We start from the raw sequence: 112,879 nt of genomic DNA on the forward strand, positions 1-112,879 counted from the left end.
CTGCTGGGCTGCCATTCGCACAGTGCCCGCGGTCCGCGCGCGTTGCTGCGCCGCGCCACGGGCGAGACGCGCGACCTGGTCGACAGCCTGATCGAGCGCGTGGGCCTGAGCCACGACCGCGACACCGTGGCGCGCGAACTCGACTTCGGCCACCAGAAACTGCTGGAGCTGGCCCGGGCGCTGGCGCTCAAGCCGCGCCTGCTGCTGCTGGACGAGCCGGCCGCAGGCCTGCGCAACCGCGACATCGAGAGCCTGGACCACCTGCTGTCCGACCTGGCGCGCCGTGACGGAATCACGGTGCTGCTGGTGGAGCATGTGATGCAGCTGGTGATGTCGATCTCCGACCGCATCACCGTCATGTCCTTCGGCGAGAAGATCGCCGAAGGCACGCCGGCCGAGATCGGCCGCAACGAGCGCGTGATCGAGGCCTACCTCGGCAAGGGAGCGGCGAATGAGTGAATGGATGCTCGAACTCAAGAGCGTCAGCGCCTCCTATGGCGCCATCCAGGCCTTGCAGGGCGTGTCGCTGCGCGTGCGGCAGGGCGCCATCGTGGCGCTGCTGGGCAGCAACGGCGCCGGCAAGAGCACCACGCTCAACGCCATCTCGCACCTCATCGAGCCGTCTGCGGGCGAGATCCTCTTCGACGGCGAGCCCATCCGACGGCTGCGTTCGGACGAAATCGTGCGCCGCGGCCTGGTGCAGGTGCCCGAGGGCCGCGAGGTGTTCAAGGACATGAGCGTGCGCGAGAACCTGGAGCTGGGTGCCTACCTGCGCCGGGCGCGCACCGAGATCGCGCAGGACCTCGACCGCGTGTTCCAGACCTTTCCGCGGCTCAAGGAGCGCAGCGAGCAGAAGGCCTCGACGCTGTCTGGCGGCGAGCAGCAGATGCTGGCCATCGGCCGGGCCCTCATGGCGCGGCCACGCATGATCCTGCTGGACGAGCCGTCGATGGGCCTGTCGCCCCTGCTGGTGGAGCAGATCTTCGAGACCATCCGGCGGCTCAACCGCGAGCAGGGCCTGACCATCCTGCTGGTCGAGCAGGACGTGCGACTGGCGCTGCGGGTGGCCAGCCACGCCTACATCCTGGAGAACGGCGAGCTGAGCCTGGAAGGTCCCTCGGATCGCCTGCTGACCGACCCGGCCGTGCGCCGTGCCTACCTGGGCGTCTGAGGGCCCGGGCGTCTCTTCATCCAACAACGACAACGACATGGACCTTCTCGACGACAAGCTCGCCCTCATCACGGGCGGCGGGGGCGGCCTGGGCCGCGCCATGGCCCTGGGCTTTGCGCGCCACGGTGCCCGCGTGGTGGTGGCCGATCTCGACCTGCCGCGCGCCGAAGCCGTGGCGGCGGAGATCCGCGCGGCCGGCGGCACCGCCTGGGCCGAGGCCCTCGACGTGACCGACCGGGCCGCGACGGCCGCGCTGGCGCAGGCGCTGGAGGCCCGCGTCGGCCCCATCGACGTGCTGGTCAACAACGCCGGCATCTCCGGCCGCGCGCGCATCGACGACCCGCAGGCCGCCGATGTGTGGGACCGGCTCATCGACGTCAACCTGCAGGGCCTGTTCAACGTCACGCATGCCTTCGTGCCGGCGCTCAAGAAGACGCGAGGCTGCATCGTCAACCTGTCGTCCATCGTCGCCTTCGTCAGTGGCATCTCCTCCGCGGGCTACATCGCCTCCAAGGGCGCGGTGCGCTCCTTCACCCAGGCGCTGGCGCGCGACCTGGCGCCGCACGGCGTGCGCGCCAATGCCGTGGCGCCCGGCCTGATGCTGACCGAGATGGTGCGGCCCCAGCTGGAGGTGCCGGGCGGCACCGACTGGTACATGGACCGCGTGCCCATGAAGCGCGGCGGCGAGCCGGAGGAGATCGTGGGCCCGGTGGTCTTCCTGGCCTCCTCCATGGCCAGCTATGTCAATGGTGCCGTACTGCCGGTGGACGGCGGCTTTCTTTCGGCATGAGCAGGAGTGCATCGATGAGCGACGACCGACTTCCCCTGGCCCTGGTCACCGGCGGTGCCAGCGGAATGGGCCTGGCCACCGTGGAGCGGCTGGCCCGTGACGGATTCCGGGTGGTGATGGTGGACCGCGCGGCCGAGCTGGTGGCGCAGGAGGCGGGCCGTCTGGCCGCCGAGGGACTGGCCGTGGAGGGCCGGGTGCTGGACCTGACCGACGAGCCGGCCGTGCGTGCGCTGGTGCAGTCGCTGGGACCGATCACGGCGCTGGTCAACAACGCGGGCGTGTTCGACGAGCGCAAGTTCGCCGAGGTGAGCAGTGACGACTTCCGCCGTGCTTACGAAGTGAACCTGATTGCGGCCGCCACGCTCACGCAGGAGGTGGCACGCACCATGCCGGAGGGCGGCCGCATCGTGAACATCGCCTCGCGCGCCTACCTGGGCGCGCGCAACCATCCGCACTACGTGGCCTCCAAGGCCGCCATCGTGGGCTACACCCGGGCCAGCGCCATGGAGCTGGCGCCGCGCGGCATCCTGGTCAATGCCATCGCACCGGGGCTGATCGACACGCCCATCCTGCGGGCACTCACGCCCGAGCGGCTGGCCGCGCAGCTGGCGCTGCAGCCCACCGGCAAGGCCGGCCGGCCCGAGGACATCGCCCAGGCCGTGTCCTTCCTCGTCTCGCCGCAGACCGGCTTCATCACCGGCCAGGTGCTGTTCGTCGACGGCGGCAAGTCGCTCGGAGGGTCCGGCGCATGAGCGGCGTCACTGCACCCGCGTGGGACGAAGAGGTCGATGTGCTCGTCATCGGCAGCGGCGCCGCGGGCATGAGTGCGGCGCTGGGCGCCAGCGTGGGCGGCTGCCGCGTGCTGCTGGTCGAGAAGACCGACCGCATTGGTGGCTCCACCGCGGTGTCGGGCGGGGCCGTGTGGGCGCCGCTCAACAGCCAGAGCGCGGGTGCGGGCCATCCGGACGACTTCGACAAGGTGTGGACGTACATGCGCCACACGGTGGGCGACGCCGCGCCGGAAGAGATGCAGCAGGCCTTCCTGCGCGCGGCCGGCCCGGTGATGGACGCGCTGGCGCAGCACACGCAGGTGCGGCTGGTGGCGCGCACCCATTCGCCCGACTACTACCCCGACCGGCCTGGCGCGGCGATGGGCGGACGCTCGCTCGACCCGCTGATGTTCGACGGCCGCACCCTCGGCGCCCACTTCAAGGAGCTGCGCGATCCGCTGCCCGAGTTCATGGTGCTGGGCGGCATGATGGTGACGATGACCGACGTGAAGTACCTGCTGGCCGTCACCCGCTCGTTCGCGGCCTGGAAGGAGGGCGTCAAGCTCGTCCTGCGCTACGTCGGTGACCGGCTTCGTGGCTACCACCGCGGCACGCGCTTGGTGCTGGGCAATGCACTGGCCGGGCGCCTCTTCCGCTCGGTGCTGGACCGCGGCATTCCCTACTGGCTGCGTGCGCCGCTGGTCTCGCTGCAGGTGGAGGACGGCCGCGTGACGGGCGCCTGCATCGAGCGCGACGGACGGCCCACCTGGGTGCGGGCGTGCCGGGGTGTGGTGGTGGCGACCGGCGGCTTCCCCTGGAACGCGGCGCTGCGCGAGCGGCTGTATCCCTCGCCCACCGGGCCCTGGTCCATGGCACCGGCGGGCAATGCCGGGGATGGCATCACGCTGGCCCAGGCGGCCGGCGCCGCCATGGGGACGGGGCATTTCAGCCCGGCCTTCTGGGCGCCGGTGTCGATCCTCAACCGGTCGGATGGCACGCAGGTGCGCTATCCCCACCTGGTGTGGGACCGCGCCAAGCCGGGGCTCATGGCGGTGAACAGTGCAGGTCGGCGCTTCGTCAACGAATCGACCTCGTACCACGAGTTCGTGCTGGCCATGTACCGCTCGCATGCCGAGGTGCCGAGCCTGCCGGCCTACCTGGTCTGCGACAGCGACTTCATGGAGCGCTGGGGCCTGGGCCTGGCGCTGCCGGGCGGGCGACCGCGTGACCACCTCGTGCGCGCGGGCTACCTGGCCAAGGCAGACACGCTGGAGGCACTGGCCGTGCAGATCAAGGTCGACCCCGCCGCGTTGCGCGCCTCGGCCGAGGCCTTCGACCAGGCCGGTGTGAATGGGGTGGATCCGGGATTCGGCAAGGGCAGCACCGCCTACAACCGCTACCTGGGTGACGCGGAGCACCAGCCCAACCCGTGTCTGGGCCGGTTGCGCCAGGCACCGTTCTACGCCGTGGCCGTGGTGGCCGGCGACATCGGCACAGCCTGCGGCATCCGCTGCGACGCCAACGCACAGGCCCTGTCGGCCGATGGCACGCCAGTGTCCGGCCTGCACGTGGTCGGCAACGACATGCACTCGGTGATGGGCGGGCAGTATCCTGCGCCCGGCATCACGCTCGGCCCGGCGCTGACCTTCGGCTGGCTGGCCGGCCAGCACCTGGCCCACACCCCAAGCGCGGAGTCCCATCCATGAAGATCCTGTTCTCGCCCTTCTCCCCCTATGTGCGCAAATGCCTGGTCACCGCGCACGAACTCGGCCTGGATGGGAAGATCCAGCTGCTGCCCTCCAATGCGCATCCCGTCCAGCGCGACCAGGCCATCATCGGCCACAACCCGCTCGGCAAGGTGCCGACCTTCTTCACCGACGACGGTCAGGTGCTCTACGACAGCCGCGTGATCTGCGAGTACCTGGATGTGCAGGCAGGCGGTCGCCTGATCCCTGCCTCGGGCGCTTCACGCTGGACCACGCTGACCTTGCAGTCGTTGGGTGACGGCATGCTGGACGCGGCACTGCTCGCGCGCTATGAAGACGTGGCGCGGCCCGAACCGATCCGCTGGCCGGAATGGCGAGCCGCACAGCTCGACAAGATCGAAACCTCACTGGCCCACCTCGATGCCCATCCGGACCTGCTCGCCGGCCGCGTGGACCTGGGTGCGCTGACCATCGGCTGTGCGCTGTGGTACCTCGATTTGCGCTTTCCGGATCTCGGCTGGCGCGAGCGCCATGCGCCAACGGCCAGCTGGTACGAAGGCTTCCGCCAGCGTCCCAGCATGGCAGCGAGCTGGTCGTTGTGACGCAGGAGGCGGGCGGCATCGCTCCGCAGGCGGGCACTCAGTGCCGCATGGGATCGTGTCCCCAGTTCATCAACGACTGGCGCCACGGCGTGTCGCGCACCGACCCGTCGGGGCGCTGCGCCAGGTGCCGCTTCACATAGCCCACCACCTTGCGCATGTGCGCCAGGTCGCCCGCGGTCAGGTCGTCCGTCTTCTTTTGCAGTAGTCGCACGATGCGGCGACCGGAGCGGTGGCCCACGGATTCGCCCCCTGCGGCTCCCTTGAATCCGACGGTCTTCGACGCTTCCGTCTCCAGCCACTTCTCCAGCTGGGCCGGCGCCATGTTCACGGCATGCTTGAACGCACGCACGATTCCCGACACGTCATCGCTCTTCGGCTGCGACATCGGATCAGGCCTTCTTCAGCGCATCGGCATGGTGGATCGCCTTCTTGCCGGTCTTGCTGCTCTTGACCTCGTACTGAGGGTGGGCCGGCGAGGCCTTGGCTTCGTGCCCGGCCACATGGGCGGTGTGCGTGACCTTGCGCACCACCTTGCCGGTGGTCTGCCCCTGGGAGGTGTCCCACTTCACCTTGTCGCCCGTCTTGAGGCTGGATGTCATCGTGCCGCTCCTGAAGTGCTGATTGGCGCTCAAGCTATCAGCGACGCTGCACCCTGGTGTAGGCCGGCGCGCCGAGCGCGCGGCGGGTCAGATGGGCGGCAGGCCGCGGCCGCTAAAGTGGCCGCATGCGACGGCACTTTCGACATGTCAATGGCACGCAGCGTCTGACTTACGGCGCCCTGGCCGGCGTCGCCGTCGCGGGCCTGTGCACCGCGGGCGGCATGGCCGCGCGGCCGGCCGGTCTGCTGGGCTGGTGCGCCGCGGTCGCCGCCTACCTGGGCTGGGCCGTCTGGCAGGCGCGCATCTTCGACGCGGCGCAGGTCAAGGCCCGGTCCCGATCGCTCGATCCACCGGGGCCGATCATCCTGGCCATCGTCTCGGCCGCCATCGTCAGCAGCGTGATCGCCATCGGCCTGCTGCTGCAGCAGGTCAAGCAACTCGGTGGCGTGGAGCGGGGCGCGCACATCGTGCTGGGCATGGTGGCGCTGGCCGGTTCGTGGCTGATGATCCACACCGTCTACGCCTTCCACTACGCGCACCGCTACTACCGCGACGACGGCACGCCCGACGAGGGCGGGCTGGACTTTCCGGGGAAGGCCGAGCCCGACTACGGCGACTTCATGTACTACGCCTTCGTGGTCGGCATGACCTCGCAGGTGTCCGACGTGCAGGTCACCACGCGCGAGATGCGGCGGCTGACGCTGCTGCACAGCGTGCTCTCCTTCGGCTTCAACATGGTGGTGCTGGCGCTGTCGATCAATGTGGCGGCGGGGGTGATCCAGTAGGGCCTGCGCCTGGACAATGGCAACTTCGAGAGGGCAAGCATGAAGTTGTTGTTGGCAGAGGACGAGACGGCGCTGGCCGACTGGATGGTGCGCGCGCTCACGCAGAGCGGCAGTGCGGTGGACTGGGTGGCCGACGGGCGGCTGGTCTCACGCGCGCTGCGCGCCGAGCGCTATGACGCGCTGATCCTCGACCTGGGCCTGCCCGGGCTGGACGGCGAGGATGTGCTGGCCAATCTGCGCGAGGACGACGAGGCACTGCCGGTGCTGGTGCTCACGGCGCGGGACACGCTGGCCCAGCGGGTCTCCACGCTGCGCGGTGGCGCCGACGACTTCATGGCCAAGCCCTTCGAGATCGAGGAGCTGGAAGCGCGCCTGCTGGCGCTGGTGCGCCGGGCGCGCAGCCGCGAGCCGGCGCGGCCGAGCTGCGGCTCGCTCAGCTTCGACCCGGCCGCCAAACGCTTTCAGCTGGGTGCGGAGTCCCTGACCCTGACACCGCGCGAACACGCACTGCTGAGCGTGCTGATCCGTGCGCCGGGTCAGCCGGTGGGCAAGGCCGAGCTGATGCAGCAGGTGTTCCCTGGCGACGCCGAGGTCAATCCGGAAGCCGTGGAGGTGGCCATCCACCGGCTGCGCAAGCGCCTGCTCGGCAGCGATGTGCAGGTGACGACGATGCGCGGACTGGGCTACGTGCTGGAGGCAGTCGGCCATGCGCCTTGATGGGCTGCACCGCACCAGCCTGCGCCGCACGCTGACCGTGGTGCTGCTGGCGGGCGTGCTGGCCGGCAGCGTGCTGCAGGTGCTGGCCACCTGGCGCACGGCCGATGCGGCGGTGAATGCGGCCTTCGACCGCTCGCTGTACGGCGCCATCCGCGCCATCGACGCAAGCATCTCCACCGAGAGCGGCGGCATTGGCGTCGAGCTGCCCTACGTGCTGCTGGAGTTCTTCGAACTGACGGCCAGCGGCCCGGTGCACTACCGGGTGGCCACCGAGGACGGGCTGGTGGAGATCGGCAGCCCCGACATTCCCATGCCGGACGAGCCTACGGCGCTGCGCATGCCGCATTTCCAGACGGTGGACTACGTGGATGGTCCCGCGCGCGTGGGTACCTACGTGCGGCCGCTCGGCGAGCCGGCCAGCGGCAACATCGTCATCCAGGTGGCAGAGTCGCTGGACTCGCGCATCGAGTTCAGCCGGCAGTTCATCCTGCAGGCCGTGGTGCGGGATGCGCTGCTCGCGGTGCTGGCCGCCGCCATGGTGGCCATGGCCGTGAGCTGGTCGCTGCGGCCGCTCAAGCAGCTGCGCGAAGGCGTGCAGGCCCGTCAGGCCGACGACCTTTCGCCCATCGACACCGCCCGGGTGCCGGTGGATGTGCTCCCCCTGGTGCAGGCGACCAACGACCACCTGGGCCGCTACCGCACGCTGCTTGCCACGCAGCGGCGCTTTCTGGACGATGCCTCGCACCAGCTGCGCACGCCATTGACCACCCTGCTGACCCAGGCCGGTTATGCGCTACGGGAGCCGGACGACCGGCGCGTGCGCGAAACCATGGAGGCCATGCGCGCCCAGCTGCGGGCCATGATCCGGCGCGTCAACCAGCTGCTGGTGCTGGCACGCGCAGACACCTCGCCGCTGCAGTCCGAGCGGATCGACCTGGCGTCAGTGGCAGGCGAGGTGGTGCGCCGGCTGTGGCCTGTCGCACGCCGCAAGCCGGTGGACTTGGGGCTGGAGCACGACGGTGCGCCGGTGACGGCGCAGGCGCATGCGGGCCTGGTGCAGGAAGCGCTGTCGAACCTGGTGGACAACGCCCTGCGCCACACGCCGGCTGGCGGCAGCGTCACAGTGGGCGTGCGCGCCGAGGCGGGCGAGTGTTGCATCGACGTGACCGACGACGGCCCCGGCATCCCCGAAGACGAACTGCCACTGGTGACCCAGCGCTTCTTCCGCGCGAGCAATGCACAGGGTGTGGGCACCGGCCTGGGCCTGGCCATCGTGCAGTCCATCGCGACGCGGCTGCACGGTCGCCTGGTACTGGCCCGCGCACCGGGGGGCGGGCTGCGGGCCAGCCTGTGGCTTCCGGCCGCGCAGCCGCGCGTCGATCAGGCAGCGGGTACCTGACCGACCGCGGCGGCACGTCGCCGCGCGCGCTGCTGGCGCAGGCGCAGTAGCGGCGGCACGACCAGCATCAACACGGCGCAGATCCAGAGGCCGAGCGAGATGGGGCTTTCGACCAGGATGGCCGTGTCGCCCTGCGTGATCGACAGCGCGCGGCGCAGGTTCTGCTCCATCAGCGGCCCGAGCACGAAGCCCAGGATCAGCGGTGCCATGGGCACGCCCTGCTTGCGCAGCAGGTACCCGGCCACGCCGAGCACCGCCATCAGCACCAGGTCGAAGGTGGTGGCATGCACCGCGTAGACGCCCACGGTGCTCACCGTCAGGATGGCCGGCACCAGCAGCCAGTTGGGCACCGATAGCAGCTTGGTGAACAGCCCCACCATCGGGATGTTGATGACCAGCAGGATGATGTTGGCCAGGAACAGCGAGGCGATGAAGCCCCACACCAGGTCCGGTTGCATGCTGAACAGGGCCGGGCCCGGTGTGATGTTGTAGAGCGCCAGCGCGCCCATCATCACGGCGGTGGTGCCCGACCCGGGCACGCCCAACGTCAGCATGGGCACGAAGGAGCCGGTGGCCGCCGAGTTGTTGGCTGCTTCAGGTGCTGCCACGCCGCGGATGTCGCCGTGGCCGAAGGTGCCTTCCTTGTCGAGCAGGCGCTTTTCCATGCTGTAGGTCATGGCGCTTGCCACCGTGGCGCCGGCGCCGGGCAGGATGCCCACCACGAAGCCCACCACGCTCGAGCGCAGCGTGCTCACCCAGGTGTACTTGACCTCGAACCAGTTGAAGAGCTTGCGGCCCGTCTCGCGAACGATGCCGCCGGTGCTGTGGTGTGCCTCCAGCATGAGCAGGATCTCGCTGATCGAGAACACGCCGATCACCACCACCACGAACTGCACGCCGTCCGACAGGTGCACGTCGCCGCCGGTGAAGCGGTAGATGCCCGAGTTGGAATCCAGCCCCACGCAGGACAGCGCCAGCCCCAGGATGGCGGCGATCCCGGCCTTGACCGGCGCATCGCCGAGCAGGCCGGTGATGCAGGCGAAAGCGAAGCACATCAGCGCGAAGTACTCTGCCGGGCCGAAGGAGATCGCCCATTGCGCCAGCAGCGGTGCCAGCATCACGATGCCGGCGGTGGCGATCAGCGAGCCCACGAAGGAGCTCCAGGCCGAGATCGACAGCGCCACGCCTCCCAGGCCCTTGCGGGCCATCGGGTAGCCGTCGAGCGCCGTCATGATCGCGCCCGCATCGCCGGGGATGTTCAGCAGGATCGACGAGATGCGCCCGCCGTACTCGCAACCGATGTACACGGCCGCCAGCAGGATCAGCGAGGTCTCCGGCGGCAGCTTCATCGCGAAGGCCAACGGCATCAGGATGGCGACGCCGTTGATCGGCCCCAGCCCGGGCAGCAGCCCCACCACCGTGCCGATGAAGGCCCCCAGGGCCGCCGTGATCAGGTTGACCGGCGTGAAGGCCACGCCGAAGCCACTGAGCAGGAAGTTCAGCGTCTCCATCAGAGGGCTCCCAGCACCGGCGCGAGCCAGCCCATCGGCAGCACCACATCGAGCAGCCGGTCGAACATGTAGAAGGCGCCCACGCCCAGCACTGCGCCCGCGGCCAGGCACTTGAGCGGCTTGCCGCCGAAGGCCATGCCCACGGGCACTGCCACCAGCGTGGTCGCCAGCGCAAAGCCCATCACCTCGAAGCACAGGGCATAGGCAAAGACAGCGCCCAGGACCACCGCCACCTGCTTCAGCGGCAGGCCGCGATAGTCGGTCGCGTCGGCCGAGGGCTTGATGGCCAGCCACAGGCCTGCCACGGCGAGCAGCCCGGCCAGCAGCATCGGAAAGGCCCGCGGGCCCACGGGTTCATAGGAGATGTCGGCCACGTAGTGGCGTGCCGCGAGGGCCATGACGGCCGCCAGCAGCACGCACGCCACGCCAAGGATTCGGTCGGTCATGCGTCGGTTGCTCTTGCGCTGTGCGCGGTGCTCAATTGGCGACCTTCAGGCCGAACTCCTCGACCAGCTTGCGGTACTGCGCGACCTGCTGCTTGACGTAGCCGTCGAGCTCGCTGCCCACGATGGCCAGCGGGAACAGGCCGCGCTCGTCGCGCAGCTTCTCGTAGGCGGGCGTGGCCATCATCTTCGAGAAGGTCTGCGACCAGGTGTCGTAGTCGGCCTGGCTCACCTTCGGGCCCAGGTAGAAGCCACGCACGATGGGCCACTGGATGTCGGCGCCGGCTTCCTTGGCCGTGGGGACCTTGGCGAACTCCCCGGGGAGGCGCTTGTCGGACATGACCGCCAGCACGCGCACCTTGGTGCCGGCCTTGGCCTGCTGCAGTGTCTCGGCCGCATCGCCGGTGAATACATGGATGTGGCCGCCCTGCAGCGCGGTCATGGCCTCGCCGCCGCCTTCGAAGGCCACGAAGCGCATCTGCCGCGGGTTGACGCCCGCGGCGCGTGCCAGCAGCGCGGCCTTCATCCAGTCCTGGCTGCCGATGGTGCCGCCGGCACCGAGCACGACCTTCGCCGGGTCGGCCTTCATCGCGGCCATCACATCCTGCAGGGTCTTGTAGGGCGAGTTCTCGGCCACCACCACGGCGCCGTAGTCGGTGCCGATGGCCGCGAGCCACTTCACGTCGTTCTCGGAATAGCGGCCGAACTTGCCCTGCGCGAGGTTGAGCAGCGAGCCGCCCGAGAAGGCCACGATGGTGTTGGCCGCATCGGGGCGCTGCGCAATGATGGTGTTGTAGGCCACCGCACCGATGCCGCCGGGCATGTAGGTCACGCGCATCGGGTCGGCGATGTACTTGCCCTCGAGCAGGCCGCTCTGGACCAGCTTGCAGGTCAGGTCGAAGCCGCCGCCGGGCTTGGCCGGTGCGATGCACTCGGTCTTGTCGAGCGGGCCGGCCAGGGCCGCGGTGGCTGCGGCCATCAGGACAAAGGACAGGGAAAGAGGACGAAAAGCCATGTGAGGTCTCCAGTGGGATCTAGCGTCCCCTGACCTTATCGGCGCACGCCTTTCGTCCGGCTTTCAGCGGGATGCCGTAGAAACCCTGGTCCGCAGCTGAGCGGGAAAGCGACCCACGGCAACGGCGCCCTGGGCGAAGGTCACGCGCACCACCACATCGTCGGACGGCTGCAGGCGCACGCCGGCGAAGAAGAGCGCGTTGTCACCCTGCGGCTTGCCCGCATGGCTTTTCTCCGCGCCGTTGCGGCGAACGATCAGCGTCGGCGTGCTGCCTGCGGTGCGCACGAGCTCGCCGTGATCCTCGACGTAGAAGTGCAGGCCATCGCGGCGCTGCACCAGCTCGAAGGACGTCTCGCCGTCGTTCATCACGCCGCCGTGCTTGGGCGGCCAGTCGCCATGGGCGAAGGCCGCCCATGGCGATGCGGCCACCAGCAGTGCGCAGGCACACTGCACGAGCGCACGGCGCGACCTCAGTCGTACTTGCATTCCAGCGAGCCCGCGCGCGGGTTGGGGAACTGCTGGCCCGGCCCCGGGCCTGTGGCTGGCAGGCCGTAAGCCGCCTTCATCTTGTCGTTGGCCACCACCTTCACGCCGTCGCGGCCATAGGTCCATGCGTCGAAATAGTTCGTCGGATAGATCTGCGGCACTTCCACCGTCTTCAGGAATTCCTTCAGCTTGGGTTGATCGTCCTCGTTGTAGGCATAGTGCATGCCGTAGGTCAGGCTGAAGGCCTGGCCCCCCGCCGCACGGGAGTTGAGGTGATGCGGCATGAAGGTCTTCACCTCGAACTCCGGAATCACCGTGCGGGCCTGGTAGACCATGCGCGACTCGGGCCCGCCCTGCCACACATCGAAGCTCTTGAGACCTGCGGACTTGAGGGCGTCCTTGAGGTTCTGTAGCGGCGAGCCGTAGGTGGTGGTGACGTTCTGGCCGTTCTCCACCGTGGTGACCACGCGCGGGGCCGTGAGGTCGGGGCCGCCCGCGCCGCTGTCGGAAACGAACCAGCTCAGCGTCTCGCCGGTCTTGATCTTGGTGGTGAAGAGGAAGCCGAAGGTCTCGGGGCCGCCGGTGCCGTTGCTGAACTCGTCGCAATCGACGCTGTGCACCCAGCGGACGGCGCGGATCTGGGTGAAGGCATCGAGGTCGATCACCTCGCCGCCCTTGAGCCCCACGCATTGGTCGGCTGGGATGCCATTGCTGCCCACCAGCGTGGCGCAGGCGGCCGGCGGTGCGTACACGCGCTTGCCCGTCTGCTTGGCCCACTCGGGCAGTTGTACGGAGTGATCGGGGTGCACGTGGCCGAGCAGCACGACGTCGACGGAGTTGCCGGCCACGCCGTCGGTCAACGCGGTGAGAGCCTTGGTGACGGCGGCGGCATTGGCCGTGCGCCCGGAGTTGACCACTTCGCCGTCGAGCATCACACCCTTGCCGCCGATCTGGTAGTGCCAGTTGGTGATGCCGAACCAGGTCATCCGAACGTCGGCGGGCGCGTTGGCCAGCGGGTCGGCAGCCGGCGGCGGGGGCGGCGGCGTGCTGGGCTGTTGGGACGAGGGAGGTGGGGGCGCCACGAGGCCCACGCTGGTCTGCTTGCTTCCGCCGCCGCATGCGGCCAGCAGCACCACGGCTGCGCAAACGCCCGTCAGGGCGAAGGTTCTGTTCATGCATGTCTCCATAGGTGCGGGCGCCATGGTGGCCCGCGCGCAGCGACCATAGAAGGCCGCGCCTTTCAATTGGCTTTCAATTCGGCCTGGGACCTGTACCGATGGGAAAGCGGCTGAACAGTGGGGACAATCACGTTCTGCGCGGGCGCCCCTGCGCTTGTCGAATTCGAATCCATGACCTTCATCCGCGCCGTTGGCCCGCCGTTTGTACGCCTCTCGCGTCGCGTGCGGATCGCCGGTGCGATGCTCCTTGTGGCCGGCGCACAGGCCGCCTGGTCCGATGACGCACCCTCCGTGCAGCTGGGCGGCACGGTGATGCATGCCGATGCGACACGCAGCCTTGCGCTCATGGCCGTGGGTCCGGCAGGTTGGCAGTTATACCGAGCCGGGGGTGCGCTCACGACCGAGTGGAAGATCGACGCCGTCCATGTCGACGAAGTCGTGCTGCGTGCGGCCGATGGCCGGCTGGCCGTCGTGGCCATGAGCGCGGCCCACGAGCCGACCGCTTCGCCGGGTATTCCGGCGTCCGTGCCCGCTACCACGCCGCGCCTTCCGGCAGCAGCCGTTGCCCCCGTCCTGCATGCGCCCGGCCCGCCACGAGCCGCTGCCAAACCCCTGCCCATGTCGCCAGAACGGGCTGCCGCCCTGCGGTCGCGGCCTTCTGCCGCATCGATCCAGGCGGCGCAGCAGGAATTCGAGCTGCCAGCGAACGACTGAGCGGGCTTCGCCATCCAGCCTGAACGTCGGCCACGGCGCGGCAGCCCCTCAGTTGCCCGTGCGGCTCCAGCGGCGCAGGCCCAGTTCCGTGGCCAGCTTCTGGTATTTGCTCAGCTCCGCTTCCACGAAGCGCTCCAGGGCTGGACCGGTGAGCGTGAAGGGATAGAGCGCGTGGCGGGCCAGCAGCTGCGCATAGCCCGGCGCCTTCATCGCTTCCTCGAAGGCGGCGGTCCACGCGCGCAGCGCGGGCTCGGGCACATCGGCGCTGAGGTACACGCCGCGCACGGTGGGCCAGACGATGTCGATGCCCTGCTCGCGCGCCGTGGGCACGCCCTGCAGCGCGCCGCCCAGCCGCCCGGCCGAAAAGACGGCCAGGAAGCGCAGGGCGGCGCCGGCGTCCACGGCCTGGGCGGCCTCGGCCGCGTCGCCGCAGAACACGTCCACATGCCGCCCCTGCAGCGCATTGAGCGCATCCCCGCCGCCTTCGAAGGCCACGAAGCGCATGGTCTTGTGGTCGCCGCCGCTGGCCCGCACCAGCAGGGCGGCCTTCACCCAGTCCTGGCTGCCGACGGTGCCTCCGGCGCCGAAGGCGATGCGGCCGGGCTTGGCGCGCAGCACCTCCACCAGGTCCTGAAGCCGGCGGTAGGGAGAGTCGCGGTGCACGGCGATCACGCCATAGTCGGCGCCGAGCAACGCCAGCCAGCGCACCGCCGAGACCGGATGCGGACCGAAGCGGCCCTGCGCGATGTTCAGCAGCGAGCCACCGGAAAAGGCCACCAGCGTGCCGGGGCCACCGATGCGCCCGGTGGCGATCTGGTCGAAGGCGAGGGCGCCGATGCCGCCGGGCAGGAAGCGCTGCGTCAGTGCAGGCCGCTGGGGCCGCACCGCCTGCAGGGCGTCGCGCGCCAGTGCGCAGGTGAGCGCGAAACCACCGCCGGCCTTCGCCGGGATGACGCATTCGGCGGGCTGGACGCTCGGGTCCGGGGTGGCGGCCGAGGGGGCGGCGGCAGCAGCGGCGAGCGCCGCGCCTGGCGCGCCCGCAGGGAGCACCAGGGCTGCGACGGCCCGAAGCAGCAGCTGGCGGCGATCAGGTGGGCGTGCCGGGGCGCGATGCCTCATGGGTGTCTCCTGTCGTTCTTGCAGTGTCGGCGCGGCGGTCGCGGGGCCACCAGATCTCGGCATGCAGGCCGGACGATGGCGCACGGTCCCGCAGCCGCAGTTCGCCGCCGTGGCGCTGGGCGATGGATCGCGCGATGGCCAGCCCCAGGCCGAAGCCGCCCGGCCGCGCGCCGCTGCCGCGCTGGAAGCGCTGGCCGAGGCGCGCACGGTCCTCGGCATCCAGGCCGGGGCCGTTGTCCTCGACGGCCAGCCACCAGCCCTGCGCATCGCTGCCGGACAGCAGCGTCACCGTGCCGCCGTCGGGTGTGTAGGCCACGGCATTGGCCACCAGGTTGGCGAAGGCCTCGCGCAGCAGATGGCGGTCGCCGACGGCGACGGGGGCGCCCTCTTCGGGCTGGATGCCCAGGTCGATGCGCTTGCGGCGGGCGGTCGGCAGCCATTGCAGTGCGACCTCGCGCAGCAGTTCGCCGCTGTCGAAGAAGGCCGCCTCCACCGGCACCGTGTCGCTGCGGCCGAGGGCCAGCAACTGCTGTGCGCTGCGCGTGGCGCTGGCGATTTCGGCTTCGAGGGCAGCGAGTGCGTCCTGCACCAGGCCCGCGTCCTGCTCGCGCCGCGCATAGTCCACCTGCATCTGCAGCGTGGTGAGATGGGTGCGCAGCTGGTGCGACGCGTCGTCCAGGAACTGGCGCTGCAGCGACACCAGTTCCTGCGTGCGCGCCATCTGTCGGTTGACGGCCTCCACCAGGGGACGGATCTCGGCGGGCAGGTTCTCCTGCGAGATGCGGTTCAGGTCGTCGGGCGCGCGCTCCTCGACCTCCTGCGCCAGCCGCGAGAGCGGCCGCAGCGCTGCCAGCAGTGCGGCCGTGGTGCCGCCCAGCATCAGGAGCAGCACCAGCAGGTCGCGCAAGGCGGCACTGCGCACGAAACGGGCGCTGAAGACCTCGCGCGACTGGGTGCTTTCGCCCACCTGGATCATCACGCGGCGCGCCGTGCTGCCGGCGGGCGTGCGCTCCAACTCGCGCTCGTAGGCGGCCAGTCGCACCGGCTCGCCGAAGTAGACCGCGTCGTAGAACACCGGCACGCCCAGGGGCGGCGGGGTGGTCGGTTGGGGGAAGTCGGCACTGCCCAGTTCGACCAGCCCGTCCGAGGTGGCGACGCGAAAGAACACCTGGCCGCTCGCCGTGAGCTCGAAGAACTCGAACATGGTGTAAGGCATCTCCAGCGAGAGGCCGCCCGAGGCGGTGGAGATGTTGGCGTCGATGGACTTGAGGGCGCCCAGCAGCGAGCGGTCGTAGGCCGAGTTGGCGGATTCGAGCGCATCGTGCCGGGTCATCCACAGCTCCAGCGCCGTCGCCGCGGCAAGCCCCGGCAGAAGCAGCAGTGCCAGCCGCTGCCAGAGACTGCTTCGCTGAAGCCAGCGGGCGACGCGCGGGCGCAGCCCCAGGCCCGCGGCGGCCGGCGGCTCAGTCCGGCTCGAGCACATAGCCCAGCCCGCGCAGGGTGACGATGCGCGCGCCACTGCCGTCCAACCGCCTGCGCAGCCGGTAGACCAGCACTTCGACGGCCTCGGGGTGCACATCGTCCTGGTCCGAGAAAACGCGGTCGACGATCTGCTGCTTGGACAGCGGCTCACCCGTGCGCTGCGCCAGCGCCCGCAGCACGGCGGACTCGCGCGGCGACAGCGCCAGCACCTCGCCATGCAGCGTGAACTGCCGCCGTGTGCCGTCGTACACCAGTGGGCCGCAGGCGAAGCGCGGATGCTCCACGCCGCGGGCGCGGCGCACCAGCGCATGCAGCCGCGCCTCCAGCTCGGCAAGGGCGAAGGGCTTGGCCAGGAAGTCGTCGGCGCCCGCATTCAGCGCTGCCACCTTCTCGTCCACCGAATCGCGCGCGGTGAGGATGAGCGCCGGGATGCGCTGGTCGCGCTCGCGCAGGCGCTGCAGCACGCGGTGGCCGTCCAGTCCCGGCAGGCCCAGGTCGAGCACCAGGGCGTCGTGGTCGCGCTGCTGCAGGGCGCGGTCGGCGAGGCGGCCGTCGTCCACCCACTCGACCTGGATGCCCGAATGCTCCAGCGCCCGGCACAGCCAGGTGCCGAGGGTGTGTTCGTCTTCCGCCAGGAGGATGCGCATGGGGGCCGATGCTAGCTGCGGCCCATGGCCGCGTCGGCAGCCGGCGGCGCCGGTCAGTCGGGCTTGATGTTGGCCCGCGCGATGACCTTCTGCCAGCGGGCCTGCTCGGCCGCGATGAACTGCGCGAACTGCTCCGGCGTGCCACCGACCACCTCGGCCGCATCGGCGCTCATGCGCTCCAGCGCGGGCGGCGACTTGGCCGCCTTCATGGTCTCGGCGGAGAGTTTGGCCAGGTGGGCCGGTGTCATCGAGGCCGGGGCCATCATGCCGTACCACTGCGTCATCTCGAAGCCCGGGAAGCCCTGCTCGGCCACGGTGGGCACATCGGGCAACTGCGGCAGCCGGCGGGTGGAGCCGGTGCCGATGCAACGCAGCTTGCCCGACTTGATGAAGGGAATCACGGCCGCCGCGCCGATGGCCGAGGCCTCCAGCCGGCCGGCCATCAGGTCGGTGAGCATGGGGCCGGTGCCCTTGTAGGGCACGTGCAGCATGAAGATGTCGGCGCTCATCTTCAGGTATTCCATGGCCAGGTGACCGGCACTGCCGTTGCCGGCCGAGCCGTAGCTCAGGCGGCCCGGGCGGCTCTTGGCATAGGCGACGAACTCCTTGAGGTTCTTGGCCGGCACGTCCGGATGGATCACGTACAGGCTGGGCACCTTGGCCAGCAGGCTGACGGGCTTGAAGTCCTTGTTGGGGTCGTAGGGCAGCTTGGCGAAGATGTACGGATTGACCGCCAGCGTGCCGATGTGGCCCAGGATGAGGGTGTGCTGGTCGTCGGCACGGGCCACGTCCTGCATGGCGATGTTGCCCGCGGCACCGGGCTTGTTGTCGACGTAGACGCTCTGGCCCAGGGTCTTGCCCAGTTCGGCCGCGGTGGAGCGCGCCACGATCTCGGACGAGCCGCCCGGTGCGAAGGGCACCACAAAGCGCACCTGGCGCGAGGGCCAGTTGTCCTGGGCGAAGGCCAGGTGGGGCAGGGCGCCGGCGGCGACGGAGGCGGCGGCGCCCTGCAGCAGGCGGCGGCGGGTGGGCAGGGCGGGGTGGGCGAGCGGATCGTGGGTCATGGCGTGTGTCTCCGATGGGGGAAGGCGGGCTCGGCGCCCTGGGCCCACCGACGGGCGCAGCGACGGGGGCCTTGGGCAGTGTGAACGCCTGGGGCGCGATGGTGCGCAAGACAAGCTGTCAAAAGGCTTTCAGTCGGGTGCGGGCGCTGCTTCCTGGATGTCGACAGCCGGGGGACCGGCGGCCGCCTCCCGGGTCGACGATGATCGATGCCGTTGCCGGCGTGTCGTCGCCGGCCGCCGCACGCATTTCTGTGTTTCGAAGGAGTCCTGCATGTCCCTCATCGACCCGGCCATCGTGGCCGCCTTCGCGCCGCGCGGCGTCCTGCGCGCTTCCATCAACCTGGGCAACCCCATCCTCACCAACCGCCACCCGGACACGGGCGAAGTGGGCGGCGTGTCGGTGGACCTGGCGCGGGCCTTCGCGCAGAAGCTGGGCGTGGGCATCGAGCTGGTGGTGTTCGACGCCGCCGGCAAGTCGGTGGCCGCCGTCAAGGCCGAGGAGGCCGACATCGGCTTCTTCGCCATCGACCCGCTGCGCGGCGAGGGCATCCGTTTCACCGCGCCCTATGTGCTGATCGAGGGCGCGTACCTGGTGCGCGATGCCTCGCCCCTGCAGTCCAACGACGAGGTGGACCGCGCCGGCACCCGCGTGATGGTGGGCAAGGGCAGCGCCTACGACCTGTACCTGACGCGCGAACTCAAGGCCGCCACCATCGAACGCGCGCCCACCTCGCCGGCGGTGGTCGACAGCTTCATCGCCGAAGGCGCCGACGTCGCGGCCGGCGTCAAGCAGCAGCTGCAGGCCGATGCCGCGCGCATCGGCGGCCTGCGGCTGCTGCCGGGACGCTTCATGGTGATCCAGCAGGCCATGGGCACGCCCGCCAGCCGGGGCGAGGCCGCGGCCGCCGCGCTGGCCGCCTTCGTGGAAGAGGCCAAGGCCAGCGGCTTCGTGGCCGAGGCGCTGGCGCGGCACGGCATCGAGGGGGCCTCGGTCGCGCCCGCGGCCTGACGGCCTTCGCCTGGGGCCGAGGGCATGGCCCAGGTGGCGGCAGACGCCTACTGCGCCTGCAGCATGCCCGACAGCACGCGGTGCTTGGACTGCTCGATGTGGGCCATCATCCGTGCCAGTGCGCCGGCGCGGTCACTCGCTGCCAGCGCATGCAGGAAGTCCAGGTGCTCGCGCATGGCGGGCACCACCTGCATGGGCCGCAGCGAGTCGGCGTCGTAGCGGATCAGCCGCACGTGCAGGCTGTTGACGCGGTAGATCTCCGACAGGATCTCGTTGCCGATGGCGTCGACCATCGTGTCGTGCAGGCCCCAGTCGACGGCCTGCGCGTCCTTCTCCAGCGTGGCATCGGGCTCGGGCTGCAGGGCCCGTTGCAGGATCGCCTCGTGCTGCTCGATCAACCGTGTCACCGTGGCCGCGCTGGCCGTGGCCGCAAAGTGCTGCACCGCCTCGCGCTCGACCATGGCACGCACCTGCCAGGCGTTGCGGATGAGCTTGAGGTCCACCGGCGCGATCTGCAGTCCGCGCTTGGGCACCGTCTTGATGAGCCCGGCCGCCTCCAGCCGCGGCACCAGTTCCCGCACGGCAGCCAGCGGCATCTTCAGCAACTCCATCAGCTCGCGCTGCGAGACGAACTGCCCCGGCCGGATCCGCGCATCGATGATCTGCTGACGGAAGCCGTGGTAGGCCAGGGTGCGCTGTGCCACCGGCTCTCCGGCCGGTGAAGAGGGCGGGGGCGTGGCCGCGGAGCGGACGGGGCGGGAAGAGGTACGGGCCGGAGCGGTGCTGCGCATGGGGGCATGGTACGTGGACTGGCACGGTCTGCGCCTGGGTGATCGCAGTTCGGGTTATCACTGAAGTTCAGCTAACATGTCAGTGCGCTTATAGTTGCATCACAGTGCGGCAGACAGGCGGCGCAGCGCGGCCGGCCCATCGCCGGCCTCGACCTCGAACCTCTTTCCCTTTCACGGAACCACCATGGCTCTCCAGCTCCAGGGCGTCATCCCGCCCCTCGTCACCCCCTTCACCGCCGACGGCGACATCGACGAGGCCGCCTACCGGCAGGTCATCCGCTTCAACCTGTCCAAGGGCGTGCACGGCGTCTGCCCGGGCGGGAGCAGCGGAGAAGGCCACACGCTCACCGCCGAGGAGTTCCAGCGCCTGCTGGAGATCACGGTGGAAGAGGTGAACGGCGCCGTGCCCATCGTGGCCGGCATCATTGCCAACAGCACCCGAGAGGCGATCCGCCGCGCCAAGTCCATTGCCCACCTGCCCATCGCTGCGCTGCAGGTCACGCCGGTGCACTATCTCTTCAAGCCCGACGAAGAAGCCACCTTCCGCCACTTCAAGGCGCTGACCGAGGCCGTCGACATCCCGGTCATCATCTACAACGTCGTGCCGTGGAACTACCTGAACCCGGCGCAGATGATCCGCCTGATGAAGGAGCTGCCGGGCGTGCAGGGCATCAAGCAGAGCCAGGGCGACCTCAAGCTCATGGCCGACCTCGTGCTGGGCGTGCCCGAAGGCTGCAAGGTCTTCTCGGCCGTCGACGCGCTGCTGTACTCGTCCTTCGCGCTGGGTGCGCACGGCACCATCGCCGCCACGCCGGCCGCGCTGCCGGGCGTGTGCGTGAACCTCTGGAACACCGTGCAGGCCGGCGACCACGTCAAGGCGCTGGACATGCACCGGTCCATGCTCGCCTTCTGGAATGCGGTGGTGGCCGACAACCTGCCGGCCAACCTCAAGACCGCCATCGCGCTGCAGGGCTGCCCGACCGGCCTGCCGCGTGCGCCCATGCCGCCCACCACGCCGGAACAGGAGGCCCGCATCCGCAAGGCCCTGGACGACGTGCTGCGCTTCGACGCCTGAGACGCGGCCATCCTTCCTCGAACAATGGAGACAACGCGCATGAAGATCCAACGCCGTGGCCTGCTCAAGGCCGGAACCCTCGCCGCCCTGGGCGGCCCGCTTATCGCGCCGGCCTGGGCGCAGGGTGGCGCCTTTCCCAACAAGCCGGTGACCATCGTCGTGCCCTTTCCGGCCGGCGGCAACACGGACATCGTGGCCCGCACGGTGGCCGTCGCCCTTGGCAAGGTGCTGGGCCAGTCGGTGGTGGTCGACAACCGCGGCGGCGGGGGCGGCTCCATCGGGGCCAACGTGGTGGCCCGCGCACAGCCGGACGGCTACACGCTGCTGCTGTGCGGTGCCGGCGTGGTCGTGACCGTGCCCGAGATGGTCAAGACGGCCTACAGCCGCAAGGACTTCGCGCCCATCGGGCTGGTCAACAAGAGCTCGATGGTGCTGCTGGCGCGCAAGAACGATCCGCGCTTCAAGACCTTCCAGGAATTCGTCGCCTATGCCCGTTCGGGAGAGGGCAAGGTCAATGCCGCGCATTCCGGCCCGGGCACGCCCAACCACCTGGCCCAGCTGCAGCTGGAGGCACTGCTGAAGGCCAAGTTCACGCCGGTGAGCTACAAGGGCTCCGGCCCTGCGCTGGTCGACCTGATCGGCGGCCAGGTGGATGTGCACTTCGACCAGGTCACCAGTTCGCTGCAGCACATCCGCGCCGGCACGCTCGAGCCGCTGGCCGTGCTCGGCCCCACGGAAGACCCGGCACTGCCCGGCGTCAAGACCGTGGCCGAGCTGGGCTTCGGCCAGATCGACGGCACCACCTATGTCGGCGTGCTGGGCCCGAGCGGCATGCCGCCAGCCTTGCAGGAACAGCTCGCGAAGGCACTCGCGCAGGCCGTGCAGGATCCGCAAACCGTGCGCAGCGCGCGGGAGCTGGGCAGCGTGGCCATCTCCAGCACGCCGCAGGAGTTCGGCCGCATCCTGGATGCCGAGTACACGCTGGCCAGCGCCGCCGCCAAGGATGGCCGCCTGAAGGTCGATTGATCCGTCTGCGCGTCTCTTGGGGCGGCCGCGGGGCCGCCTCGTCTCTTTCGACTGCCTCTCCTCCTCTCATCTGCCGTGAAGAAGATCCTCAACAACCCCCAGCACTACGTCGACGAGATGCTCGACGGCCTGTGCCTGGCCCATCCTCAGCTGCAGCGCCAGGGCGACGACGGCCGCGTGATCGTGCGTACCGGCGGCCCCGTGCCCGGCAAGGTCGGCATCGTCACCGGCGGCGGCTCGGGCCATCTGCCGGTGTTTCTCGGCTATGTGGGTGAAGGCCTGCTCGATGCCTGTGCCGTCGGCAACGTGTTCGCCGGCCCGCGCATGGACGACTGCATGACCGCCATGCGCGCGGCCGACGGCGGCGCGGGCGTGCTGCAGCTCTACGGCAACTACGGCGGCGACCGCATGAACTTCGACATGGCGGCCGAGATGCTGGAGCTCGAAGGCATGGCGGTCGCCTCGGTGCGCGTGGCCGACGACGTGGCCAGCGCGCCGGCCGAACAGCGCGACAAGCGCCGCGGCGTTGCGGGCCTGGTCTTCGTCTACAAGGCGGCCGGTGCCAAGGCAGCGGCCGGCGCGTCGCTGGCCGAGGTCGCCGCGCTGGCACGCAAGGCGGCGGATGCCGTGCGCTCGATCGGCGTGGCCCTGACGCCCTGCGTGGTGCCCGAATCGGGCAAGGCCTCCTTCGAGATCGCCGACTCCGAGGTCGAGTTCGGCATGGGCATCCATGGCGAGCCGGGCATCTGGCGCGGACCGCTCAAGAGCGCCGACGCGCTGGTGGACGAGATGCTGGACCACGTGCTGCCCGAACTGCAGCTTGCGCGTGGCGACCGCGTCACGCTGCTGGTCAACAGCCTGGGGGCGACGCCGCTGGAAGAGCTCTACATCCTCTACCGCCGCGCACGGCAGGTGCTGGATGAGCGCGGCATCGTCATTGCCCATCCGCTGGTGGGCCGCTACGCCACCTCGATGGAGATGGCCGGTGCCTCGCTCAGCGTGATGAAGCTGGACGACGAACTGGCCGGGCTGCTGGCCGCACCGGCGGACTGCCCCTTCTGGAGCGTGCGCTGATGCTCGACGCCGACACCCTGGCTGCCGCGCTGCCGACGTGGTGCGCCGGCGTGCACCGCGCGGCGCCCGAGCTGAACGAACTCGACGGCCGCCTGGGCGATGCCGACCTGGGCGCCACGCTGGACAAGTGCGCCACGCTGGTCGAACAGGCGCTGCCCGACATGGCCGGCGCGCCGCTGGACGCCATGCTGCGGCGCTGCGCGCAGGCCTGCGCCAAGGCATCGGGTTCGAGCTTCGGCACGCTGCTCACCGTGGCGCTGATGACCGCCGCCAAGCGATGCGTCGGCGTCGCCGCCCTCGACCGGCCTGCGCTGGCTGCCCTCCTGGGCGAGATCGGCGAGACCCTCGCCGCCCGCGGCGGTGCGAACCTGGGCGACAAGACCGTGCTCGACAGCCTGCACGCCGTTCGCCAGGCATTGGCCGAAGCGCCCGATGGGACGCCCCTGCGCCCCGTGGCGTGCGCTGCAGCCCGGGCCGCGCTCGACCGCTTCCGCGACCGACCCAACCGGATCGGCCGCGCACGCATGTTCGCCGACAAGACCATCGGCATGGACGACCCCGGCATGGTCGCACTGCTGCGCATGGCCGAGGCGCTGTAGCGCCGACTGCAGGTCGGGCGCCGAGGCCCTGGCTGCACGCGTGCGTGAGATTTCACCTAGGATGCGGCCCCTCCACCCCGGCCGACTTCGGGCCGCAATCCGCGCATGACCTCCACCGACATCCAGCTCCTCGCCACCGCCCTCGTCAGCGTCATCGCGCTCGTCCTGCTGATCGTGACCCGGCCGCGGCTGCATCCGCTGCTGGCGCTGCTCGTGGTCTCCATCGGCGCCGGCCTGACCACCGGCATGCCGCTGGACAAGCTGATGCAGGCCATCGTCGGCGGCGCCGGCAAGACGCTCGGCGCGGTCGGTCTGGTCGTGGCGCTGGGCGCGATGCTGGGCAAACTGCTGGCCGACGCGGGCGTGACCGAGACGCTGGCGAACGCCATCCTGGACCGGGCCTCGCGCCGCATGCTGCCCTGGGCGATGGCAGGCGTGGCCTTCGTCATCGGCATCCCGATGTTCTTCGAGGTAGGTCTGGTGGTGCTGCTGCCGCTGATCTTTGGCGTCGCGCGCAAGCTGGAGGCGCAGCGCGAGGGCAGCGGCTCCGCCTACGTCTATGTGGGCGTGCCCGTCATCGCGGCGCTGGCGGCCATGCACGGCATGGTGCCGCCGCACCCGGGGCCGCTGACGGCCATCGCCACGCTCAGGACCAACGTGGGCGCGACCATGATCTATGGCTTCATCGCCGCGCTGCCGGCCATCGTGCTGGCCGGGCCGGTGTATGGTGCCTTCATCGCACCGCGCATGACGGTGCGGCCCGATGAGGCGCTGGTGGCGCAGTACGCGCCGGCCACCGACGCGGCGCAGGATGCGTCCAGGCGCCACCTGCCCAGCCTGGGACTGGGCGTGCTGACGGCCCTGGCGCCGGCGCTGCTCATGCTTGGCCATGCGGTGGGGGAGATCCTGCTGCCCAAGGGTTCGGCGCTGCTGCACGCGCTGGCCTTCCTCGGCCATCCCGTCACGGCGATGCTGCTGGGCGTGGTGCTGGCCATGGTGGCCCTGCGGCCAGGGGCACCGGAGCAGATGCGTGAAGCCCTGGGCAGCAGCCTCAAGCCGATCGCCAGTGTGCTGCTCATCATTGCCGGCGGCGGTGCCTTCCAGCAGGTGCTGACGGACGCGCGCGTGGGCGACGCCATCGTGCACATGAGCCAGCAACTGGCCCTGTCGCCGCTGGTGCTGGGCTGGCTGATCTCGATGCTGCTGTCGGTGTCCACGGGCTCTGCCACAGTCGGCATCGTGGGTGCGGCCGGCCTGCTGGCGCCGCTCGGCGCAGCCGACCCGACGCTGAACCTGCCGCTGCTGGCCCTGTCGATCGGGTGCGGCTCGCTGTTCTTCAACTATGCCAACCATGCAGGCTTCTGGCTGGTGAAGGAATCCTTCGGCATGAGCATGGGCGAGGCGACCAAGACCATCTCGGTGGTGCAGTCCATCGTGGCCGTGGTGGGCCTCGTGATGGTGCTGCTGCTCAACCTGCTGCCGCCGCTGGGCTGACGACCGGCTCCGCCCGGGTCGACAGCGGGCCGCTGCTTCAGCCCGCGTCGCCCAGCCGGTCCACCATCCGCACCAGCTCGGCCAGCGAGGCCGCCTGCATCTTGCGCATGGCCTGGCCGCGCCGCACCTTCACCGTGACCTCGCTCAGCTGCAGCTGCCAGGCGATCTGTTTGTTGAGCTGGCCCTGCACCACGAGGCGCACCACGGCCTGCTCGCCCGGCGTCAGCAGGGCCCAGCGCGCGTGCAGGTCGGCGCCCGCGGCCTCCTGCGCCAGGCGTTCGCGGTCGCGGGCGATGCCCTGGTGGATGGCATCGAGCAGGTCCTGCTCGCGGAAGGGCTTGGGCAGGAACTCGATGGCGCCGCCCTTCATCGCCTCCACCGCCATGGCCATGTCGCCGTGGCCGGTGATGAAGACGACGGGCAGGCCGATGCCGGTGGCCCGCATCTGCCGCTGGAAGTCCAGGCCGCTCTGGCCCGGCATGCGGACGTCGAGCACCAGGCACGCCGGGGCCGGTTCGCGGGGGTGGGCCAGGAAGTCGCGCGTCGCGCCGAAGCCGATGGCGCGCAGCCCGACCGAGGCGAGCAGGTCTTCCAGCGCGGCGCGCACCGAATGGTCGTCGTCGACCACATAGACGATGGGTTCCGCGTCGGCGGGCGAGGTCGGCGGGGTCAAGGCAGCTTCTCCTGCGGGGCGGCGGGCAGGCTGAACCGGAACACCGCCCCCAGGCCGGCGGCGGGCTCGGCCCAGATGCGGCCGCCGTTGGCTTCGACGATGGTGCGGCTGATGCTCAGGCCGATGCCGATGCCCTGGGGCTTGGTGGTCCAGAAGGCGTCGAACAGGTGGGCCTGCACCTCCGGCGCCAGGCCGATGCCCGAGTCGCGGATGGTGAAGACCACGGTGTCGCCCTCGCGGGCGGTGTCGATGTGCACCTCGCGCCGCGCGCCGGGCGCGGCGGGCATGGCGTCGAGCGCGTTGAGCAGCAGGTTGCCGATGACCTGCTGCACCTGCACCGGATCGGCCCACACCGGCGGCAGTCCGGCGGCCAATGCCTGGTGCAGGTCGATGCCTTCCTCCTGCAGCCGGTCGTGCGACAGCGCCACGATCTCGCGCACGCTGGCGTTGAGGTCGAAGCGGCTGGCCTGGGGCGGTTCGCCCCGCGTGAGGCTGCGCACCCGGGCGATGACGCTGCTGGCCCGCTCGGCATCGGCCTGCATGCGCTGCAGGGCCTGGCGCGCCTTGTCGAGTTGCGGCGGTGCCTGCGCCAGCCAGCGCTGGGCGGCATTGCCGCTGGTCACGATGGCCGCCAGCGGCTGGTTCAACTCGTGCGCAATGGAGGTGGTCAGGCCCGACAGGTTCTGCGCCCGGGCGATGCGTTCCAGCCGGGCCTGCGCGGCCTGCGCCGCGGCCCGGGCGCGTTGCATGCGCAGCACCAGCCAGGTCACCATGGCGATGGCCGACACGCTCAGGCCCATGTTGATCAGGCCGGCGTGGTAGTGGCCGCGCGGCGTGAGCATGAAGCTCAGCACCGTCATCGCGATGCACGCCATGCCCAGGGCGCGCAGCGCCCGCGGCTGGAGCGCCCGCTCGGCCGACAGCACCACCACCGCATAGAGCACCGCCGCCGCCACCTCGTAGTTGGTGAGCGTGTCCGCCACGAAGATGGCCGCCATCGCCACGGCCACGAGGGCGACGCGGAGGACGGAGCGGGTTCGGGCCAGGAGGAGCATGGTGCGGCGCGCAGCGAGGACCGTCATGCACGCCGGGAGAGCGGCATGCGGCCAGGCGGGATTGTGCGCGACGTGGCCAGGTCGGCGGCCGTCGCGCAGCCGCACGGGCGCGCCCCGTTGCGACGATGCCATGCTGCACACGCCGGTTCCGGCGGTGCAGGGGCTCACCGCCTTTGCCCGTGCGACGACGGTCGGTCAGCTGCGGTTGGCGCGCGCTGCCTGCAGCGCGAGTTGCTCGTCGATCAACGACACCCAGGGATGCCGCGTCTTGAAGTCGTCCATGAGGCGCCGGTAGTTCTCGGGCGCCGTGGTCTCCGTCTTGATCATCGAGGCGGCGTGCACGCGGTATTCGGCGAGTGTCTGGGGCTCCCAGAGGCCACGCTGGCCCTGCTCGGCGAGCCGGCACCAGAAGTCGTAGTCCTCCCAGCCGTGCCTCACGTGGTCGTAGCCGCCGACGATGGCCCAGGCCTCCTTGGCCACCAGGGCCATGGCGTCCACGTAGTTGCCCGCCACGAAGCGTTGCGGTTCGTAGCGCGCGTCGCTGATGGTGCGGCGCGAGGCGCCGAAGTGCTGGATGGTGGGATAGACAAAGGCCACGGCGTTCGCCCGCATGACGCCGTGCAGCGTTTCACAGCAGGTCGGCAGCAGCCGGTTGTCGGCGTCCAGCGGCAGCACGTAGGGTGTCCGTGCAAGTCCGAAGCCCACGTTGCGGGTCATGGCCAATCCGCTGTTGACCGCGTTCCTCGCAACCACTGCCCGGTTGAAGCGGTGGGCGTTCTCGCGGACCCAGGCCAGTGCCGTGTCCAGGGAGGCGTCCGTGGAGCAGTCGTCCACCACGATCAGGTCCAGCACCGCCAGGCTCTGGGCCTGCACCGACTCCAGCGCCTCGACGATGAATTGCGTGTAGTTGTACAGCGGGATGATCACCGAGATCTCGGCCACCTCCGGCTCCGCGGCCCAATGCTCGAAGAGCACGGTGGACGGCACGAGTGTGGGGCTGCGCCACGGCGTCGCGCGGATGCGCGCGTCCAGCGCGAACCCCCGCGCGGCCTGGACGTCGCCACGCAGTTGATCGAGCACGCAACCGAAGCGCGCCGCGCGCTGCAGGGGACCGAACTGCGCCAGGGCGCTGAGATGCGCGGCGGCGGCGAGTCCGTCGCGCAACGCCGGCTCGTCGACCAGCCGGGACAGGCAGCGGTACCAGTCGTCGCCGTCGGAGGCCAGCAGGCCGGTCGCTTCGTGCGAGATGGCGCGGCGGAAGGGGCCGGTGGGCGAGGCGATCGTGGGCACATGCAGCAGCGCCGCCTCGAAGAACTTGAGTTCGCTCTTGGCTTCGCAGAAGGGGTTGCCGAACTCCAGCGGTGCGATGTTGATGTCGAAGCGCGCCATCTCCTGCGGCAGGGTCTCCAGCGTCTGGAAGGGCCGCCACTCGATGCGGTCCTCCAGCCCTTCCAGCGCCGGAAATTCCTCCACTTCGACCAGGCGCACGCCCGCCAGCGTCTGGAACAGGACCAGCCGGCAGCGCGCGTTCTCGCGCAGCACGCGCGCAATCGCCTCGATGGCCAGGCCGAGGTCGCGCTGGTGGGTGCGTGAGCCACCGGCGTAGCCGATGCGGATCAGGTCGTCGCTGCGCGTGCTGCGCCACGCTTGCGCGCTGCGAAGCGAAAGCTCCAGCGTGCCGTGGTCGAAGCCATTGGGCACGACGTGGGCGCTCTTGCCGGCCCAGCGCATGTGGTATGCCAGTTCCTGGGTGCTGGCCAGGCAGATGTCGGCGGAGAGCATCGCGCGGCGGATGTTGGCGAAATGCGCGCGGACATGCTCGGGCACATGGCCGTCCGAGCGGATGCCATCGATGAACTTGATCTGGGCGAGGTCCGGCTCGACCATCAGATCGTCGATGTCGAACACGACCATCTTGCCCTGCGCGCGCATGCGGGCGACCGCCTCCTGCAATGCGGGTGTCCAGGGCGTGCGCCACAGCATCATCACGTCGTGCTGAGCGGTCAGCGACAGCTTGTCCTGCAGCTGGTCCAGGCGCACCCACTCCGAGGGCACGCCATTCATCCGCGCCGCCTCCATGTACCGGGCCACGCGGTAGATGTGCCCGGGGGTGTCGGGTTCGCCGGACACGTAGAAGATGGAGAAGCGCTGGGTCGGCAGGGCGGGAAGGGCGGGCTCGCCCTGCGAGAGGCCGTGCACGGCGGCGTAGCGCCCTTCCTCGATGCCGTGCTCCATGTAGTGCAGCAGCGGATTGAGGCCCGCTGCTGCCACGTCGGTGTAGTGGGCCAGGTAGGTGGCGGACGAGAACATGGGGCCCGGGTCGCGGCCCTCGAGCGCACCGTATCTCAGGTAGTGGTCCGCGGGGTCCAGCCCTGCTTCCGCGACATCGGGATAGGTGAGCAGGTACCAGGCGCGGTCGAAGTAGGGGGAGCGGCGGATGGTCTCGGTCTCCCAGGTCTCGCCGATGACGATCTTCCGGTTGCGCAGACGCTTTGCAATGCGGCGAAGCCGTCCGGGCTCCGCAGCCTTGGCCTGCGCAGCGGGATCGGTCTGGGTGTCGCGAAAGCGCTGCAGCAGGGCACGGGAGTGTTCGCCTTGTGCCTGGGCGCGCTCCTTCCAGGCGACGGCGATCTGCTGCTGAAGGCCTGCCTGGCGGTCCGCGGTCACCGCGCGTTCCTGCGCCTGGGCCAGTTCCGTGGTCAGCTGGGCCACCATGCGGCGCAGTTCCGCCACCCGGCGTCCCGCTTGCTGCTGCACCAGCTGCGTCGCGTGCGTGGTGGCCTCGGCGCGCTCGGCCCGCGCCTCGGACTGCGCGGCACGTGCCTCGGCCGCCTGGGCCTGCTGCGCCAGTGTCTCGAGTTCGGCACTGCGCTGCGAGTCGGCCTTGACGGTGCTGCTTTCCGTCGCGGCGGACCGCTCGGCGCGCAGTTGCGCCAGCTCGGCCTCGGCCTGCACCTGCTGGGTTTGCACCGCGTGCAGGCGCTGGTTCAGCTCGGCACTGCCCAGTTGCTCGCGGGTGGTCACGAACCATCGCGTGCCCAGGTGCGAGAAGCGGGTGCGCACGGCGTCCGCCTTGTCGGCCTCGAGCTTGCACAGGGCCTTGATCGCGGCCGGTGCGTTGCGGCCGACCGCCAGGACGCCCAGGCCGTGCCCGTGCAGGAACTCGAAGGACGGGTACTGGCCGATCAGCTCGGCGAAGTAGCGGAACACCCCGAAGTCGCGGCTGCGCACGTTGGTGTCGTGGAACAGGACCACGGCCCGGTCGGACAGCTTGGGCAGCCAGGTCTCGAAGTCGTGGCGCACCGCCTCGTAGGTGTGGAAGCCATCGATGTGGAGCACGTCGACCGAGCCGTCGGCGAAATAGGGCAGGGCGTCGTCGAAGGTGGACTGCAGCAGCTCTGAGAAGGCGCTGAAGTGCTTGTCATGGAAATCGCGCAGCGCGTAGTAGACCTGGGGGTCGAAGTGCCCCGCGTGCTCGTCTCCCGCCCAGGTGTCCACCGCGTAGCAGCGCGTGCCTGTCTCCAGTCGGGCCACGGCCTCGCAGAAGGCGGCGTACGACACGCCGTTGTGCGTTCCCAGCTCCACCAGCGTGCGGGGCCTGCAGGCCGACACCAGCCAGAAGGCGAAGGGGGTGTGGGTCCACCACGCGCTGGGCTTGCCCAGCAGATGGGGTGTCCAGAACAGCGGCGCCAGCGCCGGGTCCGTCAGGACGTCGAGCGAGCGGTCGAGGCTCGTGCACTCGACGGCAGGAAGATGAACGGGGGTGTCTTGCATGTATTGCCGCTCGGCGTGGGCCGAGGCCTCTCTTCAGATCGATGGCATTCACTAGCGGGCGAGCTGCCACCGCGCTTCATAGGCGGCCAGCTGCGTGCCCGCGTACCAGTCCAGCCGCACGTTGGGGTTGTGGAACCGGTCTTCCGCGAAGCGGTCCGGCCACTTGGCGGTGATGTGTCCGAGCTCGCGCGCGGCGCGCTGCTGCTTTTCTTCGTTGGCGTGGTCGTGCCCGCGCGACACGCTTTCGAGGTGCAGCAGGGTCGCGAACGGCGTGCACACGTTGCGGTAGCCGGCGTCGGTGGCCTTGAGGCAGAGGTCGACGTCGTTGAACGCGATGGCCAGGTGCTTCTCGTCGAAGCCACCGAGAAGCTGGAAGACCTCGCGCCGGATGGCCAGGCAGGCGCCGGTGACTGCGAGGTAACCGCGGGCGCCGGCCAGTCTGCCGTCCGCGCCGGGCGCCATCGCATCGTCCGTGCGGGATACGTGCATGGCCAGCCGGTCGGGTTGGAGGATCACCCCGGCGTGCTGGACGGTGCCATCGGCGTACAGCAGCTTGGCGCCGACGCAGCCGATGTCCGGTCGCATGGCCTGCGCCACCATCTCCTTGAGCCAGTCCGCATCCAGGATCTCTGTGTCGTTGTTCAGGAACAGCAGAACCCCGCCGGTCGCCGCACGGGCGCCGAGGTTGTTGATGCGCGAGAAGTTGAAGGCGCCCGGCGTCTTCAGGATGCGCACGCGAGGGTCCTGGCGCAGCTCTGCGAACAGGGCATGGGTCTGGGGCTCGGCGCTGTCGTTGTCGAGCACCACGACTTCCAGATCGGGGTAGTCGGTGTGCCGTAGCAGGCTGTTCAGGCAGTTGGCGAGCAGATCTGCGCGGTCCCGCGTGGGCACCAGGATGCTGACGCGCGGCGCGGGCTGCGGCAACGGGCGGCGCACCCAGTTGACGACCGGGGCCAGGATCGACGGGGCCACCTCGACGGGGGTGCCGCTCTGCGTCGACGCCACCTGCTGGGCGGCCCGACGTGCGGCCGCCGCATAGGCTTCGATCGCGCGGGCCGTCGCGGCACTGTCCGGTGCGAGCGGTATGCGCCGATGGCAAAGGACGGCAGGAATGTGCCGCACCCGCCAGGCCGGCAGCGGCAGGCCGATCCGACAGCCCAGTTCATAGCGCGCGGCAGGCCCAAACTCGGGGCGCAGCCCGCCACTGCGCAGCACTTCGGCGCGGCGGAACAGGCACAGCCCTTCCAGCAGATCGAAGCCCAGCTGGGCCTCCGGATCCCAGCCCGGCTTGAAGCGCGGCCTGCAGCGCGTGCCATCGGCGGCGATCCAGTCCTCGTCGGCGTAGACGATGTCGGTCTCGGGCCAGCGCGCCAGCGTCATCCGAAGAGCGGCCACCGCCGTGGGCGCAAGCTGGTCGCCCGCGCTGAGCAGGCCGACATGTTCGCCGCCGGCATGGGTGAGTGCCAGCTGCTGCAGCGCCGGCACAGTGACGTCGCCCTCGCTGGCGACGATGACACGCACCTTCAGCGACTGCGGCACCAGGGCGAGGACACCCAACATCGCCGCCTGGCGTGTGGGGCTGCAACTGAGCAGGACGTCGAACTGCAGGCACATCTGCGCGGCGAGCGACGACAGCGTCGCCCGCACCGCGCGATCATGCGTGTCGTCGGCGACGACGAAGGTGATGCCAGAGGGGTGGGGGACCGCCGTCAGGGCAGCGCGCAGCGCTTCGCGCTCGGCGTCGGCGGACGATGATTCGCGTGCGATCCAGGCCCGGTACTCGGCGCTCGCGAAGGGTGAAAACGCACAGGCCGCCGACCAGTGCGCGCACCGGGCGGGGTCGAGAGACGAAACAACGGACAACGAAACTCCCCGAAATGGCCATGAACGCGCCACCCGTCGATCGCTGCGACAGCTGGTCCGAAGAACGCAACCTCACCTTTTGGCAGATTGCAATTCTTTAGTGGCGTGAACATTGATGAAATTTCATGACACTGGTCGTCACAAAATCTCCCCATTCGGTGTAGGACAGGGCGGACCAGGGTGACAGGGGCCGGCTCCTCCCCCGGGGCGCGTGGAGCTGGGGCTCCGCGAGGCTGTGCAGCCCCTCAGTCCCGTCAGACTCCGTGTGAAGCCGCACCGAGCCGACATGCACCGGCCCGCGGTCGGCGTTGTAGCCGGGATGGCGGATGTGCTGCCAGTCGAGCGTCACCCAAAACGCCCGCGTCACCTGAATGGCGTAGAAAACCTCGACCACCGTTTCGGTGCCGTAGCGCAATGCCCCGTCGCCCAGGAAGGTGCCCATGCCGCCTGCCGCCAGGTAGTCGCGGCGTGCGTGCGAGAGGCCGTTCGCCGCGGCGGCCACGCCCACCGTGTCCTGACCCCGGCCCCAGGCGCTGCCGCGCAGCAGGGCGCCCGCGGAGAGCGAGCGGTCGATCTCGGTGAAGGCATAGGTCTCGGTGCCGCCGTCGGCCCGGCTCCAGCGGGCGAAGAGGCCCAGGTCTTCGGCCATGGCCTGCTCCAGGCCCAGGCCGATGCCGCGCTTGCTGCGGTCGCCGCCGCGCACGGCGTCGAGGCTTGGGGTGTCGCCCGTGGCCTGCGCCAGCGCCATCGCGTCCTGGAAGCTGGCCATGCGCGCCCGGTTGCGGAAGACCAGCAGCCGCAGCTTGCCGGGCTGGCCGTCCAGCTGGTGGGCATGCTCCAGCTCGACCTGGTCGCCGTAGTGGCGCAGGAAGCGCGGATCCAGCGGCTGGCCGTTGGGCTCGTAGGGCTGGATGAAGCGGCCGGCGCGCAGGGCCCAGTCGTCGTGGTAGCGCTCCAGCAGCGCGCCCCAGGAGTAACCGCGCCCGTCCGCCGCATAGTCGTAGGCGCCGTAGGTCATGAAGGCCCAGTTGAGGAACTGGGTGCGCGGGTCGTGGGCATAGGCGTTGTTGTCGAACGCGTCCAGCACCGACAGGTTGCCGGCGGTCAGCACCCAGCGGCGCCGGTCGGCGGTGCCGGCGAGCTGGGTCAGGCCGGAGGCCTGCACTTCCTCGCCGCCACCCTCGCCCCAGGTCTGGCGCAGGAAGAGGCGGGCGCGGTACAGGCCCAGGTTGGGTGTGGCCGAGCGGGCCATCTCGCCATTGGTGAAGCCGCCCAGGCCCGTGAGGCCCGACAGCGGCACGCCCTGGGCGCCTTCGGCATTGAAATACAGCTCGCCGCCCCGCCAGGGCCGCATGCCGACCATGGCGGTGACGGTGAACGAATAGCTCAGCGCCCGCTCGGTGCCCAGGCTGTTGTGGCCGGAATAGGCGGCCGGGAAAGCGGCCTTGTCTTGCCAGACGTAGGTGGACTGGAAGGCGGTGCCCCATTCCTGCTCGGGTGTCGCGGCGGGCGCCTCGACCGGCTCGGCCTTGGCGGCGCCGGCCAGCAGCAGGGCGAGGGCGGCGGCGATGGCGGACGGGACGCGCGGTGCGCCGCGACCGCGCACCCGAAGAAGAGCGGCACGTCGTGCCGGGGGGATCGATGGCTTCATTTCGTCGGTCGCGTGGGGTCCTCCCGCAGATCGGCCACCAGCCGCGTGCGGCGTGCCCGGGCCTGCAGTACGGCATCGGGCTCGAGCTCCCACCCGTAGTCCATGTGCCAGAGCCCGGCCAGGGTGGCGATGTGCAGGTAATGCACCTCGCCCGCACGCCCATCGAGCGAGATGGTGTGCGGCGGGTGGCCTTCGGCGTGCAGCGCGAACGCATGCGCACCCGGCAGCACGCGCAGGCGCAGTGTGGTCGAGGGCAGCGTGTCCGCCAGCGGCTGGCCGTCCAGGGACACGGCCACGCGGTGCGGGCCGTCGCTCCAGTTCTGACGCACCACGTAGACGGTCAGGGCCTGCGGGTCGGGTGCGAAGTGCCATGCCTGCTGGGCCGTGTCGGCGTCGGGCAGCGGTCCGTCGAGGCAGGGCCCGTGGTGGCCATGTGCCAGCGGGTTGAGGAAGCAGTAGGCGCCGCCGGCCTGCACCTCGCGGCCGGGCAGGGCGGCGCAACCCGCCAGGCCGAACAGGGTGGCGGGCAGGGTGAGCAGGGCGAGGCGATGCCAGTGTGAAGCCTTCATGGTCTTGTCTCCGGATCGTGGGTGCGCGCGCCCATGGCTGATGGAGAGGGCGTTCCAGGCTCGGCTTTGCACCGCGGCGCGCCAGCCTATCGCGCCGAGCTGTCGGCCACCTGCCACCAGCCGCCCAGGGCCTGGTACAGCGCCACGCTGTCGCCGAGCCGGGCGGCGCGCGCCTGGGCAGTGGCCAGCACCGCCTGCTGCAGCGTCTGCTGCGCCAGGACCAGGTCTGCCTGGGCGGCAGCACCCGCCTCGCGCTGCCGCTGCACGGCGGCCAGGCTGCGACGCGCGGCCGCCTCGGCCGCGGCGGTGGCGCTCAGCGTGTCGGCATCGCTCACGATGGCCTGCAGCGTGTCGGCGGTGTTCTGGAAGGCCGTGAGCACGGTGCTGCGGTATTGCGCCTCGGCCTGCGCGTAGGCAGCCTGCGCGGCGCGCTGCTGGTGCAGCAGCGCGCCACCGTGGAAGACCGGCTGCAGCAGCGTGCCGCCCACCGACCAGAAGCCGCCGCCGCTGCGCAGCAGCTGCGACACGCCCAGCGCCGAACTGCCCAGCGTGGCCGTGAGCGTGAGGTCGGGCAGGCGCGCCGCCGTGGCCACGCCCACCTGGGCGGCGGCCGCATGCAGCTGGGCCTCGGCGGCGCGGATGTCGGGGCGCTGTTGCACCAGTTGCGAGGGCAGGCTCACCGGCAGTTCGGCCGGCAGCTGCAGCGCATCGAGCGTGAACTGCTGCGGCAGCGGATCGCCCGGCAGCCGGCCGGTGAGCACCGCCAGCCGGCTGCGCTGCGCGGCCAGCTGCTTCTGCAGCGGCGGCAGCGTGGCCTGGACCTGGGCCAGGGCACTCTCCTGGGCGGCGATGTCGACGCCACCGATCTGGCCGGCCGCATGCTGGCGGCGGGCACCGTCGAGCAGGCGGGTGGCCAGCTCGACCAGCTGCTGCGTGGCGTCGATCTGCGCGCTTAGCGCGGCCTCCTGGATCGCGGTGCTCACCACGTTGGTGACCAGCGTGGTGCCCACCGCTTCGCGCTGCCAACGCTGGACGTCGACCTGCGCGTCCTGCGCCTCCACGGCGCGGCGCGTGCCGCCGAAGACATCGGGCGCGTAGCCGATGCTGAGCTGCGCCGTGTGCAGCGTGTAGCGGGTGATGTCGCCGTCGGCCAGCGGGCTGGAGAGGGCGCCGGAGGTCTTCTGGCGCGTGGGCGTGTAGCTCGCGTCCACCGTGGGCCAGAATGCGCCGCGCTGGGCGAGGGCCGTCTCCTGCGCACTGCGCAACGCGGCCTCGGCGGCCTGCAGGTCGGGGCTGGCGGCCAGCGCAGCATCGACAAGGGCGTCGAGGCCGGGGGAGCCGAAGGCCTTCCACCATTGCGAGGCGACGCCCTGGCCCAGGGCGAAGCGCTGCGCCCCGCCGGCCGGGCCCTCGGCCCCGGCCGTGCGCGCGGGCAGGGGCGCCGCGGCCACCGACGGTGTGGCGGGTGCGGCCGGCGCGTGGAAGTCCGGGCCGACGGCGCAGCCCTGAACCAGGCCGAGCATGGCCAGCAGCGATATGGGAAGAAGTGAGCGGAGTCGGAGGGTTGTCACGGCTGGACCTCCTGCGTCGGGATGTCATGTGAGGCGGGCGCGGCGGGCGAGGCACGCCGCCGCTCCAGCCGCGCTTCGATCAGGTGGTAGAGCGCCGGCAGCAGCGCCAGCGTCAGCACCGTCGCGCTGACCAGCCCGCCCACCACCACGGTGGCGAGCGGCCGCTGCACGTCGCTGCCCAGCCCTGTGGCCAGCATGGCCGGGGTGAGGCCCAGGGCGGCCACGGTGGCGGTGGTGAGCACCGGCCGCATGCGGCTGCGGGCGCCCTCCATCACCGCCTCGCGCAGCGGCCGGCCTTCCTCGGTGCGCAGGCGGTTGATCTGCGACAGCATCAGCACGCCGTTGAGCACCGCCACGCCGAAGAGCGCGATGAAGCCCACCGCACTCGACACGTTGAGCGTCATGCCCCGCAGGTGCAGCGCCGCCAGCCCGCCCAGCATGGCCAGCGGCACCGCGGCCAGCACCAGCAGCGGCTGGCGCAGGTTGCCGAAGGCGCCGAACAGCAGCAGGAACATCAGCCCCAGCGTCATCGGCAGGATCAGCGCCAGGCGGGCCTGGGCCCGCTCCAGGTTCTCGAACTGGCCGCCCCAGCGCAGCTGCACATGCGTGTCGGCCGGCGTCACGTCGCGCGCGACGGCGGCCTGCGCGTCCTTCAGAAAGCCCGCCAGGTCGCGGCCGCGCACATTCAGCCGCACGATGATGTTGCGTTCGGCCATCTCGCGCACGATGACGCTTTCGCCGGCCACGGTGCTCAACTTGGCCACGGCGGAAAGCGGCACCTGCTCGCCCGTGGCCGACTTCAGCGTGAGGTTGCCGATGGCATCGACGCTGGCGCGGGCCTTCTCGGGAAAGCGCACCGTCATGTCGTAGCTCCTCTCGCCCACGTAGAGCCGGCCGATGGGGGTGCCGCCCACGCCGGTGGCGATCAGGTCGGCCACCGCGGCGGCGTTGATGCCGTGGCGCGCGGCGGCGGCGCGGTCCAGCTCGATCTTGAGGTTGGGCAGTGGCGGCTCCACGTCCACCGCCACGTCGGCGGCGCCGGGCACGTGGCGCAGCGTCTGGGCCACCCGGTTGGCCACGTTGCGGATCTGCGCCAGGTCGTCGCCGAAGACCTTGACCGTGAGGTCGCCGTGAGCGCCCGAAAGCTTGTCCTGCACACCGTCGATCATGGGTTGCATGAAACCCACCGTGTAGCCCGGCATCTGCGCGAAGCGCTGCGCCATGCGGTCGATCAGCTCCTGCTTGCTCAGGCCCGACGTCCATTCGCTGTACGGATGCAGCCCCACGCTCGCCTCGATGTGCGAAGGCGTCCAGTAGTCGGTGCCGTCGTCGTTGCGGCCGGTCTGCGTGACCACGTACGACACCTCGGGGAAGGCCAGCGTGGCCTTGCGCAGTTCGTCGGCCATGGCCGAGGCCCTGGCCAGCGTGATGCCCGGCGGCATCTGCACCTGCAGCCACAGCGAGCCTTCGTCCAGGTAGGGCAGGAAGTCGTGGCCCGTGGTGACGAACAGGCCGACCAGCACTACCAGCGCCAGTGCACAGGCCGCGAGCACGCCGCGCGCCCGGCCCACCGTGTGGGCCAGGAAGCGCCCATAGCGCACCGCCAGCCATTCGAGCACCGGGTTGTGCACGATGCGCCGCGGCTTGCGCAGCGCCAGCCAAGCCAGCCCCGGAATCAGCGTGAGGGCCACCAGCAGTGCGCCCGCCAGCGCCGCGCCCACCGCATAGGCCATGGGCGAGAAGAGCTTGTATTCGATGCGCTGGAAGGCGAAGAGCGGCAGGTAGGCGCACACGATCACCACCATGCCGAAGAAGATTGGGCGCGCCACCTGCAGCGTGGCCTCGATGGCGTCGCTGGCCGACAGCGGCCGGCCTTCGGCCTCCTCGCGGCGGCGCAGGATGTTCTCCACCAGCACCACCGCACCGTCCACCAGGATGCCGAAGTCGATGGCGCCCAGCGACAGCAGGTTGGCCGGAATGTGGAACTGGTGCATGAAGATGAAGGCGATCAGGAGCGCCAGCGGAATCGTCAGCGCCACGATGGCCGCCGCGCGCGGGCTGCCCAGGAAGAGCAACAGCACCACCGCCACCAGCACCATGCCCTCCATCAGCGTGGACGAGACCGTGTGCAGCGTGGCGTCGATCAGCGAGGTGCGGTCCAGATAGGGCACCACCTTCACGTCCTTGGGCAGCAGATGCTCGTTGAGCTCCTGCACCGCCTCGTGCACCGAGGCCAGCGCCGTGGAAGGGTTGCGGTCCTTCAGCAGCAGCACGATGCCTTCGATGGTGTCGGGGTTGGCGTCCTTGCCCAGCACGCCGCGGCGCTCGACATTGCCGTAACTCAGCCGGCCCAGGTCCTTGACCAGCACGGGCACGCCGGCCTTGGTCTTGACCACCACGTTGCCCATGTCGTCCAGCGAACGCAGCAGGCCCACGCCGCGCACCACGTAACTCTGCTCGCCGCGGTCCACGATGCTGCCGCCGCCGGTGGCGTTGTTGTTGTTGAGCGCGTCCTTCACGTCTTGCAGCGACAGGTCGTACTGCTGCAGCCGGTCGGGCTCAAGCTCCAGCATGAACTGGGTCGTGAGGCCGCCGAAGTTGGCCACGTCCACCACGTCGGTGGCCTTCTTCAGGCGCGGGATCACGGTCCAGAACTGCAGCTCCGACAGCTCGCGCAGGCTGCGGGTTTTCGATTCGAGCGTGTAGCGGTAGATCTCGCCGGTGGGCGAGGTGTAGGCATCCAGCCCCGGCGTGGCGCCGTAGGGCAGGGTGACCGCGTTGATGCGCTCCTGCAGGCGCTGGCGGGCGAAGTAGCCGTCGGTGCCGTCCTCGAAGACGACGGTGATCAGCGACAGCGCGAACAGGCTGCGCGAGCGCAGCACATGCATGCCGGGCGTGCCGAGCAGCGCGCGCTCCAGCGGCACGGTGATCTGCTGCTCCACCTCCTCGGCGCCCAGGCCGGGCACCTGCGTGACGATCTGGGAGCTGACATCGGCGATGTCCGGATAGGCCTCGATGGGCAGCTGCTTCCAGCTCCAGTACCCGTACAGCGCCACGAAGACGAACAGCAGCCACGCGATGCCGCGCCGCTGGAAGGCGAGGGTGACGAGCTTCTCAATCATTGAGCAGCACTCCGCCCTGCACCACGATGCGCTCGCCGGCCTTCAGCCCCGAGACGACCTCCACCTTGTCGTCGGTCGAGCGGCCCAGCACCACCAGCCGTGATTCGTACTGGAAGGGCGCCTGCTCGACGAACACGCGCGTGGCCAGGCCGCTCTGCAGCACCGCGGTGGCCGGAATCAGCAGCGCCGGCTGCGAGGGCCCTTCCAGCGTCGCGTGCGCATACATGCCCGGCTTGAACAGCCGCTCGCGGTTGTCGATGGCCACGCGCACGTGCACAGTGCGGGTGTCGGTGTCCACCAGGTCGCCGATGTAGCGCGCCTTGCCCTCGAACTGCCGACCTGGATAGGCATCGAGCGCGATGTGCACCGCCTGGCCCACCGACAGGGCGGCGATGTCCTTCTCGTGCACGCTCGCCGCCAGCCAGACGGTGGAGATGTCGGCCACGGTCATCAGCGAGGCCGTGGTGTCGTTCCAGTAGCCGCCCAGGGCCCCGCTCATGTCGACCACGCGGCCCGCGATGGGGGCGCGCAGCACGTACTCGCGGCGCGATGCGGCATCCACCGGCGCGCCCAGCTGCGCCAGGCGCTCGCGCGCGGCGCGGGCATCGCTCTCGGCGGCGGTGAGCGTCTGGCGGGCGGCCTGCAGATCCTTGGCGGCGGCGATGTCGGCCTGGTTCAGCGTCTGCTGGCGCTCGAAGTCCTGCCGCGCCTGCAGCAGCGCGGCCTGGGCCTTGGCGTCGTCCCGGTAGGCCGCGCCCAGGTCGGGCGAATCCAGTGTGACCAGCGGATCGCCCGCCTTCACCGCATCGCCCAGTTGGTGGTGCAGCCGCACGATGCGCCCGGCCAGCGGCGGCACGATCTTCACCAGGCGCTCGGGCGCGGCCTCGATGGTGCCGGGCGCTTCGAGCGTGGGGGCAAAGGGCTGAGGCGCCACCGCCGCCACGATCAGGGCCTGCCGCAGCGGCGAGCCTTCGGGCACGCGGATGAGGGTGTCCTGGTGCTGGCGCGCCCCATCGGAGGGCGTGGCCTGCATTTGGGCGGTGGGTGCGGAGCGGCCGGCATCGCAGCCGGCCAGCGTGGCCAGGCACAGGAGAAGGGCGAGGGCGGGGATCGGCTTCATGGGCGTCTTCCGGGCGGTGTGAGAGAACGACGGACGTGGCGCGGCCATCGCCCGCTGCGGTGCAGCGGGCGGTCGCCAGGGTCAGGTCAGATGGATGTCAGCCGGACGCGCCCGGCAGGGCGTCGCCGCGTCGGCAGGGCGGGTCGTGCGTCAACGGCGGCGGGTGCGTGCCGCTGTCGTGCTGCCGCCATGGCCGGGCCGATGCGGCAATGGTCGCCGTGACGCGCCGCAGGAGCCAGCGCGCATTCGGTCGGTCAGGGATGCGGGAAGGATGGCGCGGCTATACCTTGGTATAGCGGCTCGACAGGGCAAGCCGCACCGTCGGCGGCGTGTCCAGGCCGCGGCGCGATGCGTGCTTCAGTGCGGCTCGATCTCGTCGATGAAGGTTTCGAGCAGCTTCTTGAGCTGGCTCGTCTTGCGCGGGCCCAGCGCCTCCTCGATCTGGCTGTGGTGCGCATCCACGCTCTTGCGCAGCCGAGCGACCGTCTCCAGGCCGAGGTCGCTGATGTAGACCAGCACGCGCCGGCTGTCGGCCGGATCGGCCGCGCGCTGGACCAGGCCGCGGGCGACCAGCTTGTCGATGTTCTTGGTCAGCGCAGGATGGTTGAGCAGCACCGCCTCGGCAAGGTCGCCCATCGAGCGGCCCCGCTCGTCGGCGAGCACCTGCAGGATGCGCCAGTGCTCCTCGGTCACCTCTTCCGCGGCGATGGACTGCGCCAGGCCGATGCGCATGCGACGGTTGGCGGAGGCCAGCAGGTAGGCCAGGTACTGCGATATGTCTTTCTCAGGCATGGCTCACGTCGGCGCGTGGGGGAAGGGTTTCCGATGGTAGCGCGCAACCCTTGCCTTGGAAAGCATTGGCGCAGTTTTTGCGACGCTGTCCCTCCTGTTGCCAACTTGGTGCACTGTCCCGGAGTTCTCGATGTTTCCATCCTCAGGACCCGCCACGCCGCGCCTGCCCGCCGGTCGGCTGCAGCGCCCGCTGCTCGCGAGCCATGAACTCAACATCGCGCTGTGCGTGCCGCTTGGCGGCTTCGCGGGCATCTGGGCGCCGTCGGCCCTGGCCTGTGCCAAGCTGGCCGTCTCCGAACTCAACCGCGAGGCGGGCCTGGGTGGCCGCGCCTGCCGGCTGCTGACGGTCAACGCCGCGGACGACGCGGCCGACATCGAAGCCACGCTGACGGAGCTGGTGCAGGCCGGCGACATCGACGCCATCGTCGGCATGCACACCAGTGCCGTGCGCCACCGCATCCTGCGCGCCGTGGGCGGGCGCATCCCCATCGTCTACACACCGCTGTACGAGGGCGGCGAGGCCAGCCCTGGCGTCTTCGCCATCGGCGAGACCGCCGAGCGGCAGCTGCGGCCGGCCATCCGCTGGCTGGGCGAGCGCAAGCGCCCGCGGCGCTGGTATGCGGTGGGCAACGACTATGTCTGGCCGCGCATGTCGCACCGCATCGCGCGCACCTGCATCGCCGAGACCGGGGCCGAACTGGTGGGCGAGACCTACGTGCCCTTCGAGACGACCGACTTCTCGGCTGTGCTGGAGGCCGTGCGCAAGGCCCGGGCCGACGCGGTGCTGGTCTCGCTGGTGGGGCAGGACTCCATCGAGTTCAATCGCGCCTTCGGCCGTGCGGGCCTGCACCGCCACATGCTGCGCCTGACCTGCGGCGCCGGCGAGAACGAGCTGCTGGGCTTCGGCGCCGACAACGCCGAGGAGTTCTATGCCGCCTGCGGCTACTTCGCCACGCTGGACACCGACGCCAACCTTGCGTTCAAGGCGCGCTACCGCGCCCACTTCGGCGAGCGCGCGCCCACGCTGAGCACCCATGGCCAGTCCACCTACGAGGGCATGCACTTCCTGGCCGCGCTGCTCGACCGCGGCGAATGCACCGGCCGCAGCCGCGCCACCAGCGTCGGCACCATCGCCTACCGCAGCGCCCGCGACGCCGCCTTCGAGGCCGGCGAACCGAGCGGTGTGCCCATCTATCTCGCGCGGGCCGAGGGCAATGCCTTCCGCGTGCTGACACGGCTCTGACCTGGCTTCGATACCGCTTTTTATTTTCCAAAGCAAAGAAAATACTTGACCAGGAAAATATAAGTTCCCAGAATCGATCCGTGAAACGCAAGGTGTCCGACTGCTTCGGGCGCCTCTTCTTCCCTCGTGACACGGAGTTCCTTCATGGCCATCAAGCGCCCCACCGTCGAACAGCTGCAGGACGTCGCACTCAGCCTCGGCATCCATCTCTCCGATTCCCAGGCTGCCAGCTACAACGCACTGCTGCAGTCCAACTTCGACGCCTACGACGCGGTGGACGCGATGCCCGACTACCAGCCGGCCGTCAGCTATGCCCGTACGCCCGGCTACTTTCCCTCGGCCGAGGAGAACCCGTACGGCGCCTGGTACGTGAAGACCACCATTCAGGGGAAGCCCGGCGGCAAGCTCGCCGGCAAGACCGTGGTGCTGAAGGACAACGTCTGCCTGGCCGGCGTGCCCATGATGAATGGCGCTTCCACGCTGGAGGGCTATGTGCCCAACGTCGACGCCACCGTCGTCACGCGGCTGCTGGATGCCGGCGCCACCATCGTGGGCAAGGCCAAGTGCGAGTACTTCTGCTTCTCGGGCGGCTCGCACACCAGCTCGCCCTCGCCGGTGCACAACCCCTGGCGCATGGGCTATTCGGCCGGCGGTTCGTCCTCGGGCAGCGCGGCGCTGGTTGCAGCCGGCGAGGTGGACATGGCCATTGGTGGCGACCAGGGCGGCTCCATCCGCATGCCGGCCTCCTACTGCGGCATCTACGGCATGAAGGCCACGCATGGCCTGGTGCCCTACACCGGCGTCATGCCCATCGAGCTGACCATCGACCACACCGGCCCGATGACGGCGAACGTCACCGACAACGCGCTGATGCTCGAAGCGCTGGCCGGTCCGGACGGGCTGGACCCGCGCCAACATGCCGGCCAGGGCCCCAAACCCTACAGCGAGCTGATGAAGACGGGCGTGCAGGGCCTGCGCATCGGCATCGTGACCGAGGGCTTCGGCTGGCCTCAGTCGGATGCGGCCGTCAACGAGAAGGTACGCAACGCCGCCGAGGTGTTCACACGTCTGGGGGCCACCGTGAGCGAGGTGTCGGTGCCGATGCACGCACTGGGCCCGGCCATCTGGCTGCCCATCGCCGCCGAGGGCGCGACGCAGCAGATGATGAAGGACAACGGCCACGGCTTCAACTGGAAGGGGCTGTACGTGACCAGCCTGGTGGACTTCCACGCTGGCTGGAAGCAGCGTGCCGACGAGCTGTCCGACACGCTCAAGATCACCATGGTGCTGGGCGAGTACTTCATCCAGCACTACCGCGGCCACTTCTATGCCAAGGCGCAGAACCTCAGCCGCAAGCTCACTGCCGCCTACGACGCCGCGCTGTCGGACTTCGACCTGTTGCTGATGCCCACGCTGCCGATCACGGCCACGCCCATTCCGAAGCCGGGCGCGTCGCTGGAAGAAGTGATCACGCGCGCCTTCGAGGTGCTGCCCAACACCTGCCCGTTCGACGTCACGGGGCACCCTGCCATGAGCATTCCCTGCGGACTGGTCGACGGCCTGCCCGTCGGAATGATGCTCGTCGGCCGCAACTACGAGGAAGAGACCATCTACCGCGCCGCCTATGCCTTCGAGCAGGCCGGCGACTGGAAAGCCCTCTGAGCCATTCGAGCCGGGCGGTGCGCTGCGCCCGCCCCGGACCCCCGCGTTCCCGTCCCTTCATCCCTTCCACACACAACGACGGCCTGCGTCCGTCAGATCAACGAGGAGTGTTCCCATGGATCGTCGATCCTTCCTTCAAGGCTCCGCCACCGCCCTGGCCGGCACGGCGCTGCCGCTGCTGCCCATGGCTGCGATGGCGGCCGACGAGATCGTCGTCGGCAGCATCATCGACATGTCGGGCGGCCTCGACATCTACGGCAAGCCCATGGCGGACTGCATGACGCTGGCGGTGGAAGAGCAGAACGCAGCCGGCGGCCTGCTCGGCAAGAAGATCAAGCTGGTCACTTACGACCCGCAGTCCAACATGCAGCTGTATGCGCAGTTCGCGCAGCAGTCGGCCCTGCGCGACAAGTCCACGGTGGTGATGGGCGGCATCACCTCCGCCTCGCGCGAGGTGATCCGGCCGGTGCTCACCCGCAACAAGACGCTCTACTTCTACAACACCCAGTACGAAGGCGGCGTGTGCGACCGCAACACCTTCTGCACCGGCGTGACGCCGGGCCAGACGGTGGCCAAGCTCATCCCCTACGCCATGAAGAAGTGGGGCAAGAAGGTCTATGTGGTGGCCGCCGACTACAACTACGGCCAGATCACTTCGCAGTGGGTCAAGAAGTTCGTGCAGGACAACGGCGGCTCGGTCGCCTCCATCGACTTCTTCCCGCTGGACGTGACCAACTTCGGACCGACCATCTCCAAGATCGAGGCCGCCAAGCCTGACATGATCGTCTCGGCCCTGGTGGGCGGCGCGCACATCTCCTTCTATCGCCAGTGGGCGGCGGCCGGTCTGACCAAGAAGATCCCGCTGGCCTCGACCACCTTCGCCGGCGGCAACGAGCACATCGTGCTCTCGCCCGCGGAGACCGACGGCTTCCTGGTGTCGTACAACTACTTCCAGAACCTCGACACGCCGCAGAACAAGGCCTTCAAGGAGCGCTTCTACAAGCGCTTCGGCAGCGACTATCCCAACATCACCGAGCTGGCCATGGGCACCTACCAGGGCTTCAAGCTCTGGGCCGAGGCGGTGAAGAAGGCCGGCTCCATCGACCGCGAGAAGATGATCACCGCGCTGGAGAGCGGCATCAGCATCGACGCGCCGAGCGGCAAGGTCACGGTCGACGCCCAGACCCACCACTGCGTGCTGAACGTGAGCATTGCCGAGGTGCGCAACAAGCAGCTCAACATCGTCGAGACCTTCCAGCAGCAGCCCCCCGTGGACACCAGCGCGGTGTGCAACCTCCAGAAGAATCCGAAAGACAACCAGCAGTACGTGATCAAAGCCTGATGGAACGACCCGTACCGAGGAGTCAATCGACATGGATCTTGCGCTGATCGTGGTCATCCAGGTGCTGTATGCCGTGGCAGGCCTGGTGATCGTCTCGGCCGGGCTGGCCGTCATCTTCGGCATGATGAAGGTGATCAACCTGGCGCATGGCGAGTTCATGATGCTGGGGGCCTATACCGTCATCCTGGCGCTCAAGCTGGGCATCAACCTCTGGGTCGCCATGCTGGTGGTGGCGCCCGTGGCGGTCGGTGCCATCGGCGTGGTGCTGGAGCGGCTGGTCATCCGGCGGCTCTACGGCCGCATGGTCGACACCATGCTGGCCACCTGGGGGCTGTCGCTGCTGCTGGTGGGCATCGTGACCTCCATCGCGGGCAACACCACGGCCGGCGTGTCGGCGCCGCTGGGCAGCTTCTCGGTGGGCGCCTACTCGGTCAGCGGCTACACGCTGGTCATCATCGCCGTGGCGGCGGTGGTGGCCTTGGCCATCCGCTGGGTGCTCACCCGTACCCAGTGGGGGCTGATCGCGCGCGGCACCATGCAGAAGCCCGACATGGCCAATGCGCTGGGCATCAGTCCGAGCCGGGTGTATTCGGTCACCTTCGCCGTCGGCGCCGCGCTGTCGGGGCTGGCGGGCGGGCTGCTGGCGCCGCTCACGGGCGTCGTGCCGACCATGGGCGCGGCCTTCGTGGCCAAGGCCTTCATCACGGTGATCGGCGGCGGGCCGGCCATCCTCGCCGGGCTGCTGGGCGCCTCGTCGCTGTTCGGTGCCATCAACCAGCTCGCCACCTTCGCCACCACGCCCGTGCTGGGTGAGGTGGCGCTGCTCGTGGCCGCCATTGTCCTGCTGCGTGTGCTGCCGCAGGGCATCACCGGCCGTTTCTTCAAGGGGTCCCTGTGAACCGTTTCGCCAATTCGTGGGCGAGCGCCATCGTCTGCCTGGCCCTCGGCCTGCTGCTGATGCTGGGGCTGCCCGCCGTGATCGACGACTACACGCTGATCGAAGTCACCATCTACGTGGTCATGGCCATCCTCTCGGTGAGCCTGGCCTTCATCTGGGGCTATGGCGGCATCCTGTGCTTCGGGCAGGCGGCCCTCTTCGGCCTGGGCGCCTACACCTATGCCATCGCGGTGATGAACCTGGGCGACAGCACCTTGCCCTTCCTGCTGGCCATCGTGGTACCAGCGCTCTTTGCGGCACTGCTGGGCTACGTGATCTTCTACGGCCGGCTGTCGGACGTGTACATGGGCGTGATCACGCTCACCGTGACGCTGATCCTGTTCAACCTGGTCAATTCGACGGCGGGGCCCGAATGGCGTATCGGCGATGCGCCGCTGGGCGGCTTCAACGGCATCCCGGCCATTCCCACGCTCAACTGGCCCGGGCTGAAGGACGAGGTGCTCACGCCCAAGGACCTGTTCTACCTGGCCTTCGCCTGCCTGCTGGTCGTCTATGTCGGCCTGCGTGCCCTGCTCGCCTCTAAGGTCGGCCGGGTGATCGTGGCGGCCAAGGAGAACGAGCAGCGCGTGCTGCTGCTGGGCTACGACGCGCGGGCCTACAAGCTCTTCAGCTTTACGCTCGGGGGCGCCATCGCGGGGCTGGCGGGTTGCCTGTTCGCCAACTGGGGCGCCTTCACCAGCCCGACGATCTTCGGTCTGGCCCAGTCGGCGCAGATCATCATCTGGGTCATCGTCGGCGGGCTCGGGACGCTGGTCGGCCCGGTGGTGGGCGCGGTCGCCATCCAGTGGCTGACCACGCAGATCGGCACCCAGCAGACCCTCAACGCCAACCTCGTCCTCGGTGCCATCCTGGTGGTCTTCGTGCTGCTGGTGCCCAAGGGCATCGTGCCCACGGCCGGGCAGTTGATCGAGGCGGCATGGCGCAGGCTGCGGCACCCGCGGCCTGCCGTGCCTGCTGCGACGCGGCCTTCGGCGGCCTCTGCCGCCGATGGTGCCGGTGCTTCCCCCCTGGCCCCCATGGAGCCCACGCGATGACGCCGTTGATCGAGACCCGCGACCTCAACGTGCGCTTCGGCGGCGTGCATGCGACGCGCGACGTGAACTTCACCCTGGCCGAGAACGAGCTGCGCTGCGTCATCGGTCCCAACGGCGCCGGCAAGAGCACCTTCTTCAAGCTGCTGACCGGGCAGGTCAAGCCCACCTCGGGCCAGATCCTCTTCCGCGGCCAGGACATCTCGCGCATGCAGCCGCATGAGCCGGGGCGCCTGGGCATCGGCATCAAGACGCAGGTGCCGAGCCTCTTCAATGGACTGACCGTGTGGGAGAACGTGTGGCTGTCGGCGCGGCGCCTCAACAGCAGCATGCAGGCCGAGCGCATCACCCGCGAGACGCTGGAGCGCGTGGGCATGTCGGCCTATCGCGACGTGCAGGCCGGCCTTCTGGCGCACGGCCTGCGCCAGTGGGTGGAGATCGGTGTGGTGATCGCGGCCGATCCGCCGCTGATCCTGCTGGACGAGCCGGCGGCCGGCATGAGCGATGCCGAGGTGGCCCGCACGGCCGAATTGATCCTGGAGATCAACCGCCAGCATGCGCTGGTGGTGGTGGAACACGACATGAACTTCATCCGCATGATCGCGCGCAAGGTCACGGTGCTGCACCAGGGCGCGGTGATCCGCGAGGACGCGCCCGACCGCATCATGAGCGACCCGCTGATCCAGCAGATCTACCTGGGCAAGAAGCCCCACTGAGTGCGGAGACGGACCGATGCTCGAAGTCTCGAATCTGCATGCGGGGTACGGCGCCATCCCCGTGCTCAACGACGTTGCGCTGCACATCGCCGCCGGCGAGTCGGTGGGCATCCTGGGCCACAACGGCATGGGCAAGACCACGCTGCTCAAGACGCTGATGGGCGTGATCCGGCCCACTGCGGGCACGGTGCGCTTCGATGGCACAGACATCACGCGCCTGGCCCCCTTTGCCCGCGCGCGGCTGGGCATGGCCTATGTGCCGCAGGGGCGGGAGATCTTCCCGACGCTCAGCGCCCTGGACAACCTGCGCATGGGCCTGGTCAAGACCGGCGAGCGCAGCATGGACACGGTCGAGGCACTGCTGGAGCACTTCCCGCGCCTCAAGCGGCTGCTCGACCGGCCGGGCGGCTCGCTCTCCGGCGGCGAGCAGCAACTGCTGGCCCTCGCGCGCGCACTGGCGGGCAAGCCCACGCTGCTGCTGCTCGACGAGCCGACCGAGGGCATCCAGCCTTCCATCATCGAGGAGATCGCCGAGACCCTGGCCGCGCTGCGCGACTGCACGGGCCTGACCATCGTGCTGGTCGAGCAGAACCTCGAATTCATCGCCGCGGTTTCGCAGCGGGTGCTGGTGATCAAGCGCGGCCACATCGGCGGCGAAGTGCCGCGCGAGCACCTGGGCGATTTCGAAATCATGAGTCAGTACACAGGAGTCCACGGATGAGCAATCAAGAGCTGCATTACCTCGGGCTGGTCGAAGTCGGCCAGCAGATCCAGCGCAAGGCGCTGTCGCCGGTCGAAGTGACCCAGGCCCAGCTGGAGCGCATCGCCGCACATGACGGCGCGCTCAAGAGCTACGTGCGGGTGATGGCCGATCAGGCCCTGGCCGATGCACGGCAGGCCGAGGCCGAGATCGGCCGCGGCGAGATCCGCGGCCCGCTGCATGGCGTGCCGGTCGCCGTCAAGGACCTGTGCTGGACCGCCGGCGTGCCCACGGCCGCGGGCATGACGCTGTACCAGGACTTCGTGCCCAACGAGGACGGCACGGCGGTGCGCAAGCTGCGTGAGGCCGGTGCCGTGATCCTCGGCAAGCTGCAGCTCACGGAGAGTGCCTACGCCGACCACCATCCGACGGTGGTGCCGCCCGTCAATCCGTGGAACGCCGCGCATTGGTCGGGCGCCTCGTCCAGCGGTTCGGGCGTGGCCACGGCCGCGGGCCTGTGCTACGGCTCGCTGGGTACCGACACGGGTGGATCGATCCGCTTTCCTTCGGCGGCCAATGGCCTCACGGGGCTCAAGCCCACCTGGGGCCGCGTCAGCCGCTACGGCGCTTTCGAACTCGCCGCCACGCTGGACCACATCGGACCGATGACGCGCAGCGCGGCCGACGCCGGTGCCATGCTGGGTGCCATCGCCGGGGCTGATCCGAAAGATCCCACCGCCAGCCTCGCGGCGGTGCCCGACTACCTGGCCGGCATGGAGCGCGGCCTGCAGGGTCTGCGCATCGGTGTCGACGCCCGCTGGAACAGCGAGGGCGTTGACGACGCCACCCGTCAGGTCATGGCCGGCGTGCTGGCGGCCGTGCGCGATCTGGGTGGCGAGCTGCGCGAGGTGGTTTTCCCCGATCCCACGCAGGCCATCGCCGACTGGTTTCCGCTGTGCGCCGTCGAGGCGGCCGTCGTGCACGAGTCCACCTATCCGGCGCGCAAGGACATGTACGGTCCCGCGCTCTCGGGCCTGCTGGACCTGGGCCATGCGCAGACGGGCACCGACTACCAGAAGATCGTGCTGCACCGGCACGACTTCAGCGGCAAGGTCCGCGCCCTGTTCCAGGACATCGACCTGCTGCTGGTGCCCGCCCAGGGCGTGGCCTCGCCCACGCTGGAGCGCATGCTGACCTTCGGCACCGATGCCGATCTGATGTCGGCCATGCTGCGCTACACCTGCCCCTTCGACATGACCGGCAGCCCCACGATCACGCTGCCCGGCGGCTTCACCGACGCGGTCACGCCCATCGCCTTCCAGTTCGTGGCGCGCCACTTCGACGAGGCGCTGCTGGTGCGGGCGGGCTGGGCCTATCAGCAGGTGACGGATTGGCATCGGAGGCATCCGGCGCTTTGAGCCGCTGACGCACGCGCGGCCGCCTGTGCCTCAGTCCGCCGTCGCCCCCGTCTCCCGCACGATGCGGCCCAGCCGCGCGGTCTCGCTGCGGATCAGCTGGCCGAAGGCCTCGGGCGTGCCGGCCACCACGGGCGTGCCCAGTGCCTCCCAGGACTTGCGGAAGGCCGGATCCGCAAAGATGTCCAGGAAGGTGGCATTGAGCCGCTGCACGGTGGCCGCGGGTGTGCCGCTGCGCACGGCGATGCCGTGCCAGGCCGTCACCTCGAAGCCGGGCAGTCCGGCCTCGGCCATGGTCGGCACCTGCGGCAGCGCAGGACTGCGCGTGGCCGAGGTGACGGCGATGGGCACCAGCTTGCTCGCCTGCAGGTGCTGCAGCGAGCTGGCCAGGATGTCGAACATCAGCGGCACCTGTCCGCCCAGGACATCGTTGAGGGCCGGACCGGCGCCGCGGTACGGCACATGGGTGAGCGGCACCTTGGCCTCGCGGGCGAACAGCTCGCCCGCCAGGTGCTGCGGCGTGCCGCTTCCGGCCGAGGCGAAGTTGAGCGGCGCCTTCTGGCTGCCCGCATAGGCGATGAATTCCTTCAGGGTGCGGGCCTTGACCGAGGGATGTACCTCCAGCACCAGCGGAAAGGCCGACAGCTGCACCACCGGCAGCAGGTCCTCCTGCGCGTTGAAGGGCATGGACTTGTACAGCGCCGCATTGACGGCCATCGGCCCGCTGGCGGCCAGCAGCAGCGTCAGACCATCGGCCGGCGCCTGCCGCGCGACGTACGCGCTGCCCAGGTTGCCGCCCGCGCCGCCGCGGTTGTCGACGATCACGGTGGTGCCCAGCCTGCGCTGCAGCTGTGGTTGCAGCAGCCGCGCCATCAGGTCGGTGGGCCCGCCCGGCGGGTAGGGCACCACGATCCGCACGGGACCTTTGGCAGCATCGGATTGGGCGAAGGCGACAGAAGGGGCGAGCAGGCCGGCGGCCGCGCCCGCCAGCCATTGGCGGCGATCGATCATGGGGTTTGTCTCCGGTTGTCGTGGTTGAGGGTGGGCGGGGTCAGCGTGGCCGGAAGCGCTCGCGGATCTGCGCGGCCGTGGCCAGCGGCCGGCCCAGCGTGGCGGCCGCCTCGGCGGCCTGCGCCACCAGGGCGGTGTTGTCCGGCGCGAGTCGTCCGTCGCGCAGCCGCAGGTTGTTCTCGAAGCCCACGCGCGCGTGGCCGCCGAAGGCCGCCGCGGCGGTGACGCAGGCCTGCTCGGTGGGGCCGAAGGCGCACACGGCCCAGGGCTCGGGGCCGTCGCCATGGGCGGCCAGGAAGGGCAGCAGGTCGCGCGGGTCGGAGGTCTGCCCGGCGCTGTAGCGGCCCAGCACGAAGAGCAGGAACCAGGGCGCATCGGGAATCGTGCCCGCCGCGCGCAGCGCCTGCCAGCGCGCCACGTCGGCCGCGTCGTAGAGGATCACCTGCACCATGGTGCCGCGTGCGGCCAGCTCGCCGAAGAAGGCAGCCAGCCCCGCCTCGCCGACGACGGGCACATCTACCTCGCGCAGGCCGATGGAGACGGCCTCCGGCTGCAACTCGCGCACCATGGCGATCTGCTGCGGCGCCTGGTAGACGCGCGCCGCCTCGCTGGTGACCTGCAGCACCATCATGTCGCCCACCGCCTGGCGCACCACGCGCAGGGCTTCGCGGTAGCCCTCGACGTCCAGGCTGTGGCGGCCTTGCGCATCGCGGATGTGCAGGTGGAGCATGGCGGCGCCGGCGTCCAGGCAGCGGCGGGCGGTGTCGGCCAGCGCCTGGGGCGTGAGCGGCACGGCGGGATGGTCGCTGTGCTGCTTGTAGGCGCCGTTGGGCGCCACGGTGAGGATGAGGGGATCGGCGGTCACGTCGGGTTCCGGTCGGAGGAAGGGGCATCGCCGGTCGCACCCGGCAGCGGCGGCAGTTCGTCGGCCAGCAGGTGGAGGCCGGCGCGCAGCAGGCGGTCGTAGCGGGCCCGTTCGGCCGCGCGCTCGGCTTCGGGCCAGTCGCTGAAGCCGGCGCCGGCCTTCATGCCCACCCGGCCCGCCTGCACCTGCTGCTGAAGCACCTTCGCCGGTTCGGCGTCGTTGCACAGGCTGGGGTAGATGGTGGCGGCGGCGGCGCAGTGCACGTCCAGCCCCGCATGGTCGCGCTGCAGGATCGGCCCGGCCGCCAGGAAGCGGAAGCCGAAGCCGAAGCGCACCGCGGCGTCGATGTCCTCGGCGCTGGCGACGCCGTCGTCCAGCAGCGCGAAGGCCTCGCGTGCCAGCGCATGCTGCAGGCGGTTGGCCAGGAAGCCCGGCCGGTCCTTGCGCACGAGCACCGGCACGCTGGCGCAGCGACGCATGGTCTGCATCAGGGCCTGAGCGGCGTCGGCGTCGCTGTCCGGGCCCATCACCACCTCCACCAGCGGCACCAGATGCGCAGGCATGAAGAAGTGCAGGCCGAACATGCGTTCGCGCGTGGGCAGGCCGTCGGCGATGCGGCTGATGGGCAGGCCCGAGCTGTTGCTGGTGAGCAGGGCCGAGGGCAGGGCCAGCTCGACCAGGCGGGCAAAGAGCTGCTGCTTGGGCGCCAGCTGCTCGACGATGCACTCGACCACCAGGCCGACGTCGGCCCAGGCCACGGCCTCCAGCTGCTGCACGACGGTGATCGGCCCGGCATGCGCGGCGCAGCCGGCGGCTTCGAGCTGGGCGCCGACGTAGCCCGGCAGGCGGGCGGCCTTGGCCGCATCGCGCTCCACCAGGGTGACGGGCAGGCCGCCGCGGCTGAGCACCACGGCGACGTCGGCGCCCATGGTGCCGCCGCCGATCACGGCGGTGCCGACGGGGCGGGAGAGGGAAGGGGTCGTCATGGCGGCGCAGTCTAGGAAGCCGGCACTGATCGGTCCAACGCTATTGCCCGATAGACTGATCGCCAAACATGATCAATCTTTCTCTGCGCGAACTGCAGGTCTTCATCGAGCTGGCCGAGACGCTGAACTTCCGGCGCGCGGCGGCGCGGGTGCACCTGTCGCAGTCGGCCGTCTCGGGCGTGATCGGTCGACTCGAGGAGACGCTGCGCGCGCGCCTGTTCGCCCGCAATACGCGCAGCGTGCAGCTCACCGACGCCGGGCAGGCGTTGCTGGCGCATGCGCGCATCCTGCGGGCCCAGGCCGAGGCCGCCGCCAGCGCGGTGCGCGACGTGGTCGAGCTGCGCGAGGGCCGGGTTCGCATCGCGGCGTTGCCCTCGCTCGCAGCCACGGTGGTGCCGCCGGTGTTCGCGCGCTTCATGGCGGCGCATCCGGGTGTGCAGCTGGGGGTGGTCGATTCGCTGTCGGGCGCCTCCTTCGACCTGGTGCGCGCCGGCCAGGTCGACTTCGCCCTCACGGCCGAGAACCCGGCCTATGCCGACCTGGCCTACGAGACGCTGGCGAGCGATCCGCTGGTGCTGCTGCTGCCCGCGGACCATGCGCTGGCCGCGCGGCGCGGCCCATTGCGTTGGGCCGAGGTGGCAGCCCTGCCCCACATCTCGATGCCGGCGCCCACCAGCGTGCGGCAGTACGCCGAGGCGGCGCTGCTCTCATTGGGGCAGCGCTTCGCACCGCGCTTCGAGGTGGAGCACCTGGCCACCATCAATGCCATGGTGGCGGCGGGGCTGGGGGTGTCGGTGCTGCCGGCGCTGGCGGCGCAGGTGGCGCTGGGCGGGCCGGTGGTGCAGCGGCGGCTGACGGCGCCGGATGTGCAGCGGCCCATCGGCCAGGTGATGCGGCAGGAGCGGAGCCTGTCGACGGCGGCTTCTGCAGTGGCCGAGGCGTTGCGCGCCGAGCTGCTGCGCCAGCTGGGCCAGGCTGCTGCCGGCCCGCGCGCCCCGAAGCCGAAACGCGCGCCTCAGGCGCCGCGTGCGTAGGCGGGCAGCAGGGCCCGCACCTTTGCCTCGTCAAGCGGCCCGTCAGGGTGCCGCGCGCGAGTTGGGCGTCAGCGGCCTCGGTCGTGCGCAGCATCTCTGCCCGTGGCGGCTCTCCGGCGGCATGGCCCAGCGCTCGGCCTCTACTGGTTTGCGTCACTCATTCGACCGACGCCAAAAGTCGCTCAGTCCAGCCTGACGCCGGCACGCCGAATGACCGCGCCCCACTTGTCCCGCTCGGCAGCGGAGAAGCGTGCCATCTGGTCGGGCGTGCCAGGCATCGGCTCGACGCCCAGCGCCTGCAGGCGGGCGCGAACCTGCGTAGAGCCCAGCGCGTTCTGCAAGGCATCGGCGAAGGTGGCCGTGGCCTCGGCCGGGGTACCGGTCGGCACGACCAGACCCTGCCACGCGTAGCCCTCGAAATCCTTGAGGCCCTGCTCGGCGAAGGTGGGCACCTCCGGCAACAGATCCAGGCGCCTGGCCGATGCCACGCCGATGATCTTTACCTTTTTGCCGGCAAGGAAGGGCAGCACGGTGGCGCTGTCGATCCACATGGCAGGGATCTGTCCTGCCAGCACGTCCTGCATGGCGGGCGCGGCGCCGCGGTAAGGCACGTGCTGCATCGCCAGGCTGGTTTGCTCGCGGAAGAGTTCGCCGACCAAGTGGTGCGGACTGCCAGGGCCGGCAGAGCCCCAGCTCACTGGATCCTTCTGCGCCTTGGCCCAGGCCGTGAACTGCTGCAGGTTGTTCGCCGGCACCTCACTGCCCACCACCAGGAACATTGGAAAGCGCACCAGCAGCCCGACCGGTTGGAACGCCTTCTGCGCGTCGTAGCTCAGCTTGCTGAAGAGAAAGGGGTTGGCGGCCAGCGTGGCGAAGTCGGCCGTGAAGAGGATGTTGCCGAAGTCCTTCGACCGGGCCACGTAGTCGGCGGCGATGTTGGTGCCGGCGCCGGGCTTGTTGTTGATGACGATGGGACGGTTGAGGGTGCGGCCCATGGCTTCGGCAATGGTGCGGGCCACCACGTCGGAGCCGCCTCCGGCGGCATAGCCCACCACCCATTCGACCGGCTTGCCCGTGCTCTGCGACCAGGCCGGTGCACCAAGGACCGCCGCGGCGAGGCCGAGGAACTGCTTGCGATTGATCATGGTTTTGTCTCCGTTGTGTTGTCGTGAAAAAGGTGGCGGCACCACGGCATGGCCCGTCCGTGGCAGGCCATGGCCCCATGTGCCTGTCCGGCGCCCTTGAGGTCAGCGCGTGGATGCAGATTCGCGGGCCCGCGCGAGCGCATCGCGCAGCACGTCGAGATCGCCAATGTGGTTGGCCAGCAGCAGCACCAGACGGGCGTTCAGCGCGTGGCTCTGGTCGAGCGGCAGGTCCTGGTGTGCGGCCAACAGTGCTTCGTAGAAGTCGTCGAAGCGGGCGATGTTCGGTTGCGTGTTGAGCATGGTGGGTCTCCGGCCTTAGTCGCGCAGGCCATTGGCGAGGCGCAGTGCGGCGCGCACCGCCTCCAGCGATGGCCGACGCCACCGCGCGCACACGTGCTGGTCGGGCCGCACGAGGTAGGCGGTGCCCGGCTGCGCATCGAGGCGGCGGGCGAGCACGCCCTGCGCGTCGATCAGGTCCTGCCCCAGGCAGCGCACCGCCACCCCCGGCAGTTCGCGAACCCAATGCGGCGCCTCGCCGAAGACGAGCAGCGTGAAGTCCGGCCCCAGGCTGCGCAGCAGCCAGGCCGGGTCGCCTTGGGGTGTCTGCAGGGGCGCATCGCACAGCGGCGCGCCGGGCACCATCGCACTGTCGAAGGCCTCGGCGTCGGGCGTGTTCAGCGGCGACGCCCGCAGCACGCAGGGCACGGACAGCCTTCCGCTGTTGACCAGCCGGCGGGCGAACTCGTGCGAGCGGGCGAGGGCCAGCACCTGGTCGCGGAAGAGCCGGCTGATCTCGCTCTTGGGCGTGATGAAGTCGGTGGCTCGGCTGGAGTGGAGGATGTTCTCGTCCGCCGCCGTCTCGCGCTCGCTGCCATAGGTGTCGATGAGCGCGGCGCTCGCCTGGCCGCGCATCACGCGGTCGAGCTTCCAGCCGAGGTTGTCCGCATCCTGCACGCCGCTGTTGGCGCCCCGCGCACCGAAGGGCGAGACGCCGTGGGCACTGTCTCCGGCGAAGACGACCCGCCCATGCACGAAGCGCTCCATCCGCTGGCAGGCGAAGGTATAGACGCTGGCCCATTCGAGGCTGAACTCGGCGTCGGGACCGAGCAGTGCACGCACGCGCGCGATGACCTTCTCGGGCTGGCGCTCCGCCTGCGGATCGGCATCCCAGCCGAGCTGGAAGTCGATGCGCCAGACGTTGTCGGGCTCGCGATGCAGAAGCACGCTCTGGTTGGGATGGAAGGGCGGGTCGAACCAGAACCAGCGCTCGGTCGGAAAGTCGGCCGTCATGCGCACATCGGCGATCAGGAAGCGATCGCGGAAAACGCGGCCCTGGCTCTCCAGGCCCATCAGCTGCCGCGTCGGCGAGCGCGAGCCGTCGCAGGCGACGACCCAGTCGGCCTCGATGCGGTAGGGGCCGTCGGGCGTGTCCAGGGTCAAGGTGGCGCCGTCCGGGCGGGGTGCGATGTCAGCGAGCGTGTTCTTCCAGCGGATCTCCAGCCCGGGCAACTGCAGCGCGCGTTCCACCAGGTAGGCCTCGCAGTAGTACTGCTGCAGGTTGATGAAGGCGGGGCGCTCGTGGCCGTCCTCTGGGAGGAGGTTGAACTGGTAGAGCTGTTGGTCGCGCAGGAACACCTTGCCCAGGTTCCAGGACACGCCCTTGGCCACCATGGCGTCGCCGACGCCCAGCCGGTCCCAGATCTCCAGCGTGCGCTTGGCAAAGCACAGCGCACGCGAGCCCGTGGACAGCCGGTCGTCGTTGTCCACCACCAGCACGGGCTGGCCACGCTGGGCCAGGTCGATGGCCAGCGTCAGGCCCACGGGGCCGGCGCCCACGATGACGACCGGGTGGCGCACGGGCGAGGGCGCCTCCTGGTCCGGCGAGCGCCGGTAGGCGAACTGGATGGCCTGCACCTGCTCGCCGGTGCCGCGAAAGAGGTGGGGCGGGATGTGGGATGGCTTCATGGCCGATGTCTCCTGTCGTTCTTGTCTTCGCGGCGGGGCGATCGAGCGTGCCCGTCGCCAGCCGGGGTGGGCGCAATGCACGCCCGTCGCGCTCTGTTCAGCCTTCGAGCGCCTCCCACATCTGACGGTCACGTTCTGCGGTCCAGATGCGCGGATCGGCATGCTGCGTGGCTTCGTCGTAGGCCCGCGTCACGTCGAAGGGCATGCAATGGTTGAAGATGACCCAATGCCCGTACTTGGGCTGCAGCGTGGCAAAGCTGTGCTCGTAGGTGGCGCGCAGGTCCTTGCCGGCGGCAACGCCTTCCTGCACGCTGGCCCACAGGTCGCGGATGAAGTCGCGCGTGGACGCGAGGCCGGCCTGGACCCGGGCCTGTCCCAGCAAGGCGGGGCCGCGGCCCGGCACCAGCGCCTGCGGTTGAAGGGCGGCGATGTTGTCCAGCGTGGCCGGCCAGTCGCGGAAGTAGGCGTCGCCGGCATAGGGGGTGGCGTCGAACTCCACCAGGTCGCCAGAAAGAAGCGTCTTCTCGCCGGGCAGCCAGACCACGGTGTCCCCTTTGGTGTGGCCGCGGCCCAGCTGCAGCAGCTGCACCTCGAGCTTGCCGAGCCACAGGCTCATGCGGCCGGTGAAGGTGATCGTGGGCCAGGTCATGCCCGCGGGCACCGATTCGACGTCGCGGAACAGGCGCGGGAAGCGGCCGATCTCGCTGGCCTTGTCGGCCTCGCCGCGTTCGACGATCAGGTCGCGCGTGTCCTGGCTGGCGATCACCTGCTGCGCGCCGTAGGCCGAGGCGCCAAGGACGCGCACCGCGTGGTAGTGGGTGAGCACCACGTAGCGGATGGGCTTCTCGGTGACTTCGCGGATGCGGCGGATCACGTCCTGCGCCATGGCGGGCGTGGCCTGGGTGTCGGCCACCAGCACGGCGTCGTCGCCAATGATCACGCCTGTGTTGGGGTCGCCCTCGGCGGTGTAGGCCCAGGCGTGCTCCGAGAGCTGGGTGAAGCTGACCTTCTTTTCTTCGAGGTCGGCGGCGGATGCGAAGGTCTTGCTCATGGCTATCTCCTTGAAAGGACTTTGAATTCGCAAAGGGCGAACGCATTTGTTGGAAAAGAATGTACGGTTGTCGTGTGCGTATGTCAAACTCGTTTGTTCCATGAGAACGAAGAAGCCGGCGGCTCCCGCCTCTGAAGAACAGCCCGACGCCAAACTCCAGCGCGCGGTTCAATCCGTCGAAGTTGGCGGGCGGCTGCTGCTGACACTTGCCGAGGGCGAAGGCGCCATGAACCTCAAAGACCTGGCCGCCTTGGCCGGACTCACGCCGTCGCGTGCGCATCCGTACCTGGTCAGCTACGGGCGACTGGGCCTCGTCGAGCAGGATGCAAGCGGGCGGTACGACCTGGGGCCGGCGGCCCTGAAGATCGGGCTGGCATGCCTTCAGCGGCTGGATCCGCTCAAGGCCGCGGAGCCGGCGGTCCTGCAGCTCGCGGCGCAGACCGGCCATGCTGTTGCGCTTTCGGTGTGGGGCAATTTCGGCCCGACCGTCGTTCGGCTCATCGAGGCCCGGCAGCCCCTGCATGTGGCGCTGCGGGTGGGCAGCGTGCTGTCCCTGTTCGACACCGCGACCGGGCGTGCATTCGCCTCAGCCATGCCGGACGACACGCTGCGGCAGGCCATTGCGGGCCCGTTGGGCAGGATGGATGCCACGGGGTTCGACGGACGGGAAGCGGCACTGGCGCGCATCCGCGAAGAGATGCGGCAACGTGGGGTGGTGCGCGCGGTGGGCAGCCCCATCCCTGGGGTGAATGCCTTTTCGGCCCCTGTGTTCGACATGCACGGCCGGCCGGTGCTCGCGATCACCGTGACGGATCACCAGGACCGTCTCTCCAGCGCTTGGGAAAACAGCGCGGCGCGCGCGGTGGCAGAGGTGGCGAGACAGCTGACGCGGCGGCTGTCGGGTCAACTTTCCACTTGAAGCCGCGGCGGTGCCGGATGCCGTGCGCGCCGAGCTTCTGCGCCAGCTGGGCCAGGCTGCTGCTGGCCCGGGTGCCCGGAAGCCGAAACGCGTGCCTCAGGCGCCGCGTGCGTAGGCGGCCAGCAGGGCCAGCACCTTTTCCTCGCCGCGCGGCGTGGCGGCCATCTGTGTCGGTGTCATGCCGCCCAGCAGCGGATGCGCCCGCTGGAGCCAGTCGATGGCGTCGCTGCCCAGCACGCTTTGGGCGCGAAGGTGCACGGCGTCCATCGGCGGGCGCGGCTGCGACTTGGGTGCCGTCACGAAGGGGGCCGGCTTGATGACCGAGTGCCGCGCGGGCTGTTCGACGGGCGGGGGTGCCGGCCGGGCGCGCGCCTGCAGGGCGTCGATGCCATCCTGCAGGCCGAAACCGGCGGCGCCCAATTGCTGGGCGAAGTGGTCGACCAGGGCCTTGAGTTCGTCGACCCGCAATTGCCGCTGCTGGCGTTCGAGGTCGCGGCGCTCCTGGGTGAGGCGCGCGATTTCGGCTTCCAGTGCTTCGACGCTCGAGGCACGTGCTGTCATGGAGGAGTACGGGCGCCTCGGGGGCGCCTTGTTGTGAGGGGAAGCTGGCGAGTCTAAATGCCTGGCGACCGGCGTCGGCCCTGGCACTTGGCGACAGGGTGTGTCTCCCGGCGGCCTACAGGGTACCACTGGGGCTGCCGACATCGGCGTGGCTGTACGCGCTCGACATTGCCTGCACGGCTGCAAAAGGGCCCGTCCCGATTTCCGCAGCCATGCCCCAGGAGGTCGCCATGCACTTCGGCATTCCCACTCATTGCACTGCATTGCTGCGCGAGCGGGCGTCGGCCGTCCGATGGCGCAACGGTGTGCTGGCCGTTCTGGCCCTGGGCGTGAGCGCGGTGGCCTTGGCGCAGGCGCCAACGGTGCAATCGCCTGACGCCTCCGCTGGCGACGCGGTTCGCATCCCCTTGTTCACGGCCGACCCGCGGCCCTCGCCCATGGGGACGCCGACGTCGGATCGGCCCCTTCGCCCGTCCTCCAAGGCACCGTTGGCCATGGGTGCTTCTGCGCAGGCGGGCGGGACTGCACCGCTGGCCCCTTCCCCGATGCGCCGCCCGGGCGTGGAAATGGCGGCGGTCCGTTGAGCGGCGCTGGCCGGCTCATTCCCAGCCACCGCCCAGCGCCATGAAGACGGCGACCTGCTCCTGCGCCACACGGGTCTGCGCGGCGGCCAGGCTGGCCTCGGCGCTGGCCAGGGAGCGTTGGGCGTCCAGCGTGTCCAGATAGGCGCTGCGCCCGCCCACGTACAGGCGCTGTGCCTGGCTGGCGACCTGCGCGCTGTCGTCGCGCGCCCGCTGGAGCGCCTCCACACCGACCAGCTCCTGCCGGTAGGCCGACAGGGCGGTCTCGGTTTCGCGCAGCGCCTGCAGCACCGTGCCGTCGAAGCTCGCCAGCGCCATGCGGGCCGAGGCCTCGGCCCCGGCGATACGGGCACGCGCGGCGCCGGTGTTGGGCAGGCTCCAGCGGATCAGCGGGCCGATGTTCCACGCGAAGGTGTCCCGGCCCAGGAAGTCGTTGGCCGGCCCGGACGAGCTGGCCGACAGGCCCAGCGACACCTTGGGATAGAGCTGGGCCGTGGCCACGCCGATGCGGGCCGTGGCGGCGGCCAGTTGCCGTTCGCTGCGCCGGATGTCGGGCCGGCGGCGCAGCAAGGCCGCGCCATCACCCACCGGCAGCGCGCCGGCCACCTGGGGCACGGTGGCGCATTGCTGCACCTCGGCCGGCAGCGCACCGGGCGTGCGGCCCAGCCAGGCGGCCAGCTGGTAGAGCGCGGCCTGGCGCTGCGCGCGCAGCGCCGGGGGCGCGGCCTGCAGTTGGGCCAGCAGCGCGCGCGAGCGCGCGAGGTCGGTGGCGCCCGCACGACCGGCGTCGTGCAGCCGCTGCACCACGGCCAGCTGTTCCTTCTGCAGGGCGACGGAGTGTTCGGCCACCTTCAGTTGCTGGCCGGTGGCGCAGGCGGTCGCATAGGCGCGCGCCGTACCGGCCGCGGCATTGACGCGGGTCAGGTCCACCGCGGCGGCGGCGGCCGCGGTGTCTGCGTGCGCCGCCTCGGCCGCGCGGCGCAGCTCGCCGACCACGTCGACCTGGTACGACAGGCCCGCGCCCAGGCTGTAGGCGAACTGGTCGGGCGGGCTGACGCCGGGTGCCAGTTCCGACAGGCCCGAGACATGGCCGAAGGCCGGCCCGCCGGACACCGACAGCTGCGGCTGTTCCTCGGCGCGCACCTGGGCCAGGGTGGCCTCCTGGCGTTCCAGGTTGGCGGCGGCCACGCGCAGGTCGGTGTTGTGCGCGAGCGCTTCCTGCACCAGCGTGTCGAGCGTCGGGTCGCGGAACAGGTGCCACCAGCGTGCCGGCAACGGCTCGGCCGCGACTGCGGCCTGGGCGCCGGGGGCCTGTGCTTCGTGGAAAGGCTGGGTCGCAGCCGGGTTTTGCACCGCGGCCTTTGGCGGCACCTGGTAGTCGGGGCCCACGGCCAGGCTGCCGCAGCCGGCCAGCAGCAGCGCACCCAGCAGGGCGGGCGCGCATCGGCCGAAGGCGGCGGCCGTACGGTCGGGGCGCCGGGTCATGCCCGGCCCCCTTGAGCGCGATCACCGTGGCCCGGCGTGGCCGGCCCGGCATGGCCCTGGTCCTGCGGGACGGCCAGGGCGGCCCCGGGGTTGGCCGCAGGGGCGTGGCCGCGCGCGGGGGACGTCGTGCCGTGCGCCGCCGCGGCATCGCCTTGCGCCACCACCTCGACCAGCACGGTCTGGCCCGCCACCAGGCCCGTTGCGTCCGGCTGCGCGTCCAGCTGCACCCGTACCGGCACACGCTGCGCCAGCCGCACCCAGTTGAAGGTGGGGTTGACGCTGGGCAGCAGGTTGGCGCCGGTGGAGCGGTCGCGGTCGGCGATGCCGGCGGCAATGCTCTGCACCCGGCCGGCCAGCGGCACGCGGCTGCCCATGGGCGTCACGCGCACGGCGTCGCCGGGGTGGATGCGGGCCAGCTTGGTCTCCTCGAAATAGCCTTCGACGTAGAAGGAGCCGCGGTCCACCACGGCCATGGCGCCGCGGCCGGCGGCGGCGTAGGCGCCGGTGCGCAACTCCAGGTTGGTGACCCAGCCATCGACCGGCGCCCGCACCGTGGCGCGCTGCAGGTTGAGCTCGGCCGTGTGCAGCTCGACTTCGGCGCGTGCCAGGGTGGCGGCCGCCGCATCGACCCGGGTGCGGGACTGCTCGCGCAGCTCGCGCGGCACCAAGTCCGACAGGCTGGCATTGCGGGCGTCCTCGCGGCGGGCCTGCGCCAGGCTCACCTGCGCCGACTGCACGCCCACGCGCGCCTGCTGCACGGCGAGGGCGAAGCGCGCCGGGTCGATCTCGAACAGCACCTCGCCGGCCTTGACGGCCTGGTTGTCCTGCACGCGCACGGCACTCACCAGGCCCGACACGTCGGGCGCCACCTGCACGACGTTGGCGCGCACGCGGCCGTCGCGCGTCCAGGGCGCGAGTTCGTAGTGGTCCCACAGGCGCAGGCCGGCCCAGACGGCCAGGGCCACCATGCCGAGTGTCAGCAGCACCCGGGCGGATTGGGCCGCCAGGGCGCGGCTGCGTGTCGTCGTTGTCGTTGAAGTCGTTGTCATGAGAGGAATCCTTGGGCGGCCGTCAGTCGGCTCAGCAGAAAGAGGATCAGCACATAGAGCGCGGTGTCGAACAGGGCGGCATGCCAGACCCAGCGGTAGACGCCCAGGGCGCCGAGCAGGCGGCGTGCGCCCCAGCACAGGCCCCAGGCCACCACGGCCAGCACCAGCAGCCAGGGGACGTAGACGCCATAGAACGTGGCTTCGCCGGTCATGCGGGGACTTCCTGGAGGGTTGAAGGCGCGGCCGGCCAGGGCCGCGTGGGATAGAGGTTGCGGCGCAGGCCGACGAGGGCGGCCAGCAACTCGCGGCGCCCGTCGGCGGCATCGGCTGCCAGGTCGGGCCCAGGGGGCGACGTGCCGGAAGGCAGCAGCGCCTGCAGGCCTTCGTCGATGCGCCGGGCCAGGGCCGGGCGGTCCTGCGCGGCCTGGCCGGTGGTCAGGCCGGCGGGATGCTCGCGGAACAGCCGCGCCACCTGCGCCAGGATGTCCGGCCCCAGCCGACCCGGCAGCAGCGCGGCATGGCGGCGCAGCGCATGCAGGTCGGTGCCGATGCGCAGGTCCACCAGCGCGTCGTCGGCATTCACGCCATCCACCGTGCCGCCGGCCTGCGCGATGCGCGGCGCCAGCAGGCCGATGCGGTCGAGCACGCGTGCTGCATGCAGGCGGGCCTGCGCGTCGTCGGCCTGCCGCGGCAGGCGGCCCAGTTCGCGCCAGGTCATGCGCTGGATGCGGCGTGCGCCCCAGTCGGCGCTCACCGAACGCACCAGCGCCGTCACCACGGCCGCCGCGGCCACGCCCAGCACCTGGCCGATCATGGCGTTGACGAAACTGGCGAAGTCGGCCTGGCCGGTGTCGTGCAGCGAGAGCGTGCCGATCACGCCCGACAGCAGCAGCGCCATCGCCTTCATGAAGGTGGCCGGCCGGCCCAGGTAGACGCCCAGCACCAGGAAGGCCGGGGCGCACACCAGGGCCAGCGTGGGCAGGTCCACCACCAGGGGCATCAGCACCAGCACGTACAGGGCCGCCAGCGGCAGCGACAGCAGCAGCACCTTCAGGAAGGCGTAGATCGACGGCGCCGGGTCGTCCATGCCCGCGAAGAAGGAGCAGAAGACAGCCGCCATCATGGCCATGGCGGAGCCGCCGGGCCAGCCGGTGAAGATCCAGAAGGCGGAGCACAGGCAGATGGCCAGCGCCGCCGCCAGCGCGGACCAGGCGGCCATGCCCACGTCGCGGTGCAGCACGTCGCGGGCGGCCGGTGCGGCGCGGCCGTTGGTCGCAGGCAGCGGCGCCGGGCGGCCGGCCAGGCCGGCGTCGATCTGCTGGCGCAACTGCACGCAGGCGGCCCAGGCGTCGATCAGGGCCTCCAGCCGCACGGCCAGGCCGGTGCGCAGGGCCAGCGTCCAGGCATCGGCCGGGGGCGCGGTTTCGCCCAGGCTCCGGGCGGCGGTGTGGAGTTGGGCCAAGGCGGTGTCGGGCAGGGGCGTGGGCACGCTGCCAGGCGCCGTGCGTCCGCTGTCGGGCAGGCGGGCCAGCACCTCGCCCACGGTCCGTTCCACATCGGCAGGCAGCCGGCCGTCGGCGTCGCGCAGGGCCTGCAGCCGGTCGTCCACGGCCGAGGCGAAGGGCGTGAGCGCCGCCACCTCGTGCTGCAGGGCCCGCACGGCGGACGCCGTCCACTTGAGGTGGCTGGTGTCGAAGGGCACATGCGTGGCCATCACGCGCAGCTGAGAGATGTCGCCGGCCAGCTTGCGGCGCGCGGCCTGCCGGCCGGCGGCGGCATTCGGCGCGGCCTGCACCATGCCGCGCAGCCAGGCGCCCGCATCGGCCAACGTGCGGTCCATCAGCCCGATCAGCGTGGGCGCCATGCTCACCGGCCACACCAGGCTGTGCACCAGCGTGCCGCAGACGATGCCGATGGCGATCTCCTGCACGCGGGCCGAGGCCGTGTCGAACACGCCCAGCGGCGCGCCCACCGACGGAAAGCCGATCAGCGCCGCCGAATAGCCGGCCAGCATGAAGAGGTAGGAGCGGGGCGTGCGGTCGAGCAGCGAGACGAAGAGGCACAGGGCCACCCACAGGGCCAGCGCCAGCGTGAGCAACTCGGGCGCATCGACCAGGGCCGGCACCAGCAGCAGCGTGGCTGCGCAGCCCAGCAGCGTGCCGAGCAGGCGGAACACCGCCTTGGAGCGCACCGCGCCGGCCAGCGGATTGGCCACGATGTAGGTGGTCATCAGCGCCCAGAAGGGCCGGGGCAGGCCTGCCCAGCTGGCCACCGTCATGGCCAGCATGGCCGCGGCGAAGCATTTCGCGGAAAAAAGCATCTCGGCCGCGCTGAAGCGCGGCAGCTGACGGGGCAGGCGCATGTCAGTTCTCCGAGGCGGCACCGCCGCGGTCGGCCTTGCCCAGGCGCGTCCAGAGCGTGCCGAAGACGCGCAGGCAGGCGCGCACGTCCTCGGCCGGGATGTCCTGGAACAGCTCGGTGCGCAGGGCGTTGAGCGCTTCCTCGATGCGGGCCTGGATCGCGGCACCCGCCTCGGTCAGGTGCAGCGTGCGGGCGCGGCGGTCGGTCGGGTCCTCGCGGCGCTCCACCAGGCCGGCGCCCACCAGTTGGTCCAGCGTGCGGATCAGCGTCGGGCCTTCGATGCCCAGCAGGTCGGCGATCACGCCCTGGCGGGTGCCGTCGCCCTGCCGCCCGATGGTCACCAGCGCCCAGCCGGCCGCTTGCGAGATGCCCAGGTGCGCCACCGCCCGGTCGGCTGCCGCGCGATAGGCGCGCTGCAGCAGGCTGAGTGTGAAGGTGAGGTTGCGCAGCTCGGCGGGATCGGCGGCGAAAGCGGAGAGGGCGGCATCGGACATGCCCTCTAATATAGTTAGCTAGCTATCTATTTGCCGGTGAACAAGGGTTAACCCTTGTTCGTGAGGCGGTCTTCGCAGCGGGCTGGGTCCGCGGCACTCGGGCCGACAACGCGCTCGTCCCGCCCGGTTGCCGACGCTTCGGCGCGTGCGCCCGTCTTCAGCGCTGCTGTCCCCACTTGCGCACCGTCAGCCGCTCCAGCGTCGCGAAGCCCAGCCCTTCCACCAGCAGCCCGATGATCACCACCAGCGCCAGGCCCGCGAACACGCGGTCGGTATAGAGCTCGTTGCGGTTCTGGAAGATGTACCAGCCAAGCCCGCCCTTGCCCGAGCTGGCGCCGAACACCAGCTCGGCCGCGATCAGCGTGCGCCAGGCAAAGGCCCAGCCGATCTTCAGGCCCGAGAGGATGGCCGGCAGCGCCGCCGGCACCAGGATCTGCAGCACATAGCGCAGGCCCCGCAGGCCGTAGTTGCGGCCCGCCATGCGCAGCGTCTCGGGCACGGCCTGGAAGCCCGCATAGGTGTTGAGTGCCAGCGGCCACAGCACCGAATGCACCAGCACGAAGATCAGGCTGCCCTGGCCCAGGCCGAACCACAGCAGCGCCAGCGGCAGCAGGGCGATGGCCGGCAACGGGTTGAACATCGAGGTGAGCGTGCCCAGCAGGTCGCGGCCCAGCTGGGTGGACACAGCCAACGAGGTCAGCAGGAAGGCCAGCCCGACGCCCAGTGCATAGCCCTGCACGAGCACGCCCAGGGAGATGGCGGTCTTGGCCACCAGCTCGCCGCTGGCCAGCCCGGCGACCAGCGCACGTGCCGTCGCGCTCGCCGTGGGCAGCAGCAGGTCGTTGTCCTGCCAGCGGGCGACCAGCTCCCAGATCAGGGCCAGCGCCAGCAGGATCAGGCCCTTGCGCAGCCAGGCCTGACGCCACAGCCGCGTGGTCCACGGGAGGGGCCGCTCGACGGCGCTGGCGGTGAAGGGTTCGAGTGCGAGTTCGTACTCGGGCCGCACGGGCGGCAGCGGTGGGAGGAGGGCACTCATTGCGGATGGTCTCCGTCGGCGCCGTGCGGCGGTGCGTCGAACAGCAGGTGGTGGATGCGCTGGGCCGTGGCCTGGAACTCGGGGCTGCCCTGGCTGGCCAGGTCGAAGCCGTGGCTGTTGATCTCGGCCCGCATGCGGCCGGGGTGCGGCGACAGCAGCGCGATGCGGCTGCCCACCACCAGCGCCTCCTCGATGGAGTGCGTGACGAAGAGCAGCGTGAAGCGCAGCTCTTCCCACAGGGCCAGCAGCTCTTCCTGCATGCGGCGGCGCGTGAGCGCATCCAGCGCGGCGAAGGGCTCGTCCATCAGCAGCACGCGCGGCTGCATGGCCAGGGCGCGGGCGATGGCCACGCGCTGCTTCATGCCGCCCGAGAGCTGGTGCGGATGCACGTCGGCAAAGCGGGACAGCCCCACGCGGTCCAGCCAGTGAAGGGCGCGGTCCTCGGCGTCGCGCCGGCCCAGCGTGCGTGAGGCCAGCAGCGGGAACATGACGTTCTGCTTGACCGTCTTCCACGGCGGCAGCTGGTCGAACTCCTGAAAGACCACGATGCGGTCCGGGCCCGGCCCCTGCACCCGGCGGCCGTCCAGATGGATCTGCCCCTCGGCGGGCGGGATGAAGCCGGCGATGGCCTTGAGCAGCGTGCTCTTGCCGCAGCCCGAAGGGCCCAGCAGCACGAAGCGCTCGGCCTGGTGCACGTCGAAGCTCACCTGGTGGGTGGCGCGCACCACATGCTCGGGCGTGCGGTACTCCAGGCTCACGCCTTGCACCTGGAGCAGGGCGGTGGCGGCGACGTCCGCGTGGACCGCAGGCGGTTCGGGCCGGCGTCGGGGCACGGGTGGGGCGGCAGCGGCCGGCGAGGGCGCGGCACGCAGGGTGGCTGTGGCAGCGGCGGTCATGGCAGAGGGGATCAGGCAGGGAGGGGGAACGAGGCGGTCGGGCGGACGGGCGGCATCAGCTGCCCGGCCGGCTCCAGGCTTCCTCAAAGAAGAAGTCCTTCCACGAGGCCGCCTGGTTGCGCAGCACGCCCAGCTTGAACAGCTCGTCGGCATAGACCTGGCTGCGCTGAGGCGAGACGGTGAAGTCGTTCTCCGGGTCCTGCACGATGCGGCGCACCAGGGCCGGGTCGAGCCGCGATTTCTGCACGCGGATGAAGATGTCGGCGGCGGCAGCCTTGTCGGCCTTGACGAATTGCTCGGCCTCCACCAGCGCGTTGTAGAAGGCCTTATAGACGGCGCGGTTCTCGTCGCGGTACTTCTGCGTGGTGTAGAGCACGTTGAAGGTGGCCGGCCCGCCCAGGATGTCGTAGCTGCTGATCACCTTGTGCACCGCCGGGTTGGCGGCCAGGGCCTGGTAGTAGAAGGGAGCGCTGGAGAAATGGGTGTTGACCTCCGAGCCGCCCTTGATCAGCGCCGCCGTCGCATCCGGATGCGGCAGGCTCACGGAGATGTCGTCCAGGCGCTTGAAGTTCTCGCGGCCGAACACCCGCGCCGCCTCGATCTGCAGCACGCGCGACTGGAAGCCCACGCCGGCGGCCGGCACCGCGATGCGGTCCTTGGGCCCAAGGTCCTTCAGGGTGCGCACCTGCGGGTTGTTGCTCAGCAGGTAGTTGGGCAACGCGCCCAGCGCGGCCACGGCCTTCACGTTCTGGCGGCCGCGGGTGCGGTCCCACATCGTGAGCATGGGCGGTACGCCGGCCGAGACGATGTCCAGCGAGCCGGCCAGCAACGCCTCGTTCATGGCGGTGGCGCCGGAGATGGAGGACCACTCCACCTCGACCACCGGCACACCCAGGGCCTTGGCGTGTTTCTCGATCAGCTTGCGGTCGCGCACCACGTCCAGCAGCAGATAGCCGATGCCGAACTGCTGCGCGATGCGGATGCGGCCTTCGGCGCGGGCAGCCACTGCGCCGAGGCCCAGGGCGGCAGCGGCGCCGGCCTTGAGAAGGCCCCTTCGATGAAGCGAGATCATGTCAGTTGGATTGGGCATTGAGCACGTCGTCGAAGAAATAGTCCTTCACCGACTGCGGCTGGTTCTTGATGGCGCCCACGCGGTGCATGAACTGGCCCAGCGCCAGCGTGTTCTGCGGCTCGGTCTTGAACTGCACCTCGGGGTTCCTGATGATCTTCAGCAGCAGCGCGCGGTCGGTCTTGGCGCCGCTGGCCTTGAGGTAGATGTCGGCCGCCTGCTCGGGCTGGCTTCGGATGAACTGGGCCGCCTCGTCAAGTGCGGCGACGAAGGCCTTGTAGGTCTTGGGGTTCTCGGCCCGGAATTTCTCGGTGGCGTACAGCACCGTGGCCGACGAAGGGCCGCCGAGCACGTCGTAGGAATTGAGCACGATGCGGGCGTTGGGGTTGCCGGCCAGTTCCTGCTCCTGGAAGGGCGGGTTGCCGAAGTGGCCCGTGATCTCGGTGCCGCCCTTGATGATGGCTGCAGCGGCGTCCGGGTGCGGCAGCGCCACGCTGATCTTGTCCAGGCGCGCGAAGTCCTTGTCGCCCCACAGCTTGGCCGAGGCCAGCTGCAGCACGCGCGACTGCACCGACACGCCGACGGCCGGCAGCGCGATGCGGTCCTTGTCGGTGAAATCGGCAATGGACTTCACGTTCGGGTTGTTGGTTACCAGGTAATAGGGGAAGTTGCCCAGCGAGGCCACACCCTTGACGTTCTGGCGCCCCTTGGTGCGGTCCCACAGCGTGAACAGCGGGCCGACCCCGGCACCCGCGATGTCGATGCTGCCCGACAGCAGCGCGTCGTTGACCGCCGAGCCGCCCGACAGCTGCAGGAACTCGACCTTGGCGTCGATGCCTGCGGCCTTCGCGTGCTTCTCGATCAGCTTCTGTTCCTGCGCCACGTTCAGCAAAAGGTAGACGATGCCGAACTGCTGCGCGATGCGGATCTGGCCTTCGGCATGGGCGGCCAGCGAGGCGGTGGCCAGGCCGGCGGCAATGAGCAGGGCGGCCAGACGGCGGGTGATGGGTTTCATGGGCTTCCTCTCCAGGATGTGGCGGGCGCGGGACTTCTGCGGAAGCCCGACCCGTGGTCGTCTTCCCGTCCCTGTCGCTCGGGTGAGGCGGCTGCTGGGCCGCCGGGGATGATCAGAAAGGCTGGTCGCCCTCGATGGTGGTGCGGTAGAGCTTGCGCGGCAGGTGGTCGGGCGTCCCCGCGGCCAGGTGGGTGACCGAGCGGTTGTCCCAGAACACCAGGTCGTGCGGCTGCCACTGGTGGCGGTACTGCAGCGCGGGCTGCGTGCTGTGTGCGAACAGCTCTGCCAGCAGTGCCTGGCTCTCCGCCTCGGGCAGGTCCACGATGCGCGTGGTGAAGTGCTCGCTGACGAACAGTGCCTTGCGGCCGGTCTCCGGATGCGTGCGCACCACGGGATGGACCACGGGCTTGACCTCTTCGAGTTGCGCCGCCGTGAGGGCCGGACGCCACGGGCTGCGGGCGCGCAGTTCCTCGTACTTGGCCAGGTAGCTGTGCTCAGCCCGCAGCGGGGCCACGCGGGCCTTGAGCGCCTCGGGCAGCGTGTCCCAGGCGGCATGCTGGTCGGCGAAGAGCGTGTCGCCGCCTTCGGCCGGCAGCACCTGCGCGTGCAGCAGCGAGCCGAGGCTGGGCTTTTCCTTGTACGACAGGTCCGAGTGCCAGAAGTGACCGGCATCGCCCAGGCCGATGGGCGCGCCGTTCTCCTTGATGTTGGAGACGATCAGCACTTCGGGATGGCCGGCGAGCTGGAACTTCTTCTGCACATGGATCTGCAGCGGCCCGAAGCGGCGGCTGAACGCCACATGCTGGGCTGGCGTGATGCGCTGGTCGCGGAAGACGAGCACCGGATGCGCCAGATGGGCGCGCCGCAGGCGGGCGAAGTCCTCGTCCAGGATTGGCCGGCCGAGATCGAGTCCGACCACCTCGGCGGCAAAACTGCCGGGCAGGGGCCGGATGTCGAAATCCTGGAGAAGCGAGTGGGCGTCGTCGAGAAGGGCGTGGGCGGTCATGGCCAGGGCGTCGGGTCGGGGCCACCGGGCGGTGGCGATGGGCATGACTCTAGGGACGCGCCTTCGAAGCGGGAACGACAGAGTTCTCGCTTGCTAACAAGGGAATCGTCTAAGGTGGAAAACGACTTTGCTTATGCGGCCGGCGAGCAAGGCCGTCGATGGGCGGAGCCGGCTCTTCGGCGCCACGCCGCCTTGCTCGCTTTGCGAATAAGGACCTGCGAACTGCGCGTTTCCCATGCAAGGCAGGCGGCCCAAGAATCCGCATCCCTTCCTTGCTGCGAGCGCCTGTTCCGACATGACTTCCCTGCTTCCAATTTCCCGCCGTCGCCTTCTGCAGGCAGGCACCGCTGCTGCCGGCAGCGTGGCCCTCGCGGGCGCACCCGCCTTCGCCCAGTCCGCTTCACGCGCGCTGCGCATCGGCAACCAGAAGGGCATCCTGAGCCTGCTCAAGGCCCGCGGCACGCTGGAGCAGCGGCTGGCGCCGCTGGGCGTCAAGGTGAGCTGGACCGAGTTCACGGCCGGCCCGGTGCAACTGGAAGCGCTCAACGTGGGCTCCATCGACTTCGGCGATGTGGGCGAGGCGCCACCCATCTTTGCCCAGGCCGCCGGCGCACCGTTGGCCTATGTGGCGGCCACGGTGCCACGGCCCGCGTCCGAGGCCGTGCTGGTGCCCAAGGATTCGCCCATCCGCAGCGTGGCCGACCTCAAGGGCAAGCGCGTGGCCTACAACAAGGGCAGCAATGTCCATTACTTCCTGGTCAAGCTGCTCGAAAAGAACGGCCTGGCCTATGGCGACGTGCAATCGGTCTTCCTGCCGCCTGCGGATGCGCGGGCCGCCTTCGAGAAGGGCTCCATCGACGCCTGGGTGATATGGGACCCCTTCCTCGCTTCCGCCGAGAAGACGCTGGGCGGCCGCATCCTGGCCGACGCCACGGGCGTCGTCGGCAACCGGGCCTACTACTTCTCGTCGCTGCCCTATGCCGAGAAGAACCGCGACATCACCAAGGTGCTGATCGAGGAGATCTCCCGCATCGACAGCTGGGGCGCGGCCAACCGCGATGCCTTCTCGGGTGAGCTGGCGGCCATCTGGGGCCTGCCCAAGCCGGTGGTGGACACCACCTTCGCGCGGGTGCAGTTCGGCACCGGGCCCATCACCCGTGCCATCCTGGCCGAGCAGCAGCAGATCGCCGACACCTTCCACGCGCTCATGCTCATCCCGAAGCCGATCAGGGTGCAGGAGGCGGCGGTCTCCGGGCTTGCCTGATCTGCGGACGGGGCACCGCGCGCGGCCAACGGCGGCTGGACGCCGGGGCCGGCCTTCGATGCCGCGAGCGCGAAGAAGCCGCGCCTACATGTGCCCCTCGCGCAGGTAGCGCGTGTGCCAGGAGAAGGCCTCGCCCAGCAGGTGCGGCGTGTGCTGGCCCGGCGCGTGCAGCGCGGCGCGGGCCACGTAGTCGCGCAGCGCCGGCCGGTAGTCCGGATGGGCGCAGCGCTCGATGATGCACTGCGCCCGCTGGCGCGGTGACAGGCCGCGCAGGTCGGCCAGGCCCTGCTCGGTCACGATGATCTGCACGTCGTGCTCGGTGTTGTCCACATGCGAGGCGAAGGGCACGATGCACGAGATGGCCCCGTCCTTGGCCACCGAGGGCGTGACGAAGATCGACAGGTAGGCGTTGCGCGCGAAGTCGCCCGAGCCGCCGATGCCGTTCATGATCGACGAGCCCATCACATGGGTGGAGTTGACGTTGCCGTAGATGTCGGCCTCGATCATCGCGTTCATGGCGATGGTGCCCAGGCGGCGGATCAGCTCGGGGTGGTTGCTGATCTCCTGCGGGCGCAGCACGATGCGGTCGCGATAGGCCGCCGCATCGGCGTTGAAGCGCTCGGCCACGGGCTGGCTCAGCGACAGCGCGGTGGCCGAGGCCTGGGCCAGCGTGCCCTTGTCGAGCATGGCCAGCATGCCGTCCTGCAGCACCTCGGTGTAGGCCGACATGCCTTCGAAGGGGCCTTCGTTCAGGCCGGCCAGCACGGCGTTGGCCACGTTGCCCACGCCCGACTGGATCGGCAGCAGCGTGCGCGCCGGCAGGCGGCCGTGGACCACCTCGTGCTGCAGGAAGTCGATGATGTGCCCGGCGATGGCGCGCGACACCGCGTCGGGCGCCGCGAAGGCGGTGTTGCGGTCGGGCTGGTGGGTCTCGACCACGGCGACCACCTTCGACAGATCGCAGTGCAGGTAGGGCTCGCCGATGCGGTCGCCGGCGCCCACCAGCGGGATCGGCACGCGGTGCGGCGGCAGCCGGGTGCCGTAGTACACGTCGTGCATGCCCTCGAAGCCGTCGCTGAACCAGCTGTTGACTTCCAGGATGATGCGGTCGGCCTGGTCCAGCCAGGTCTTGTTGTTGCCGATGGAGGAGGACGGAATGAGGCGGCCGTCGGGCAGCACGCCCGCGACCTCGACCACGGCCGTGTCGATGCGGCCCAGGAAGCCGAACCAGGCCTGCTACGCCACGTGGCTCAGGTGCATGTCGGTGAAGTGCATGCGCCCGCTGTTGATGAGCTTGCGCAGCGTGGGGTCGGACTGGAAGGGCAGCCGCATCTCGATGCCGTCGACCGCGGCCAGCGCGCCGTCCAGTTCGGGGCCGGTCGATGCGCCGGTCCACAGGCCGATGCGGAAGCCCTCGCCGCGCGCCTGGGCCTCGCCGATGCGCCGCGCCAGGGCCTGCGGCACCGCCTTGGGGTAGCCGGCCCCGGTGAAGCCGCTCATGCCGATGTTGGCACCCGGCGGCACCAGGGCGGCGGCCTCGTCGGCCGAGACCACGCGCGAGGCGAGCAGGAGGTTGAGGATGCGGCCGGACGCGGGCATGGGACGGGACTCCAGGAAGGCTGAAAGACGAGCGCCGCATGGCGGCGAGGCCCTGCGGCGGCGAAGGGACAGGAGTCTAGCCCGCGGCCCCGGCGCGTGCGTCGGCCAGGACGTTCAGGCGCGCACGGGGAAGCGTCAGAACGCCGGGATCAGCGCGCCCTTGAAGGTCGTCTCGATGAACCGCCGGACCTCGGCCGACTGGTAGGCCGCCACCAGCTTCTTGGCCCAGGGCTTGTCCTTGTCGGCGCGGCGCACCGCGATCAGGTTGGCATAGGGGTTCTGGGGCGATTCCTTGATGACCGCGTCGCGCACGAAGGACAGGCCCGCCTTCTCGGCGTAGTCGTTGTTGATCGAGGCGATGGTCAGGTCGTCCAGCGAGCGCGGCAGCTGCGCCGCGTCCAGCGGCACCAGCTTGAGCTTCCTGGGGTTGGCCGTCACGTCCAGCGGGGTGGCGGTGTTGTTCTTCACGGCCTCGGGCTTGAGCGTGATGAGGCCGGCCGACTGCAGCAGCAGCAGCGCGCGGTTGCCGTTGGAGGGGTCGTTCTGGATGCCCACCGAGGCGCCCTCGGGCAGCTCCTGCGCCGACTTGATCTTGCGCGAGTAGAAGCCCAGCGGCGCCGTCACCGTCAGGCCGACGGGCACGATGTCGTAGCCGCGGGCCTTGATCTGGTTGTCCAGAAAGGGCTGGTGCTGGAAGGCGTTGGCGTCCAGGTCGCCGGCGGCCAGCGCCGCGTTGGGCAGCTGGTAGTCGTTGAAGACCACAACCTGGACGTCCAGACCGTCGCGGGCCGCGACCTTCTTGACCACCTCGAAGATCTTCTCGGCGTTGCCGACCGAGATGCCGACCTTGATGGCCGCCTTGTCCTGGGCATGGGCGGCAGGCACGAGGGCGCCGAGGGAGAGGAGCGAGAGCGCGGCGATGGCGGCACGGCGGCGGAGGAAGAGAGGCATGAAGCAGTGGAAAGCAGAGTGTCCGAACACGGGGTCGCCACTGTGCCGGGCCGGCCGCTGCACCACAACGAAGCATGGTGCATGTCGATATCCGGTGCGCGCATGTCCGGGCCGTGGCGATGACGCGCGGCTCAGGCGGCAGTGCCGACGGCCCAGTAGAAGGTGGGCCGGCTGGCGTTGAGGGTGTGGTCGCCCAGCACGCGGGCCTTGTAGATCACCGGGTTGTGCGAGGCGAGCGTGCGCGCATTGCGCCAGTGGCGGTCCAGGCGGCGGTCTTCCTGCAGCGCGGTGGCGCCGCCGACGTCGAAGAGCCGCGTGGCGGCCTGCAGCACGGCATCGGTCGTCACCACCTGCGCCTTGGTGGCTCGCACTTCGACGTCCACCAGTGCGGCCTCGGGCACGGGCTGGCCGGCCTGGCGCAGGCGGTCGATGTCACCCAGCGCACGCGCCACGTCCTGCACGACCAGCCGCGCGAGGTAGGCGGTGGCTTCGAGCTGGCCGATCACCTGCTGCACCAGCGGGTCTTCGCGCGGCGCGGTGCCGCTGCCGTGGCTGAAGACGCGCTTGCGGCCCTGCACGAAGGCGGTCGCGTCGCGCACGATGGCCCGGGCGATGCCGGCCAGCGTGGCCACGTGGAAGAGCTGGAACACGGCAGGCAGCGAGGTCGCCTCGCGCGCGGGGAATTCGAGGATGTTCTCTTCCGGCACTTCGACGCGGTGCAGCCGCGTGGTGCCCGAGGCCGTCAGCCGCTGGCCGAAGCCGCGCCAGTCGTCGAGGCGCTCCACGCCCGCCGAGTCGGTGCGCACCACGGCCAGCGTGCGGTAGGCGCCGGGTTCGTTGCCCTCGCGTTGCGCCGTCACGCTGACCCAGTCGGCGTAAAGCGTGCCGGTGCTGTAGAACTTCTCGCCTTCGAGCAGCCAGCGTCCGTTCTCGCGGAACAGCCGGGTCTGCAGCCGGCCCAGCGTGCCGTCGCCGGCCTCGGTGGTGGCGTTGCCGAAGAGGGCGCCGTCGGCCACGCGTCGCAGCCAGGGCACGCGCCGCTCGGCATCGATCTCGGCCTGCAGCCGTTCGACGAAGCCGAAGTGCGCGCGCAGTGCCTGCGGCAGGTTCGAGTCGGCCTCGGCCAGTTCGATCAGCAGGTCGAACAGCTGCTCCGGCGTGCCGCCCAGCCCGCCGTGGGCGCGGGGCACGCGCAGCGCGCCGAAGCCGGCCTGCCTGAGCGCGTCGATGGCGTCGTGCGCCAGCCTGCGCTCATGCTCGCGCTGCGGCGCGGCCTCGGCGATCTGCTGGAAGAGGGGGCGAAAGCGCTGCGCCAGGGCGTCGGCGTCGGGAGGGTTTGAAGACATGGGAAAGGCAGGAGGGCCGGCGTGGCCGCGGACGCCAGGCCCGTGGGCGGCGTGCGGCGCATCCGTGCATTGCGGAAAGCGTCGAAGCCTAGGTGGGGCAGCTCACGCTGCCAACGACGTTTTTCGCGCTTGCTTGCTATGGGCGCGCATGAGCGCAGCAGCCCGTGTCCGAGCGTGCGTGTGCACTGCTCGGCGGCGCTGCGCTGCAGAGTGCGTCCGCAGGTACTTCCGTGAGCACTGCCATCCGCCAGCGCCACCATGGCACCTTCCGCGCCATCTCCTATAGCAGGAGCCGGCATGTTCCGTCCCTGCCACGGCGGGCTGCATGCACAGTGCGCCCATGCAAAGATCCGCAAGCCGCAAATCCACCGCCACACCAGCGCCGGCCGCGGCCGCAGGCGCGTCGAACACCTCGGCACGTGGCGGCACGCCAGAGCACGCAGACATCGAGCGCTTCGTGCGCGTGCGCGGCGCGCGCGAGCACAACCTGCGGGACGTCGACGTGGACATTCCGCGCGACGCCCTCGTGGTGTTCACGGGCATTTCCGGCTCGGGCAAGTCGTCGCTGGCGTTCGGCACGATCTTCGCCGAGTCGCAGCGGCGTTACCTCGACTCGGTGGCGCCCTATGCCCGTCGCCTGATCGACCAGGTGGGCGTGCCCGAGGTCGACCGGATCGACGGCCTGCCGCCAGCGGTGGCGCTGCAGCAGTCGCGCGGCACGCCGGGCTCGCGCTCCACGGTCGGGAGCCTGACCACGCTGTCGAGTCTGCTGCGCCTGCTCTTCTCCCGTGCAGGGCATTACCCGGCCGACCAGCCGATGCTCTATGCGGAGGACTTCTCGCCCAACACACCCCAGGGTGCCTGCCCGACCTGCCACGGCCTCGGCCGCGTGTTCGACGTCACCGAGGCGTCGATGGTGCCGGACCCGTCCCTGACGATCCGGGAGCGCGCCGTGGCCGCCTGGCCCACGGCCTGGCAGGGCCAGAACCTGCGTGACATCCTGGTCACGCTCGGCCATGACGTCGACACGCCCTGGCACCAGCTGCCGAAGAAGGTGCGCGACTGGATCCTGTTCACGGACGAGCAGCCCACGGTGCCGGTCTATGCCGGCTTCACCCCGGCCGAGACGCGGCAGGCGCTGCGCCGCAAGCTGGCACCGAGTTACCAGGGCACCTTCACCAGCGCGCGCCGCTACGTGCTCCACACCTACGCCACCAGCCAGAGCGAGCTCATGAAGCGGCGCGTCTCGCGCTTCATGGTGGGTGGGCTCTGCCCGGCCTGCCAGGGCAAGCGTCTGAAGGCCGAGGCGCTGTCGGTGACCTTCGAAGGGCACGACATCGGCGAGGTCGCCGCCTTGCCGCTGGCGGCCGTGCACGACCTGTTGGCCGCGGCGGCGCAAGGGCGGGCTGCGGCGACGACGCGCCCCTCGCAGACGCTCGGCGCGGCGCAGTCCCGCGCGGCGCGCGCCGTGCGGTCTGCACGGGGCAAGGCGTCCCACGCCGCGGCACCCGACGTGCGCCGCACACCCGAAGGCTCGCAGGAGAAGCGCCTGGCCGCGCAACGGCTCGCCACGGAGATCCGCGAGCGCATCCAGACCCTGCTCGGGCTCGGCCTGGGCTACCTGACGCTGGACCGCGCGACGCCGACGCTGTCGCCGGGCGAACTGCAGCGCCTGCGGCTGGGGGCGCAGATCCGCTCGAGCCTGTTCGGCGTGGTCTACGTGCTCGACGAGCCATCCGCCGGCCTGCACCCGGCCGACGGCGAAGCCCTGCTGGATGCGCTGATGCAGCTGCGGCGCAACGGCAATTCGGTGTTCGTGGTGGAGCACGACGTGGAGACCATGCGGCGCGCCGACTGGATCGTCGACGTCGGGCCCGGCGCCGGCAGCCGCGGCGGCGAGGTGCTCTACAGCGGACCGCCCGAGGGGCTCGCGGCCGTCGAGCGCTCGGTCACCGCGCGCTTCCTTCGCGCCGACCGGCTTGCCCCGGCCGGCCGTGGCCGCGCGCCCAGCCAGTGGCTGGCGCTGGAAGGCATCCGCCGCAACAACCTGAGCGGGCTCGACGTCCGCATTCCGCTCGGCGTGCTGTGTGCCGTCACCGGCCGGTCCGGCTCCGGCAAATCCACGCTCGTCACCCAGGTGCTCGCCGAACTGCTGCAGCAGCGGCTCGGCCGAGGCGCCGCGCCTGACGACGACCCGCCAGAGGCCGGCGACGACGCCTGGGCAACGCCCATGGCCGGCAAGCTGGGCGCCGGCGCCGAGGCGGTGCGCCGGCTCGTGCAGGTCGACCAGAAGCCCATCGGCCGCACGCCCCGCTCCAACCTCGCGACCTACACCGGGCTGTTCGACGCCGTCCGGCAGCTCTTCGCCTCGACGCCGTCGGCGCGCCGACGGCGCTACGACGCGGGGCGCTTTTCCTTCAACGTCGCCAAGGGGCGTTGCGAGACCTGCGAGGGCGAAGGCTCGGTGAGCGTGGAGCTGCTGTTCATGCCGAGCGTGTATGCGCCATGCCCCACCTGCCACGGCGCGCGCTACAACGCCGACACCCTGGCCGTCACCTGGAACGGCAAGAACATCGCGCAGGTGCTGGACCTGACGGTCGAGGAGGCCCGGGCGCACTTCGACGCGCAGCCGCGCATCGCGGCGACGCTCAAGCTGCTCGGCGAACTCGGGCTGGACTACCTGCGCCTGGGCCAGCCGGCCACCGAACTGTCCGGCGGCGAGGCCCAGCGCATCAAGCTCGCCACCGAGCTGCAGCGCGTGCCGCGCGGGGGCACCCTGTACATCCTGGACGAACCCACGACCGGCCTGCACCCCGCGGACGTCGAGCGGCTGATGGCGCCGCTGCAGACGCTCGTGGACGCCGGCAACACGGTGCTGGTGGTCGAGCACGACATGCGCGTCGTGGCGGCGGCCGACTGGGTGATCGACATGGGGCCTGGCGCGGGTGCGGAAGGCGGCCGCATCGTGGCGCAGGGGACGCCCGCGCAGGTCGCCGCAACCCGGTCGGAGAGCGCGACGGCCGCCTACCTCCGGCAGGCGCTCGCCGGGTAGGGCGGCGGTCGACACACGCCCCGCACGCATTCACCGATGCCGGCCCGCTGCGTGCCATCGACGCGCCGCGCATAAGCAAGCGCGAAGAGCGCATTCGACAGCGCAGCGCCGCGCCCCTAGCCTCGCAGGCCCATCGTTTTCGCGCCTTGCTGGAGCCTGCATGCCTTCTTCCTTCGATCTTCCGCTGCGTCGCCGCGACGCGTTGCTCGCGCTGTCGGCCGCGGCCTGGGGCCTTGTGCCGTCGGCACGCGCGCAGTCCGCCCCGCCCCGCGAGGTTCGCATCGGTTTCCAGAAAGGCTCGGCGCTCCTACTTCTCGTGCGCAAGCAGCAGGTGATCGAGAAGCGGCTGAAGGCGTTGGGCGTGTCGAGCGTGAAGTGGGTGGAGTTCCAGTTCGGGCCACCGATGCTGGAGGCCCTCGGCGCCGGCGTGATCGACCTCGGCTCGGTCGGCGACACACCGCCGGTGTTCGCACAGGCCGGCGGATCGCAGCTCGTCTATGCGGCTGCCACGCCTTCGGCGCAGCATGCGGTGCTGGTGCCCAAGGATTCGCCGGTGCGCTCGGTCGCCGACCTCCGGGGCCGCAAGGTGGCCTTCGGCAAAGGCTCCAGCGCGCACAACGTGACGGTGAAGGCCCTTGCAACGGCCGGCCTGAAGCTCGACGACATCACCCCGGTCTACCTGTCGCCGGCCGATGCCACGGCCGCCTTCAACGGCGGCAACATCGACGCATGGGTGGTCTGGGACCCGTACTACGCGATCGCGCAGGAACGCTATGGCGCACGCGTCATCGCCGATACCTCCGACAAGCGCCTTGCCAGCGCCTCCTACTACATGGCGGGCAAGGAATTCGCCGCGCGCCAACCCGCGTTGCTGAGTGCCACGCTGGACGAGATCGGCAAGCTGACGGTCTGGTCCGGCCAGCACCGGGACGAGCTTGCCGCGCTGGCGGCCGAGGCCACCGGCATCGACGTGCGGTCCTGGTCGGCGGCCTTCGGGCGCGCCGAGTTCTCCTTCGGGCCGGTGACGGATGCGCACGTCGCGCAGCAGCAGCAATTGGCCGACACCTTCCAGGCGCTGGGGATCATTCCGCGCAAGATCGCCGTCGCCGACATCGTGTGGCGCGCGCCGGCGGGGCAGTGACGGGCGCGTTCGACCCCTTCCGCCGGCGCTTCGCGCCGACGCCGACGGCCGAGATGGGGCTTCTGCCCTGCGCGAGGATGCTTCTGCGAAAGCCTTCGTTGGCCACTCGGCCCGCGCTTTCAACAATCGCGGGCTTTGCGGCAGCCCCTGCCTGGCTGCACGCGCTTCTTCCTTCAGCGGTGGCTTCCATGTCCTCTCCTTTTTCCTCCCCGACCCGGCGCCGCGGCGCATCCGTCTGGCGCGCGCTGGCCGGCGCCATGCTGCTGTCCGGCACGGCTGCTGCCCAGGCCCAGGCGCCGCGCAGCGGCGGCGAGATCGCCTTCGGCGTGACCACCGATCCCATCTGCTTCAACCCGCACCGCTCGTCGCAGCAGAACTCCTACATCCTGATCCGCAACTACATCGACTCGCTGGTGGCCAAGGGGCAGGGCGGCAAGTTCCTGCCCTGGCTGGCGCGCGAATGGTCGGTCTCGGCCGATGGGCGCACCTACCGTTTCAAGCTCAAGCCGGGCATCGTGTTCCACGACGGCACGCCGCTCGATGCCGAGGCCGTGAAGTTCAACCTGGACTTCGTGCGCGACACGCGCAACACCAACGGCTCGGGCGAGCTGTTGCGTGCGGTGGACGAGGTGCAGGTGATTTCGCCCACCGAGGTGCAGCTCAAGCTGTCCCGGCCCGATTCGAGCCTGCTGGAGTCCATCGCGAGCGTGAGGTTGGGCCTGATCTCGCCCAAGTCGCTGCGCTCGGGCGACGGGCTGTGCGGCGGCGGCCCGGCCCTGGCCGGCAGCGGGCCCTTCGTGTTCGAGAACTACACGCGTGGCCAGTCGGCCACCTTCGTGCGCAACCCCCGCTACGACTGGGCGCCGGGCTATGCGGCCCACCAGGGGCCCGCCTACCTCGACAAGGTGACGGTGCGCTTCCTGCCCGAGTACGCGGTGCGCGCAGGCGCCCTCAAGTCGGGCCAGGTGGACGTGATCGAGGGCGTTCAGCCCACCGACATCGGCCTGTTCAAGGACCAGCCGGGCTTCCAGTTCCTGGTGGGACCGGCGGGTGCGCAGACGGCCTTCACGCTCAACATCAACTACACCATCGCGCCGGCCACCGACGTGCGGGTGCGCCGTGCGCTGCGCGACGGCGCCGACATCGACGCGCTGGTCAAGAGCGTCTACCGCGGCACCTACCGCCGCGCCTGGTCCAACATCGGGCCGGACAACTACTTCTACAACAAGACGCTGGAGGGCCGCTGGCGCTTCGATGCCAAGGCTGCCAACCGCGCCCTGGACGAGGCCGGCTGGACGGGCCACGACGCCGAGGGTTTCCGCACCAACAAGGACGGGCAGCGCCTGGCCATCGAGGTCGGCTATCCGCAGCCTTTCGTGCGCGACAACCGCGAAGTGCTGATCCAGGGCCTACAGGCGCAGCTGCGCAAGAACGTGGGGCTGGACCTGCGCCTGCGCTTCATCACCGCCGGCGAATGGGCCCAGCAGCTGCAGAAGGGCACCTGGACCATCTATCCCAACACCTACCTGCCGGCCGATGCGGCGCAGGAGCTGCAGGGCAATATCGGCGACGGTGGTTTCATCCGCGCCGTGGCCGACAAGGGCGACAAGGTGCTGTTCGGCTACATCAACGATGCGCTGGCCTCCACCGACCTGGCGCAGAAGAAGAAGCTGGTGGACGAGGCCCAGCGCCACGCGGTGGACGAAGCCATCATCGTGCCGCTGTTCGCCGCCAACTACCAGCTGGCCGCCAAGAGCACGGTGCGCGGCCTGTCGTTCGAGACGCAGCTCGACTCGCCGTCGAACTTCCACGACGTGTGGCTGGCCACGGCGCCCTGAGCGGCTGACCGTCCATGTGGCGCATCGTCTTCTCGCGGCTGGCTGCCGGCTTGCTGGTGGCCTGGGGCAGCACCACCGCGGCCTTCATCGCGCTGCATGCCCTGCCGGGCGAGGTGCAGGACATCCTGGCGGGTGACATGGACTACCCGGGCCTGCGCGAGGCCATCGCCGCCGAATGGGGCCTGGACCGCAGCATGGGCGCGCAGTACCTGGCCTTCGTGGGTCGCATCGTGCAGGGCGACTTCGGCACCTCCTATGCGCTGCGCCAGCCGGTGGCCGGGCTGGTGGCCTCGCAGGTCGGGCCGACCGTCGAGCTGGCGCTGGCGGCCGGGCTGATCGCGCTGGTGCTGGCCGTGCTGGTGGGCAGCCTCACGGCCGGGCCGGGGCGCCTGGGCCGCCGCATTGCGGGGGCGCTGGAACTGACCTTCGCCTCCACGCCGGTGTTCTGGCTGGGCATCCTGCTGCTGATCGGCTTCTCGTTCACGCTGCCGTGGTTCCCGGTGTCGGGCGCGGAGGGCTGGCGCTCGCTGGTGCTGCCGGCGCTGGCGTTGGCGCTGCCCACGGCCGGCCTGCTGGCCCAGGTGCTGCGCGAGGCCATGGACAAGGCGCTGGAGCAGCCCTTCGTCGTCACAGTGCGGGCCCGCGGCCTGGGCGAGGGGGCGGTGCGCCTGCGCCATGTCCTGCGGCATGCGGCGCTGCCCCTGCTCACGCTGGGCGGCTGGATCATCGGCGGGCTGCTGGGCGGCGCCGTGATCACCGAGAAGGTGTTCGGCCGGCCCGGCCTGGGCACCGTCACCCTCAACGCAGTGCTCAGCCACGACGTGCCGGTGGTGCTGGCCGTGGTGCTGCTGGCAGCCTTCGTCCATGTGGTGGCCTCCACGCTGCTGGACCTGCTGGCCCTGCTCATCGATCCCCGTCTGGCGTCTTCCCCATGAGTGCGATTCCCGATCTTCTTCTGCCTGGCACCCGTGTGGACGCGCCGCGGCGTCTCGGCGGACGGCTGCGCCGGCCTTCCGCCACGGTGGTGGCCGTGCTGCTGTCGGCCGCCTTCCTGGTGCTGCTGGCGGTGGCGGCTCTGGCGCCGCGCTGGCTCACGCCGCACGATCCGCTGGAGGGCGACTTCCTGGCCGTGCTGCAGCCGCCTTCGGTCGAGCATCCCTTTGGCACCGACCGGCTCGGGCGCGACGTGCTGGCGCGCACCGTCCATGGCGCCCGCTTCTCGCTGGCCATCGGCCTGGGCAGTACCGCGCTGGCCGTGGGCATCGGCGTGCTGCTGGGTCTGCTGGCGGGCCAGCGCCATCGCCTGGCCAACGAGGGGCTGTCCCGCGTGTTCGACGTGATCTCCTCCTTTCCCGGCGTGCTGCTGGCGATGCTGGTGGTGGTCTTCCTGGGGCCGGGCCTGGCCAACATTGCCATTGCCGTGGGCATTGCCGGCATTCCCAAGTTCGGTCGCGTGGTGCGGGCGCAGACGCAGCTGGTGCGCCGCGCCGACTACGTGACGCAGGCCGTCATCTACGGCCGCAGCCGCTGGCAAGTGTTCGTGGGCCACCTGCTGCCCAACGTGCTGGTGGCGGTGCCCGTCACCGCCACGGTGCACGTGGGCTCGGCCATCCTGGCCGCCTCAGGCCTGAGCTTCCTGGGCCTGGGACCGCAGCCGCCCACGCCCGAATGGGGCGTGATGCTGGCCGAAAGCCGCGACGTGCTGCGCGTGGCCTGGTGGCCCGGGGTGTTCCCCGGCGTGGCGATCACGCTCACCGTGGTGGCCTTCACCGTGCTGGGGCAGGCGCTGCAGCGGCGCTTCGAGGGGCAGTCGTCATGAGCGTTGAAGTACAGGCGGCGACGCCGCTGGTGGACGTGCGCGGCCTGCAGGTGCGCTTTCCTGCCGCGGGCGGGCTGCGCACCGTGGTCGAGGGGCTGGACCTGCGCATCGAGGCGGGCGAATGCGTGGCGCTGGTCGGCGAATCGGGTTCGGGCAAGAGCGTCACTGCCCGCTCCCTGATCCATCTGGCCGGCCCGGGCGCGCAGGTTCAGGCCGAGCGCTTCCTGATCGACGGTGCCGACGCGCGCGCTTTCGGCGAAGCCGACTGGCGCCGCCTGCGCGGCACCTTCGCGGGGCTGGTGATGCAGGACGCGCTGGTCTCGCTCGATCCGCTGCGGCCCATCGGCGCCGAGGTGGGCGAGGTGCTGACGCAGCACCGCCTGCTGCGCGGCCGCACGGCCGTGCGCCGCCGCGTGATCGACACGCTGTCGCAGGTGGGCATGCCCGAGCCAGAGCAGCGCCTGCACCAGAATGCCCACGAGCTGTCCGGCGGGCTGCGCCAGCGCGCGCTGATAGCGGCCGCCATCGCCGCCGGGCCGCGCCTGATCATTGCCGACGAGCCCACCACCGCGCTGGACGCCGCGCTGCAGCAGCAGGTGATCGGCCTGCTGGCCGAACGGGTGCGTGCGAGCGGGGCGGGGTTGCTGCTGATCAGCCATGACCTGTCGGCGGTCGCCGGCATCGCCGACCGGGTGATCGTGATGCGGGCCGGTCGCGTGGTGGAGTCGGGCCCCACCCGCGAGGTGCTGGCCTGGCCGCGCGAGGCCTACACGCGACAGTTGATCGCGGCCGTGCCCTCCGCCTCGTCGCGTGGCAGCCGGCTGGCCTCGGCCCGCTTCGTTCGGGACGAAACCCAGGCCCAGGCGCGCGTGCGCATCGAGCGCGAGCCACTGCCGCCCCGGCAGCCGCCGACGGGCGAGCCCGTGCTGCGCGTGCAGGGCATTGGCAAGCGCTACCGGCGGCGCGGCCTGCGTGCGCAGCCGGCCTTCGTCGCGCTGTCGGATGTGTCCTTCGAAGTGCGGGCGGGCGAGGTGCTGGGCCTGGTCGGCGCCTCGGGCTCCGGCAAGACCACCTGCGCGCGCATCGTGCTCGGGCTGGACGAGCCCGACGCTGGCGAGGTGCAACTGCTGGGCCAGCCCTGGTCGGGCTGGCCCGAGACGTCGCGGCGCGCCCTGCGGCCCCGGCTGCAGTACATCCCGCAGGATCCGCTCAGCAGCTTCGATCCACGCTACCGCGTTCGCGATGTGGTGGCGCAGAACCTGCCCGGTCTGCGCGGCGAGGCGCGGGACGCCCGCGTGCGCGCCCTGCTGGCCCAGGTGGGTCTGGCGACCGACCTGCTCGACCGCCTTCCGCGCACGCTTTCCGGCGGTCAGCGCCAGCGCCTCGCCATTGCCCGCGCGCTCGCAGCGGAGCCGCAGCTCATCGTGTGCGACGAGCCGGTCTCCGCACTCGACGTCAGCATCCAGGCCCAGGTGATCGACCTCATCGGAGAGCTGCAGTCGCGCCTGGGCACGGCGCTGCTGTTCATCTCGCACGACATCAACCTGGTGCGGCACGTGGCCGACCGCGTGGTGGTGCTGGATCAGGGCCGCGTGGTGGAGCGGGGGCCGGTGGACGAGGTGCTGGCGCAGCCGTCGCATGCGTACACGCGCAGCCTGCTGGCCGCGGTGCCGGCGCCGCTGGTGGGCTGAAGCGCCGTTCGACCGTCCACAAAGGCGCAGCACGCACGCCGGTGCGCAAGAATCGGCGCCATGCAGCGCTTCACCATCTCCCTCGACGACGATCTCGCCAAAGAGTTCGACGCCTTCATTGCCGCCAAGGCTTATGCCAACCGTTCCGAGGCGGTGCGCGACCTGATCCGCGCCCGCCTGGGCGATGCGGTGCTGGCCGAGGCCGGAGCGCAGCGCAGCACCGCGCGTGCCCGTGTCGCCGCCTGCGTGGCCAACGTGAGCTATGTGTACGACCACCATGAGCAGGCCGTCACCAGCCGCGTGCTCGACCTGCAGCATGATCACCATGATCTGGTCGTCACCAGCCTTCACACTCATCTGGACCATCACCATTGCATGGAGACCGCCGTGCTTAGGGGGCCGGCAGCGGCCGTACAGGCGTTGGCCGAACAACTGGTGGCCCAGCGTGGCGTGCGGCACGGCAATATCCACCTGGTGCCGCTGGTGGCAGGTCAGGCGCACGGTCACGGCAAGGGCGATCAGGCGTCGCACCAGCACTTCAGCCCGTTGACCTGAGCCGGCGTCACCTACGCCCGATGGCGTATGGGGTGGCCGGAACGTATGAGGAATTGGCAATTCTTCATACATTTGCGCATGCTCAAGATTTCTCCGATTTCTGCTGCGCGTCTGTCGCCCTGGATGGCCGCTGCCTGTAGCCTGCTCCATCCACCGGCCCTGCATGCCCAGACTGCCGAACAGGGCCATCTTCCCGAGATCGCGGTCAAGGGACCGCGCGATGCCAGCATCGGCACGGCCGACAGCGCCAGCGAGGGTGCCGCCGAGAAGGCCTCCTTCCAGAGTCGGCCCAAGCTGCGGCCGGGCGACATCGTCGAGGCGGTGCCCGGCGTGGTGGCCACGCAGCATTCGGGCGATGGCAAGGCCAACCAGTACTTCCTGCGAGGCTTCAACCTGGACCACGGCACCGACTTCGCCATGCGCGTGGCGGGCATGCCGGTCAACATGCCCACGCACGGCCACGGCCAGGGCTTTGCAGACCTCAACTTCCTGATTCCCGAACTGGTCTCGGGCGTGCGCTACCGCAAGGGCCCGTACTTTGCCGACAGTGGCGACTTCTCCCTGGCCGGCAGCGCCAGCCTGGACTATGTGAGCGTGCTCGACAGTCCCTTCGCGGAATTCACCCTGGGGCAGAACGGCCTGCGGCGCCTGCTGGCAGCGGGCTCGCGCACGGTGGATGACCAGACCTGGCTGGGCGCCGTGGAGCTGGAAGGCAACGACGGTCCGTGGCAGGTGCCCGAACATCTGCGCAAGACGAATGCGGTGCTGCGCTATTCGCAGGGCTCGGCCAGCCGCGGCTTGAGCGTCACCGCCATGGCTTACCAGAGCCGGTGGACCTCGACCGACCAGATTCCGCAGCGGCTGGTGGACAGTGGCGAGCTCTCCCGCTTCGGCAGCCTCAACCCCACGGACGGGGGGCGGACGCGTCGGCTGTCGCTGTCGGCCAGCTGGTTCGACAAGGGCCCCGAGGGCGACACCGAGCTGAGTGCCTATGCCATCGACTACCGCTTCGGCCTGTTCTCCGACTTCACCTACTTCCTGGCCAATCCGGCCCAGGGCGACCAGTTCGAGCAGACGGATCGCCGTCGCATCTACGGCGCACAGGCCACGCACCGGCGGCCCAACCGCATCGGTGGGCTGGACGGGATCCTGAGCGTCGGTGCCGAGTGGCGCGGCGACCGCATCGGCGAGGTGGGGCTGTATCCGAGCCAGTTCCGCCAGCGCCTGGGCACCGTGCGCAACGACAAGGTGTCCGAGGACCAGATCGCCCTGCATGCCCAGCAGCTGGTCGAGCTGGGCGCGAACGTGCGCAGCTATGTCGGCCTGCGCGGCACCTGGCTGGGCTACGACGTGCAGGGCCGCGAGCCCGTGTACGGCGCCCTCAACAGTGGCCGCGGCCATCAGTCGCTGCTGTCACCGAAGGCTGGCTTGGCCTGGACCGTCGCGCCGGCCCACGAGCTCTACCTGAACGCCGGGCAGGGCTTCCACAGCAACGACGTGCGCGGTGCCACCATCCGGCTCGATCCGCAGACCGGCCTGCCGGCCGAGCGGGTGCCGGCGCTGGTCAAGGGCACCGGCTCGGAGTTGGGCTGGCGCTTCCAGCCCGACGAGCGCCTGAGCCTGACCGTCGCCGTGTGGCAGCTGCAACTGGGGTCGGAGCTGGTCTATGTCGGCGATGCGGGCACCACGGAGCCCGGGCGCGCGAGCAAGCGCCATGGCGTGGAATCGACGCTGCGCTGGCAGATCGACGGGCGTTGGCGCGTGGAGGCCGACCTGGCCTGGTCCCGCGCCCGGTTCCGCGGCGCCTCGCCGGACGGCGAGGGCAACTTCGTGGACAACGCCGTCGAGCGCGTGGCGGCGGCTGGTGTGGTGTGGCAGCAAGGCCCGTGGATGGCCACGCTGCGCCTTCGGTACATGGGCCCGCGGGCACTGGACACCTTGGACAGCGTGCGATCGCGACCCGTCACGCTGCTCAACTTCGGCGGCACCTACGCCGTCAACCGGCAGCTCACGCTGGGACTGCAGGTGTTCAACCTCGCGGGCAGGAAGGGCAACGACATCGAGTACTTCTACGCCTCGTGCACGGCGAGCGAGGTACTGTCCGACCGCTGCGGCGGCGGCATCGCCGACCGCCATGTCCATCCGATGGAGCCGCGCAGCGTGCGGCTATCGGCCCGCTGGACTTTCTGAGCGCATGTGCGCGCGCTGGACCCAGGCCAGGGGAATGATCGCCAGGGCCGTCAGCGCCGTGGCGAAGGTCGCCGCAACGAGGCCCACTTGGTCGCCGAGCAGGCCGTACGCGATGGGCGACACGGCGCCCGAGGCGATGGTGCCCGTGTAGAACACGGCGAAGGCGCGCTCGGTCCGATCCGGTGCGACCATGTCCGGCACGCTGCCGTAGAGCACCGACGAGGTGCCGTTGAGCATCAGCCCCAGCAAGGGCAGCAGGACCAGGGCTGGCCACAAGGGGCACAGCATCACGGCCACGATGCACGCCGCGGTGCCGCCTTCGGTGACGAGCACGGTGCCGGTGAGGCCGAGACGCTCGCCCAGCCAGCCGCAGAGGAACTTGCCCGCTGCGCCGCCGATGAACACCAGTGCCAGGGCGGTGCCCAGCATGGCTGGCGAGATGCCCTTCCTCTGCAGCAGGAAGGGCAGGAAGGTCAGCATGCCCATGCGCACGGCCGTGTCGAGCACGCCGATGGCCAGCAGAAGCCGGAAGCCGGTGTTCGATGCCGGGAGGCCGCGGCCGTGCTCCTGCGCATGCCTGGCCGGCGCAGGCCGTGCCTGGGACGGGAGAAGAAGTGCAATGGCGACGGCCGCCACGAGGCCTGCCCCAGCGACCGTCCACAGCGCATGTCGCCAGGGCATCCAGACCAGCAGGAAGGACATGGCTGCGGGCAGGGCAGCCTTGCCCAGATCGCCGGCGAAGTTGTAGATGCCCAGGGGGCCGCGGGCGCGCGCACCGTACGCCTGGGAGACGGCGGCGGAGGCCAGCGGGTGCTGCGTGCTCGAACCGACGCCCGAGATCGCCAGCGCCACGCACAGGCTGAGCAGGCTGCCCGACAGGCCGGCGACCGCGTAGCCCAGGGCGGCCAGCAGCGTCCCCAACGCGAGCGTGGCGCGCCGTCCGATCCACTGCGACAGCCGCCCTGCCGAAAGCTGCAGACTGGCCATGGTGCCGCCATAGACCGCACGCAGAACAGCCAGGGCGCCGTAGCTCAGACCGAACTCGGTCTGCCAGAGCGGCAGCAGCACATAAATCAGGTCGGTGTAGCCGTCGTGCAGCGCATGGGCGACGCACGACACCCAGAGCACGCGCTTGGGCTCCGACCGGCCTTGCCGTCCTTCGGCCGCGTCGGCGGGGAGGAGGCGATGGGTGGTCATGGGCTCGATGCTAAGCCGGCGCTGCCTGCCTCACCACAGACATAATCTCGCGCCTATGGGGAGAAAAAGTCCCTCTTCTGTTGAGCCTGCCGAGACCGAACCGGGCCGTGGGCAGGTGCCGCCGCTCAATGCGCTGCGCAGCTTCGAGGCCGTGGCCACGCACGGAAGCTTTGCGGCCGCGGCGGTGGCGCTGAACGTGACCCATTGGGCGGTCGGCAAGCAGATCCGCCTGCTGGAGCAATGGTTCGGCAAGCCCTTGTTCGAGCGCCGGGCCCGCGGTGTGCAATTGACCGCCGAGGGCGCGACCCTGTTCGCCGATGTCGGCGCCGCTTTCGACCGGCTGGCCGCGGGCTCGGCCCGGCTGCGCGAGCGCAGGCCCGCTGCGCGCGTGTCGGGAACGGTCAAGGTCAATGCGCTGGTCAGCTTCGCGTTGAGCTGGCTGCTGCCCCGATTGCCCGAGTTCCAGCGGCGCTTTCCGGACGTCGATGTGGTGGTGTCCACCACCTCACGCAGGCTGCGCTATGTGGGCGATGCCTTCGACATCGGCGTGCGGTCCGGGCCTGAGCAGGGCGCCGGCCTCGTCTCGCTCAGACTCATGGCGGACGAGCGGCTGCCGGCCTGCAGTCCGGCGCTGCTGAGCGACCGTCCCATCGGCAGCGTGGAGGATCTTCGCCACCACACCCTGCTGCACTCCGCCAGCACCCGGGGCGCCTGGAGCCAGTGGCTGCGCCAGGCTGGTGTCCCCCGGCTTCTGCCCGCGCGGCAGATGGAGTTCGAGCATGTGTTCCTGCAGCAGGCTGCCGCGGTCGAAGGCCTGGGCGTGGCGCTGCTGTCGCTGCCGCTGATTCAGCGCGATGTTGCGGCCGGGCGGCTGGTGTGTCCTCTGCGGACGACCAGCTGGCGTGCGCCCGACTACACCCTGGTGCTCAACACCGAACGTGAAGGCGACGCCGCTGTGCGTGCGGTGCGTGACTGGATGCTGCAGGCGGCGGCGCAGGAACAGGGCCAGCCGGGCTCAGGGTGAAGGGGGCCAGCGCGTCCGGACGGCCCGCGCCAAGCAGGGTGCATGGCGCAGCGCTCAGGCCGCCCGACGCGTCGCCTCGCGCCCGGCCGGCCGCGCCAGCCCCAGGTGCTCGCGCAGCGTCCGGCCCTCGTAGGCCGTGCGGAAGATGCCGCGCCGCTGCAGGATCGGCACCACGCCGTCCACGAAGTCCTGCAGCCCGCCCGGCAACTGGTCGGGCATCAGGTTGAAGCCATCGGCGGCGCCGGCCTTGAACCAGTGCTCGATGTCGTCGGCGATCTGTTCGGGCGTGCCGACGATCACGCGGTGGCCGCCGCCGCCGGCGAGCTCGCGGATCAGCTGACGCACGGTGAACTGGCCGCGCCGCGCATGCGCCAGGGTGGCATGGAAGAAGGTGTGGTTGCCGTTGCCGCCGCCCGGCAGGGCCAGGTCCTCGGGCAGGCGCTCGTCCAGCTTCAGCCGGTCCACGGGCACGCCCAGCGTCCCGGCCAGGCGGGTCAGGCTGTAGTTCCACGGGATCAGGTCCACCAGCTGGTCGCGCCGGCGGCGGGCCTCGGCCTCGGTGCTGCCGACGATGGTGGTCAGGCCCGCCAGCACCTTCACCGCGTCGGGCCCGCGGCCCAGGGCCTCGGCACGCTGCTTGAGGCCGCGGGCGTAGTCCAGCGATTCCTCGAAGGACTGCGAGGCGCTGAAGACGGCCTCGGCATGGCGTGCGGCCAGCTCGCGGCCGTCGGCCGAGGCACCGGCCTGCACCAGCACCGGCCGGCCCTGGGGTGAACGCGGCAGGTTCAGCGGCCCCTGCACCGAGAAGAACTCGCCGCGGTGGCGCACCGGATGCACCTTGGCCAGGTCCACGAAGCGGCCTGTGGCCTTGTCGCCGATGAAGGCGTCGTCTTCCCAGCTGTCCCACAGGTCCTTCACCAGCTGGGTGAACTCGTCGGCGCGGCGGTAGCGCTGGGCATGGTCGGGCACGGCCTCCAGGCCGAAATTGCGGGCCGAGGGCAGGTCGGCGGTGGTCACCACGTTCCAGCCCGCGCGGCCGCCGCTCACCAGATCCAGCGAGGCGAAGCGCCGCGCGATGTTGTAGGGCTCGTTGTAGCTGGTGGAGGCGGTGCCGATCACGCCCAGGTGCGTGGTGGCGGCGGCCACGGCGGTGAGCAGCACCGTGGGCTCCAGCGCGGTGATGGGGCGGAAGTCGATCTGGTCGACAATGGCGGCGTTGTCGGCCAGGAAGATCGCGTCGAGCTTGCCGGCCTCGGCGATGCGCGCGAGGCGCACGTAGTGGTGTACGTCGATGAAGGCGTCGGGCGCGCTTTCGGGCAGGCGCCAGGCGGAGGGCACGAAGCCCGAATGCAGGGCGTTGATGTTGAGGTGCAGCTGGCGGGGGCGTGTGGCGGTCATTGGAAGGTTCCAGGGGCGGGCGGCTGGCCCGAAAGAAAGTGGCGGCCGACGTTGCGGACCTTGTATTCGGCCGGGTTGTGCAGGGTGTGGATGCGCACGTTGCGCCAGAAGCGGTCGAGCCCGGCGCCGCGGTCGGCGGCCAGCGGTCCGAGCGCTTCGATCAGGCCCGTGGCGGCCTGCAGCGCGACCTCGCCGGCCAGCCCATTGGCCGCGGCGATGGCGACGGCGGCGTCGCCGCGCTCCTCGGCCGTGAGATGCACGCCGCGTGCGGTGGCGGCGTCCAGCGCGCGCAGGGCGCGGTCGGCCAGCGCGGTGGCGGCGCGGGTGCGGCTCCACAGCTCGCCCAGCACGCGCTGCACGGCGGGGTCGTGCTGCAGCCGGCGCGCGGTGGGCGCGTCCAGCAGCGTGTCGCGCGCGGTACGCACGGCGCCCTGTGCGCTGCCCACGAAGACGTTCAGCAGCACGCTCTGCTGCAGCAGCGGCACGACGGTGCGCCAGGGCTCGGCAGGGGCGCGGGTCGGGTCGAGCGGGGCGGGCGGCCCCAGCACCTCGTCGGCATGCACGCGCACGCCATGGAAGCTGACCCGACCGCTGCCGGTCTGCCGCTGGCCGATGCCGTCCCAGTCGTCCTCGATCACCACGCCCGGGCGGTGGGCCTCGATGGCGGCGGCGCGGCGCTCGCCGGTGGCCGCATCCTCCCAGGCGATGGAGAGCCAGTCGGCCACATGCGAGCCCGAGGTGAAGGGTCGGAAGCCGTCGAGCACGAAGTGATCGCCCTCGCGGCGCCCGAACAGGCTCTTGGAGAAGCTGTTGGCCGTGTTGCCCCAGAACCATTGGGCCTGCGCGGAGCGGCGCCACAGCGGCTCGACCTGGGCCGGCACCTGGCGCAGCCCCAGGCCGAGCATGCTGACGTAGTGGTAGCCGTAGAGGTGGCCCACAGCGCTGTCCACCTGCGACAGCAGCCGCGTGATACGCAGGGCCGTCGACCAGGGCTGGGCCTCGCCGCCCACGGCCGTGGGCAGCAGCAGTGCGAGCAGGCCTTCCTGCCGCAGCAGGGCGATCTGCGCCGAGGGTCGGCCGCCGGCGCGGTCGCGCTGCGCGGCGTCACGGGCGAACAGCGCCCGCAGCGCCGCGGCGCGGGTGATGTAGGGATTGGCGCTTTCGGGCTCGAACAGCGGCGGCGGTGGCTGTTCCTGCAACGTGGGGTGGGGAAGGATGACGGCGCTCAAGGAAAGGACTCCTGCGTGGGCTGTGCGGCGGGCCCTCATGGCGAGGGGGCGGCGAAGGCGGCGGCGGGCATGACCGGCGGGGGCAGCGGCACGGCGCCGCCCAGCAGCCAGCGGCCCAGCGTGCGCTGGCGGGCGTCGGTGCGCTGCGCCAGGCGCAGCGTGCGCGTGTCGCGCCAGAAGCGGTCGTAGCCGTTGGCGACCGTGGCCGAGCGTGCGCCCATCAGCTCGAAGATGCCGCTGCCCGCGGCGTCGGCGGCCTCGGCGGCTTCCAGATGGGCGGTAGCGATCTGCACGGCCAGCGCATCGCGGGCGGCGTCCTTCAGGTCGTCCCCGGCCGCCCGGGCCAGGTCGAAGTCCCGACCGGCGCGGTCGGCCAGTTCGGTGGCCGCCTGCACCCGCAGCGCGAGTTCGCCATAGCGGCGCTGGATCCAAGGATCGTCCTCGTGGCGCTCGACGCCCGAATGGATCCACGGCCGCGAGGCGGTGAGGGTGTAGGCGCGGCCTTCCTCCAGCGCACCCCATGCGCTGCCGATGAAGACCTCCAGCTGCGCAGCCTGCTGCAGCAGGACGGGGAGGTCGGCGCGCGGTGAGGTGGGCCGGGCCGCAGCGCCGAGAAGTTCGGCCTCGGCCAGCTGGACGGCCGACAGGAGCAGGGTGCCGCCGCCCGCCTGGCGCAGGCCGAAGCCGTCGTCCAGCACGGGCTGGCCGACGCCGGGATGGTCCAGCCGCAGACTGGCCGTCACACGCGGTCCGCGCACGTCGGGCCAGCTCAGCAGCAGGCGGTCGGCCGCATGCAGGCCGGCGGCGGCATGCAGCGTGCCGTCGAGCAGCCAGCCCGCGCCGATGCGCCGGGCGCCCAGCGTGGGCAGGTCGGTGTCCAGCGGATGCGTCCACAGCCAGCGCTGTCGGGCTGTGGCGTCCAGCAGGGCCTGGGCCTGTGCACTGCCGTGCACCGCCAGGCCCAGCACGGCCGCGATGTGATGGCCCAGCAGCAAGGCGACCGAGGCATCGGTGCGGGCCAGCTCGCGCACGGCGCGCAACAGGCTGGACACCGAAGCGCCTCCGCCGCCCTGATGCACGGGCACCAGCGCTGGCAGCAGCCCGCTGCCCTTGAGCAGCGCCAGCGCCGCCACGGGCCGGCCGCCCGCCTGGTCGCGCACGGGCGCGTCCGCCTGCAGCGCCTGTCGCAACCCATGGGCGCGGGCCTGCCAGGTGTCGGCGGCGGGGCGGTCGAAGAAGGGCGCTGCGCTCATTGCGACGCCGTGAAGTAGTCGGGCAGCCGGTAGCCGGCCCACACCGGGTTGGCGCGGAAGACGCGCTGGAACTCGGCCGAGCGGTAGGCCTCGGCGATGTCGCGGGCGAAGGCCGCGTTCTCGTTGCCGCGCTTGACGGCCACCACGTTCACGTAGGGCAGCGTCATGTCTTCGAGCTTGAGTGCGTCGGTGAGCTTCAACCCCGAGGCGACGGCGAAGTTGCCCTGCACGGCCGCCAGGTCGGCATCGGCCAGCGAGCGCGGCGCCTGGGCCGCGTCCAGCGGCACCAGCTTGAGCCGCTTGGGGTTGGCGACGACGTCGCGCTCGGAGACGCTGATCGGGTCCACGCCCGGCTTGAGCTGCACCCAGCCCAGCCCCGCCAGGATGTTGAGCGCGCGCGCCGCGTTGACCGGGTCGGCCGGCAGGGTGACCGTGGCGCCGTCGGGCACATCGGCCAGCTTGCTGTGCTTCTGCGAATACAGGCCCATCGGCGGGGTCGGCACATGCACCACCGGCACCAGGTCGAAGCCCTGGCTTTTGTTGGTGGCCTGCAGGTAGAGCGTGTGCTGGAAGATGTTGGCGTCGATGTTGCCGCGCTGCACCGCGTCGTTGGGTTGCACGCCCTGGCTGAACTCGACATAGCGGATCTGGTAGCCCTTTTTTTCGAGCTGCGGCGCGATGCCCTTGGCGAAGGCGTCGCGGTAGGGACCGGGCATGAAGCCCACGGCCAGTTCGGCCGCGTGCGCGGCGAAAGCCGCCAGGCCGAGAAGCGAGAGCGCCGCAAGGCGCTGGGGACGGAAGGGGGAGGACATGGCGCGGATCGTCGGGAATGAGGCCTGGAGCAGCCCGGGAGGCGCACTGTGCGTCGCCGGCCGTCCGGCACGAACGAAGCATTCCGCCATTGCTTAGCCGGGCGGCGCATAACGGCGCAGCGCGGGAGGACGTGGCGCGCCAAAGATGTTTTCCTCATGAGCAACGCCGGATTCATTCGTTTGTTTTCGAAGCAGGTCGGCCCACAGTCGGGCCTTCGCCATGCCGGGCCGCGCGGTGCCTTGCCCTGCCGGCCCTTCCTGCCAGACCCATGAGCCTTGTCCCCCACAACGTCGCCACCGACGAGCCCCTGATCCGGCTCGACGGCGTGCACAAGCAATTCGCGCTGCCCGACGGCCGGCGCTTCACCGCCGTGCAGCCGCTGCAGCTGGCCATCGGCCGCGGCGAGGTCTTCGGCCTCATCGGCAAGAGCGGCGCCGGCAAGTCCACGCTGCTGCGCCTCATCAACCTGCTGGAGCGGCCCGACGGCGGCCGGGTGCAGGTCAACGGCCGCGACCTCACCCGCCTGTCGCGCCGCGAGCTGCGCGAGACGCGCCAGTCCATCGGTATGATCTTCCAGCAGTTCAACCTGCTGCAGAACGCGACCGTGGCCGAGAACGTGGCCTTCCCGCTGCGCATCCACGGCCGCCATTCGCGCGCCGACATCGAGGCGCGGGTGAAGGAATGCCTGGCCCTGGTCGGCCTGGCGGACAAGGCCAGCGCCTACCCGGCGCAGCTCTCGGGCGGCCAGAAGCAGCGCGTGGCCATCGCCCGTGCGCTGGCGCCGCGGCCCGACGTGCTGCTGTGCGACGAACCCACCTCGGCGCTCGATGCCGAGACCACGCGCGCCCTGCTGCATACCCTGCGCGAGATCAACGAGCGCCTGGGGGTGACCATCGTCATCGTCACGCACGAGCTGCCCGTGGTGCAGCAGCTGTGCCGCCGCGTCGCCGTGCTGGAGCAGGGCGCGCTGGTGGAGCAGTTCGACGTCGACCAGGTGGCGGCCCAGCCGCGCCACAGCAGCCTGGGCCGCGAGCTGGCCGAGCAGATCGCGCAGCGGCCCTGGTCTCCGCCCGCGCCCGCCGCACCGGCCGCCTCCTCGGCCGGCCGCACGACGCCGGGGGCCGACGCCGGCCCGTCCTCCCTCTCCACCGCCCGTTTCGCCCATGTCTGAGAACATCCTCGCCATCCTTCCCGAGCTCTGGACGGCCACCCAGCAGACGCTGCTGATGCTGGCCATCGGCCTCGGTGCGGCCATCGTGCTCGGCGGCCCCCTGGGCGTGCTGCTCTTCCTGCTCGGGCCCGGGCAGTCGCTGGGCCACCGGCCGTCCTACCTGGTGCTGAGCTGGGTGGTAAACACCGTGCGTTCCTTCCCCTTCATCATCCTGCTGGTGGCGCTGGTGCCCTTCACGCGGGTGATCGCCGGCACTTCCATCGGGCCGCTGGCGGCGGCCGTGCCGCTGTCGGTGGCGGCCATTCCGTACTTCGCGCGGCTGGTGGAGCAGAGCATCCGCGAGGTGCCGCGTGGCGTCATCGAGGCGGCCCATGCCATGGGCGCCTCCGAACTGCAGATCGTCTGGCGGGTGCTGGTGCGCGAGGCCCGCTCGGGCCTGGTGCTGGCCCTCACCGTGCTGGCCGTGAGCTTCCTGTCGTACTCGGCCGTGGCCGGCGTGGTGGGCGGCGGCGGCATCGGCGATCTCGCCATCCGCTACGGCTACTACCGCTTCCAGACCGACGTGATGCTGCTGACCGTGGCCCTGCTCGTGGTGCTGGTGCAGATCATCCAGTTCGGTGGCAATGCCATCGCGCACCGGCTGGACAAGCGCTGACCGCTTCTCTCCTTTCCTTCCTCTCCCCTCGGCTCCTTTCCATGTCCCTGTTCCGTCGTCACGTCGTCCTGGCCAGCCTGGCCGCTTTCCTGGCCCTGCCCGCGCTGGCGCAGCAGCCTGCCGCCGCCAAGAAGGAGCTGGTCATCGGCACCACTGCCGGCTCCAACATCGAGGTGCTGCGACGCGGCATCCAGCCGCAGCTCGAACAGAAGGGCTACAAGGTCAAGCTCGTCGAGTTCAGCGACTACGTGCAGCCCAACCATGCCCTGGCGCAGGGCTCGCTGGACGCCAACTACTTCCAGCACATCATCTACCTCAGGAACTTCGCCGAGAAGAACAAGCTGGACCTCGCGGAGGTGGTGCAGGGCCCCATCGCGCCACTGGGCCTGTACTCGCGCAAGTTCAAGACCGTGGCCGAGGTGAAGGAGGGCGCGCGCATCGCCGTGCCCAACGACCCCACCAACTTGGCGCGCACCTTCGTCTTCCTGGAGCAGTACGGCCTGGTCAAGACCAAGGCCGGCGTCGACCCGCTCAAGGTCACCGAGAAGGACATCGCCGACAACCCGAAGAAGCTGCGCTTCGTGCCGCTCGAAGCCGCCCAGCTGCCGCGTGCGCTGGACGACACCGACTTCTCGGTCATCAACGGCAACTTCGCCATCTCGTCCGGCCTCAAGCTCACCGATGCGGTGGCGCTGGAGAAGACGCCCGACTACTACCTCCTGGTGGCGGCCGTGCGCACGCCCGACAAGGGCGCGCCCTGGGTGGCCGACCTGCAGACGGCCTTCAGGTCGCCCTTCTTCAAGCAGGTGCTGGACCGCGACTTCGCCGGCTACGCGCGCCCGGCGGCGCTGCATTAGGGCCGTTACGGGAAGCGACGCGCCACACAAGGACTCGTGCGCTCCCAGACAAGTGCCTTCGGGAGGCCGTTCCTAAACTGGTTTGACGCGGTGCAGCAAAGCCGGACATGGGGTCCGGCGGGCCGCCTCACCAGGAGTTTCCGTCCCATGAACAGCCCCCTCGTCGTCCCGGGCCAGCGCCCGTCCCGCCCTGCCTGGCCGGTGCGTCTGCGCCGGCTGCTGGCCACTGCCCTGGGCACCGTCGCCCTGGCGCTGGGGGCCGCCGGCGCGGTCCATGCCGAGGTCTTTCCCACGCCCAGCGAATGTGCGGCGCTGCAGGCCAAGTACCCGCAGTTCAAGGGCAAGACGCTGGTCAATGCCATCAATCCGCACACGCCGGGCTACGAGACCATCGACCCCAAGAACCCCGAGCGCTACATCGGCTTCGACATCGACCTGGGCGAGACGATCGGCGCCTGCCTGGGCTTCAAGCTCAGCTACAAGCCCGTGACCTTCGCGGCGCTGCTCACCACGCTGCAGTCGGGCCAGGCCGACATCGTCATCTCCGACATCTACGCCACCGAGGAGCGCGCCAAGGCGGCCGACTTCATCACCTATTCCAAGGTGTTCGACGGCGTGCTGGTGGCCAAGGGCAACCCGAAGAAGATCACCGGCATCGACACCTCGCTGTGCGGCACCGTCGCGGCCGAGAACACGGGTTATGTGGAAGTGCCGCTGATCCAGGCCCTGGCCGCGCAGTGCAAGGCCGCGGGCAAGCCCGAGCCGCAGATCCAGCTCTACGACAACAACCAGAGCTGCATCCAGGCCATCCTGGCCGGCCGTGCCGACACCTACATCAACGACGTCAACACGGTCGACAGCGCCGTCAAGGCCTACCCGGACAAGCTGGAGAAGGCCCTGGCCGTGACCATTCCGTACTCGGTGGGCATCGCCGTGCCCAAGGGCAAGACCGACTTCCGCGATGCCGTGATGGCCGCGCTGGTGGCGCTGCAGAAGTCCGGCGCCCACACCGAGATGCTCAAGAAGAACGGCCTGCCGGTCGAGAACCTCGAAGCCCCGCGCCTGGTCCTGGCCAAGTGAGTTGACCTGGTCCCGGGCGGCCCCGGCCGCCCGGGAGTGGCCCGATGGACCTGTTTCTTCATTACCTGACGATGCCCTACCTGCTGTGGGGCATCGGATTCACACTCGCGGCGACCGGCATCGGCCTGGCAGGCGGGGCGGTGATCGGGCTGCTGCTGGCGGCGATGCAGCTCAGCCGGTTCCGCCCGCTGGCCGCCTTCGCCCGCGCCTATGCGGTGATCTTCCGCGGCACGCCGCTGATCCTGCAGATGGTGTTCTTCTACGACGCGCTGCCGCATGTGGGCATCCGCATGCCGGGCCTGGTGGCCGCCGGGCTGGCGCTGGCCTTCAACGAGGCCACCTTCATCGCCGAGATGGTGCGCTCGGGCGTGCTGGGCGTGGAGCGCGGCCAGGTGCTGGCCGGCCAGGCCCTGGGCCTGACGCCGCGCATGCTCATGCGCCGCATCATCGCGCCGCAGGCCCTGCGCGCCATGCTGCCGGCCATGGGCAACGAGGCGGTGAGCACGCTCAAGAACTCGTCGCTCGCCTCGGTCATCGCGGTGCAGGAGCTGACGCTGCGCAGCACGCAGCTGGCGTCGTCCACCTTCGACTTCTTCTCCGTCTTCTTCGCCTCGGGCCTGCTGTACCTGGTGCTGACCGGTGGCATCAGCCTGGTGCAGCTGTGCCTGGAGGCACGCTTCGACCTCGACCGGCAGGCCACGCTGCAGGGCCTGGCGCGCTGGCTGCCCTGGCGGCGCGCGCCGGTGCTGGCGGCCACGCCGGCCCCGGAGCTGTCAGTCGTGCATGACGATGAAAGTCCGCGTGCGACCACCGGCGCCGCGGCCGCCTCGGACGCCGCCCGTGCCGAACGCGCAGCCGTCCTGGCCGAGGCGCCGACCGTGGTCCGCGTGAGCGGGCTCAGCAAGACCTACGGCGGCCAGACGGTGCTGGCGGACCTGGCGCTCGACGTGGCCGTCGGCGAGGTGGTGGCCCTGCTGGGCCCCAGCGGCTCGGGCAAGAGCACGCTGCTGCGCTGCATCAGCCACCTGGAGGACTGGGACGCCGGCCACATCGTGGTCGACGGCCAGCGCCTGGGCTACCAGGCCGGCGGCGAGCGCATGAGCCCGGCCGACCTGGCGCGCGAGCGGGCCCGGGTGGGCGTGGGCATGGTGTTCCAGCAGTTCAACCTGTTCGCGCATCTGTCGGCGCTCGAGAACATCGCCGGGCCGCTGCGCTGGGTGCATGGCTGGACGGCCGAGCGGGCCGAGCAGCGGGCGCGCGAGCTGCTGGCGCGCGTGGGCCTGTCGCACCGCGCCGATGCGCTGCCGCGGCACCTGTCGGGCGGCCAGCAGCAGCGCGTCGCCATCGCACGGGCCATCGCGCCCGGGCCGCGCGTGCTGCTGATGGACGAGCCCACCTCCGCGCTCGACCCAGCCCTGGTCAACGAGGTGCTGGAGGTGATCCGCTCCCTGGCGCAGGACGGCGGGCTGGCGCTGGTCATCTCCACCCACCAGCTGCATTTCGCGGCCGACGTGGCCGACCGCGTGGTCTTCCTGGCGGGCGGCCGCATCGTCGAGAGCGGGCCCGCGCGCGAGGTCCTCACCCGGCCACAGCATCCGCAGACGGCCCGCTTCCTCAACGTGATGGCGGCCGAGCGCTGACCATCGATCCTCCTTCTTTCCTGCAGAACCGACGATGCATCACCTTCTCCGTGTCTCTCCCCAAACGGTGCACTGGGGTTACTTCAGCAAGGCCGTGGCGCCCGCGCTCACCGTGCGCTCGGGCGACCGCGTCACCATCGAGACGTTGACCCACCATGCCAACGACGACCACGAGCGCATGGTGGCCGGCGACCCGGGCGCCGAATCGGTGTTCGCCTGGACCTGCGAGCACAAGGCCGTTCCGCGCCGCGGCGCCGGGCCCACCACCGGCCCCTTCACCTATGGCGAAGGCGAGGGCGTGGGCGTGCACCTGCTGACCGGGCCGGTGGTGGTGGAAGGCGCCGAGCCGGGCGACGTGCTGGAGGTGCGCATCCTCGACGTGATGCCGCGCCCCAGCTGCAACCATGCCTTCCTGGGCCGCAGCTTCGGCTCCAACGCCGCAGCGTCCTGGGGCTTCCAGTACCGCGACCTGATCGAGGAGCCCAAGCCGCGCGAGGTGATCACCATCTTCGAGCTGGACACCACCGCCGAGCCCACGGCACGCGCCGTCTACAACTATGTGTGGACGCCGCAGACCGACCCCGACGGCGTGGTGCATCCCACCATCGACTATCCCGGCGTGAAGGTGGACCCGGCCACGGTGCGCCGGCGCGAGGACATCCTGCGCAACGTACAGGTGCCGGCCCGGCTGCACTTCGGCACCATGGGGCTGGCGCCCGCCGAGGCCGACTTCGTCAGCTCCATTCCGCCCAGCTACAGCGGCGGCAACATCGACGACTGGCGCGTGGGCAAGGGCGCGCGCATGTACTACCCGGTGGCGGTGGCCGGCGCCTACTTCTCGGTGGGCGATCCGCATGCGGCACAGGGTGACAGCGAGCTGGGCGGCACCGCCATCGAATGCTCGCTGACCGGCGAGTTCGAGCTGGTGCTGCACAAGAAGGCCGACCTGCCCGGCACCTTGCTCGAAGGGCTGGACCATCCGCTCCTGGAGACCGAAGAACTGTGGTCGGTGTATGGCTTCACCTATGCCAACTACCTGGCGACGCTGGGCCCCGAGGGCCAGACCACGGTGGCGGAAACCGCCTCGCTGGACCCGGCCATGCGCGACGCCTTCCGCAAGCTGCGGCGCTTCCTGATGACGGTGCACAAGCTCAGCGAGGACGAGGCCATCGCCCTCATGTCCGTGGCGGCCGACTTCGGCGTGACCCAGGTGGTGGATGGCAACTGGGGCGTGCACGGGTCCATCCGCAAGTGCGTCTTCGGGCCGCGCTGAGCCCCCGCCCGGCGGCGGGGCAGTCGGGTCAACTGCCGGGAGCGGTCCTGGCCCGGGCCTTCGCCAGCCTCTCCTCGAACAGGGCCTTGCGGATCACGGCATGCACCCCCCAGTTGCCGTCCACCACCTGCGTGACGCCGAAGTCCACGGCGACCGACATCAGCGAGATGGCCTCGTCCTCCGTCAGCCCCATGGCCGTCATGAGAAAGCGCCGTGTCTTGCGGAAGGCGTCGCGCATGGCCGGGTCCAGCGAGGACTTCTCGTACACCAGGCTGCGCGCCCGGTCGCCGAACTCCTGCAGGTAGTTGGGATGCGAGAAGCCGTGCAGCACCCATTCGTCGGCCGTCTCGACCAGCGGGTAGTCGATGTCGGCATAGGGTTCATCGCGCAGGTCCTTGGCCTTGTGCAGGACCAGCTGGAACACGCCGGTCAGCGAGCATTCGATGGCCGTGCCGCACAGCTCGCTGTCGCCCTGCGACGCATGCGGATCGCCCACCGACAGCAGGCCGCCGTCGACCGCCACCCGCAGGTACACCGTGGCGCCCTTGGCGATGCGCCAGTTGTCGAGGTTGCCGCCGAAGGAGGAGGGCGGGATCGAATCCACCAGCCCCGTCTCGGCCGGTGCCAGCGCGATGACGCCGAAGTGCGGGCGCACCGGGATCTTCACGCCCTCCAGCACGCCGTGGTTCTCGACGATGGCACTGCGGTCGATCGGCACGCCGGGGTAGTCGATGGTGGTGTGCAGCACGCCGTGCGGATCGCGCTGCGGCGTCCAGCGGAAGTTGTAGACGGCATGGGCACACATGCGCCCGGGGTGGCAGTCCACCTCGTAGATGGTGATGACCTCGCGCGGCTTGGGCTCCTCGATCAGGTCGTCGTAATGGAAGCCCCACCACGCGGCCGCATTGCTGCCGAAGGCGCGGCCCTCGTAGCGCGCGTTGGCGGCCAGGCGGGGCGCGAGGTCGAGGATGCGCACCTCCAGCACGTCGCCGGGCTCCGCGCCCTGCACCGCCACGGGGCCGGTGCAGATGTGCACGCCGAAACCCTCGCCGTTGCCGCGGCCGTAGATGGAGGCGTCGGTGGGGCCGGCGCCGCGCCGGTCCACCGCCTTGTGCTCGCGCGTCCAGTGGAAGACGCGCTCGGCGCCCGAGTCGCCCTTGATCATGCGCTCGTGGTCGTCGTACGCATGCTGGGTCAGCGTCTCGATGGTCACGATGTCGCCCGAGGCCACGGTGAGCACCGGCGGGATGGTGCGGCTGAAGTAGCCCCAGTGGATGGTTTCGGGCGTAGCCGGCAGATGGTGGTGGCGGCCGGTCTGGCCGGCGGCGGCCGAGGGGGCCGGTGCCTGTGCCGTGGCGTGGCCGGCGGTGGTGCCGCGTGGCGCATCGGCCTGCGGCTCGGGCCGGCTGCCGGATTCGAAATAGCCCGAGGGCCAGCCGCGCTGGATGCGCTTGCGCAGGCGCTGCTGGCTGGCCTCGTTGGCCTGCTGCCGGTACTGCCGCGGCGACATGCGATAGCGGTCGCGGAAGGCATGGCTGAAATGGGCCGCGTCGTTGAAGCCCCAGCGGAAGCAGATGTCCGAGATCGACAGGTGGCCGTACTGGCGGTTGGCCAGGTCGGCGCGGCAGCGCTCCAGCCGGCGCTGGCGCAGGTAGGTGGTGAAGGTCAGGCCCTGGCCTTCGAAGAGCTTCTGCACCAGGCGCTCGGACACGCGCTCCTGCGCCGCCACCGCCGCCAGCGAGAGCGCAGGGTCGCTCAGCGCCCCTTCGATGAACTGGCACACGCGCCGGAAGGTTGCGGCCTGCGTGTTGCTGATGCCGGCGGGAGCGTCGCCCGGCCGCGCGGCCATGCGTGCGGCGATGAGCTCGGACAGCGAATGCTCCAGCGGCGCGATGTCGTCGTCGCCCAGGCTGTCGAGGGCGTCCTCCAGCGCGCCGAGGGTGCCGGCCAGCAGGCGGCCCATGCCGCTGCGCCCGGGCAGGTGGCCCAGGGCCGTGCCCTGCGCGCCGCGCAGGCCGGCGGGGAAGGCACGCGCGGGCAGCGAGACGTGGAACTGGCGGAAGTCCGTCTGGAACACCAGCTGCGCCGCGCTGCGCGTGGCGCCCCACACCACATCGCCCGCAGCGAGGGCAAGGGCCGGCTGGCCGTCGCCGGGCTGCAGATGCGCCTGGCCGGCCTGCAGCAGTGCGATCCACACATGGCCCGCGTCGCCGTGCAGCGGCTCCAGCGTCTGCGGCGAGGAGGCCACGCGCGCCAGGCCCACGCCGCGCGCCGTCCGACCCGCCGCCAGCCGGCCGTGCAGCGGCGCGGCCGAGGGCGTCTCGCAGGCGCGAAGCTGGTGCGGCTCGAGTGCGGCACGCCACGCCTGCGGACGCTGGTGCACCGGGTAGGACTCGGTCGTGAACTGTTCGAGCTGCAACGTCGGGATCCCTGCAAGGCAACACGACCGCGTCGCAAGACACATGCCACGCATGCCGGTGCCCACCTGCCACCGCGCGGGCATGCCATCCCTTCTCTTCCCCCCATCGACTCACTTTCAGGAGCCTGACCCATGAATCCCATCTTCCACATGATCAGCGGCGCACCGGACCCGGTCGCGCCCTTCAGCCATGCCGTCGAATGCGAAGGCTGGGTCTTCGTCACGGGCCAGATGCCGTTCAGCGGCACGGCGCTGGACAGCGGCTATCCCGAGGGCATCGAGGCCCAGACCCATGCCGTGATGGCCAACCTGAAGACGGTGCTCGAAGGCTGCGGCCTGGACCTGGCGAACGTGCTGTCGGCCCGCATCTTCCTGACCCATTTCGATGAGGATTACGCGCGCATGAATGAGGTCTACCGCAGCCACTTCCCGCCCGGCCGTCTGCCGGCGCGCACCTGCGTGGGCGTGACCGGCCTGGCCCAGGGCGCGCGGGTGGAGATCGACTTCGTGGCGCGGCGCTGAGGGGGCCGGCGGCCACGGCCGCTGTGGGCGACCCTTGATCTGGCGCAGTGCGCCAGCCCGGTGCCGGCGCATGCTGGCCCCGGTATCCGCCGCATAACCAAGCGCGTTTTCCTTCGTAGGTCCTGACCGCCCGCACGGGTAGATTGCTCTCCAGGGTGCTCTGCGCATCCGCCGGGGATCTTCGGGGTACTCGCTGGGGAGCGGGCCGCGAATTCGCGGGGCCGACGAAAGTCGGCTGTCTCCTTGGACCCGCCTCGTGCGGGTCTTTTTTTTGGCCGTGTCCGATTGCGCCGCCTGCCGCCCAGTGGCAGCGTATTCGGCAATGACCATTCTTCTGACGGCGACGCCCTGCATCGGGAAATGCGAACTGAGCCCCGACAAGGCGCGATGCCTGGGATGCGGCCGCCTTCGCTCCGAAATCAAATCCTGGAAGTCCATGGCGCCGGAACAGCGCCACGACGTGAACGTTCGGCTGCTGGTCACCCAGGGCAAGAAGGTGCGCAAGCGCATCCTGCGGGAGGTGGCCAGGTCCTTCGACAAGAAGTCCTGATCACCTGAGGGCGCCGCTCAGATCGCGTCGGCGACGAGTTCCTGCGCGGCCATGGGCTCGGGCGCGCTGCCGGCCCCGTCCGCGCGCACCGCGGCCTCCACCACCTCGCGCGTCAGCGTCGGCGAGAACGATTCGATGAAGGCGTACACATAGCGCCGCAGGTAGCTTCCGCGGCGAACCGCCAGCCGTGTGTGGTTGATGCCGAACAGGGCGCCGGCATCCACCGCGCGCAGGCCGGTGTCGCGTTCGGCCTCGAAGGCCACGCCGGCCACGATGCCCACGCCCATGCCCAGCTGCACATAGGTCTTGATGACGTCGGCGTCCATCGCGGCCAGGGCGATGTCGGCCTGCACGCCCGCCTGGGTGAAGGCGTCGTCGATGCGCTGGCGGCCGGTGAAGCCGTTGTCGTAGGTGATGAGCGGATGCTTCGCCAGCGACTGCAGGGTGAGCGGCTCGGCCAATACCGGATGGCCCGGCGGCGCGATCACCGCATGGGTCCAGCGGTAGCTGGCCAGGGCCGCGAGCTGTGGATAGTCGGCCAGCGCCTCGGTGGCGATGCCGACATCGGCCTCGCCTTCCAGCAGCATCTGCGCGATCTGCCGCGGCGAGCCCTGGTGGATGTGCAGGCGCACCGAGGGGAACTGGCGGCGGAAGTCCTGCACCGCTTCAGGCAGTGCATAGCGGGCCTGCGAATGCGTGGCCGCGATGGACAGCAGGCCTTCGTTCTGGGTGGCGAACTCCTCGCCCGCCTTGCGCAGGTTGCCGCTCTCGACCAGCAGCCGCTCGATGATGGGCAGCACATGGCTGCCGGGCTCGGTCAGGCCCGTCAGCCGCTTGCCGACGCGGATGAACAGCTCGATGCCCAGTTCCTGCTCCAGCTCGCGGATCTGCCGGCTCACGCCCGGCTGCGAGGTGTGCAGCACCTGGGCCACCTCGGTGAGATTGAAGTTGCGTCGCACGGCCTCGCGGACCGAACGCAGTTGCTGGAAATTCATGGCGGCGGGGCCCTGTGGATGTGTTCTTCGCGGTCCTGATGCGGGTCAAGGCGCTGGGCCATTCATTGTGGGAAGGAAGGGGCTCGGCACGAACGACCGAATCGTTGGTTCTTCATGAGCCAAACATCTGTGGCCGATGTCACGGCCGTAGGACGTTTGGGCGCCGGCGCAGCAGCCATGCCTCCTAAACTGCCGGCCGCCCGAGGCGAGGGAGCCCGAGGCACGAGGAGCCGGCGCGCCGTCAGGCGTGTCCGGAAGAGTCAAGACAACACACCCCGAGAACCATGAAGAAAGCAGCCCGTCTGCTGGCGCTGGCGGCCACCGTGCCCCTGGCCGCCTGCACCGCGATGACCCACATCACGACCGTCCAGCACGATGCCCAGGTGAGCATCGCGACCTCCAAGGAGACCACCACCCCGCGCTCCGAGCGCTTCTCCACCACCAGCTTCGGCAACTACGAATTCAAGGCCGAGGCGCCCGGCAAGGAGCCCTTCTACGGCATCCTGCCGCTCAAGTTCAACGGCGGCTACCTGGCCCTGGACATCCTGTTCTTCGCGCCCGCCACCTTCTTCAACCTGCGCGAGGTCTACCCGTACTACGAGTTCGACCTCGACAAGAAGCATGTGCGCTACAAGAAGAATCCCGAGGAGGAATGGAGCATCTTCGTGCCGCTGAAGGCGGACGAGGAGCAGGGTCGCCAGGCCCTGGGCAAGCGCTGATCGCCCGGGCCACGCCAGTGGTCCAGGCCTCGACGGCGGGCTGTCCGGTTTATGGACAGCCCGCCGTCTGCCTTTCATGCATCGCCGGCCGCCCTGCGCGGGCAAGTGCTTGATTCGACGGGCACCGGCCTTTGGCATGCTTCTTGGAGCGGGTAGGGCCTTGTGCTGTCACACACCGCCTTCCGCCTTCCTGCCATGCGACGCCCCCGGGCGTTTCCGATCCCTCCACCGGCTGCTGCCATGTCCCCGACACCGGTCGGTGGCCGCCGGCCGGTGGACAGGGTGCCGTCGGTGCCGGGCGGGTCGGGTCTTGCGATGATCGCCCGCTCCCCCGTTCCGAGCGCTGTCCGGCCGGCCCTGCCGGCCACCTGCGCCCCCTGACCCTTCCATGCTGTCTTCCCACCTCACCATCTGGGCCATCGCCGCTGCCACCACGGCCGGCGTGCTGATCCGGCCCTTCAAGCTGCCCGAGGCCATCTGGGCCGTTGCCGGCGCGGCCCTCGTCGTCGTGCTCGGGTTGTTGCCGGCGCACGAGGCGCTGGGCGCCGTCGCCAAGGGCAACGACGTCTACCTCTTCCTGATCGGCATGATGCTGTTGTCCGAGACGGCGCGGCGCGAGGGGCTGTTCGACTGGGTGGCCGGCCATGCCGTGAATATGGCCGGTGGCTCGCAGATGCGGCTGTTCACGCTGGTCTATGCGATCGGTGCGGTGATCACCACCTTCCTGTCCAACGACGCCACGGCCGTGGTGCTGACGCCCGCGGTATATGCGGCCGCGCGCAAGGCCCGCACGCCGGCGCTGCCTTACCTCTTCATCTGCGCCTTCATCGCCAATGCGGCGAGCTTCGTGCTGCCGATCTCCAACCCGGCCAACCTCGTGCTCTACGGTGCGCATGTGCCTTCGCTGTGGCCGTGGATCAAGAGCTTCGGACTGCCCTCGCTGCTGGCCATCGGCGCGACCTATGTCTGCCTGCGCCTGGTCATGCGCAAAGAGCTGGCCGGCGGCTGCGAGCCGCGCGTGGAGGTCGAGCCCCTGCACGCGGGCGGCTGGACGGCGCTGGGCGCGCTGGTGGTCACGGCCGTCGTGCTGATGACGGTGTCCTTCAAGGGCATCGACCTGGGCCTGCCCACCGCCATCATGGGCGCGCTGACGGCGGCCGTGGTGCTGGTGCGCGACCGGGCCAACCCCTGGCCGCTGGTCAAGGACATCTCGTGGAGCGTGCTGCCGCTGGTGGCGGGCCTCTTCGTGCTGGTGGAGGCGCTGCGCCAGACGGGCGTGATCGCCACGCTGGCCCACTGGCTCATGGCCGGCGTGCAGGGCAGCGTCTACGGCGCCGCGGCCGTGGCCGGCTCGGTGCTGGCCGTGGGCTCCAACGTCGTCAACAACCTGCCGGCGGGCCTGCTGGCCAGCACGGTGCTGCAGCAGGCGAAGCCGCCGCAGGTGGTGATCGATGCCACGCTGATCGGCGTGGATCTGGGCCCCAATCTGTCGATCACCGGCTCGCTCGCCACCATCCTGTGGCTGGCCGCCATCCGCCGCGAGGGCGACGACGTGGGCTTCTTCCGCTTCCTGAAGGTGGGCGTGCTGGTCATGCCGCCCGCCCTCGTCCTGGCCATCGGGGCGCGGCTCCTGATCGGCTGACCCACGCAACCGGAGACCTCCCCGATGAGCAGCTCGCCCACCCTCGCGGCTTCCGCGAATGCAGCCGTCGGGGATGCGTCGGGCGGGGACAAGCGCCGCGCCACGCGCGCGCTGTGCGCGCTCAACTTCTTCATGGCCGACATGCAGGCCGGCATCGGGCCCTTCCTCGGCGTCTTCCTGCAGCAACGCGGCTGGCAGCCGGGCGCCATCGGCTCGGTGATGACGGCCGGCGGCGTGGCCGGCATGCTCATGACGGTGCCGGCGGGCGCCTTCATCGACCACACGGCGCGCAAGCGCTGGGTGGTGGTGATCACCGGCATCTGCACGGTGCTGGCCTCTTTCCTGATCCTGTGGTCCCAGGCCGGCCTGGTGGTCACCGTGAGCCAGGTGGCGACGGCCATCGCCGGTGCGGCCATCGGCCCGGCGGTGGCCGGCATCACGCTGGGGGTGGTGCGCCAGCGCGGCTTCAACGCGCAGAACGGGCGCAATCAGGCCTGGAACCATGCCGGCAACATGGTGGGCGCGGCCCTGTCGGGGTGGCTGGGCTTTCGATACGGCATGCCGGCGATCTTCTTTCTGGCGGCGCTGTTCGGCGTCTTCGCCATCGCCTCGGTGCTGGCCATTCCCGAGCGCACCATCGACCACCGGGCCGCGCGCGGGCTCGAAGGGCCGCACGACGGCAAGGCCGCCGCGGCCGACGACAGCCAGGCGCAGGGTTTGCGAACGCTGCTGCAAAACCGGCCGTTGCTGATCCTGGCCGCGGCGCTGGCCTGCTTCCATTTGGGCAATGGCGCCATGCTGCCGCTGTATGGCCTGGCGGTGGTCGGCGCGGGCAAGGGCAACCCGGCCATGTTCACGGCCCTCACGGTGGTGGTGGCGCAGGCCGTGATGATCGCCACCGCCCTGGCGGCCATGCGGCTGTCGGCCACGCGGGGCTATTGGCTGGTGATGCTGGTCTCCTTCGCCTCGCTGCCGCTGCGCGGCCTCATCGCCGGCAGCGTGATCGACAGCTGGGGCGTTTGGCCCGTGCAGGCGCTCGATGGAATCGGCGCCGGCCTGCAGAGCGTGGCGGTGCCGGGTCTGGTGGCCTGCCTGCTCGATGGCACCGGCCGCGTCAACGTGGGTCAGGGCGCCGTGATGACCGTGCAGGGGCTCGGCGCCAGCCTGTCGCCCGCCATCGGCGGCTGGCTGGCCCAGCTGTTCGGCTACCAGGTCGCCTTCTATGTGCTGGGTGGCTTCGCCCTGGCCTCGTTGGCGCTGTGGGTCGGGTTTGCTTCGATGTTGCGTCCGGCCTGCGCCGGCGTGTGTGAACCGCGGGCCGGAGAGCCTGCATTGGGAGCTGCTTCGTCATGAAGGATTCGACTGCGTTTCCGCCTTCCATCGCCTGGATCCACATCGGCGACCTGCACATGGACGAGGCCGACGGCTGGGCCGCCCGGCCGCGGCTGCAGGCCATCGTGGAGGAGCTCAACGCCCATGCGCGCGAGGCCGACTTCGTCTATCTGCCCGGCGACAACGCCAACCATGCGACGCCCGCACAGTACGCCGCCATCACCGAGGCGCTGGCCCCGCTGGCGCTGTCCTGGCGCGTGATCCCGGGCGACCATGACTTCGAGGGCGGCAGCCTGGCCGCCTACGAGGCCGCCTTCGCGCCGGCGCAGCGGCCGGAGCACGAGGTGATCGCCGGCCACCGCTGCATCTTCGTGGACGTGGTCGGCAGCGGCGCGGGGGGGCCGGACTTCCGGCTCAATTCGCACCACCGCCACCGCATCGCGCGCCAGCTGGCATTGGCCGAGGCGGCGGGCGAGCTGCCGCTGGTGTTCATGCACTGCTATCCCGGCGACCTGGCCGCCGATGGCGAGGCGCTGGCGCAGCTCTTCGCCGATGCACGTGTGCCCTTCGTCGACACGGGCCACACCCATTACAACGAGCTGCTCAACGATGGCGCGGTGGTCTATGGGGCCACGCGCTCGACGGCCCAGATCGAGGAGGGCGGCGGCATGCCCGGGTTTTCGGTGGTGTGTGTGCACGACGGCGTGCCGAGCTGGCGCTTCCGGCCACTGGGCGCATGCTGGCCGCATGTGCAGATCGTCGCGCCCTGCGATCTGCGGCTGGTCACACGGGCCTCGCAGCCCCGTCAGGTGCCGCGTCCGGGCGTGGTGCGCGTGGTGGCGCGGCGCTTCGGCGCTGCCGACGCGCCCATGATGGCCACGCTGGACGATGCCACCCCGCAGCCCATGCGCGCGAGCGCACCGGGCTTCTGGGAGATCGACCTGCCGGTGGACGCGCCGGGCCTGCATCGCATCGATGTGAGCTGTGGCCGCGCGGCGGATTCCGTCGAGGTGCTGGTGCGCGCGGCCGACGGCGTGCCCCGGCGCGGACCGTTGGTCGCGCCGGGCCATGCCTGCCACGCGATCGGCGCCTGGCCGGTGGCCGGCATCGACGGGCTGCAGCTGGGCCCCAACCGCAACGGCGGCGACTGGTAATCGCGGAAAGGCCCACACCCCGCTCTTCATGACGTGGAGTGCCAAGCGCATCGCGTGAAGCCGGTGGCGCGCAGGGCATCAGACGGCCGCGGAGCAGGCCATGCCAGGGCACCCGAGGAACTGGCTTCGCCAGGCCTCTGGGTGCGCCCCCCTCCAAGCCGAAGGCGCCAGAGAGGGGGGGAGCCGCGAAGCGGCATGGGGGGTGTTGACTCAGATACTGTCGATGCGCACCAGCACGGCCGTGGCCGTGTAGCTCACGCTGACCTTGCCGAAGCCCTGCACCGTCACGTTGCCGAAGCGGCCCTGGCGGCCGGCGGCCTGGATCACGGTGAGGGTGTCGCCCACCTTCGGCGTGTAGCCGCTGGCGAAGCGCACTGCCAGATCGCCACCGGCGATCACGGCATTGCCGCCCACCTTCAGCAGGCCGGCACCGTTGGCGCCCGCCACCACGCTCAGCGTGCCGGCGGTCTGCGTGTAGCGGCCCGCCAGCGTCAGCGGCGCAGCGGCGACGGTGCTCTCCAGCGTGCCGCCCTTGACGAACACATCGCCGCCGCCCAGCGCGGTGGCCGAGTCGGCGCCCAGCACGCCCGCGGCCAGCACGGTGCCGCCGGTGTAGCCGTTGTTGCCCGACAGGCGCAGCTGGCCCGTGCCCAGCTTGGTCAGCTTGCCCGCGCCGGCGATGTCGTTGCGCCAGCGGTCGATGGCGTTGAAGCCGCCCAGGCTGGCGTCCAGCGTGACGGCCACGTCGCCGTCGAAGCGGCCGTAGCCGTCTGCGGCGGCGAAGAGGTTCAGGCGGCCCCAGCCTTCGCCGTCGTTGCCCAGCGGATAGCCCGAGTCGATGGCGGTGCTCTTGAGCACCACGCGGCGCTGGTCGGCGCTCAGGTAGGGCAGGCGCGTTTCCAGCAGCACCTCGGCGCCCTTGGGCACGGTGGCGGTCTGGCCGGCGGCGCCGGTGCGGTCCAGGCCGTAGGTCAGGCGCTGCAGGTAGGTCTTGCGCCAGGCTGCGCTGTCGCTGAAGCGATCGAAGTCGGGCTGCGTGCTGTCCTGGGTGCGCGGCGTGTGCGCGTAGGTGTTCAGCGCATTGAAGTCGGCGCTGCCACTTTGCGTGCGCAGCCAGGCCTGGGCCTGGTCGTAGGCGGCCTTCTTCACGGCGGGCGTGTAGCTGGCCACGCTGGAGAGGTTGTAGGCCACCACGGCCGTGGCGTGCACGCGGCCGCCCATCACGTCAAGCGGCGAATGCATGCCGGCCAGGATGCGGTTCTCGCCCATTTCCATCGCCCGGGCCACCAGCTCCTGGTAGCGCTGCGGCACCAGGTACGCCATGGCCAGCGTGTCGCGCCAGGCCTCGGCCGTGTGGCCGCTGGGGAAGCCGCCGTCGGTGGCCGGTGTGGTGCTCTTGGCCGACTCGAGCGCGGGCACCACCTTCACGTCGCTGCTCCAGCGCCAGGGGCGGGCGTA

98 protein-coding genes and 2 pseudogenes (2 of these 100 cut by a window edge) are annotated in these 112,879 nt (G+C 70.5%); 49 read left to right on the forward strand and 51 right to left on the reverse strand.

From position 1 onward, the window contains the following. The 6 genes in view from DFR41_RS17340 to DFR41_RS17365 are tightly spaced (at most 37 nt apart) and all read left to right on the forward strand, a layout consistent with a single transcriptional unit that may run on beyond the window. Positions 1-459, forward strand: partial view of an ABC transporter ATP-binding protein gene (locus tag DFR41_RS17340; protein WP_043117402.1) — the 3' portion only. It extends 309 nt beyond the left edge of the window; 459 of the gene's 768 nt are visible here — the last part of the coding sequence; its start codon lies beyond the left edge, outside the window; it ends in the stop codon at positions 457-459. Then, positions 452-1,171 (forward strand): ABC transporter ATP-binding protein, encoded by a 720-nt coding sequence (locus tag DFR41_RS17345; protein WP_114803652.1) that lies wholly within the window; start codon positions 452-454, stop codon positions 1,169-1,171. Before DFR41_RS17340 ends, DFR41_RS17345 begins: the two co-directional genes overlap by 8 nt. 37 nt (positions 1,172-1,208) lie before the next feature. Further along, entirely contained in the window at positions 1,209-1,961 is a 753-nt protein-coding gene (locus DFR41_RS17350) for an SDR family NAD(P)-dependent oxidoreductase (RefSeq protein WP_114803653.1), read from the forward strand. 14 nt (positions 1,962-1,975) lie between these two features. Continuing rightward, positions 1,976-2,713 carry an SDR family NAD(P)-dependent oxidoreductase gene (locus DFR41_RS17355; RefSeq protein WP_114803654.1) on the forward strand — a complete coding sequence of 246 codons (738 nt, stop codon included), beginning with the start codon at positions 1,976-1,978 and terminating at the stop codon, positions 2,711-2,713. Continuing rightward, positions 2,710-4,437: an FAD-dependent oxidoreductase gene (locus tag DFR41_RS17360; protein WP_114803655.1), complete on the forward strand. Its 1,728-nt coding sequence runs from the start codon at positions 2,710-2,712 to the stop codon at positions 4,435-4,437. The genes DFR41_RS17355 and DFR41_RS17360 overlap by 4 nt, the downstream gene beginning before the upstream one ends. Continuing rightward, positions 4,434-5,039 (forward strand): glutathione S-transferase, encoded by a 606-nt coding sequence (locus DFR41_RS17365; RefSeq protein WP_017759251.1) that lies wholly within the window; start codon positions 4,434-4,436, stop codon positions 5,037-5,039. Before DFR41_RS17360 ends, DFR41_RS17365 begins: the two co-directional genes overlap by 4 nt. Positions 5,040-5,076: 37 nt before the next feature. On the opposite strand, the gene DFR41_RS17370 is transcribed toward DFR41_RS17365, so the two are convergent. Both DFR41_RS17370 and DFR41_RS17375 read right to left on the reverse strand, forming a co-directional pair. After that, positions 5,077-5,424: a DUF3140 domain-containing protein gene (locus DFR41_RS17370; protein ID WP_017759250.1), complete on the reverse strand. Its 348-nt coding sequence runs from the start codon at positions 5,422-5,424 to the stop codon at positions 5,077-5,079. A gap of 4 nt (positions 5,425-5,428) precedes the next feature. After that, positions 5,429-5,638, reverse strand: coding sequence for a hypervirulence associated TUDOR domain-containing protein (locus DFR41_RS17375; protein WP_114803656.1), 210 nt, complete (start codon positions 5,636-5,638; stop codon positions 5,429-5,431). 125 nt (positions 5,639-5,763) lie between these two features. Between DFR41_RS17375 and DFR41_RS17380 the strand changes: the two genes are divergently transcribed. Genes DFR41_RS17380 through DFR41_RS17390 form a run of 3 tightly spaced genes read left to right on the forward strand, consistent with a single transcriptional unit; the run spans position 5,764 to position 8,539 of the window. After that, the gene (locus DFR41_RS17380) at positions 5,764-6,423 is read left to right on the forward strand and encodes a DUF1345 domain-containing protein (protein WP_114803657.1); all 660 of its coding nucleotides are present in this window, start codon (positions 5,764-5,766) and stop codon (positions 6,421-6,423) included. Positions 6,424-6,462: 39 nt separating this feature from the next. After that, positions 6,463-7,140 (forward strand): response regulator, encoded by a 678-nt coding sequence (locus tag DFR41_RS17385; protein WP_114803658.1) that lies wholly within the window; start codon positions 6,463-6,465, stop codon positions 7,138-7,140. Beyond that, positions 7,130-8,539: a sensor histidine kinase gene (locus DFR41_RS17390; RefSeq protein WP_114803659.1), complete on the forward strand. Its 1,410-nt coding sequence runs from the start codon at positions 7,130-7,132 to the stop codon at positions 8,537-8,539. Before DFR41_RS17385 ends, DFR41_RS17390 begins: the two co-directional genes overlap by 11 nt. On the opposite strand, the gene DFR41_RS17395 is transcribed toward DFR41_RS17390, so the two are convergent. From DFR41_RS17395 to DFR41_RS17415, 5 genes are all read right to left on the reverse strand, one after another. Then, positions 8,521-10,050 (reverse strand): tripartite tricarboxylate transporter permease, encoded by a 1,530-nt coding sequence (locus DFR41_RS17395; RefSeq protein WP_017760150.1) that lies wholly within the window; start codon positions 10,048-10,050, stop codon positions 8,521-8,523. The genes DFR41_RS17390 and DFR41_RS17395 overlap by 19 nt on opposite strands. Next, a complete protein-coding gene (locus DFR41_RS17400; RefSeq protein ID WP_017760151.1) occupies positions 10,050-10,496 on the reverse strand; it encodes a tripartite tricarboxylate transporter TctB family protein in 447 nt (148 codons plus the stop codon). The genes DFR41_RS17395 and DFR41_RS17400 overlap by 1 nt, the downstream gene beginning before the upstream one ends. 31 nt (positions 10,497-10,527) lie before the next feature. Beyond that, positions 10,528-11,508 carry a tripartite tricarboxylate transporter substrate binding protein gene (locus DFR41_RS17405; protein WP_043115028.1) on the reverse strand — a complete coding sequence of 327 codons (981 nt, stop codon included), beginning with the start codon at positions 11,506-11,508 and terminating at the stop codon, positions 10,528-10,530. A gap of 63 nt (positions 11,509-11,571) precedes the next feature. Further along, complete coding sequence (locus DFR41_RS17410) at positions 11,572-11,874, reverse strand: hypothetical protein (protein WP_147284378.1); 303 nt, start codon at positions 11,872-11,874, stop codon at positions 11,572-11,574. A gap of 104 nt (positions 11,875-11,978) precedes the next feature. Beyond that, positions 11,979-13,169 carry an MBL fold metallo-hydrolase gene (locus DFR41_RS17415; protein WP_244917788.1) on the reverse strand — a complete coding sequence of 397 codons (1,191 nt, stop codon included), beginning with the start codon at positions 13,167-13,169 and terminating at the stop codon, positions 11,979-11,981. A gap of 174 nt (positions 13,170-13,343) precedes the next feature. On the opposite strand from DFR41_RS17415, the gene DFR41_RS17420 reads away from it, so the two are divergent. Then, positions 13,344-13,886 carry a hypothetical protein gene (locus DFR41_RS17420; RefSeq protein ID WP_114803661.1) on the forward strand — a complete coding sequence of 181 codons (543 nt, stop codon included), beginning with the start codon at positions 13,344-13,346 and terminating at the stop codon, positions 13,884-13,886. 48 nt (positions 13,887-13,934) lie between these two features. Here DFR41_RS17420 and DFR41_RS17425 read toward each other — a convergent pair whose 3' ends face one another. The 4 genes from DFR41_RS17425 to DFR41_RS17440 are packed head-to-tail and all read right to left on the reverse strand — an operon-like array spanning position 13,935 to position 18,198. After that, on the reverse strand, positions 13,935-15,005 hold the full coding sequence (locus DFR41_RS17425) for a tripartite tricarboxylate transporter substrate-binding protein (RefSeq protein ID WP_114803662.1): 1,071 nt from the start codon (positions 15,003-15,005) through the stop codon (positions 13,935-13,937). After that, a complete protein-coding gene (locus DFR41_RS17430) occupies positions 14,974-16,488 on the reverse strand; it encodes a sensor histidine kinase (protein ID WP_114803663.1) in 1,515 nt (504 codons plus the stop codon). The genes DFR41_RS17425 and DFR41_RS17430 overlap by 32 nt, the downstream gene beginning before the upstream one ends. After that, positions 16,469-17,134 (reverse strand): response regulator, encoded by a 666-nt coding sequence (locus tag DFR41_RS17435; protein ID WP_114803664.1) that lies wholly within the window; start codon positions 17,132-17,134, stop codon positions 16,469-16,471. The genes DFR41_RS17430 and DFR41_RS17435 overlap by 20 nt, the downstream gene beginning before the upstream one ends. Before the next feature lie 53 nt (positions 17,135-17,187). Next, on the reverse strand, positions 17,188-18,198 hold the full coding sequence (locus tag DFR41_RS17440; protein WP_114803665.1) for a Bug family tripartite tricarboxylate transporter substrate binding protein: 1,011 nt from the start codon (positions 18,196-18,198) through the stop codon (positions 17,188-17,190). A 271-nt stretch (positions 18,199-18,469) separates the two neighbouring features. Here DFR41_RS17440 and DFR41_RS17445 point away from each other — a divergent pair, with 271 nt between their 5' ends. After that, entirely contained in the window at positions 18,470-19,207 is a 738-nt protein-coding gene (locus DFR41_RS17445) for a transporter substrate-binding domain-containing protein (RefSeq protein WP_114803666.1), read from the forward strand. 47 nt (positions 19,208-19,254) lie between these two features. On the opposite strand, the gene DFR41_RS17450 is transcribed toward DFR41_RS17445, so the two are convergent. Further along, positions 19,255-19,911, reverse strand: coding sequence for a GntR family transcriptional regulator (locus DFR41_RS17450; protein WP_017758227.1), 657 nt, complete (start codon positions 19,909-19,911; stop codon positions 19,255-19,257). Positions 19,912-20,182: 271 nt separating this feature from the next. Here DFR41_RS17450 and DFR41_RS17455 point away from each other — a divergent pair, with 271 nt between their 5' ends. From DFR41_RS17455 to DFR41_RS17475, 5 genes are all read left to right on the forward strand, one after another. Continuing rightward, positions 20,183-21,073 carry a dihydrodipicolinate synthase family protein gene (locus DFR41_RS17455; RefSeq protein WP_017758228.1) on the forward strand — a complete coding sequence of 297 codons (891 nt, stop codon included), beginning with the start codon at positions 20,183-20,185 and terminating at the stop codon, positions 21,071-21,073. 39 nt (positions 21,074-21,112) lie between these two features. Then, a complete protein-coding gene (locus tag DFR41_RS17460; RefSeq protein WP_017758229.1) occupies positions 21,113-22,099 on the forward strand; it encodes a Bug family tripartite tricarboxylate transporter substrate binding protein in 987 nt (328 codons plus the stop codon). A gap of 75 nt (positions 22,100-22,174) precedes the next feature. Next, a complete protein-coding gene (locus DFR41_RS17465; protein WP_114803667.1) occupies positions 22,175-23,173 on the forward strand; it encodes a dihydroxyacetone kinase subunit DhaK in 999 nt (332 codons plus the stop codon). After that, positions 23,173-23,772, forward strand: coding sequence for a DAK2 domain-containing protein (locus tag DFR41_RS17470; RefSeq protein WP_114803668.1), 600 nt, complete (start codon positions 23,173-23,175; stop codon positions 23,770-23,772). Before DFR41_RS17465 ends, DFR41_RS17470 begins: the two co-directional genes overlap by 1 nt. A 105-nt stretch (positions 23,773-23,877) precedes the next feature. Continuing rightward, entirely contained in the window at positions 23,878-25,266 is a 1,389-nt protein-coding gene (locus DFR41_RS17475) for a GntP family permease (protein WP_017758975.1), read from the forward strand. Positions 25,267-25,303: 37 nt separating this feature from the next. Here DFR41_RS17475 and DFR41_RS17480 read toward each other — a convergent pair whose 3' ends face one another. The 10 genes from DFR41_RS17480 to DFR41_RS17525 form a co-directional block, all read right to left on the reverse strand. Then, entirely contained in the window at positions 25,304-25,939 is a 636-nt protein-coding gene (locus tag DFR41_RS17480; RefSeq protein WP_017758974.1) for a response regulator transcription factor, read from the reverse strand. Next, positions 25,936-26,994: a sensor histidine kinase gene (locus tag DFR41_RS17485; protein ID WP_043114936.1), complete on the reverse strand. Its 1,059-nt coding sequence runs from the start codon at positions 26,992-26,994 to the stop codon at positions 25,936-25,938. The genes DFR41_RS17480 and DFR41_RS17485 overlap by 4 nt, the downstream gene beginning before the upstream one ends. Positions 26,995-27,189: 195 nt before the next feature. Next, the gene (locus DFR41_RS17490; RefSeq protein ID WP_114803669.1) at positions 27,190-30,768 is read right to left on the reverse strand and encodes a class I SAM-dependent methyltransferase; all 3,579 of its coding nucleotides are present in this window, start codon (positions 30,766-30,768) and stop codon (positions 27,190-27,192) included. A gap of 51 nt (positions 30,769-30,819) precedes the next feature. After that, positions 30,820-32,631 (reverse strand): glycosyltransferase family 2 protein, encoded by a 1,812-nt coding sequence (locus DFR41_RS17495; protein ID WP_231394215.1) that lies wholly within the window; start codon positions 32,629-32,631, stop codon positions 30,820-30,822. 97 nt (positions 32,632-32,728) lie between these two features. Next, entirely contained in the window at positions 32,729-34,282 is a 1,554-nt protein-coding gene (locus tag DFR41_RS17500) for a carbohydrate porin (protein ID WP_114803670.1), read from the reverse strand. Further along, positions 34,279-34,851: a hypothetical protein gene (locus tag DFR41_RS17505; RefSeq protein ID WP_114803671.1), complete on the reverse strand. Its 573-nt coding sequence runs from the start codon at positions 34,849-34,851 to the stop codon at positions 34,279-34,281. Before DFR41_RS17505 ends, DFR41_RS17500 begins: the two co-directional genes overlap by 4 nt. A gap of 86 nt (positions 34,852-34,937) precedes the next feature. Next, positions 34,938-36,374, reverse strand: a complete 1,437-nt coding sequence (locus DFR41_RS17510) for an efflux transporter outer membrane subunit (protein ID WP_114803672.1) — start codon at positions 36,372-36,374, stop codon at positions 34,938-34,940. Between the two features lie 44 nt (positions 36,375-36,418). After that, positions 36,419-39,544: an efflux RND transporter permease subunit gene (locus DFR41_RS17515; RefSeq protein WP_114803673.1), complete on the reverse strand. Its 3,126-nt coding sequence runs from the start codon at positions 39,542-39,544 to the stop codon at positions 36,419-36,421. After that, on the reverse strand, positions 39,537-40,664 hold the full coding sequence (locus DFR41_RS17520) for an efflux RND transporter periplasmic adaptor subunit (RefSeq protein WP_114803674.1): 1,128 nt from the start codon (positions 40,662-40,664) through the stop codon (positions 39,537-39,539). Before DFR41_RS17520 ends, DFR41_RS17515 begins: the two co-directional genes overlap by 8 nt. A 357-nt stretch (positions 40,665-41,021) precedes the next feature. After that, positions 41,022-41,456 (reverse strand): MarR family winged helix-turn-helix transcriptional regulator, encoded by a 435-nt coding sequence (locus tag DFR41_RS17525; protein WP_114803675.1) that lies wholly within the window; start codon positions 41,454-41,456, stop codon positions 41,022-41,024. A gap of 130 nt (positions 41,457-41,586) precedes the next feature. On the opposite strand from DFR41_RS17525, the gene DFR41_RS17530 reads away from it, so the two are divergent. The 8 genes from DFR41_RS17530 to DFR41_RS17565 all read left to right on the forward strand — a co-directional run bounded on the left by DFR41_RS17530 (position 41,587) and on the right by DFR41_RS17565 (position 50,526). Then, positions 41,587-42,699, forward strand: coding sequence for a substrate-binding domain-containing protein (locus tag DFR41_RS17530; protein ID WP_114803676.1), 1,113 nt, complete (start codon positions 41,587-41,589; stop codon positions 42,697-42,699). Between the two features lie 144 nt (positions 42,700-42,843). Next, on the forward strand, positions 42,844-44,361 hold the full coding sequence (locus tag DFR41_RS17535; protein ID WP_114803677.1) for an amidase: 1,518 nt from the start codon (positions 42,844-42,846) through the stop codon (positions 44,359-44,361). Between the two features lie 115 nt (positions 44,362-44,476). Beyond that, positions 44,477-45,703, forward strand: coding sequence for an urea ABC transporter substrate-binding protein (locus tag DFR41_RS17540; protein WP_017761313.1), 1,227 nt, complete (start codon positions 44,477-44,479; stop codon positions 45,701-45,703). Between the two features lie 31 nt (positions 45,704-45,734). Next, complete coding sequence (locus tag DFR41_RS17545; protein ID WP_017761314.1) at positions 45,735-46,601, forward strand: ABC transporter permease subunit; 867 nt, start codon at positions 45,735-45,737, stop codon at positions 46,599-46,601. Further along, entirely contained in the window at positions 46,598-47,695 is a 1,098-nt protein-coding gene (locus DFR41_RS17550; RefSeq protein ID WP_017761315.1) for a branched-chain amino acid ABC transporter permease, read from the forward strand. Before DFR41_RS17545 ends, DFR41_RS17550 begins: the two co-directional genes overlap by 4 nt. Then, a complete protein-coding gene (locus tag DFR41_RS17555) occupies positions 47,692-48,408 on the forward strand; it encodes an ATP-binding cassette domain-containing protein (RefSeq protein WP_017761316.1) in 717 nt (238 codons plus the stop codon). The genes DFR41_RS17550 and DFR41_RS17555 overlap by 4 nt, the downstream gene beginning before the upstream one ends. 16 nt (positions 48,409-48,424) lie before the next feature. Then, entirely contained in the window at positions 48,425-49,129 is a 705-nt protein-coding gene (locus DFR41_RS17560; RefSeq protein WP_017761317.1) for an ABC transporter ATP-binding protein, read from the forward strand. Then, positions 49,126-50,526, forward strand: coding sequence for an amidase (locus tag DFR41_RS17565; RefSeq protein ID WP_114803678.1), 1,401 nt, complete (start codon positions 49,126-49,128; stop codon positions 50,524-50,526). The genes DFR41_RS17560 and DFR41_RS17565 overlap by 4 nt, the downstream gene beginning before the upstream one ends. 30 nt (positions 50,527-50,556) lie before the next feature. Here DFR41_RS17565 and DFR41_RS17570 read toward each other — a convergent pair whose 3' ends face one another. The 3 genes from DFR41_RS17570 to DFR41_RS17580 are packed head-to-tail and all read right to left on the reverse strand — an operon-like array spanning position 50,557 to position 53,385. Continuing rightward, complete coding sequence (locus tag DFR41_RS17570; protein ID WP_017760406.1) at positions 50,557-51,534, reverse strand: tripartite tricarboxylate transporter substrate binding protein; 978 nt, start codon at positions 51,532-51,534, stop codon at positions 50,557-50,559. A 40-nt stretch (positions 51,535-51,574) separates the two neighbouring features. Continuing rightward, positions 51,575-52,399, reverse strand: coding sequence for a beta-keto acid cleavage family enzyme (locus DFR41_RS17575; RefSeq protein ID WP_114803679.1), 825 nt, complete (start codon positions 52,397-52,399; stop codon positions 51,575-51,577). Beyond that, a complete protein-coding gene (locus tag DFR41_RS17580) occupies positions 52,396-53,385 on the reverse strand; it encodes a 3-hydroxyacyl-CoA dehydrogenase family protein (protein WP_114803680.1) in 990 nt (329 codons plus the stop codon). Before DFR41_RS17580 ends, DFR41_RS17575 begins: the two co-directional genes overlap by 4 nt. 68 nt (positions 53,386-53,453) lie before the next feature. Here DFR41_RS17580 and DFR41_RS17585 point away from each other — a divergent pair, with 68 nt between their 5' ends. Then, complete coding sequence (locus DFR41_RS17585; protein ID WP_114803681.1) at positions 53,454-54,419, forward strand: LysR family transcriptional regulator; 966 nt, start codon at positions 53,454-53,456, stop codon at positions 54,417-54,419. Positions 54,420-54,601: 182 nt separating this feature from the next. Here DFR41_RS17585 and DFR41_RS17590 read toward each other — a convergent pair whose 3' ends face one another. From DFR41_RS17590 to DFR41_RS17605, 4 genes are all read right to left on the reverse strand, one after another. Further along, positions 54,602-55,564 carry a Bug family tripartite tricarboxylate transporter substrate binding protein gene (locus DFR41_RS17590; protein ID WP_114803682.1) on the reverse strand — a complete coding sequence of 321 codons (963 nt, stop codon included), beginning with the start codon at positions 55,562-55,564 and terminating at the stop codon, positions 54,602-54,604. 102 nt (positions 55,565-55,666) lie between these two features. Next, positions 55,667-55,864, reverse strand: a complete 198-nt coding sequence (locus tag DFR41_RS17595; RefSeq protein WP_017761266.1) for a DUF2783 domain-containing protein — start codon at positions 55,862-55,864, stop codon at positions 55,667-55,669. 15 nt (positions 55,865-55,879) lie between these two features. Next, positions 55,880-57,529 carry an FAD-dependent oxidoreductase gene (locus DFR41_RS17600; protein WP_017761265.1) on the reverse strand — a complete coding sequence of 550 codons (1,650 nt, stop codon included), beginning with the start codon at positions 57,527-57,529 and terminating at the stop codon, positions 55,880-55,882. Between the two features lie 97 nt (positions 57,530-57,626). Further along, entirely contained in the window at positions 57,627-58,580 is a 954-nt protein-coding gene (locus DFR41_RS17605) for an MBL fold metallo-hydrolase (protein ID WP_017761264.1), read from the reverse strand. A gap of 100 nt (positions 58,581-58,680) precedes the next feature. Between DFR41_RS17605 and DFR41_RS17610 the strand changes: the two genes are divergently transcribed. After that, positions 58,681-59,499 (forward strand): IclR family transcriptional regulator, encoded by an 819-nt coding sequence (locus DFR41_RS17610; protein ID WP_043112477.1) that lies wholly within the window; start codon positions 58,681-58,683, stop codon positions 59,497-59,499. A gap of 96 nt (positions 59,500-59,595) precedes the next feature. Here DFR41_RS17610 and DFR41_RS27745 read toward each other — a convergent pair whose 3' ends face one another. Further along, a complete protein-coding gene (locus tag DFR41_RS27745; RefSeq protein ID WP_017761262.1) occupies positions 59,596-60,060 on the reverse strand; it encodes an antitoxin Xre/MbcA/ParS toxin-binding domain-containing protein in 465 nt (154 codons plus the stop codon). A gap of 230 nt (positions 60,061-60,290) precedes the next feature. Between DFR41_RS27745 and DFR41_RS27750 the strand changes: the two genes are divergently transcribed. Continuing rightward, on the forward strand, positions 60,291-60,644 hold the full coding sequence (locus tag DFR41_RS27750) for a hypothetical protein (protein ID WP_017761260.1): 354 nt from the start codon (positions 60,291-60,293) through the stop codon (positions 60,642-60,644). A 15-nt stretch (positions 60,645-60,659) separates the two neighbouring features. On the opposite strand, the gene DFR41_RS17620 is transcribed toward DFR41_RS27750, so the two are convergent. From DFR41_RS17620 to DFR41_RS17665, 10 genes are all read right to left on the reverse strand, one after another. Continuing rightward, positions 60,660-62,126: an efflux transporter outer membrane subunit gene (locus tag DFR41_RS17620; RefSeq protein ID WP_114803683.1), complete on the reverse strand. Its 1,467-nt coding sequence runs from the start codon at positions 62,124-62,126 to the stop codon at positions 60,660-60,662. Further along, the gene (locus DFR41_RS17625) at positions 62,123-63,175 is read right to left on the reverse strand and encodes an efflux RND transporter periplasmic adaptor subunit (RefSeq protein WP_114803684.1); all 1,053 of its coding nucleotides are present in this window, start codon (positions 63,173-63,175) and stop codon (positions 62,123-62,125) included. The genes DFR41_RS17620 and DFR41_RS17625 overlap by 4 nt, the downstream gene beginning before the upstream one ends. Beyond that, entirely contained in the window at positions 63,172-63,387 is a 216-nt protein-coding gene (locus DFR41_RS17630) for a DUF1656 domain-containing protein (protein WP_017759557.1), read from the reverse strand. The genes DFR41_RS17625 and DFR41_RS17630 overlap by 4 nt, the downstream gene beginning before the upstream one ends. Further along, on the reverse strand, positions 63,384-65,537 hold the full coding sequence (locus DFR41_RS17635; RefSeq protein ID WP_244917790.1) for an FUSC family protein: 2,154 nt from the start codon (positions 65,535-65,537) through the stop codon (positions 63,384-63,386). The genes DFR41_RS17630 and DFR41_RS17635 overlap by 4 nt, the downstream gene beginning before the upstream one ends. Position 65,538: 1 nt before the next feature. Further along, positions 65,539-66,030, reverse strand: a complete 492-nt coding sequence (locus DFR41_RS17640) for a MarR family winged helix-turn-helix transcriptional regulator (RefSeq protein WP_114803685.1) — start codon at positions 66,028-66,030, stop codon at positions 65,539-65,541. A gap of 157 nt (positions 66,031-66,187) precedes the next feature. Then, positions 66,188-67,066 (reverse strand): ABC transporter permease, encoded by an 879-nt coding sequence (locus tag DFR41_RS17645; protein ID WP_114803686.1) that lies wholly within the window; start codon positions 67,064-67,066, stop codon positions 66,188-66,190. Continuing rightward, positions 67,063-67,962: an ABC transporter ATP-binding protein gene (locus DFR41_RS17650; RefSeq protein WP_114803687.1), complete on the reverse strand. Its 900-nt coding sequence runs from the start codon at positions 67,960-67,962 to the stop codon at positions 67,063-67,065. The genes DFR41_RS17645 and DFR41_RS17650 overlap by 4 nt, the downstream gene beginning before the upstream one ends. Before the next feature lie 55 nt (positions 67,963-68,017). Further along, positions 68,018-69,034: an ABC transporter substrate-binding protein gene (locus tag DFR41_RS17655; protein ID WP_114803688.1), complete on the reverse strand. Its 1,017-nt coding sequence runs from the start codon at positions 69,032-69,034 to the stop codon at positions 68,018-68,020. 1 nt (position 69,035) lies between these two features. Continuing rightward, complete coding sequence (locus tag DFR41_RS17660; protein ID WP_114803689.1) at positions 69,036-70,046, reverse strand: ABC transporter substrate-binding protein; 1,011 nt, start codon at positions 70,044-70,046, stop codon at positions 69,036-69,038. Between the two features lie 112 nt (positions 70,047-70,158). Further along, complete coding sequence (locus tag DFR41_RS17665; protein WP_114803802.1) at positions 70,159-71,052, reverse strand: TauD/TfdA dioxygenase family protein; 894 nt, start codon at positions 71,050-71,052, stop codon at positions 70,159-70,161. Positions 71,053-71,347: 295 nt separating this feature from the next. Between DFR41_RS17665 and DFR41_RS17670 the strand changes: the two genes are divergently transcribed. Beyond that, entirely contained in the window at positions 71,348-72,316 is a 969-nt protein-coding gene (locus DFR41_RS17670; RefSeq protein WP_114803803.1) for a sulfonate ABC transporter substrate-binding protein, read from the forward strand. A gap of 84 nt (positions 72,317-72,400) precedes the next feature. Here the strand turns inward: DFR41_RS17670 and DFR41_RS17675 are convergent. The 3 genes and pseudogenes from DFR41_RS17675 to DFR41_RS17685 all read right to left on the reverse strand — a co-directional run bounded on the left by DFR41_RS17675 (position 72,401) and on the right by DFR41_RS17685 (position 76,212). Next, a pseudogene (locus tag DFR41_RS17675) lies at positions 72,401-73,915 on the reverse strand (acetyl-CoA hydrolase/transferase family protein). Positions 73,916-74,050: 135 nt separating this feature from the next. Beyond that, a complete protein-coding gene (locus tag DFR41_RS17680; protein WP_114803804.1) occupies positions 74,051-74,866 on the reverse strand; it encodes a MetQ/NlpA family ABC transporter substrate-binding protein in 816 nt (271 codons plus the stop codon). Positions 74,867-74,997: 131 nt separating this feature from the next. Then, positions 74,998-76,212, reverse strand: a complete 1,215-nt coding sequence (locus tag DFR41_RS17685) for an acyl-CoA dehydrogenase family protein (protein ID WP_114803690.1) — start codon at positions 76,210-76,212, stop codon at positions 74,998-75,000. Positions 76,213-76,552: 340 nt separating this feature from the next. On the opposite strand from DFR41_RS17685, the gene DFR41_RS17690 reads away from it, so the two are divergent. The 8 genes from DFR41_RS17690 to DFR41_RS17725 all read left to right on the forward strand — a co-directional run bounded on the left by DFR41_RS17690 (position 76,553) and on the right by DFR41_RS17725 (position 88,498). After that, positions 76,553-79,264: an excinuclease ABC subunit UvrA gene (locus tag DFR41_RS17690; RefSeq protein WP_114803805.1), complete on the forward strand. Its 2,712-nt coding sequence runs from the start codon at positions 76,553-76,555 to the stop codon at positions 79,262-79,264. A gap of 202 nt (positions 79,265-79,466) precedes the next feature. Next, positions 79,467-80,405: an aliphatic sulfonate ABC transporter substrate-binding protein gene (locus DFR41_RS17695; protein WP_244917791.1), complete on the forward strand. Its 939-nt coding sequence runs from the start codon at positions 79,467-79,469 to the stop codon at positions 80,403-80,405. Between the two features lie 188 nt (positions 80,406-80,593). Then, positions 80,594-82,243, forward strand: coding sequence for an ABC transporter substrate-binding protein (locus DFR41_RS17700; protein WP_211322618.1), 1,650 nt, complete (start codon positions 80,594-80,596; stop codon positions 82,241-82,243). Between the two features lie 14 nt (positions 82,244-82,257). Continuing rightward, positions 82,258-83,178, forward strand: a complete 921-nt coding sequence (locus DFR41_RS17705) for an ABC transporter permease (protein ID WP_114803693.1) — start codon at positions 82,258-82,260, stop codon at positions 83,176-83,178. Then, positions 83,175-84,062: an ABC transporter permease gene (locus DFR41_RS17710; RefSeq protein WP_114803694.1), complete on the forward strand. Its 888-nt coding sequence runs from the start codon at positions 83,175-83,177 to the stop codon at positions 84,060-84,062. Before DFR41_RS17705 ends, DFR41_RS17710 begins: the two co-directional genes overlap by 4 nt. Then, positions 84,059-85,753, forward strand: coding sequence for a nickel ABC transporter ATP-binding protein NikE (nikE, locus tag DFR41_RS17715; protein WP_114803695.1), 1,695 nt, complete (start codon positions 84,059-84,061; stop codon positions 85,751-85,753). The genes DFR41_RS17710 and nikE overlap by 4 nt, the downstream gene beginning before the upstream one ends. A gap of 60 nt (positions 85,754-85,813) precedes the next feature. Further along, positions 85,814-86,308, forward strand: a complete 495-nt coding sequence (gene nikR / locus DFR41_RS17720) for a nickel-responsive transcriptional regulator NikR (RefSeq protein ID WP_017757430.1) — start codon at positions 85,814-85,816, stop codon at positions 86,306-86,308. A gap of 78 nt (positions 86,309-86,386) precedes the next feature. After that, complete coding sequence (locus tag DFR41_RS17725; protein ID WP_244917792.1) at positions 86,387-88,498, forward strand: TonB-dependent receptor; 2,112 nt, start codon at positions 86,387-86,389, stop codon at positions 88,496-88,498. On the opposite strand, the gene DFR41_RS17730 is transcribed toward DFR41_RS17725, so the two are convergent. Next, the gene (locus DFR41_RS17730; protein ID WP_114803696.1) at positions 88,475-89,695 is read right to left on the reverse strand and encodes an MFS transporter; all 1,221 of its coding nucleotides are present in this window, start codon (positions 89,693-89,695) and stop codon (positions 88,475-88,477) included. The genes DFR41_RS17725 and DFR41_RS17730 overlap by 24 nt on opposite strands. A 55-nt stretch (positions 89,696-89,750) precedes the next feature. Between DFR41_RS17730 and DFR41_RS17735 the strand changes: the two genes are divergently transcribed. Next, on the forward strand, positions 89,751-90,719 hold the full coding sequence (locus DFR41_RS17735) for a LysR substrate-binding domain-containing protein (RefSeq protein WP_114803697.1): 969 nt from the start codon (positions 89,751-89,753) through the stop codon (positions 90,717-90,719). Between the two features lie 54 nt (positions 90,720-90,773). On the opposite strand, the gene DFR41_RS17740 is transcribed toward DFR41_RS17735, so the two are convergent. From DFR41_RS17740 to DFR41_RS17755, 4 genes are read right to left on the reverse strand one after another with little or no spacing between them, the layout of a single operon-like run. Further along, positions 90,774-92,117, reverse strand: coding sequence for an LLM class flavin-dependent oxidoreductase (locus tag DFR41_RS17740; RefSeq protein WP_114803698.1), 1,344 nt, complete (start codon positions 92,115-92,117; stop codon positions 90,774-90,776). After that, positions 92,114-93,346 (reverse strand): acyl-CoA dehydrogenase family protein, encoded by a 1,233-nt coding sequence (locus tag DFR41_RS17745; RefSeq protein ID WP_211322619.1) that lies wholly within the window; start codon positions 93,344-93,346, stop codon positions 92,114-92,116. The genes DFR41_RS17740 and DFR41_RS17745 overlap by 4 nt, the downstream gene beginning before the upstream one ends. Positions 93,347-93,381: 35 nt before the next feature. Then, positions 93,382-94,599, reverse strand: coding sequence for an acyl-CoA dehydrogenase family protein (locus DFR41_RS17750; protein WP_114803700.1), 1,218 nt, complete (start codon positions 94,597-94,599; stop codon positions 93,382-93,384). Continuing rightward, the gene (locus DFR41_RS17755; protein WP_114803701.1) at positions 94,596-95,411 is read right to left on the reverse strand and encodes a MetQ/NlpA family ABC transporter substrate-binding protein; all 816 of its coding nucleotides are present in this window, start codon (positions 95,409-95,411) and stop codon (positions 94,596-94,598) included. The genes DFR41_RS17750 and DFR41_RS17755 overlap by 4 nt, the downstream gene beginning before the upstream one ends. Positions 95,412-95,680: 269 nt before the next feature. Here DFR41_RS17755 and DFR41_RS17760 point away from each other — a divergent pair, with 269 nt between their 5' ends. The 6 genes and pseudogenes from DFR41_RS17760 to DFR41_RS28220 all read left to right on the forward strand — a co-directional run. Continuing rightward, the gene (locus tag DFR41_RS17760) at positions 95,681-96,583 is read left to right on the forward strand and encodes a methionine ABC transporter ATP-binding protein (protein ID WP_114803702.1); all 903 of its coding nucleotides are present in this window, start codon (positions 95,681-95,683) and stop codon (positions 96,581-96,583) included. Then, a complete protein-coding gene (locus DFR41_RS17765; protein WP_114803703.1) occupies positions 96,576-97,238 on the forward strand; it encodes a methionine ABC transporter permease in 663 nt (220 codons plus the stop codon). The genes DFR41_RS17760 and DFR41_RS17765 overlap by 8 nt, the downstream gene beginning before the upstream one ends. A 41-nt stretch (positions 97,239-97,279) precedes the next feature. Beyond that, positions 97,280-98,095 carry a MetQ/NlpA family ABC transporter substrate-binding protein gene (locus DFR41_RS17770; RefSeq protein WP_114803704.1) on the forward strand — a complete coding sequence of 272 codons (816 nt, stop codon included), beginning with the start codon at positions 97,280-97,282 and terminating at the stop codon, positions 98,093-98,095. Between the two features lie 147 nt (positions 98,096-98,242). Continuing rightward, on the forward strand, positions 98,243-99,175 hold the full coding sequence (locus DFR41_RS17775; RefSeq protein WP_114803705.1) for an ABC transporter substrate-binding protein: 933 nt from the start codon (positions 98,243-98,245) through the stop codon (positions 99,173-99,175). A 44-nt stretch (positions 99,176-99,219) separates the two neighbouring features. After that, the gene (locus DFR41_RS28215) at positions 99,220-100,815 is read left to right on the forward strand and encodes an amino acid ABC transporter permease/ATP-binding protein (protein ID WP_114803706.1); all 1,596 of its coding nucleotides are present in this window, start codon (positions 99,220-99,222) and stop codon (positions 100,813-100,815) included. A 37-nt stretch (positions 100,816-100,852) separates the two neighbouring features. Next, a pseudogene (locus DFR41_RS28220) lies at positions 100,853-102,088 on the forward strand (acetamidase/formamidase family protein); the annotation flags it as partial. 28 nt (positions 102,089-102,116) lie between these two features. Here DFR41_RS28220 and DFR41_RS17790 read toward each other — a convergent pair. Beyond that, the gene (locus DFR41_RS17790) at positions 102,117-104,507 is read right to left on the reverse strand and encodes an acetamidase/formamidase family protein (RefSeq protein ID WP_114803708.1); all 2,391 of its coding nucleotides are present in this window, start codon (positions 104,505-104,507) and stop codon (positions 102,117-102,119) included. Positions 104,508-104,639: 132 nt separating this feature from the next. Here DFR41_RS17790 and DFR41_RS17795 point away from each other — a divergent pair, with 132 nt between their 5' ends. Together DFR41_RS17795 and DFR41_RS17800 are read left to right on the forward strand one after the other, a co-directional pair. Then, positions 104,640-105,029 carry a RidA family protein gene (locus DFR41_RS17795; RefSeq protein ID WP_017761433.1) on the forward strand — a complete coding sequence of 130 codons (390 nt, stop codon included), beginning with the start codon at positions 104,640-104,642 and terminating at the stop codon, positions 105,027-105,029. 322 nt (positions 105,030-105,351) lie between these two features. Continuing rightward, the gene (locus DFR41_RS17800; protein WP_114803709.1) at positions 105,352-105,579 is read left to right on the forward strand and encodes a DUF1289 domain-containing protein; all 228 of its coding nucleotides are present in this window, start codon (positions 105,352-105,354) and stop codon (positions 105,577-105,579) included. A gap of 17 nt (positions 105,580-105,596) precedes the next feature. On the opposite strand, the gene DFR41_RS17805 is transcribed toward DFR41_RS17800, so the two are convergent. After that, positions 105,597-106,574, reverse strand: coding sequence for a CysB family HTH-type transcriptional regulator (locus DFR41_RS17805; protein WP_114803710.1), 978 nt, complete (start codon positions 106,572-106,574; stop codon positions 105,597-105,599). Positions 106,575-106,858: 284 nt separating this feature from the next. Between DFR41_RS17805 and DFR41_RS17810 the strand changes: the two genes are divergently transcribed. The 4 genes from DFR41_RS17810 to DFR41_RS17825 all read left to right on the forward strand — a co-directional run bounded on the left by DFR41_RS17810 (position 106,859) and on the right by DFR41_RS17825 (position 111,421). Further along, positions 106,859-107,293, forward strand: coding sequence for a hypothetical protein (locus tag DFR41_RS17810; RefSeq protein ID WP_114803711.1), 435 nt, complete (start codon positions 106,859-106,861; stop codon positions 107,291-107,293). Between the two features lie 391 nt (positions 107,294-107,684). Then, a complete protein-coding gene (locus DFR41_RS17815; protein WP_425326710.1) occupies positions 107,685-108,935 on the forward strand; it encodes an arsenic transporter in 1,251 nt (416 codons plus the stop codon). A gap of 24 nt (positions 108,936-108,959) precedes the next feature. Further along, positions 108,960-110,288, forward strand: a complete 1,329-nt coding sequence (locus tag DFR41_RS17820) for an MFS transporter (RefSeq protein WP_114803713.1) — start codon at positions 108,960-108,962, stop codon at positions 110,286-110,288. Continuing rightward, entirely contained in the window at positions 110,285-111,421 is a 1,137-nt protein-coding gene (locus DFR41_RS17825; RefSeq protein ID WP_114803714.1) for a metallophosphoesterase family protein, read from the forward strand. The genes DFR41_RS17820 and DFR41_RS17825 overlap by 4 nt, the downstream gene beginning before the upstream one ends. Positions 111,422-111,631: 210 nt before the next feature. On the opposite strand, the gene DFR41_RS17830 is transcribed toward DFR41_RS17825, so the two are convergent. After that, on the reverse strand, positions 111,632-112,879 hold the 3' portion of the coding sequence (locus DFR41_RS17830; RefSeq protein WP_114803715.1) for an acid phosphatase. The gene runs 789 nt beyond the window's last position; 1,248 of the gene's 2,037 nt are visible here — the last part of the coding sequence; the start codon falls outside the window, past its right edge; its stop codon occupies positions 111,632-111,634.

Source organism: Pseudacidovorax intermedius (genome assembly GCF_003350475.1).
Classification (GTDB): domain Bacteria; phylum Pseudomonadota; class Gammaproteobacteria; order Burkholderiales; family Burkholderiaceae_C; genus Xenophilus; species Xenophilus intermedius.

Coding starts and splice junctions, on each gene's coding strand:
- DFR41_RS17345 (WP_114803652.1), top strand. CDS start 452: ATGAGTGAATGGATGCTCGAACTCAAGAGCGTCAGCGCCTCCTATGGC.
- DFR41_RS17350 (WP_114803653.1), top strand. CDS start 1,209: ATGGACCTTCTCGACGACAAGCTCGCCCTCATCACGGGCGGCGGGGGC.
- DFR41_RS17355 (WP_114803654.1), top strand. CDS start 1,976: ATGAGCGACGACCGACTTCCCCTGGCCCTGGTCACCGGCGGTGCCAGC.
- DFR41_RS17360 (WP_114803655.1), top strand. CDS start 2,710: ATGAGCGGCGTCACTGCACCCGCGTGGGACGAAGAGGTCGATGTGCTC.
- DFR41_RS17365 (WP_017759251.1), top strand. CDS start 4,434: ATGAAGATCCTGTTCTCGCCCTTCTCCCCCTATGTGCGCAAATGCCTG.
- DFR41_RS17370 (WP_017759250.1), bottom strand. CDS start 5,424: ATGTCGCAGCCGAAGAGCGATGACGTGTCGGGAATCGTGCGTGCGTTC.
- DFR41_RS17375 (WP_114803656.1), bottom strand. CDS start 5,638: ATGACATCCAGCCTCAAGACGGGCGACAAGGTGAAGTGGGACACCTCC.
- DFR41_RS17380 (WP_114803657.1), top strand. CDS start 5,764: ATGCGACGGCACTTTCGACATGTCAATGGCACGCAGCGTCTGACTTAC.
- DFR41_RS17385 (WP_114803658.1), top strand. CDS start 6,463: ATGAAGTTGTTGTTGGCAGAGGACGAGACGGCGCTGGCCGACTGGATG.
- DFR41_RS17390 (WP_114803659.1), top strand. CDS start 7,130: ATGCGCCTTGATGGGCTGCACCGCACCAGCCTGCGCCGCACGCTGACC.
- DFR41_RS17395 (WP_017760150.1), bottom strand. CDS start 10,050: ATGGAGACGCTGAACTTCCTGCTCAGTGGCTTCGGCGTGGCCTTCACG.
- DFR41_RS17400 (WP_017760151.1), bottom strand. CDS start 10,496: ATGACCGACCGAATCCTTGGCGTGGCGTGCGTGCTGCTGGCGGCCGTC.
- DFR41_RS17405 (WP_043115028.1), bottom strand. CDS start 11,508: ATGGCTTTTCGTCCTCTTTCCCTGTCCTTTGTCCTGATGGCCGCAGCC.
- DFR41_RS17410 (WP_147284378.1), bottom strand. CDS start 11,874: ATGAACGACGGCGAGACGTCCTTCGAGCTGGTGCAGCGCCGCGATGGC.
- DFR41_RS17415 (WP_244917788.1), bottom strand. CDS start 13,169: ATGAACAGAACCTTCGCCCTGACGGGCGTTTGCGCAGCCGTGGTGCTG.
- DFR41_RS17420 (WP_114803661.1), top strand. CDS start 13,344: ATGACCTTCATCCGCGCCGTTGGCCCGCCGTTTGTACGCCTCTCGCGT.
- DFR41_RS17425 (WP_114803662.1), bottom strand. CDS start 15,005: ATGAGGCATCGCGCCCCGGCACGCCCACCTGATCGCCGCCAGCTGCTG.
- DFR41_RS17430 (WP_114803663.1), bottom strand. CDS start 16,488: ATGTGCTCGAGCCGGACTGAGCCGCCGGCCGCCGCGGGCCTGGGGCTG.
- DFR41_RS17435 (WP_114803664.1), bottom strand. CDS start 17,134: ATGCGCATCCTCCTGGCGGAAGACGAACACACCCTCGGCACCTGGCTG.
- DFR41_RS17440 (WP_114803665.1), bottom strand. CDS start 18,198: ATGACCCACGATCCGCTCGCCCACCCCGCCCTGCCCACCCGCCGCCGC.
- DFR41_RS17445 (WP_114803666.1), top strand. CDS start 18,470: ATGTCCCTCATCGACCCGGCCATCGTGGCCGCCTTCGCGCCGCGCGGC.
- DFR41_RS17455 (WP_017758228.1), top strand. CDS start 20,183: ATGGCTCTCCAGCTCCAGGGCGTCATCCCGCCCCTCGTCACCCCCTTC.
- DFR41_RS17460 (WP_017758229.1), top strand. CDS start 21,113: ATGAAGATCCAACGCCGTGGCCTGCTCAAGGCCGGAACCCTCGCCGCC.
- DFR41_RS17470 (WP_114803668.1), top strand. CDS start 23,173: ATGCTCGACGCCGACACCCTGGCTGCCGCGCTGCCGACGTGGTGCGCC.
- DFR41_RS17475 (WP_017758975.1), top strand. CDS start 23,878: ATGACCTCCACCGACATCCAGCTCCTCGCCACCGCCCTCGTCAGCGTC.
- DFR41_RS17485 (WP_043114936.1), bottom strand. CDS start 26,994: ATGCTCCTCCTGGCCCGAACCCGCTCCGTCCTCCGCGTCGCCCTCGTG.
- DFR41_RS17490 (WP_114803669.1), bottom strand. CDS start 30,768: ATGCAAGACACCCCCGTTCATCTTCCTGCCGTCGAGTGCACGAGCCTC.
- DFR41_RS17500 (WP_114803670.1), bottom strand. CDS start 34,282: ATGAAGCCATCGATCCCCCCGGCACGACGTGCCGCTCTTCTTCGGGTG.
- DFR41_RS17505 (WP_114803671.1), bottom strand. CDS start 34,851: ATGAAGGCTTCACACTGGCATCGCCTCGCCCTGCTCACCCTGCCCGCC.
- DFR41_RS17510 (WP_114803672.1), bottom strand. CDS start 36,374: ATGCTCGGCCTGGTTCAGGGCTGCGCCGTCGGCCCGGACTTCCACGCG.
- DFR41_RS17515 (WP_114803673.1), bottom strand. CDS start 39,544: ATGATTGAGAAGCTCGTCACCCTCGCCTTCCAGCGGCGCGGCATCGCG.
- DFR41_RS17520 (WP_114803674.1), bottom strand. CDS start 40,664: ATGAAGCCGATCCCCGCCCTCGCCCTTCTCCTGTGCCTGGCCACGCTG.
- DFR41_RS17525 (WP_114803675.1), bottom strand. CDS start 41,456: ATGCCTGAGAAAGACATATCGCAGTACCTGGCCTACCTGCTGGCCTCC.
- DFR41_RS17530 (WP_114803676.1), top strand. CDS start 41,587: ATGTTTCCATCCTCAGGACCCGCCACGCCGCGCCTGCCCGCCGGTCGG.
- DFR41_RS17535 (WP_114803677.1), top strand. CDS start 42,844: ATGGCCATCAAGCGCCCCACCGTCGAACAGCTGCAGGACGTCGCACTC.
- DFR41_RS17540 (WP_017761313.1), top strand. CDS start 44,477: ATGGATCGTCGATCCTTCCTTCAAGGCTCCGCCACCGCCCTGGCCGGC.
- DFR41_RS17545 (WP_017761314.1), top strand. CDS start 45,735: ATGGATCTTGCGCTGATCGTGGTCATCCAGGTGCTGTATGCCGTGGCA.
- DFR41_RS17555 (WP_017761316.1), top strand. CDS start 47,692: ATGACGCCGTTGATCGAGACCCGCGACCTCAACGTGCGCTTCGGCGGC.
- DFR41_RS17560 (WP_017761317.1), top strand. CDS start 48,425: ATGCTCGAAGTCTCGAATCTGCATGCGGGGTACGGCGCCATCCCCGTG.
- DFR41_RS17565 (WP_114803678.1), top strand. CDS start 49,126: ATGAGCAATCAAGAGCTGCATTACCTCGGGCTGGTCGAAGTCGGCCAG.
- DFR41_RS17570 (WP_017760406.1), bottom strand. CDS start 51,534: ATGATCGATCGCCGCCAATGGCTGGCGGGCGCGGCCGCCGGCCTGCTC.
- DFR41_RS17580 (WP_114803680.1), bottom strand. CDS start 53,385: ATGACGACCCCTTCCCTCTCCCGCCCCGTCGGCACCGCCGTGATCGGC.
- DFR41_RS17585 (WP_114803681.1), top strand. CDS start 53,454: ATGATCAATCTTTCTCTGCGCGAACTGCAGGTCTTCATCGAGCTGGCC.
- DFR41_RS17590 (WP_114803682.1), bottom strand. CDS start 55,564: ATGATCAATCGCAAGCAGTTCCTCGGCCTCGCCGCGGCGGTCCTTGGT.
- DFR41_RS17595 (WP_017761266.1), bottom strand. CDS start 55,864: ATGCTCAACACGCAACCGAACATCGCCCGCTTCGACGACTTCTACGAA.
- DFR41_RS17600 (WP_017761265.1), bottom strand. CDS start 57,529: ATGAAGCCATCCCACATCCCGCCCCACCTCTTTCGCGGCACCGGCGAG.
- DFR41_RS17605 (WP_017761264.1), bottom strand. CDS start 58,580: ATGAGCAAGACCTTCGCATCCGCCGCCGACCTCGAAGAAAAGAAGGTC.
- DFR41_RS17610 (WP_043112477.1), top strand. CDS start 58,681: ATGAGAACGAAGAAGCCGGCGGCTCCCGCCTCTGAAGAACAGCCCGAC.
- DFR41_RS27745 (WP_017761262.1), bottom strand. CDS start 60,060: ATGACAGCACGTGCCTCGAGCGTCGAAGCACTGGAAGCCGAAATCGCG.
- DFR41_RS27750 (WP_017761260.1), top strand. CDS start 60,291: ATGCACTTCGGCATTCCCACTCATTGCACTGCATTGCTGCGCGAGCGG.
- DFR41_RS17620 (WP_114803683.1), bottom strand. CDS start 62,126: ATGACCCGGCGCCCCGACCGTACGGCCGCCGCCTTCGGCCGATGCGCG.
- DFR41_RS17625 (WP_114803684.1), bottom strand. CDS start 63,175: ATGACAACGACTTCAACGACAACGACGACACGCAGCCGCGCCCTGGCG.
- DFR41_RS17630 (WP_017759557.1), bottom strand. CDS start 63,387: ATGACCGGCGAAGCCACGTTCTATGGCGTCTACGTCCCCTGGCTGCTG.
- DFR41_RS17635 (WP_244917790.1), bottom strand. CDS start 65,537: ATGCGCCTGCCCCGTCAGCTGCCGCGCTTCAGCGCGGCCGAGATGCTT.
- DFR41_RS17640 (WP_114803685.1), bottom strand. CDS start 66,030: ATGTCCGATGCCGCCCTCTCCGCTTTCGCCGCCGATCCCGCCGAGCTG.
- DFR41_RS17645 (WP_114803686.1), bottom strand. CDS start 67,066: ATGAGTGCCCTCCTCCCACCGCTGCCGCCCGTGCGGCCCGAGTACGAA.
- DFR41_RS17650 (WP_114803687.1), bottom strand. CDS start 67,962: ATGACCGCCGCTGCCACAGCCACCCTGCGTGCCGCGCCCTCGCCGGCC.
- DFR41_RS17655 (WP_114803688.1), bottom strand. CDS start 69,034: ATGATCTCGCTTCATCGAAGGGGCCTTCTCAAGGCCGGCGCCGCTGCC.
- DFR41_RS17660 (WP_114803689.1), bottom strand. CDS start 70,046: ATGAAACCCATCACCCGCCGTCTGGCCGCCCTGCTCATTGCCGCCGGC.
- DFR41_RS17665 (WP_114803802.1), bottom strand. CDS start 71,052: ATGACCGCCCACGCCCTTCTCGACGACGCCCACTCGCTTCTCCAGGAT.
- DFR41_RS17670 (WP_114803803.1), top strand. CDS start 71,348: ATGACTTCCCTGCTTCCAATTTCCCGCCGTCGCCTTCTGCAGGCAGGC.
- DFR41_RS17680 (WP_114803804.1), bottom strand. CDS start 74,866: ATGCCTCTCTTCCTCCGCCGCCGTGCCGCCATCGCCGCGCTCTCGCTC.
- DFR41_RS17685 (WP_114803690.1), bottom strand. CDS start 76,212: ATGTCTTCAAACCCTCCCGACGCCGACGCCCTGGCGCAGCGCTTTCGC.
- DFR41_RS17690 (WP_114803805.1), top strand. CDS start 76,553: ATGCAAAGATCCGCAAGCCGCAAATCCACCGCCACACCAGCGCCGGCC.
- DFR41_RS17700 (WP_211322618.1), top strand. CDS start 80,594: ATGTCCTCTCCTTTTTCCTCCCCGACCCGGCGCCGCGGCGCATCCGTC.
- DFR41_RS17705 (WP_114803693.1), top strand. CDS start 82,258: ATGTGGCGCATCGTCTTCTCGCGGCTGGCTGCCGGCTTGCTGGTGGCC.
- DFR41_RS17710 (WP_114803694.1), top strand. CDS start 83,175: ATGAGTGCGATTCCCGATCTTCTTCTGCCTGGCACCCGTGTGGACGCG.
- nikE (WP_114803695.1), top strand. CDS start 84,059: ATGAGCGTTGAAGTACAGGCGGCGACGCCGCTGGTGGACGTGCGCGGC.
- nikR (WP_017757430.1), top strand. CDS start 85,814: ATGCAGCGCTTCACCATCTCCCTCGACGACGATCTCGCCAAAGAGTTC.
- DFR41_RS17725 (WP_244917792.1), top strand. CDS start 86,387: ATGCTCAAGATTTCTCCGATTTCTGCTGCGCGTCTGTCGCCCTGGATG.
- DFR41_RS17730 (WP_114803696.1), bottom strand. CDS start 89,695: ATGACCACCCATCGCCTCCTCCCCGCCGACGCGGCCGAAGGACGGCAA.
- DFR41_RS17735 (WP_114803697.1), top strand. CDS start 89,751: ATGGGGAGAAAAAGTCCCTCTTCTGTTGAGCCTGCCGAGACCGAACCG.
- DFR41_RS17740 (WP_114803698.1), bottom strand. CDS start 92,117: ATGACCGCCACACGCCCCCGCCAGCTGCACCTCAACATCAACGCCCTG.
- DFR41_RS17750 (WP_114803700.1), bottom strand. CDS start 94,599: ATGAGCGCAGCGCCCTTCTTCGACCGCCCCGCCGCCGACACCTGGCAG.
- DFR41_RS17755 (WP_114803701.1), bottom strand. CDS start 95,411: ATGTCCTCCCCCTTCCGTCCCCAGCGCCTTGCGGCGCTCTCGCTTCTC.
- DFR41_RS17760 (WP_114803702.1), top strand. CDS start 95,681: ATGAGCCTTGTCCCCCACAACGTCGCCACCGACGAGCCCCTGATCCGG.
- DFR41_RS17765 (WP_114803703.1), top strand. CDS start 96,576: ATGTCTGAGAACATCCTCGCCATCCTTCCCGAGCTCTGGACGGCCACC.
- DFR41_RS17770 (WP_114803704.1), top strand. CDS start 97,280: ATGTCCCTGTTCCGTCGTCACGTCGTCCTGGCCAGCCTGGCCGCTTTC.
- DFR41_RS17775 (WP_114803705.1), top strand. CDS start 98,243: ATGAACAGCCCCCTCGTCGTCCCGGGCCAGCGCCCGTCCCGCCCTGCC.
- DFR41_RS28215 (WP_114803706.1), top strand. CDS start 99,220: ATGGACCTGTTTCTTCATTACCTGACGATGCCCTACCTGCTGTGGGGC.
- DFR41_RS17795 (WP_017761433.1), top strand. CDS start 104,640: ATGAATCCCATCTTCCACATGATCAGCGGCGCACCGGACCCGGTCGCG.
- DFR41_RS17800 (WP_114803709.1), top strand. CDS start 105,352: ATGACCATTCTTCTGACGGCGACGCCCTGCATCGGGAAATGCGAACTG.
- DFR41_RS17805 (WP_114803710.1), bottom strand. CDS start 106,574: ATGAATTTCCAGCAACTGCGTTCGGTCCGCGAGGCCGTGCGACGCAAC.
- DFR41_RS17810 (WP_114803711.1), top strand. CDS start 106,859: ATGAAGAAAGCAGCCCGTCTGCTGGCGCTGGCGGCCACCGTGCCCCTG.
- DFR41_RS17820 (WP_114803713.1), top strand. CDS start 108,960: ATGAGCAGCTCGCCCACCCTCGCGGCTTCCGCGAATGCAGCCGTCGGG.
- DFR41_RS17825 (WP_114803714.1), top strand. CDS start 110,285: ATGAAGGATTCGACTGCGTTTCCGCCTTCCATCGCCTGGATCCACATC.